At 71.5% G+C, this 115343-nt stretch carries 85 protein-coding genes, 1 tRNA gene, 1 rRNA gene and 3 pseudogenes (1 of these 90 running past the window's edge); 32 read left to right on the top strand and 58 right to left on the bottom strand.

Annotated elements, in window-relative coordinates; all coding sequences use genetic code 11:
* From ACZ55A_RS32075 to ACZ55A_RS32065, 3 genes are all read left to right on the top strand, one after another.
* On the top strand, window positions 1-1495 hold the 3' portion of the coding sequence (locus tag ACZ55A_RS32075) for an ATP-binding protein (protein WP_468847552.1). It extends 218 nt beyond the left edge of the window; 1495 of the gene's 1713 nt are visible here — the last part of the coding sequence; its start codon lies off the left edge, out of view; its stop codon occupies window positions 1493-1495.
* A complete protein-coding gene (locus ACZ55A_RS32070; protein ID WP_468847550.1) occupies window positions 1492-2166 on the top strand; it encodes a DUF7342 family protein in 675 nt (224 codons plus the stop codon). Before ACZ55A_RS32075 ends, ACZ55A_RS32070 begins: the two co-directional genes overlap by 4 nt.
* A gap of 266 nt (window positions 2167-2432) precedes the next feature.
* Complete coding sequence (locus ACZ55A_RS32065) at window positions 2433-2831, top strand: hypothetical protein (RefSeq protein ID WP_468847548.1); 399 nt, start codon at window positions 2433-2435, stop codon at window positions 2829-2831.
* 95 nt (window positions 2832-2926) lie between these two features.
* Here the strand turns inward: ACZ55A_RS32065 and ACZ55A_RS32060 are convergent, their stop codons facing one another.
* The 4 genes from ACZ55A_RS32060 to ACZ55A_RS32045 form a co-directional block, all read right to left on the bottom strand.
* Window positions 2927-4531 carry a solute symporter family protein gene (locus ACZ55A_RS32060; RefSeq protein ID WP_468847545.1) on the bottom strand — a complete coding sequence of 535 codons (1605 nt, stop codon included), beginning with the start codon at window positions 4529-4531 and terminating at the stop codon, window positions 2927-2929.
* Window positions 4528-5025 carry a DUF485 domain-containing protein gene (locus ACZ55A_RS32055; RefSeq protein WP_468847543.1) on the bottom strand — a complete coding sequence of 166 codons (498 nt, stop codon included), beginning with the start codon at window positions 5023-5025 and terminating at the stop codon, window positions 4528-4530. Before ACZ55A_RS32055 ends, ACZ55A_RS32060 begins: the two co-directional genes overlap by 4 nt.
* A gap of 107 nt (window positions 5026-5132) precedes the next feature.
* Window positions 5133-5807 carry a response regulator transcription factor gene (locus ACZ55A_RS32050; RefSeq protein WP_468847541.1) on the bottom strand — a complete coding sequence of 225 codons (675 nt, stop codon included), beginning with the start codon at window positions 5805-5807 and terminating at the stop codon, window positions 5133-5135.
* Between the two features lie 460 nt (window positions 5808-6267).
* Window positions 6268-8388, bottom strand: coding sequence for a DNA gyrase/topoisomerase IV subunit B (locus tag ACZ55A_RS32045; RefSeq protein WP_468847538.1), 2121 nt, complete (start codon window positions 8386-8388; stop codon window positions 6268-6270).
* Between the two features lie 443 nt (window positions 8389-8831).
* Between ACZ55A_RS32045 and ACZ55A_RS32040 the strand changes: the two genes are divergently transcribed.
* Window positions 8832-9062, top strand: a complete 231-nt coding sequence (locus ACZ55A_RS32040; RefSeq protein WP_003981845.1) for a DUF7455 domain-containing protein — start codon at window positions 8832-8834, stop codon at window positions 9060-9062.
* 117 nt (window positions 9063-9179) lie between these two features.
* Here the strand turns inward: ACZ55A_RS32040 and ACZ55A_RS32035 are convergent, their stop codons facing one another.
* The 6 genes from ACZ55A_RS32035 to ACZ55A_RS32010 form a co-directional block, all read right to left on the bottom strand.
* Complete coding sequence (locus ACZ55A_RS32035; RefSeq protein WP_468847534.1) at window positions 9180-9989, bottom strand: serine protease; 810 nt, start codon at window positions 9987-9989, stop codon at window positions 9180-9182.
* A gap of 138 nt (window positions 9990-10127) precedes the next feature.
* Window positions 10128-11684, bottom strand: coding sequence for an RNA polymerase sigma factor (locus ACZ55A_RS32030; protein ID WP_468847531.1), 1557 nt, complete (start codon window positions 11682-11684; stop codon window positions 10128-10130).
* 397 nt (window positions 11685-12081) lie between these two features.
* Complete coding sequence (locus ACZ55A_RS32025; RefSeq protein ID WP_468847528.1) at window positions 12082-13083, bottom strand: FadR/GntR family transcriptional regulator; 1002 nt, start codon at window positions 13081-13083, stop codon at window positions 12082-12084.
* Window positions 13084-13532: 449 nt separating this feature from the next.
* Window positions 13533-14297 (bottom strand): NUDIX hydrolase, encoded by a 765-nt coding sequence (locus ACZ55A_RS32020; protein ID WP_468847526.1) that lies wholly within the window; start codon window positions 14295-14297, stop codon window positions 13533-13535.
* Between the two features lie 49 nt (window positions 14298-14346).
* Window positions 14347-16353, bottom strand: coding sequence for a glycogen debranching N-terminal domain-containing protein (locus ACZ55A_RS32015; RefSeq protein WP_468847621.1), 2007 nt, complete (start codon window positions 16351-16353; stop codon window positions 14347-14349).
* A 215-nt stretch (window positions 16354-16568) separates the two neighbouring features.
* Window positions 16569-18002: a DUF4192 domain-containing protein gene (locus ACZ55A_RS32010; RefSeq protein ID WP_468847619.1), complete on the bottom strand. Its 1434-nt coding sequence runs from the start codon at window positions 18000-18002 to the stop codon at window positions 16569-16571.
* A gap of 392 nt (window positions 18003-18394) precedes the next feature.
* On the opposite strand from ACZ55A_RS32010, the gene ACZ55A_RS32005 reads away from it, so the two are divergent.
* Window positions 18395-20560 (top strand): RecQ family ATP-dependent DNA helicase, encoded by a 2166-nt coding sequence (locus ACZ55A_RS32005; RefSeq protein ID WP_468847523.1) that lies wholly within the window; start codon window positions 18395-18397, stop codon window positions 20558-20560.
* A 222-nt stretch (window positions 20561-20782) separates the two neighbouring features.
* Entirely contained in the window at window positions 20783-21490 is a 708-nt protein-coding gene (locus ACZ55A_RS32000) for a hypothetical protein (protein WP_468847521.1), read from the top strand.
* Window positions 21491-21571: 81 nt separating this feature from the next.
* On the opposite strand, the gene ACZ55A_RS31995 is transcribed toward ACZ55A_RS32000, so the two are convergent.
* From ACZ55A_RS31995 to ACZ55A_RS31975, 5 genes and pseudogenes are all read right to left on the bottom strand, one after another.
* Window positions 21572-22219 carry a hypothetical protein gene (locus tag ACZ55A_RS31995; protein WP_468847518.1) on the bottom strand — a complete coding sequence of 216 codons (648 nt, stop codon included), beginning with the start codon at window positions 22217-22219 and terminating at the stop codon, window positions 21572-21574.
* 66 nt (window positions 22220-22285) lie between these two features.
* The gene (locus ACZ55A_RS31990; protein WP_468847515.1) at window positions 22286-22987 is read right to left on the bottom strand and encodes a ribonuclease HII; all 702 of its coding nucleotides are present in this window, start codon (window positions 22985-22987) and stop codon (window positions 22286-22288) included.
* A gap of 304 nt (window positions 22988-23291) precedes the next feature.
* Window positions 23292-24200 (bottom strand): ADP-ribosylglycohydrolase family protein, encoded by a 909-nt coding sequence (locus tag ACZ55A_RS31985; RefSeq protein WP_468847512.1) that lies wholly within the window; start codon window positions 24198-24200, stop codon window positions 23292-23294.
* A gap of 11 nt (window positions 24201-24211) precedes the next feature.
* Window positions 24212-24870 (bottom strand): annotated as a pseudogene (locus tag ACZ55A_RS31980) (histidine phosphatase family protein).
* Window positions 24871-25038: 168 nt separating this feature from the next.
* Window positions 25039-26658, bottom strand: coding sequence for an ABC-F family ATP-binding cassette domain-containing protein (locus tag ACZ55A_RS31975; protein ID WP_468847509.1), 1620 nt, complete (start codon window positions 26656-26658; stop codon window positions 25039-25041).
* 86 nt (window positions 26659-26744) lie between these two features.
* Between ACZ55A_RS31975 and ACZ55A_RS31970 the strand changes: the two genes are divergently transcribed.
* Entirely contained in the window at window positions 26745-27494 is a 750-nt protein-coding gene (locus ACZ55A_RS31970; protein WP_468847507.1) for a TetR/AcrR family transcriptional regulator, read from the top strand.
* A 24-nt stretch (window positions 27495-27518) separates the two neighbouring features.
* Here the strand turns inward: ACZ55A_RS31970 and ACZ55A_RS31965 are convergent, their stop codons facing one another.
* The gene (locus ACZ55A_RS31965) at window positions 27519-28124 is read right to left on the bottom strand and encodes a YdbC family protein (RefSeq protein ID WP_468847504.1); all 606 of its coding nucleotides are present in this window, start codon (window positions 28122-28124) and stop codon (window positions 27519-27521) included.
* Between the two features lie 69 nt (window positions 28125-28193).
* Complete coding sequence (locus ACZ55A_RS31960; protein WP_468847501.1) at window positions 28194-29606, bottom strand: amidase; 1413 nt, start codon at window positions 29604-29606, stop codon at window positions 28194-28196.
* Between the two features lie 174 nt (window positions 29607-29780).
* Between ACZ55A_RS31960 and ACZ55A_RS31955 the strand changes: the two genes are divergently transcribed.
* Both ACZ55A_RS31955 and ACZ55A_RS31950 read left to right on the top strand, forming a co-directional pair.
* On the top strand, window positions 29781-30368 hold the full coding sequence (locus ACZ55A_RS31955) for a TetR/AcrR family transcriptional regulator (protein WP_468847498.1): 588 nt from the start codon (window positions 29781-29783) through the stop codon (window positions 30366-30368).
* Window positions 30369-30604: 236 nt separating this feature from the next.
* Entirely contained in the window at window positions 30605-31126 is a 522-nt protein-coding gene (locus ACZ55A_RS31950) for a TerD family protein (protein WP_468847495.1), read from the top strand.
* Window positions 31127-31215: 89 nt separating this feature from the next.
* On the opposite strand, the gene ACZ55A_RS31945 is transcribed toward ACZ55A_RS31950, so the two are convergent.
* Complete coding sequence (locus ACZ55A_RS31945; RefSeq protein ID WP_468847492.1) at window positions 31216-31779, bottom strand: CGNR zinc finger domain-containing protein; 564 nt, start codon at window positions 31777-31779, stop codon at window positions 31216-31218.
* A 181-nt stretch (window positions 31780-31960) separates the two neighbouring features.
* Between ACZ55A_RS31945 and ACZ55A_RS31940 the strand changes: the two genes are divergently transcribed.
* Window positions 31961-33253, top strand: coding sequence for an MFS transporter (locus ACZ55A_RS31940; RefSeq protein WP_468847489.1), 1293 nt, complete (start codon window positions 31961-31963; stop codon window positions 33251-33253).
* 81 nt (window positions 33254-33334) lie between these two features.
* Here the strand turns inward: ACZ55A_RS31940 and ACZ55A_RS31935 are convergent, their stop codons facing one another.
* Both ACZ55A_RS31935 and nrdR read right to left on the bottom strand, forming a co-directional pair.
* Complete coding sequence (locus ACZ55A_RS31935) at window positions 33335-36202, bottom strand: vitamin B12-dependent ribonucleotide reductase (protein WP_468847487.1); 2868 nt, start codon at window positions 36200-36202, stop codon at window positions 33335-33337.
* Between the two features lie 124 nt (window positions 36203-36326).
* A complete protein-coding gene (gene nrdR / locus ACZ55A_RS31930) occupies window positions 36327-36857 on the bottom strand; it encodes a transcriptional regulator NrdR (RefSeq protein WP_468847485.1) in 531 nt (176 codons plus the stop codon).
* 542 nt (window positions 36858-37399) lie between these two features.
* Between nrdR and lexA the strand changes: the two genes are divergently transcribed.
* A complete protein-coding gene (lexA, locus tag ACZ55A_RS31925; protein WP_468847482.1) occupies window positions 37400-38200 on the top strand; it encodes a transcriptional repressor LexA in 801 nt (266 codons plus the stop codon).
* A gap of 87 nt (window positions 38201-38287) precedes the next feature.
* Here lexA and ACZ55A_RS31920 read toward each other — a convergent pair whose 3' ends face one another.
* The 5 genes from ACZ55A_RS31920 to ACZ55A_RS31900 all read right to left on the bottom strand — a co-directional run bounded on the left by ACZ55A_RS31920 (window position 38288) and on the right by ACZ55A_RS31900 (window position 46472).
* Window positions 38288-40312 carry an ATP-dependent DNA helicase gene (locus ACZ55A_RS31920; protein WP_468847480.1) on the bottom strand — a complete coding sequence of 675 codons (2025 nt, stop codon included), beginning with the start codon at window positions 40310-40312 and terminating at the stop codon, window positions 38288-38290.
* Between the two features lie 41 nt (window positions 40313-40353).
* Window positions 40354-42120 carry an IucA/IucC family protein gene (locus ACZ55A_RS31915; protein WP_468847478.1) on the bottom strand — a complete coding sequence of 589 codons (1767 nt, stop codon included), beginning with the start codon at window positions 42118-42120 and terminating at the stop codon, window positions 40354-40356.
* Window positions 42121-42225: 105 nt separating this feature from the next.
* The gene (locus ACZ55A_RS31910) at window positions 42226-42900 is read right to left on the bottom strand and encodes a GNAT family N-acetyltransferase (protein WP_468847475.1); all 675 of its coding nucleotides are present in this window, start codon (window positions 42898-42900) and stop codon (window positions 42226-42228) included.
* Between the two features lie 150 nt (window positions 42901-43050).
* Window positions 43051-45081, bottom strand: coding sequence for an IucA/IucC family protein (locus tag ACZ55A_RS31905; RefSeq protein ID WP_468847473.1), 2031 nt, complete (start codon window positions 45079-45081; stop codon window positions 43051-43053).
* On the bottom strand, window positions 45078-46472 hold the full coding sequence (locus ACZ55A_RS31900; RefSeq protein WP_468847471.1) for a diaminobutyrate--2-oxoglutarate transaminase family protein: 1395 nt from the start codon (window positions 46470-46472) through the stop codon (window positions 45078-45080). The genes ACZ55A_RS31905 and ACZ55A_RS31900 overlap by 4 nt, the downstream gene beginning before the upstream one ends.
* Window positions 46473-46754: 282 nt before the next feature.
* On the opposite strand from ACZ55A_RS31900, the gene ACZ55A_RS31895 reads away from it, so the two are divergent.
* Window positions 46755-47942 (top strand): trypsin-like serine peptidase, encoded by a 1188-nt coding sequence (locus tag ACZ55A_RS31895; RefSeq protein WP_468847469.1) that lies wholly within the window; start codon window positions 46755-46757, stop codon window positions 47940-47942.
* Window positions 47943-48081: 139 nt separating this feature from the next.
* On the opposite strand, the gene hflX is transcribed toward ACZ55A_RS31895, so the two are convergent.
* The 6 genes from hflX to miaA form a co-directional block, all read right to left on the bottom strand.
* A complete protein-coding gene (hflX, locus tag ACZ55A_RS31890) occupies window positions 48082-49569 on the bottom strand; it encodes a GTPase HflX (protein ID WP_468847457.1) in 1488 nt (495 codons plus the stop codon).
* A gap of 141 nt (window positions 49570-49710) precedes the next feature.
* Window positions 49711-51363, bottom strand: coding sequence for a M1 family metallopeptidase (locus ACZ55A_RS31885; protein ID WP_468847452.1), 1653 nt, complete (start codon window positions 51361-51363; stop codon window positions 49711-49713).
* Between the two features lie 132 nt (window positions 51364-51495).
* A complete protein-coding gene (locus ACZ55A_RS31880) occupies window positions 51496-53700 on the bottom strand; it encodes a RelA/SpoT family protein (RefSeq protein WP_468847449.1) in 2205 nt (734 codons plus the stop codon).
* A gap of 196 nt (window positions 53701-53896) precedes the next feature.
* Window positions 53897-54778: a diaminopimelate epimerase gene (gene dapF / locus ACZ55A_RS31875; protein WP_468847447.1), complete on the bottom strand. Its 882-nt coding sequence runs from the start codon at window positions 54776-54778 to the stop codon at window positions 53897-53899.
* Window positions 54779-55056: 278 nt separating this feature from the next.
* Entirely contained in the window at window positions 55057-55605 is a 549-nt protein-coding gene (locus tag ACZ55A_RS31870; protein ID WP_468847616.1) for a hypothetical protein, read from the bottom strand.
* Window positions 55606-55713: 108 nt separating this feature from the next.
* Window positions 55714-56652, bottom strand: coding sequence for a tRNA (adenosine(37)-N6)-dimethylallyltransferase MiaA (gene miaA / locus ACZ55A_RS31865; RefSeq protein ID WP_468847446.1), 939 nt, complete (start codon window positions 56650-56652; stop codon window positions 55714-55716).
* 182 nt (window positions 56653-56834) lie between these two features.
* Here miaA and ACZ55A_RS31860 point away from each other — a divergent pair, with 182 nt between their 5' ends.
* The gene (locus ACZ55A_RS31860) at window positions 56835-57239 is read left to right on the top strand and encodes a hypothetical protein (protein ID WP_468847443.1); all 405 of its coding nucleotides are present in this window, start codon (window positions 56835-56837) and stop codon (window positions 57237-57239) included.
* A gap of 93 nt (window positions 57240-57332) precedes the next feature.
* Here ACZ55A_RS31860 and ACZ55A_RS31855 read toward each other — a convergent pair whose 3' ends face one another.
* Together ACZ55A_RS31855 and miaB are read right to left on the bottom strand one after the other, a co-directional pair.
* Window positions 57333-58043 (bottom strand): class III extradiol dioxygenase subunit B-like domain-containing protein, encoded by a 711-nt coding sequence (locus ACZ55A_RS31855; RefSeq protein ID WP_468847441.1) that lies wholly within the window; start codon window positions 58041-58043, stop codon window positions 57333-57335.
* Between the two features lie 64 nt (window positions 58044-58107).
* Complete coding sequence (gene miaB / locus ACZ55A_RS31850; protein ID WP_468847438.1) at window positions 58108-59628, bottom strand: tRNA (N6-isopentenyl adenosine(37)-C2)-methylthiotransferase MiaB; 1521 nt, start codon at window positions 59626-59628, stop codon at window positions 58108-58110.
* 320 nt (window positions 59629-59948) lie between these two features.
* Between miaB and ACZ55A_RS31845 the strand changes: the two genes are divergently transcribed.
* Window positions 59949-62834, top strand: coding sequence for an AfsR/SARP family transcriptional regulator (locus ACZ55A_RS31845; RefSeq protein ID WP_468847435.1), 2886 nt, complete (start codon window positions 59949-59951; stop codon window positions 62832-62834).
* 164 nt (window positions 62835-62998) lie between these two features.
* Here the strand turns inward: ACZ55A_RS31845 and ACZ55A_RS31840 are convergent, their stop codons facing one another.
* Entirely contained in the window at window positions 62999-63463 is a 465-nt protein-coding gene (locus ACZ55A_RS31840; RefSeq protein WP_468847432.1) for a hypothetical protein, read from the bottom strand.
* Window positions 63464-63491: 28 nt separating this feature from the next.
* Window positions 63492-66218, bottom strand: a complete 2727-nt coding sequence (locus ACZ55A_RS31835; RefSeq protein WP_468847429.1) for a helix-turn-helix transcriptional regulator — start codon at window positions 66216-66218, stop codon at window positions 63492-63494.
* A 610-nt stretch (window positions 66219-66828) separates the two neighbouring features.
* On the opposite strand from ACZ55A_RS31835, the gene ACZ55A_RS31830 reads away from it, so the two are divergent.
* The 4 genes from ACZ55A_RS31830 to ACZ55A_RS31815 all read left to right on the top strand — a co-directional run bounded on the left by ACZ55A_RS31830 (window position 66829) and on the right by ACZ55A_RS31815 (window position 72033).
* Window positions 66829-67263 (top strand): DUF485 domain-containing protein, encoded by a 435-nt coding sequence (locus tag ACZ55A_RS31830; RefSeq protein WP_468847427.1) that lies wholly within the window; start codon window positions 66829-66831, stop codon window positions 67261-67263.
* Window positions 67260-68891 carry a solute symporter family protein gene (locus ACZ55A_RS31825; protein ID WP_468847425.1) on the top strand — a complete coding sequence of 544 codons (1632 nt, stop codon included), beginning with the start codon at window positions 67260-67262 and terminating at the stop codon, window positions 68889-68891. Before ACZ55A_RS31830 ends, ACZ55A_RS31825 begins: the two co-directional genes overlap by 4 nt.
* Window positions 68892-68988: 97 nt before the next feature.
* Window positions 68989-70944, top strand: coding sequence for an acetate--CoA ligase (gene acs / locus ACZ55A_RS31820; RefSeq protein WP_468847423.1), 1956 nt, complete (start codon window positions 68989-68991; stop codon window positions 70942-70944).
* Window positions 70945-71037: 93 nt separating this feature from the next.
* The gene (locus ACZ55A_RS31815) at window positions 71038-72033 is read left to right on the top strand and encodes a TAXI family TRAP transporter solute-binding subunit (protein WP_468847420.1); all 996 of its coding nucleotides are present in this window, start codon (window positions 71038-71040) and stop codon (window positions 72031-72033) included.
* Window positions 72034-72128: 95 nt separating this feature from the next.
* On the opposite strand, the gene ACZ55A_RS31810 is transcribed toward ACZ55A_RS31815, so the two are convergent.
* The 3 genes from ACZ55A_RS31810 to ACZ55A_RS31800 form a co-directional block, all read right to left on the bottom strand.
* Entirely contained in the window at window positions 72129-72332 is a 204-nt protein-coding gene (locus tag ACZ55A_RS31810; protein ID WP_468847418.1) for a cold-shock protein, read from the bottom strand.
* A gap of 216 nt (window positions 72333-72548) precedes the next feature.
* The gene (locus ACZ55A_RS31805; RefSeq protein ID WP_468847415.1) at window positions 72549-73964 is read right to left on the bottom strand and encodes a sensor histidine kinase; all 1416 of its coding nucleotides are present in this window, start codon (window positions 73962-73964) and stop codon (window positions 72549-72551) included.
* Window positions 73965-73980: 16 nt separating this feature from the next.
* Window positions 73981-74709, bottom strand: a complete 729-nt coding sequence (locus ACZ55A_RS31800) for a response regulator transcription factor (RefSeq protein WP_468847413.1) — start codon at window positions 74707-74709, stop codon at window positions 73981-73983.
* Between the two features lie 287 nt (window positions 74710-74996).
* On the opposite strand from ACZ55A_RS31800, the gene ACZ55A_RS31795 reads away from it, so the two are divergent.
* From ACZ55A_RS31795 to ACZ55A_RS31755, 9 genes and pseudogenes are all read left to right on the top strand, one after another.
* Window positions 74997-75782, top strand: a complete 786-nt coding sequence (locus tag ACZ55A_RS31795) for an amino acid ABC transporter ATP-binding protein (protein WP_468847411.1) — start codon at window positions 74997-74999, stop codon at window positions 75780-75782.
* A gap of 54 nt (window positions 75783-75836) precedes the next feature.
* Window positions 75837-76748: a glutamate ABC transporter substrate-binding protein gene (locus tag ACZ55A_RS31790; RefSeq protein WP_468847408.1), complete on the top strand. Its 912-nt coding sequence runs from the start codon at window positions 75837-75839 to the stop codon at window positions 76746-76748.
* A 130-nt stretch (window positions 76749-76878) separates the two neighbouring features.
* Window positions 76879-77526 (top strand): amino acid ABC transporter permease, encoded by a 648-nt coding sequence (locus tag ACZ55A_RS31785; RefSeq protein ID WP_468847405.1) that lies wholly within the window; start codon window positions 76879-76881, stop codon window positions 77524-77526.
* A 127-nt stretch (window positions 77527-77653) separates the two neighbouring features.
* Entirely contained in the window at window positions 77654-78589 is a 936-nt protein-coding gene (locus tag ACZ55A_RS31780) for an amino acid ABC transporter permease (RefSeq protein WP_468847403.1), read from the top strand.
* 186 nt (window positions 78590-78775) lie between these two features.
* A pseudogene (locus ACZ55A_RS31775) lies at window positions 78776-80473 on the top strand (FAD-dependent monooxygenase); the annotation flags it as partial.
* A gap of 451 nt (window positions 80474-80924) precedes the next feature.
* Window positions 80925-81011 carry a putative leader peptide gene (locus ACZ55A_RS31770; RefSeq protein ID WP_311044721.1) on the top strand — a complete coding sequence of 29 codons (87 nt, stop codon included), beginning with the start codon at window positions 80925-80927 and terminating at the stop codon, window positions 81009-81011.
* 78 nt (window positions 81012-81089) lie between these two features.
* Window positions 81090-81638 carry a cupin domain-containing protein gene (locus ACZ55A_RS31765; protein ID WP_468847401.1) on the top strand — a complete coding sequence of 183 codons (549 nt, stop codon included), beginning with the start codon at window positions 81090-81092 and terminating at the stop codon, window positions 81636-81638.
* A complete protein-coding gene (locus ACZ55A_RS31760) occupies window positions 81635-82015 on the top strand; it encodes a rhodanese-like domain-containing protein (RefSeq protein ID WP_468847399.1) in 381 nt (126 codons plus the stop codon). Before ACZ55A_RS31765 ends, ACZ55A_RS31760 begins: the two co-directional genes overlap by 4 nt.
* Window positions 82016-82069: 54 nt before the next feature.
* A pseudogene (locus ACZ55A_RS31755) lies at window positions 82070-82262 on the top strand (IS5/IS1182 family transposase); the annotation flags it as partial.
* Window positions 82263-82327: 65 nt separating this feature from the next.
* Here the strand turns inward: ACZ55A_RS31755 and recX are convergent.
* The 4 genes from recX to ACZ55A_RS31735 all read right to left on the bottom strand — a co-directional run bounded on the left by recX (window position 82328) and on the right by ACZ55A_RS31735 (window position 86060).
* Window positions 82328-83008, bottom strand: coding sequence for a recombination regulator RecX (recX, locus tag ACZ55A_RS31750; RefSeq protein WP_468847396.1), 681 nt, complete (start codon window positions 83006-83008; stop codon window positions 82328-82330).
* 6 nt (window positions 83009-83014) lie between these two features.
* On the bottom strand, window positions 83015-84136 hold the full coding sequence (gene recA / locus ACZ55A_RS31745; RefSeq protein ID WP_468847394.1) for a recombinase RecA: 1122 nt from the start codon (window positions 84134-84136) through the stop codon (window positions 83015-83017).
* A 227-nt stretch (window positions 84137-84363) separates the two neighbouring features.
* Window positions 84364-85662 (bottom strand): AI-2E family transporter, encoded by a 1299-nt coding sequence (locus ACZ55A_RS31740; protein ID WP_468847614.1) that lies wholly within the window; start codon window positions 85660-85662, stop codon window positions 84364-84366.
* A gap of 203 nt (window positions 85663-85865) precedes the next feature.
* Window positions 85866-86060: a DUF3046 domain-containing protein gene (locus ACZ55A_RS31735; protein ID WP_468847392.1), complete on the bottom strand. Its 195-nt coding sequence runs from the start codon at window positions 86058-86060 to the stop codon at window positions 85866-85868.
* 77 nt (window positions 86061-86137) lie between these two features.
* Here ACZ55A_RS31735 and ACZ55A_RS31730 point away from each other — a divergent pair, with 77 nt between their 5' ends.
* The gene (locus ACZ55A_RS31730; protein ID WP_468847390.1) at window positions 86138-87061 is read left to right on the top strand and encodes a hypothetical protein; all 924 of its coding nucleotides are present in this window, start codon (window positions 86138-86140) and stop codon (window positions 87059-87061) included.
* 20 nt (window positions 87062-87081) lie between these two features.
* Here ACZ55A_RS31730 and ACZ55A_RS31725 read toward each other — a convergent pair whose 3' ends face one another.
* From ACZ55A_RS31725 to ACZ55A_RS31715, 3 genes are all read right to left on the bottom strand, one after another.
* The gene (locus tag ACZ55A_RS31725; protein WP_468847387.1) at window positions 87082-87390 is read right to left on the bottom strand and encodes an AzlD domain-containing protein; all 309 of its coding nucleotides are present in this window, start codon (window positions 87388-87390) and stop codon (window positions 87082-87084) included.
* Entirely contained in the window at window positions 87387-88298 is a 912-nt protein-coding gene (locus ACZ55A_RS31720) for an AzlC family ABC transporter permease (RefSeq protein ID WP_468847384.1), read from the bottom strand. Before ACZ55A_RS31720 ends, ACZ55A_RS31725 begins: the two co-directional genes overlap by 4 nt.
* A gap of 139 nt (window positions 88299-88437) precedes the next feature.
* Window positions 88438-89352: a helix-turn-helix transcriptional regulator gene (locus ACZ55A_RS31715; protein ID WP_468847381.1), complete on the bottom strand. Its 915-nt coding sequence runs from the start codon at window positions 89350-89352 to the stop codon at window positions 88438-88440.
* Window positions 89353-89488: 136 nt separating this feature from the next.
* Here ACZ55A_RS31715 and ACZ55A_RS31710 point away from each other — a divergent pair, with 136 nt between their 5' ends.
* Window positions 89489-94264: an Lhr family helicase gene (locus ACZ55A_RS31710; protein ID WP_468847377.1), complete on the top strand. Its 4776-nt coding sequence runs from the start codon at window positions 89489-89491 to the stop codon at window positions 94262-94264.
* 146 nt (window positions 94265-94410) lie between these two features.
* A complete protein-coding gene (locus ACZ55A_RS31705; protein WP_468847375.1) occupies window positions 94411-95229 on the top strand; it encodes an Fpg/Nei family DNA glycosylase in 819 nt (272 codons plus the stop codon).
* Window positions 95230-95257: 28 nt separating this feature from the next.
* Here ACZ55A_RS31705 and ACZ55A_RS31700 read toward each other — a convergent pair whose 3' ends face one another.
* The 10 genes from ACZ55A_RS31700 to ACZ55A_RS31655 all read right to left on the bottom strand — a co-directional run bounded on the left by ACZ55A_RS31700 (window position 95258) and on the right by ACZ55A_RS31655 (window position 110114).
* Window positions 95258-95623 carry a hypothetical protein gene (locus ACZ55A_RS31700; protein ID WP_468847373.1) on the bottom strand — a complete coding sequence of 122 codons (366 nt, stop codon included), beginning with the start codon at window positions 95621-95623 and terminating at the stop codon, window positions 95258-95260.
* A 95-nt stretch (window positions 95624-95718) separates the two neighbouring features.
* On the bottom strand, window positions 95719-96192 hold the full coding sequence (locus ACZ55A_RS31695; protein ID WP_468847371.1) for a Dps family protein: 474 nt from the start codon (window positions 96190-96192) through the stop codon (window positions 95719-95721).
* Window positions 96193-96410: 218 nt separating this feature from the next.
* Window positions 96411-96794 (bottom strand): helix-turn-helix domain-containing protein, encoded by a 384-nt coding sequence (locus tag ACZ55A_RS31690; protein ID WP_033267408.1) that lies wholly within the window; start codon window positions 96792-96794, stop codon window positions 96411-96413.
* A gap of 94 nt (window positions 96795-96888) precedes the next feature.
* Complete coding sequence (locus ACZ55A_RS31685; RefSeq protein WP_468847368.1) at window positions 96889-97425, bottom strand: CinA family protein; 537 nt, start codon at window positions 97423-97425, stop codon at window positions 96889-96891.
* Window positions 97422-98093 carry a CDP-diacylglycerol--glycerol-3-phosphate 3-phosphatidyltransferase gene (gene pgsA, locus ACZ55A_RS31680; RefSeq protein ID WP_468847366.1) on the bottom strand — a complete coding sequence of 224 codons (672 nt, stop codon included), beginning with the start codon at window positions 98091-98093 and terminating at the stop codon, window positions 97422-97424. Before pgsA ends, ACZ55A_RS31685 begins: the two co-directional genes overlap by 4 nt.
* Window positions 98090-99601 (bottom strand): 30S ribosomal protein S12 methylthiotransferase RimO, encoded by a 1512-nt coding sequence (rimO, locus tag ACZ55A_RS31675; protein ID WP_468847363.1) that lies wholly within the window; start codon window positions 99599-99601, stop codon window positions 98090-98092. Before rimO ends, pgsA begins: the two co-directional genes overlap by 4 nt.
* 103 nt (window positions 99602-99704) lie before the next feature.
* Window positions 99705-100514, bottom strand: a complete 810-nt coding sequence (locus tag ACZ55A_RS31670) for a helix-turn-helix domain-containing protein (protein WP_468847360.1) — start codon at window positions 100512-100514, stop codon at window positions 99705-99707.
* Between the two features lie 296 nt (window positions 100515-100810).
* A complete protein-coding gene (locus ACZ55A_RS31665; protein ID WP_468847357.1) occupies window positions 100811-103582 on the bottom strand; it encodes a DNA translocase FtsK in 2772 nt (923 codons plus the stop codon).
* 103 nt (window positions 103583-103685) lie between these two features.
* Window positions 103686-104345, bottom strand: a complete 660-nt coding sequence (locus ACZ55A_RS31660; RefSeq protein ID WP_468847354.1) for a response regulator — start codon at window positions 104343-104345, stop codon at window positions 103686-103688.
* Window positions 104346-104600: 255 nt separating this feature from the next.
* Window positions 104601-110114: a HAMP domain-containing protein gene (locus tag ACZ55A_RS31655; protein WP_468847351.1), complete on the bottom strand. Its 5514-nt coding sequence runs from the start codon at window positions 110112-110114 to the stop codon at window positions 104601-104603.
* Between the two features lie 263 nt (window positions 110115-110377).
* On the opposite strand from ACZ55A_RS31655, the gene ACZ55A_RS31650 reads away from it, so the two are divergent.
* The gene (locus tag ACZ55A_RS31650; RefSeq protein WP_468847347.1) at window positions 110378-113065 is read left to right on the top strand and encodes a SpoIIE family protein phosphatase; all 2688 of its coding nucleotides are present in this window, start codon (window positions 110378-110380) and stop codon (window positions 113063-113065) included.
* Window positions 113066-113220: 155 nt separating this feature from the next.
* On the top strand, window positions 113221-114267 hold the full coding sequence (locus tag ACZ55A_RS31645) for a YncE family protein (RefSeq protein ID WP_468847344.1): 1047 nt from the start codon (window positions 113221-113223) through the stop codon (window positions 114265-114267).
* Window positions 114268-114337: 70 nt separating this feature from the next.
* On the opposite strand, the gene ACZ55A_RS31640 is transcribed toward ACZ55A_RS31645, so the two are convergent.
* The 3 genes from ACZ55A_RS31640 to rrf all read right to left on the bottom strand — a co-directional run.
* Window positions 114338-114413 (bottom strand) — tRNA-Thr (locus ACZ55A_RS31640).
* 63 nt (window positions 114414-114476) lie between these two features.
* Window positions 114477-115154 carry a DegT/DnrJ/EryC1/StrS family aminotransferase gene (locus ACZ55A_RS31635; protein ID WP_468847342.1) on the bottom strand — a complete coding sequence of 226 codons (678 nt, stop codon included), beginning with the start codon at window positions 115152-115154 and terminating at the stop codon, window positions 114477-114479.
* Between the two features lie 117 nt (window positions 115155-115271).
* Window positions 115272-115343 (bottom strand): 5S ribosomal RNA (rrf, locus tag ACZ55A_RS31630); the annotation flags it as partial.

The raw sequence follows: 115343 nt of genomic DNA, 5'->3' as shown, positions 1-115343 counted from the left end.
CCGCCACGGCCCCGTGCAGAACGAGGCCGAACGGATCCGCGCCGCCACCGGTGCCGAGTACGTGGTGATCATGGACAAGCGCGGGGTGCGCTGGTCCCACACCGACCCGGACGAGATCGGCCACCACGTCTCCACCGATCCCAGTGCCGCACTCTCCGGCCAGGAGGTCATGCAGATCGACGAGGGCACCCTCGGCCGCTCGGCGCGCGGCAAGGTCCCGCTGCGCGACGAGACCGGCAAGGTCATCGGCGCCGTCTCGGTCGGCATCGCCTACGAGAGCGTGCAGCAACGGCTGCTCTCCACCGTTCCCCAGCTGCTCGCCTATGCGGGCGGAGCGCTCGCCGTGGGCGCAATCGCCGCCTATCTCGTCTCCCGCCGCCTCCAGCGCCGCACCCATGACCTGGCCTTCTCCGACATCTCCGCGCTGCTCGCCGAGCGGGAGGCGATGCTGCACGGCATCCGTGAGGGGTTCCTCGCCCTGGACGGACGCGGCCGGATCCGCCTGATGAACGACGAGGCGCAGCGCCTCCTCGACCTGCGCGCCGAGGACACCGGCCGTCCCCTGGACGCCGCCCTTCCACCGGGCCGTACCACCGACGTACTGGCCGGCCGTGTTTCCGGGGCGGACCTGCTCGCCGTCAGTGGACACCGGGTGCTGGTCGCGAACCGGATGCCCACCGACGACGGGGGCGCCGTGGTCACCTTGCGCGACCGCACCGAACTGGAGCGGCTGGGCCGCGAACTGGACGGCACCCGCGGCCTGATCGACGCCCTGCGCGCCCAGGACCACGAGCACGCCAACCGGCTGCACACGCTCCTGGGCCTGCTCGAACTGGGCCTGCACGAAGAGGCCGTGGAGTTTGTGACGCAGGCCGTGGGCGTCCACCGGGCGACCGCGGAGCAGGTCACCGAGCGCATCCACGATCCGCTGCTGGCCGCCCTCCTGGTGGGCAAGGCCACCGTCGCCACCGAACGGGGCGCCTCCCTGCGCATCGCGCCCGATACCCGGCTGCCCGACCGCCTCGTCGACCCGCACAGCCTGGTCACCGTTCTGGGCAACCTCATCGACAACGCCCTGGACGCCACCTCCGGTGAGCGCGACGCCCAGGTGGAGGTGCAGGTCCGCACCGAGGGTCGGACGGCCGTCGTGACCGTCAGCGACAACGGGCCGGGCGTCCCCCCGGAACGGCGCGCGGAAATCTTCACCGAGGGCTGGACGACCAAGGAACCGCCCGCCCACGGGAAGCGAGGCATCGGCCTGGCCCTCGTACGGAGGCTCGCCGAGCGCTACGGGGGCGGCGCCGAGGTGGCCGAACGCCCCGGTGGCGGTGCGGTGTTCACCGTGACGGTCCCCGACGCGCTGTCCGAGGAGCTGCACGGACCGGCGGAAGCGCCCCTCGGAGAAGCGACGGTCGGCTGCTGCGCCACCGGACAGGCCGCCGACGCGACCGAGGACGCTCGCCGCGCCGGAGACACCACGGAGGCCGGGCGATGATCGACGTGCTGGTCGTGGACGACGATGTGCAGGTGGCCCGGATCAACGCGGCATACGTCACCAAGGTCCAGGGTTTCCGGGTCAGTTGCCTCGCCCACAGCGCCGGTGAAGCCCTTGCAGCCCTTGAGACGCACCCGGTCGATCTGATCCTTCTGGACCACTACCTGCCTGACAGAACAGGGCTCCAGCTCGTCGCCGACCTGCGGCGACGCGGTCTGCTCACCGACGTGATCATGGTGACGGCGGCCCGCGACATCGCCACCGTCCAGGCGGCGATGCGTCATGGCGCACTGCAATACCTGGTCAAGCCGTTCACCTTCGCGGGCCTGCGCTCCAAGTTGGAGGGCTATGCGGCGCTGCACCGTACGTTCGCGGGTGGCGGGCAGGCGGAGCAGTCGGAAGTGGACCGGATCTTCGGGGCGTTGGGCGCCGCCAACGCCGGTCCGGCGGAGCTGCCCAAAGGACACTCCACCGCCACCGCCGACCGTGTGCGCGCGGTACTGCGTTCCGCGGACACTCCGCTGTCGGCACAGGACGTCGCTGTCCAGGCGGGGTTGAGCCGGCAGACGGCCCAGCGCTACCTCAAGCTTCTGGAACGCGCGGGCCGGGTGCGCCTCACCCTCAAGTACGGCGAGACCGGCCGCCCGGAGCACCGCTACCACTGGGTCTGAGGCGTGCCCGTACCGCACTCGGAACGGCAGTGCAGCGGCCGTGCCCGGCACCGACGACGTGCCCACCACGAGGCAAACACCAGGTCAGAGCCTGTCTCCGGCGAGTGTGACAGGCCTGAGCAATGATCGCGATACGCCTGAAACAAGACCTCGGGACGGCCGCAACAGGGGCTGACTAACTTGCGGGGCGTGGCGCCTTCCAGCGCCCCGACCAGGTCCGAGTGGTCTCGGACGCCACACGCTTCCGCAAAGGAGCAATCATGCCCATGAAGGCCATGCCATCCGCCCGGCGGTCCAAGCGCGGCCTGCGCACCGCCCTCGCCGTCGCGGTGACCGGCACCGCGCTCGCCCTTCCGGCCGGCACGGCGTTCGCCATGCCCACGGACTACGTCAAGGAGGTCAAGGTCGGTAACGGCGACACCGTCACGCTGGACGCCAACACCGAGACCGCCAGCGTCGAGGATTCCGAGCACGGCGTCGCGGGTGTGATGTACCGCGACAAGCCCGGTCCGGTGCAGAGCCAGATGGACCCGAACGGGACGTACACGCTGACCTTCCCGAAGCCCGCGGCGCAGGCCGACGCCACGCCCAAGGTCGTCTACAAGCACGACGGCAAGACGGTGAAGACCTTCGACTTCCCCAAGGCCCCGGCTGACGACGGCTGATCGTTCCGGCACACCGGCGGCTCCCGGCTCCACTCTCCAGCCGGGGGCCGCCTCGGCGTACGGGCAGGCGATCAGGCTCGCCCCTCGGACAGCTCCTAAGCCGCCCCCGCCCCCGTCAGCGACCGCACCTCCGTCTCCGCATGCCGGGCCTTGTCGGCGGCCTCCGGGGAGAGCACCGTTCCCAGCCAGCCCATCAGGAAGCCCAGCGGAATCGATACGACGCCGGGGTTCTCCAGCGGGAAGAGGGCGAAGTCCGCTCCTGGGAAGAGCGATTGCGGGCTTCCGGAGACCACCGGGGAGAGGGCGACCAGGGTGATCGCCGGGATCAGCCCGCCGTAGACGGACCACACCGCCCCCCGGGTGGTGAAGCGGCGCCAGAACAGGGCATACAGGAGCGCCGGCAGATTGGCCGATGCGGCAACGGCGAAGGCCAGGCCCACCAGGAAGGCGACGTTCAAGTCCTGGGCCAGCAGTGCCAGTCCGATGGCGAGCGTGCCGACGACGACTGCGGCGATGCGGGCCCCGGCCACCTCATTGCGCGGTGTGTCCTTCCCCCCGTCGTGTCGGCGCCGCAGCGAGGGGTAGAGGTCGTGCGCGACCGAGGCCGACGAGGCGAGCGTGATGCCGGCGACCACGGCCAGGATGGTGGCGAAGGCGACCGCGGCCACCACGGCGAAGAGGACCGTTCCTCCGGTCGAACCGGCGCCGCCTCCCAGATCGAGCGCGAGCAGCGGCACGGCGGTGTTGCCGGCCGTACTGGAGGCGCGGACCGCATCGCTGCCCAGTACGGCGGCCGCCCCGAAGCCGAGCACGATGGTCATCAGGTAGAAGCTGCCGATCAGTCCGATGGACCAGACGACGGAGCGGCGGGCGGCACGCGCCGTGGGGACCGTGTAGAAGCGGGACAGGATGTGCGGCAGCCCCGCCGTGCCCAGGACGAGTGCGAGCCCGAGGCTGATGAAATCGAGCCGTGCGGTCCAGCCACCGCCGTATTTGAGGCCCGGTGCGAGGAAGTCCGTTCCGTGGCCGCTGCGTTCCGCTGCGGTGCTGAGCAGTGCGTTGAGGTCGCCGTGGAAGCGGATCACGACCAGGACGGTCAGGGCGATGGCGCCGCCCATCAGGAGCACGGCCTTCACGACCTGGATCCAGGTCGTGGCCCGCATGCCGCCGAAGCCGACATAGACCACCATCAGGGCGCCGACCCCGATCACCATCCAGGTACGCGCCTGCTGTCCCGCGCCGCCGATCAGCAGGGCCACCAGGCTGCCGGCGCCGACCATCTGCGCCACCAGGTAGAGCACGGACACGGTGACGGACGCCGTGCCGACCGCGATCCGGACGGGGCGTTCCCGCATCCGTACGGCGACGACATCGGCGAGCGTGAACCGCCCGCAGTTGCGGACCAGTTCGGCGACGAGGAGCAGCACGACGAGCCAGGCGACGAAGAAGCCGACCACGTACAGCAGGCCGTCGTATCCGAAGAGGGCGATCAGTCCGGAGATGCCGAGGAAGGACGCCGCGGACATGTAGTCACCCGCGATGGCGAAGCCGTTCTCCATGGGCGAGAAGAGCCGGCCGCCGGCGTAGAACTCCACGGCGGAGCCACGTCTGCGGCGGCTCACCCAGGTGGTGATCGCGAGCGTGACGGCAATGAAGACGCTGAAGAGGACCAGTGCGAGGGTCTGATGGTCGCCGGTCACCGGGCGTTACCTCCGGTCAGTTCCTGGGTTTCCCAGCGGATGTCGAGCGCCGCGGCGTCCCGGCGCAGCCGCGCATGGCGCGCGTATGCCCAGGCGAGCAGGAACGTGGTGACGAACTGGCCGAGTCCGGCGAGCAGCGCGACGTTGAGGGCGCCGGCGACGCGGTGCGCCATCAGGTCCGGCGCGGCGACGGCCGCGATCACGTAGGCGAGGTACCAGAGCAGAAAGCCCATCGTGGCGGGCACGACGAAGCGCCGGTAGCGGCGGCGCACCTCCTGAAAGGCCCCGCTTTGCTGCACCGCCAGATAGATCTCGTCGTGCGTGGCCGACGGCGGTCGCGTGACGGGCGGCGACTCCGGTGTGCTGACCTGCTCACCCACCGTGTCAGCCGCGTCGTCCAGCTCGCCCCACCTGAAGGCGAGAGTGTCGTACCAGGGGTCGTCGAGCCGTACGGCCCCTGGTTCTCCGGCCGCGCGGCCGTCCTGCTTGTCCACCGAACTCTCCTTGTTGCACGGGTTGGTTGTCCGTGCGGCCCAAGGGTGGACAGAAAGGAAGATCCCGGATGGCCCATTCCGAACCCTTCACCCCATCAGGTGACGAATTATCCGGGTGGCTGTGCGAGGCCGTGGCGGTAGGCGTAGCGGATGGCCTGGGCGCGGTTCCGCAGTCCCGCTTTGGCGAAGAGATTGTTGATGTGGCTCTTCACCGTCGCGGTGGAGACGTGCAGCGTGCGCGCGATTTCCGGGTTCGACTGCCCCTCGGCGACCAGCCGCAGCACCTCCACCTCCCGGGCGGTCAGTCCGGCCGGCGGCCCGTCGGGCGGCTGCGGCGCGTTCCCCACCGGTTCCGTGACGTGCTCCAGGAGCCTGCGCTGGATCTGCGGCGCGAGGCCGGCCTCTCCGGAGAGCACATCGGTGACGGCGCGGACGATCTCGTCACCGCCCGCATCCTTGGTCAGATAGCCGCGGGCGCCCGCCTGAAGGGCGGGGAAGAGCGAGTCGTCGTCGGCGTAGGTGGTGAGCACCACGACCTGGGTTCCGGGGTGTTCGGCGCGGATCCGGCGGGTGGCCTCGACACCGTCGCAGCGTGGCATGCGCAGATCCATCAGGACGACGTCGGGCGCGCATGCGGCGACCATACGGACCGCTTCCTCGCCGTCCTCGGCCGATCCGACGACCTCGATCCCCGGCAGCAGTCCCAGCAGCATCACGATCCCCTCGCGCACCACCGTCTGATCATCGGCGACCACGACCCGCGCCACCACACCTGCCGTCATGCGGGCACCCGCAACCGCACCACGAAACCCTCCTCATCGGGGCCGGACCCAAGCGTTCCGCCGAGGGATTCGGCGCGCTCCCGCATCCCGGGCAGACCGTACCCGGAACCGCTCCTGGTGAGCCCCGCCTCGACCACCCCGGGCGGCAGAACGCGCGCCTCACTCGCCACGTCCAACCGAGGCCCTCAGCGGCGGTCAGACGGCACAGGAAGTGCTCGACCGGGCCCAGCTCCCCCGCAAGGGGGAAAGTGCCTCACAGGCCCCCTCAAGCCCTTCAGAGGCCGTCCCACGCCACGCCGCCACCAGCTCCACAAGCTGGCCCGGTCCGCTCCAGGTCGGTACCGCGCCCCGTGCGCCGCCGCGCCTCTGGGATCGGAGCCGGGGCGGGGCTCAGCCGGAAAGGCAACGGGCGCCTCTCCACCTCTGGGTGGAAAGGCGCCCGTGGGAAGACGGGGCGCGGTCAGGTGTCGATGCGCGAACGGTCCAGGGTGGATGCGGAGTTGGTGATGAACTCCTTACGGGGGGCGACCTCATTGCCCATGAGGAGGTCGAACACCTTCTCCGCCGCTTCGAGGTCGCTGATGTTGATGCGGCGCAGGGTGCGGTGCCGCGGATCCATCGTGGTCTCCGCGAGCTGGTTGGCGTCCATCTCACCCAGGCCCTTGTAGCGCTGGATGCTGTCCTTGTAGCGGACCTTCTTGGCCTCGAGCTCGAGCAGCGTCTGGCGCAGTTCGTTGTCCGAGTAGGTGTAGATGTACTTGTCCTGGCCCTTTTTGGGGTTGGTCAGTTCGACCCGGTGCAGCGGCGGAACCGCGGAGTAGACCCGGCCCTGTTCGACCATCGGCCGCATGTAGCGCTGGAAGAGGGTCAGCAGCAGGGTGCGGATGTGAGCACCGTCGACATCCGCGTCGGCCAGGAAGATGACCTTGCCGTAGCGGGCCGCGTCGATGTCGAAGGTGCGGCCGGACCCGGCCCCTATGACCTGGATGATCGCGCCGCACTCGGCGTTCTTGAGCATGTCGGAGACCGACGACTTCTGGACGTTGAGGATCTTTCCGCGAATCGGCAGCAGGGCCTGGAATTCCGAATTCCGCGCCAGCTTCGCGGTGCCCAGCGCCGAGTCACCCTCGACGATGAAGAGTTCACTGCGGTCGACGTCGTCGCTGCGGCAGTCCGCGAGCTTGGCCGGCAGCGAGGAGGACTCCAGCGCGGTCTTCCGCCGCTGGGCCTCCTTGTGCTGACGCGCGGCGATGCGCGTACGGGCCGCGGCGACGACCTTCTCCAGGACGGCCCGCGCCTGCTGCTTGGCGTCCCGCTTCGTGGAGGTCAGGAACGCCTTGAGTTCCCGGCCCACCACCTGGGCGACGATCCGGGAGGCGGCGGAGGTGCCCAGCACCTCCTTGGTCTGACCCTCGAACTGCGGCTCCGCGAGCCGCACCGTCACCACCGCGGTGAGGCCCTCCATCGCGTCGTCCTTGACGACATCGTCCTCGGCGACGCGCAGCAGCTTGCTGGACCGCAGGACCTCGTTGACGACCTTGGTGATGGAGCGCTCGAAGCCGGACACATGGGTGCCGCCCTTGGGCGTGGCGATGATGTTGACGAACGACTTGACCGTGGAGTCGTAGCCGGTGCCCCAGCGCAGCGCGATGTCGACGCCCAGTTCGCGGGTGACCTCGGTCGGTGTCATATGGCCGCGGTCGTCGAGGACCGGCACGGTCTCCTTGAACGAGCCCTGGCCGGTCAGCCGCAGCACATCGCAGACGGCCTTGTCCTGCGCGAGGTACTCGCAGAACTCGCTGATGCCGCCGTCGTAGTGGAAGGTCTCCTCCGTCTTGCCCGCACCGTCGATGCCGCGCTCGTCACGGACGACGAGGGTCAGGCCCGGCACGAGGAAGGCCGTCTGGCGGGCCCGGGCGTGCAGCGTCTCCAGGGAGAGCTTGGCGTCCTTCAGGAAGATCTGGCGGTCGGCCCAGTAGCGCACCCGGGTGCCGGTCTTCGTCTTGGCGATCCGCTTGCCCTTGATCAGGCCGTTGCCCGGGTCGAACGGGGCGTCGGGGCCCGATTCGGTGAAGATGCCGGGGACGCCGCGGCGGAAGCTGATCGAGTGCGTCCTGCTGCTGCGGTCGACCTCGACGTCGAGCCGTGCGGAGAGGGCGTTGACGACCGAGGCACCGACGCCGTGCAGACCGCCGGAGGCCGCGTACGAGCCGCCGCCGAACTTTCCGCCGGCGTGCAGCTTGGTCATCACGACCTCGACGCCGCTGAGGCCGGTCTTGGGCTCGACATCGACGGGGATGCCGCGGCCGTTGTCGCGGACCTCCACCGACCCGTCGTCGTGGAGGATCACCTCGATGTGGTCGCAGTAGCCGCCCAGCGCCTCATCGACGGAGTTGTCAATGATCTCCCACAGGCAGTGCATCAGGCCGCGACTGTCCGTCGAGCCGATGTACATGCCCGGGCGCTTGCGGACGGCCTCAAGACCCTCGAGGACGAGCAGATGCCGCGCGGTGTAATTGGATCCGTCCCGGTCTGCCCCGGTCAGCACTGCGGTGGACGGCACGGACATCTCGGCGGTCACGCGGTTCGCTCCTCGCTGAATTTCTGGCAGCCCGCATTCCGCGGACTCGGTTGTGGCGGTGTCGCCGGTCAGAGCGTACCGAGGCCTGGTAGAGCCGATGTGACGCCACCCGTACGCATGCTCATGGTAGTAGAATTTCGCTCGTACGTTCGATCGCTCGTTGGGGTGACGTCCGAGTGACGTGCACATCACGTTCCCTTCGAGGCATGAACCATTTAGGCTCCGGGCACGTCCTCATCAACAACCGGCAAGCCAGCCGGGGGGACCGACCAGCAACCAACGTGAAACAGACCACCACGCAATACGGCTCATTCGCCGCCACCCGGCAGCACCCGGCCCCCTCGGAGAATTTTTTTCGAGGAAAAGGCACGAGCGGGAACGTTTTCGGCCTGGTTGGATGTTGACCCTGGTACGACAGCTCGTCGAGCTAGAGAAGAGGCGACGTGACTACTGTTCTGACACCCGCGAGCCCGCTGACGGCCGCTGACCGCTGCGACCGCTGCGGCGCCCAGGCATACCTGCGCGTCGTCCTGATGTCCGGCGGAGAACTGCTCTTCTGCGCCCACCACGGTCGCAAGTTCGAGCCAGAACTCAAGAAGATCGCCGCGGAAATACAGGACGAGACGGAGCGGCTGACCGCTTCTCCGGCGTCCGCGTCCGACGAGGAACGCTGACACTTCGCATCCACGACGAGCGAGCAGCGGCTCAGGCCGTGCAGCGGGCGGTCCCCCGACACCAGCGGGGAGACCGCCCGCACTCGTACGCTCCCACTCCCGCCGGCTCCCCTTTGGTCAGCCGGCCCCGTGTGCCGACACCGCCGGCAGCAGCGCGGAGGCTCGCGTATACACGCCGGGGCGGCCCGCCTGGCCGCAGCCGGTCCCCCAGGACACCAGCCCCACGAGACGTCCGCGGACGACCAGCGGTCCGCCGCTGTCCCCCTGACAGGCGTCCCGGCCGCCCTCCGGCTCACCCGCGCACAGCATCGACCGGGAGCGGTACTTGCCGTCCGCACTGCCCGGATAGGCCCGCGCACAGACGGCATCACGCAGCACATTGACCCGCGCCGACCGCAGTCGTGACGCATAGCTGCCCTCACCGGTGGTGTCCCCCCAGCCATAGACCGTGGCCCGGCTGCCCGGCCGATAGGCGGGATCATCGCGTCTGGCTATCGGAATGGGCTGGTTCAGGACGGGCTTGTCGAGCGTGAGAACGGCCATGTCGCCCTCGTTCGTCCAGGTGTCATAGCGGGGGTTGACCCAGATCTTGGCGGGCTTGAGCTCCTGGCCACCGCCGCCGGTGAGGTTGTCCCGTCCGATCACGACCCGCAGATCCCGCACCTGCCGCCACGGGACGCCGAGCACCTCCTTGCTCAGACAGTGCGCGGCCGTCACGACCGTGGAGTGCCCGACGAGGACACCGCCGCAGAACTGTCCGGACCGCTGGGCCCCGAAGCGGTCGTGGGACGCCAGTGCCACCGCCCAGGGGCTCTGGGAAAGCTGGGCGGGCTTTCCGCCGATCACCGAGCCGTCCGCGGCCGCCGGCGCCGGCAGGGCGAGGACCAGCGCGAGGGCTCCGAAAGCAGCGCGTGCGGTCGGACGCATACGGACTCCTGACTCTGGGACAGCGTTCGCCCACCCAGAGTGACCCCAATCGGCCCCGCCGCGCACTCGGACGCGCTACGAGCCCGGCCCCTCCACACTGGAGGTGCCGGGCTCGTGGCGATATTCAGGCCGGTTGGACTAGTCGAGGTAGTCGCGCAGCACCTGGGAACGGGACGGGTGACGCAGCTTCGACATCGTCTTCGACTCGATCTGACGAATCCGCTCACGCGTGACGCCGTAGACCTTGCCGATCTCGTCCAGGGTCTTGGGCTGGCCGTCCGTGAGGCCGAAGCGCATGGACACCACGCCGGCCTCGCGCTCGGAGAGGGTGTCCAGCACCGAGTGCAGCTGCTCCTGAAGCAGGGTGAAGCTGACCGCGTCGGCCGGGACGACGGCCTCGGAGTCCTCGATGAGGTCACCGAACTCGCTGTCGCCGTCCTCGCCGAGCGGGGTGTGCAGCGAGATCGGCTCGCGGCCGTACTTCTGGACCTCGATGACCTTTTCGGGGGTCATGTCGAGTTCCTTGGCCAGCTCCTCCGGGGTGGGCTCGCGGCCCAGGTCCTGGAGCATCTGGCGCTGGACGCGGGCCAGCTTGTTGATGACCTCGACCATGTGGACGGGGATACGGATCGTACGGGCCTGGTCGGCCATGGCGCGGGTGATGGCCTGACGGATCCACCACGTCGCGTAGGTCGAGAACTTGTAGCCCTTGGTGTAGTCGAACTTCTCGACCGCACGGATCAGACCGAGGTTGCCCTCCTGGATCAGGTCCAGGAAGAGCATGCCGCGGCCGGTGTACCGCTTGGCCAGCGAGACGACCAGACGGAGGTTGGCCTCCAGGAGGTGGTTCTTGGCCCGGCGGCCGTCCTCGGCGATGATCTCCAGCTCACGCTTGAGCTTCGGTGCGAGCTTGTCGGAGTTCGCCAGCTTGTCCTCGGCGAACAGGCCCGCCTCGATGCGCTTGGCGAGCTCGACCTCCTGCTCGGCGTTGAGGAGCGGGACCTTACCGATCTGCTTGAGGTAGTCCTTGACCGGGTCGGCGGTGGCGCCGGCCGCGGCGACCTGCTGCGCGGGGGCGTCGTCCTCGTCGTCGTCGGACAGGACGAAACCGGCGCTCTCCGCGCCCTCGGCGGCCTCAGGAGCGTCCTTGCCGGGCGCCGCGGTCTCCTCGGTCACCTCGTCGTCGAGGAGCTCGTCGACGTCCTTCTTGGCCGCGGTCTTCTTCGCGGTGGCCTTCTTGGCCGTGGTCTTCTTCGCGACCGTCTTCTTGGCGGTCGTCTTCTTCGCCGCTGCCTTCTTCACGGGCGCGGACTCGGACTCACCGGCCGACGCGTCCGCCACAGGGGCGGGCGCCGCGGCGGCGGTGGTCTTCTTGACCGTGGCGGTCTTCGCCGCGACGGTCTTGGTGGCGGTGCGCTTCGCCGGACTCTTCGCTGCGACGCTCTTGCGGGTGCGCTTGGGCGCCTCTGCGGCACTGACCATCAGCGTCACACCCTCCTCGTCGAGGATCTGGTTGAGGCTGCGCAGAACGTTCTTCCACTGGGTTGGCGGAATCTGGTCAGCCTCGAAGGCCCGACGCACGTCATCGCCGGCGATCTGCCCATCTGCCTTTCCCCGCTCGATGAGCGCCATCACAGACTCGGACTCGGCGATCTCCGGCGGGAGCGTACGGGATGTGCTGGCCGACACGAACAACCTCTCGGAACGATGGAAACGGCTTCCGACCCCGTCCAGTGTGGATCGGAGCCGACGACCGCCGGTGGGGATGGACCGACGGCGCAGGGGCAACCGGGGAGTTGAACAGCGTCACGAACGCCGTCCTTATTCCCTCCTCGGCTATCACCTCTTAAGTCATCGCGCTTCCCTGAAGAGCGTTACGCCCAATCTGCGTGGCCCGAGTCACACCTCATAACGACCTATTCCCGGTCATATGACATGCAACCCTCCCAAGGTCTGCCGCCGGATCCGGTCGACGCCCCGGATCCGGCGATCTCGTGCGCCTTCGCCGCGTACGGCGTGCCCCGTCCGAGGGGTGCACGGGGCACGGGGGCCGCGCGGCGCCTACGTTCCGTACGCGGTCGAGTACGGGCCTTCAGTGCTCGCGGGGCGCGGGGACGACGTGGTCCACGGGCGTCCCGGAGCCCTGGCCGAGGACCTCACCATGGGCGGCGAGGAGCTGACGCATGGCGGATTCGGCCGCCGAGGCATCGCCGGCGCCGATGGCGTCGACCACTCTCATGTGCTGGCCCACGGACGTCTCCACCGGCCGCTCACAGCCGCCGCTGGAGCCGCCGGAGACATGCAGTGCGGAGGAGACGATGCCCGAGAGGTGCTCGAGCATGCGGTTGCCGGCGAGCTGGAGCAGCAGCGAGTGGAACTCTGCGTCAGCCCGGGAGAAGGTCATGGTGTCGCCCTGGGCCGCGGAGTGGCCCATGATCTCGACCATGTCGGCGAGCCGCTGCTGGATGTCCTCGCGGCCGTGCCCTGCCGCGAGCCGGGCGGCCAGCGGCTCGATCGTCCAGCGCAGCTCACACAGCTCCCGGCGCTGGTCGTCGCGCTGTGGCCCGTAGGCCCGCCATTCGATGATGTCGGGGTCGAGGAGGTTCCAGTCGCTGACCGGGCGCACCCGGGTGCCCACGTTGGGGCGCGCGCTGACGAGGCCCTTTGCCTCCAGGACGCGCAGCGACTCACGGACGACGGTGCGGGAGACCTCGAAACGCTGGCCGATCTCCTCGGGGACGAGCGGGCGGTCGGCGCCGAGATCGCCGGAGACGATCATCTGGCCGAGCTGCTGGACGAGTTGGCCGTGCAGTCCTCGGCCGCGACTGCCGGCCGCCCGTCGGCCGACCCGGCCGATATCTGCTTCGGAGCCGTCCCAGACCTGCGGAGCGCGCTCGGCACGCTCCGGCCCGGCTGCGTTGTTCGCGTTCGCAGCGTTGGTGGCGTTGGCGTAGGGGTAGCGGTCAAGCTCGCCCGGGCCTGCGAGGCCGGTGTCGCCGGGGCGAGCCGCGGTCATCATGGTGTGCGCAAGGGTACTCACGCATCCTTTGTCGGCGACACCCTGAACACCCTTGAGGTCTTTGGTGAAAAGCACACGAAAGGGTGATCGCCCCCCATCTCTGAATTGACGCTTTATCGGAAAGAAATGGGCTCTCCGCGGCGAGATATGAACAGCCGCCGTAACAACGCAGCGCCAAAACAAGGGTCTTACTCGGTCAGAACGCGAAGCCGTCCGGCACCACGGTCACATTCCCGCAGCTCAGAGCCGGTCGGAGCCAACGTCCGGACGTGTCTTGAGAATTGGCTCGTGCGCCGTCGCACGACCGAAATGCCCCGGTCGATTCCGGAGGGCCACTTGACGCCTGTCCAATGATCGCTCTTCCGGAAGGCGGTGGATTCGAGGGCAGCGGGCGCCTTGGCCAATCCATGGCGAGGGACCGGAGCGCGGCGAAGCCACGGCTACGGCCGGGGCGCGGCGATCACCGATATGGGAAAGGCAGTTGAGGGCGCCGGAACCAGGTGCGCGGAGGCTGCGCCCCGGCCTCAGACCTCCGGGCGGAGCATCGGCGGGTTGAGCAGCGTCGCGCCGCCGGCCCGGAACAGCTGGGCGGGGCGGCCGCCCTGGCGGGTCGTGGTGCCGCCCGTCGGGACCAGGAATCCGGGGGTGCCGGTCACCTTGCGGTGGAAGTTACGGGGGTCCAGCGCCACGCCCCAGACCGCCTCGTAGACCCGGCGCAGCTCGCCCACGGTGAATTCGGGTGGGCAGAAGGCCGTGGCGAGCGAGGAGTACTCGATCTTCGAACGGGCGCGCTCGACACCGTCGGCGAGGATCTGCGCGTGGTCGAAGGCGAGCGGGGCTCCCTGCTCGCCCTCACGGGCATGGGTGTCGTCCTGCTCCAGCAGGGTCTCCACCGGTGCCCAGCGCGCGCTGTGGGCATCGCCGCCGGGCGTCGGGGCGGGCAGGTCGGGGGCGAGCACCAGGTGCGCGACGCTGACCACCCGCATCCGCGGGTCGCGCTTGGGGTCGCCGTACGTGGCGAGCTGTTCGAGGTGCGCGCCGTATGCCGGCGACGGGCCCTCCGGGGACTGGGCGTGCAGTCCGGTCTCCTCGGCAAGCTCCCGGGCAGCCGCGGCCTCAAGGTCCTCGTCGGCCCGGACGAATCCGCCGGGCAGGGCCCAGCGGCCCTGGAACGGCGGCTCACCCCGGCGCACGGCCAGCGCGCACAGCGCATGGCGGCGCACGGTGAGCACGACCAGGTCGACGGTGACAGCGAAGGGCGGGAAAGCCGACGGGTCGTAGGGAGGCATGGCGTGATCATAGTCGTCCGCCTGACGATAAACAGGACCGCGCGGCACCTCATGAGCCCAGTTGGAGACCTTCCGCCGCCGCCTCCACCATCCCCATCCCGAGCCGGCTGATCCGCAGGGCGAACGGCTGCTCCGCGACGCTCAGGCCGGTGAGCTGTATCGCGCCGAGCGGGGCGGCGGCGACCGGCCGCAGCGACACCATCCTGGCGGGGACGTCGGGCCGCAGGCCGGCGAGCGCGACGAGGAGGTGGACCGCACCGCCCGCCGCAACGGCCGCCGGGCGGCAGGCCGCCGGGTGCGGAATCGGGGCGTCGTCGGCGGTGCGCTGCTCCCCCGCGTACATCTCGGGGAGGCGGTATCCGAAGCTCTCGGCGGCGTCGAGGATGCCCTTGGTCAGGGCGCCGGCTGCCCGCTCATGGCCGGCCGCCGCCAGTCCCGCCGCGGCGATCACCGTCTCGTGGACACGGACCGCGCCACTGCGGTGGCCGAAGGGGTTGTAGCCGCTCTCCCTGGCGCCCAGCCCTCGCAGCCCCCATCCGGAGTCCATCGCGGGGCTGCCCAGCAGTCCTGCCAGCTGGTCGGTCTGTGCGGCATCCAGCAGGCCGGGAGCGAGGGCGCCGCCGCCGAGCAGACCGGTGTCGAGCAGATGCGCCGCGGTGGAGCCGAGGTGCGGGACGGGCCTTCCGTCGGCGGTGAGCAGAGCGGCGGGCCTTCCGCCGGCGCGGTCCTCGATCCAGAAGTCCGTACGGAACCGGGCGCGCAGCTCCGCGGCCCACTCGCGCAGCGCCACCGCATCGGACGAGCCGAACGCCTCGAGGAGGTCGGCGCCGAGGAGGGCGGCGCGATGGGCATGGGCCTGGGTCTCGCAGCGGTACGGTCCCCCGGGCGCGGGGTCGGGCACATAGCCGCCACGGCCGCCGCCCCGTGCCTCGGTGGCGATCCGCAGCCATCTCAGGCAGCGCTCCGCGGCGGGCAGCAGCCGCTCGGTGTCGTGCTCGGGCAGTCCCCAGCGGCGCGCCTCCGCGAGCACGGCCGGGAACAGCAGGGTCGCCTCGATGCCTGTGCAGCTCGGTGGGGCGTGCGGTCCGGCGTCCCGGAGAGCGCCGGCGATACGGCCGAAATCCACCCCGGGGGCGGCCTGTTGGCCACGGGCGAGCGCACGCAGCGTGCCCGCGGCGAGCCGGGTGCCCAGCGGCAGCAGCATCCGGGCTGCCCACAGCGCCTCGGCCGGAGCGAGGCCGCACCGCCAGGGGAATCCACCCGCGACATACACGTCCGCGGGCGCGGCCGGGTCACGCATGGCCAGGCCGTGGAGGTCGTCGAGGCTCGTCGCCATGAGGGCGTCGGCCCGGGGGTCGTCACACTCCAGCCGGGCGGCCGCCCAGGGGCGCGGTGGCCGGTCGGGCCGGGGCCGCGGCCCGAGCCCTCCGTTGCGCGGGCCGGGGATAAGGGCCGTGCCGGAACGCCGGGGGCCGGCCGGAGGGCCGCCGCCCGGTCCACCGGAGGGCCGTTCCAGTCCGGCGCGCAGTTCGATCGTGCGACGCCCGCCCGGCGGCAGCTCCAACTCCCAGCGCAGCAGCCCGGCCGAGGCCAGGACGTCCTCGGGGGTGGGCGTTGCGGTGACCACCGCATGCACCCCGGGCCCGGACCAGCGCAGCCCGGAGCCGCGCACCGCGGCGCTCAGTTCGGGACCGGGAAGGCCTATGGCGACGGCCCCGAGTTCGGCGAGATCCGTGCCCAGCCGGATCTCGACCGGCAGCCGAACCGGCCGTGCCGCGCTGCTGCGGAAGGTGATCCGCTCGGTGCCGTCGGCGAATCGCAGCTGCTCCACGCTGATCTCCGGATCGGGACCGCGCTCCCCGGCCCGGCGGACCGTCCCGATGAACCGGGCGCGGTCCGCACCTGCCAACCGCCCCTGGACGACGAGGGGTTCACTGCCCGCGACCCGTAGTTCGCAGCGGGAGAGCACCCTTCGGCCGTCACGGTAGAAGCCGTCCACGCCGTGGCCGGTCAGCTGTCCCGAAGGAGGGGACACCGCCAGGGCCGGCAGGGCCACACAGACCAGGGAGGAGTGAAGAGGCTGCGGCTGTGGGGCCCGGGGCGGCGCCGGGCGGCGCTCCTCGGCCGGCCGCCGGGCCGGTTGGGTGGTGGGGACGATGCCTGGCACGCTCTGCGCTCCCTGCGGGGGTCGGGGCTCCGTTCGGCCTACGCCATACAGGTGAACGGCCGGGCCGGCGCCCAGGTCACGCCGGCCGTGCAGGGTCAGTGCGCTCACCGCCTGCTCCGGTCGTCGTCGCGGCCGGCCCGGCGCCTGCCGCGGCCGTCGGTCGTACGGGCGCCGGGACCGGTGCCGCCGCGCGGACCACGGGGGCGGGCGACGGGCCCTGGGCGGGCCGGTCCCGGGCGCTTGGCGGACCGCGGCGCCTCCTTGGCGGTGAGGGCGGGCCTTTCATCAGGCGTGGGCGCGCCGGCGGGCGGGGTCCCGGTGTCGGCGCTCACCGCCTCCCGGTGCTGCTCGCGCAGGCAGCGGCGCAGCGGTTCCGGATCGAGGCCCTCGTTGATGGCGCGGTGCAGCAGCTGGGCGAAGGTGTAGTCCGGGTCGATGCCCAGGGCGAGGCTGAGGGCGACCCGCGCCGACGGTCCGTCATTGGTGGACCAGCAGACCCAACCGGCGAGGGTGAGGGGGGCCACCGCGTGTTCCGCATAGCTGCCGGCGCAGCGGCGGGCGAGCGCGCGCCAGAGCCGGAGGGCCGGAGCGGCAGCGGAACCGTCCATCCACTCTGCCGCGCGGTCGCGCGTGATCCGGTCCTGGAGGCCGAGGATGAGATCGGCGGCCTCCGCGTCGGTGATCAGCGCGTCGTCACAGGCGTCCCGGGCCCGGTTGCTGCCCGAGGGGGTGTCCTGACGGAACCGGTGGATCATGGCACCGGCCAGGTCGAGGGTGGCCCGGCGGACCGCCACGGCACCGTCCTGCCGGAGCATCCTGGGGACCAGCGCGCCGGCGGCCGCGTCCAGCGCCTTCTCCTGCTCGACGGCGCGCGGCCCGGTGCGGGGCTTGAGCCGGGCCTCCATCTCCTTGAGCGAGCCGCGCACGTGCATCCCCGCGTACGCGGCGGCCGCGGCCATCACGGACGTGCCCGGCATGACCATGGGTGTGCCGTCGGCGGGGCAGCAGCGGAAGTCGGGGCAGCAGTAGGACCAGAAGCGGCCGTTGGAGATGCACAGCGCTTCGAGGACCGGTACGTCGAGCGCGCCGCAGGCGGTCCGCAGGCGCTGGGCGAGCGGACGGAGCCGGTCCTTGACGTCCGCGCCGCTCTCGCCCGACGCGGGCTCCTGGCAGAGGTAGACGATGATCGCCGCGGGCTGGGCGGCACCTTCCTGACCTGCGGAGATCAGACACTCGGCAAGCTGATCGGCGACGTCCGGCCACAGCGCGGTGTCGGCCGGGATACCGAGCCGGACCCGGCCGCCGAAACGCCCGCGCTCGCCGTGGAGCGCCACCATCACGATCGAGTCATCGGGATAGAAGCCCATGAGATACGGGAGGGCATCGGCAAGTTCCGCGGGCCCGCGGAGGGTGACCTGGGCCTCGGCGGCTGGGGCGGTGGTGTCCGCAGCGGTGAAGGAGTGGGAGGGGCTGGAGGGATGGGAGGGAAGAGTGGTTTTCGCGGGTTCGGAGGGGTCGGGGGCGTCGGCGTTGTCGATGGCGTCGATGTGGTTGGGAGGGTTGGTGTGGTTGAGGGGGTCGGTGCGGTGAATGCGGTCGGTCGTGGAGGCGGACGGGGTGGCCTGGGGCTGCGTGGAGTCGGTGGTGGAGTCGGTGGAGTCTGCGGACGTGGGGGAGTCCGTAGGCGTTGCGGGGTCTGAGGGATTCTTCGCGGGCGGGACGGCCGGGCCGGTCGAAGGGGATGCCGATGAGTCTGCGGAGTTGATGTCGGTGCGGTGCTTGCGAGGTTCGCTGTGCGGATTCATGGCTCGAAGATCCCGCGGCCGGCCGCCGCTCCGCGACCCCTGTGGATAACTCGCGGGTGACGTGGTTATCCACAGCTTCGGGCGGGAGTTCGCGCGTTGTCAGTGGCATCGGGTTGCATGGGGGCATGAGCAACGAAGATCTGCGTGCCGCAGCCGACGCCGTCCTGTCCCGCCTCGTCGGGGATCCCGGCGGCGAGACCCGGCTGCGCGAGGATCAGTGGCGGGCGATCGAGGCGCTGGTCGCCGATCATCGCCGTGCGCTGGTCGTGCAGCGCACGGGCTGGGGCAAGTCCGCGGTCTATTTCGTCGCGACGGCGCTGCTGCGCGAGCGCGGCAGCGGACCGACCGTGATCGTCTCTCCGCTGCTCGCACTGATGCGCAACCAGGTCGAGGCGGCCGCGCGGGCCGGGATCCGCGCGCGCACGATCAACTCCGCCAACACCGAGGAGTGGGACACCGTCCAGGCCGAGGTGGCGGCCGGCGAGGTGGACGTCCTGCTGGTGAGCCCCGAGCGGCTCAACAACCCCGATTTCCGCGATCAGGTGCTGCCCAAGCTCGCGGCGGCGACCGGCTTGCTGGTGGTCGACGAGGCGCACTGCATCTCCGACTGGGGCCATGACTTCCGGCCGGACTACCGGCGGCTGCGGACGATGCTCGCCGATCTCCCGCCGGGCGTGCCCGTGCTCGCCACGACCGCCACGGCCAATGCCCGGGTGACCGCCGATGTCGCCGAGCAGCTGGGGACGGGTGAGGGCGCTGCCGAGACCCTGGTGCTGCGCGGGCCGCTCGACCGGGAGAGCCTGAGCCTCGGTGTACTGCCGCTGCCGGACGCCGCGCACCGGCTCGCCTGGCTTGCGGACCATCTGCACGAGCTGCCGGGCTCGGGGATCATCTACACGCTCACCGTCGCCGCGGCCGAGGAGGTCACCGCCTTCCTGCGCCACCGGGGCCACACGGTGGCCTCGTACACGGGCAAGACGGAGAACGCCGACCGGCAGCAGGCCGAGGAGGATCTGCTCGCCAACCGGGTCAAGGCGCTGGTGGCGACCTCCGCACTGGGCATGGGATTCGACAAGCCCGACCTGGGGTTCGTGGTGCACCTGGGTTCGCCGTCGTCCCCCATCGCGTACTACCAGCAGGTGGGCCGGGCCGGCCGTGGGGTGAAGCACGCCGAGGTACTGCTGCTGCCCGGCCGTGAGGACGAGGCGATCTGGAAGTACTTCGCCTCGCTGGCGTTCCCTCCGGAGGCACAGGTGCGGGAGACCCTGGACGTCCTGGCGGCCGCCGGAAGGCCGGTGTCGCTGCCGGCCCTGGAACCGCAGGTCGAACTGCGCCGTTCCCGCCTGGAGATCATGCTCAAGGTGCTCGATGTGGACGGCGCGGTGCAGCGCGTCAAGGGTGGCTGGATCGCAACGGGCCGGCCGTGGGCGTACGACACCGAGCGTTATGCCTGGGTGACGCGTCAGCGCGAGGCCGAACAACAGGCGATGCGGGAGTACGCCACGACGACGGGCTGCCGGATGGAGTTTCTGCGCCGGCAGCTGGACGACGAGGAGGCGGTGGCGTGCGGCCGTTGCGACAACTGCGCCGGGGCGCGGTTCAGCACCGAGGTCTCCGCCGCCTCGCTGGATGCGGCGCGCGGTGAGCTGGGGCGCCCGGGGGTGGAGGTGGAGCCGCGGCGGATGTGGCCGACGGGGCTGCCGGCGGTCGGTGTCGACCTCAAGGGGCGCATCCCGGCGGGCGAGCTGGCATCGACCGGCCGGGCGCTGGGACGGCTCTCCGACATCGGGTGGGGCAATCGGCTGCGGCCGATGCTCGCGCCGCAGGCACCGGACGGCCCGATTCCCGACGATGTGGCGTCCGCGGTCGTCACGGTGCTCGCCGACTGGGCCAAGGGGCCCGGGGGTTGGGCATCAGGTGCGCCGGACGCACCGGCCCGCCCGGTAGGCGTGGTCTGTCTCTCCTCACGCAGCCGCCCGCAGCTGATCCGGTCGCTCGCCGAGCGGATCGCCGCGGTCGGCCGGATGCCGTTCCTGGGCACGGTGACCTCCGTGGACGACGGTGCCGAGGGCCGGATTCCGCGCAGCAACAGCGCCCAGCGGCTGCGGCACCTGCACAGTTCGCTCGGTGTCCCGCCGGAGCTGGCGCAGGCCCTGGCGTCGGCGGGTGGCCCGGTGCTGCTGGTGGACGACTACGCCGACACCGGCTGGACGCTGGCAGTGACCGCCCGGCTGCTGCGCAAAGCAGGTGCAGAGGGGGTGTTTCCGCTGGTCCTCGCCGTACAGGCCTAGCGGCACCATGGCGCGCTCCCGGCGCAACGGGCAGGGACATTTGCGATGTACGCGGTGATTACCGGCAAGTGCGGAAATTGCTCGTTGCCCGCATGCCAGTGCGACCGCGAGAATTGGAGGTGATTCCCCGTACCGGCCATCGTGGTCAGGCAGGGCCATGTCCTGGTGCACTGGCGCACCCTGTCACGGCCGACGCGCTGACGCGTAGACGAAGGGAGGAATGTGACCTTCGGCTTCGCCCCGCCCCCGCATACGCACCCGCCTACGTCCGCCGATTCCGCCGCCCGACTGGGCCGCATGCTGGAGCCCGCCGAATGGGCTTCCGCCGGTATCCCGTTGCTGCGCAACCCCCGTGAGGTCGTCGCCGGCCTGTACGACCGTCATCGGCCGGGGCCGTCCACGGCCATCGTGGCGGTCCTCGATCCGCTGGAGCGGCTGACGGCCAGCGCGTCGTTCACCGAGCCCGCGGCGGCTCCCGACGGCTGGGAGTACCGCAATGCGCTGCTGACGCATCTGCGCCGGGTCATCCCGCACGATCTGCGACTGCGCGCCCCGGTCCGCACGGCTGTGCTGCTCTACTGCCGTGAGGGCGAGCCCCGTTGGACGGAGGCCGACGGCGCGTGGATGTGGGGCCTGCGTGATGCCTGCACGCTGCACGGGCTGCGCTGCGGGGCGTACATCACGCTGACCCCGGACCGCTGGCAGGTGCTCGGAGAAGGCCGCGGGGGCCGCCGTCCCGGCTCGGTTCCTACGGACCGTCAGGGCCCGGAACGACGCCGTACGGGGACGGCTCGTCCGGGCGCCCCCGGCACGACCGCGGTGCGCCGGAACTCCCCCCGTATGGCCGCCGCCGTCACACCGGCCCGGCCGGTGCCTCGCAGCACCGGCGGCGGCGCCCCGGAAGCCCACCGGCACACGGCAGCACGCTGACCGGACCGAGCCGAGGGCCCGCCGCCGGGAGGGCAGGCGAGCCCGGCGGCCTGGGGCCGACGGGCTGCCGCGCGCCGCAGGTCAGGCGTTCGCGCCGAGAACGGTGTTGATCCGCTGCGGGTCGCCGCAGACGATCAGCAGCGCTCCGGCGCGGGCCATCGCCGAGGGCAGCGCCTGCGCGGTGACCTCGTCCGTGCCGCCGTTGACGGCGACGACCACGACGGGCCGGCCGGTGGCGCGCTCGGCAGCGGCGTCCGCGTAGAACACATCGTCCGCGGCGTCGTGTTGGGCCCAGTACGACGCCTCGCCGAAGGACAGCTCATGCGCGGCCCACGGGTGGGGATCACCAGTGGTCAGCACCAGGATGTCGCCCGGGGCGCGCCCGGAGTCCAGCAGCAGATCGACGGCTTCGTCGGCGGCGTCGATGGCGCCGGCGACGGGTGCCGGGATCAGCTGGAGCTGCGCTCCCGCGGTGCCGGTCTTGCCGGCCGGGGGCTGCGACGAGCCGGTGCGCTGCGCCGGCGGAGCGGCGACCGGCCCACGCGGCGGGGCAGCAGGTCCGGGCTTGCCCGGACGGGCGCTGGCCGCGGGAGCACCGCGCGGAGGCGCGGGGCGGGGACCGGGGCCAGGAACAGGACGGGGGGTCGACGCGATACGGCCGGCGGCCGGAGTTGCGCGGGGACCCGGGACACTCTCGTGAATCTGAGGCTCCTCGGGGATGAGAGGCATAAGACGATGTCTATCAAACATAGGTGCGGGACATGTCATCGGGTACCGAATTGATGCCCGCACCGCTCAGAAGTCGAAGCCGAGTTGGCCACCGGCTTCCAGAGCGGCTGCTTCCGGGGTGATGCGTACCTTCTTCAGATGCCGCCACCGGGGCAGGGCGTCCATGTAGGACCACGACAGCCGGTGGTGCGGCGTGGGACCGTACTCCTCCAGGGCGATGCGATGGGTCGGCGAGGGGTAGCCGGCGTTGGCCGCGAAGTCGAACTTGGCGTATTCCAGGCCCATTTCGGCCATCATCGCGTCGCGTCGCACCTTGGCGATCACGGACGCGGCGGCGACCGCGATGCAGGACTGGTCGCCCTTGATGACCGTGCGGACCCGCCATGGCGTGCCCAGGTAGTCGTGCTTGCCGTCGAGAATGACCGCGTCCGGCCGGACCGGCAGCGCGTCCAGCGCGCGTACGGCCGCGAGCCGCAGCGCCGCGGTCATGCCCAGCTCGTCGATCTCCTCCGGAGAGGAATGCCCGAGGGCGTACGACGTGACCCAGGTGCCGAGCACTTCGCACAGTTCGGTGCGGCGCTTCTGAGTCAGCAGCTTGGAATCGGTGAGTCCGTCGGGCGGCCTGCGCAGACCGGTGATGGCGGCACAGACGCTGACCGGGCCGGCCCAGGCTCCGCGTCCGACCTCGTCGATCCCTGCAACGATCTTGGCGCCCGTAGTGGCGCGCAACGATCGCTCGACGGAATGGGTGGGGGGCTCGTACGGCATGGCGCAGCCAGATTACGCCTATTCGGTTCAGCCGTCCGCATCGGATCCGAACCTGGGGACATTCCCTGCGCGAGACGGTCCGGGCGAGGCCGGGCGGCGAGGCTACCGGCCGGTACGCGGAGGGGAGGGCAGGCAGCCGACGACACACGCCCGCCACTGTCTGCGCCGGTCCCGTGAGCGCCATGCAGGGGCGAAGTGGCAGTGCCGCTCCGCCCGTTGGCGGCATGGGCGCGTGCGGGAGCGGAGGCGGAAAAGTCAGCTCGTGACGGGGCGGACGAGCGCGGCGGCGCGGTGGTGCGGCGCGTCAGTCGGCACGGGTGGGGGCCCAGGACGGCAGCGGCTCGGTGCCCGCCAGCCAGGCCTCGGGCGGGGCGCCGGCAGTGCCGGCGGCGACGATGCCGCCGACGATCGCGCAGGTGGTGTCGACATCACCGCCGGCCTGCACGGTGGTCCAGAACGCCCGCTCGTAGTTGCCCAGGTGCCGGGCCGCGGCCCAGAGGGTGAAGGGCACGGTGTCATGGGCGCTGGTGCGCCGTCCGCAGCCCAGGACGGCGGCGACGGTGCCGGAGTCGGCGTAGTCGAGCATGTCGCGGGCCCGGCGCAGACCGGCTTGTACGGCGCTGCGCGGGATCAGCTCCAGGACGCCGTCGAGCAGCTGCTCGGGGCCGGTCTCGCGGGTCGGGTCGGCCACCAGGGCGGCCGCGGCGGCCACGGCCATGGCGCCGACGACGGCCTCGCGGTGCTGGTGGGTGGTGTAGGCGGAGATCTCCGCCTGATGGGTGGCCTGCTCGGGGTCGTCGGCATACCAGGCGCCGAGGGGGGCGATGCGCATGGCGGCGCCGTTGCCCCAGGAACCTTGGCCGTTGAAGAGCGCGGACGCCAGCTCCCGCCAGTCGCCGCCCTCGCGGATCAGCCGGAGCATGCGGTTGACGGCGGGACCGTAGCCGCGGTCGAAGTCGTGGTGCTCGGCGAAGGAGCGGGCCAGCGCGTCCTGGTCGATCCGGTCGTGGGTGGTGAGCACGGCCAGGACGGAGCAGGCCATCTCGGTGTCATCGGTCCACTGCCAGGGGGTGGGCGGCAGCTCGCGGCGCTTGAGAGCGCGGTAATTGGCGGGGACGAAGAACTGGGATCCGAGGGCATCGCCCACGGACAGTCCGCGCAGGCTCGCCAGAGCCCGCGCACAGCGGTCTGCGTCACGATGGTCGAGGGTCATCGCTGTGCACTCTAACCGGTGACGCCATAAGGCTCGGGTACACACCAGCGCTCGAAGGGCCGGTCGAGGGTGTAGCGCCCGTCCGGGCCCAGCAGCAGGGCGCGCCACTCGGCGTTGCCGGGGTTGGACAGCGACTCGAATTCGGCCCCGTCCAGTGGAACCAGCGCATACAGAACAGCCGCATGGTGAGGCCGTGCGTGACGATCAGGACATTCGGCGGGTGCTGTGGGTCCTCGAAGCTGCGCCACAGGCTCTCCAGGAACGCCCCGACCCGGTCGTAGACGTCCGCGCCGGACTCGCCCTGGGCGAAGCGGTAGAAGAAGTGGCCGTAGGCGTCGCGGTAGGCCTTCTGCCGCCGTACGTCGTCGCGGTCCTGCCAGTTGCCCCAGTCCTGCTCACGCAGCCGGGGCTCCTCGCGGACCCGGACCTTGCGGGGGTCCAGGCCGAGCTCCTGGAAGGTCTGGTGGGTGCGGCGGTAGGGCGAGACATAGGCGGAGATCCGCTCGTCCCCGAACATCTCCCGCAGCGCGCCTCCCGCCTCCTCCGCCTGGCGCCGCCCGGCCTTCGTGAGGGCAAGCGCATGATCGGGTTCCCGCTCGTACACGGTGTCGTCGATGTTCCCCTCCGATTCGCCATGGCGGATGAGAACGATGCGTCGGGGCCGAGCCATGCCGCCAGCCTAGGGCCTGTCCGGCGGATCGGCCGCGGAGCGTGGGGGCCTGGCCCTTGCCCCCTGGGTGCTCCGCCCCCTGACGAGTCGCGCAGGGGCGCCCCGGAGGAGGACAAGGCTTCCTGGCGGCGGTCCGGGCGGACGTGAGGGTCCGGCCTGCGGCCTTGTTCAGTGGGCGACGAGAGCCGGGCGGCCGTCGCGTATCTCGTAGGGGCGGCCGCCGAAGCGACGGCGCAGCAGGCGGTCGTGGGAGACCATGACGAGCGCACCGGGCCACGCTGCCAGCGCCGTTTCCAGTTCTTCGACGAGCCCGAGCGCCAGGTGGTTGGTCGGTTCGTCGAGCAGCAGCAGATCGGCGGGGCGGGCCAGCAGCCGGGCCAGGGCGAGCCGGCGCCGCTGACCGGCCGAGAGCGATCCGACGGGCACGTGGAGGTCGCGCTCGCGGAACAGCCCGAATGACAGCAGAAGGGCGGCCAGCTCTTCCTCGTCGCCGGTAAGGCCCGGGCGGAACGCGGCCAGCAGCTGCTCAGCGGGACGGGAGACCGGTATGTCCTGAGGGAGGAAGCCGATCCTGCCCCGGCGCAGTACCGTGCCGCGCTCCGGTGCGGTGACGCCGGCCAGGACCCGCAGCAGTGTGCTCTTGCCCGCCCCGTTGGCGCCGTGGATCAGCAGACGTTCACCGGCGGCGACGGTGAGGGAGTCCACCGCGAGCCGGTCTCCCACACGCACTCCGTCGAGCCGGACGAGAGTGCCCTCGGCCTCGCCGGTCTCCGGCGCCGCCCGGAAGCGCAACGGCTCGGGCGGCCGGGGGACCGGGCTCTCCCGGAGTCTGCGCAACCGCTCCTGGGCGTTGCGCACCCTGCCGGCCACGGATGCCTGGACGCGGCCCTTGTCCCGGTCGTACGCCATTTTGTTGCGGTCCTTCATGGCCCGGCCCTGCGCCACGCTGCGCGCCGTGCCCACCGCGAAGTCGGTGAGCTGCGCGATCTGTTCGCACCATCGTGCGTGGTCCTGCTCCCAGCGGCGGCGGGCGGCGGCCTTGGTGGCGACGAAGGTGGCGTACCCCTCGCCGTAGCGGACGATGCTCCGGCGGTCGGCGTCGACCTCGACGATCGCGGTGGCGATCCGCTGGAGGAAGAGCCGGTCGTGCGAGACGGTGAGGACCGTTCCGCGGTGGGCGAGCAGGGCGTCCTCGAGCCAGTCGAGGGCCGCCGCATCGAGGTGGTTGGTGGGCTCGTCCAGGAGCATGACCTCGGGTGCCGCGGAGATCAGACAGGCGAGCCCCAGCCGAGCCTGTTCGCCGCCGGAGAGGCTGCCGAGCCGCCGGTCACGCCCCAGCCGTTCGAGGCCGAGGGCGTACAGCGCCTTCTCCACACGGGCGTCGGCCTCATAGCCGCCGCGCAGCTCGAAGAGCGTGAGCAGATCGCCGTACTCCGCGAGCCGGCCGGGCGTCGCCTGCGCCAGCTCGCTCTCCAGCGTCCGCAGCCGGCGCTCCATCTCCCTGAGGTCCGCCAGGGCAGCGTCGATCGCGTCCTGGACCGTGTGCTCCGGCGGGAGATCGGGGGTCTGGCCGAGGTAGCCGATGCCGCCGTCGGCGCACAGCACCACATGACCGTCGTCGGGCCGCTCGACGCCCGCCATGATGCGCAGCAGTGTCGACTTACCGGCGCCGTTCTCCCCCACGATGCCGACGCGTTCGCCGGGGCGTATCGACAGTGAGACGCCGTCCAGCAGCAAGCGGTCGGCGTAGGACTTGCTGATGTCGTGCAATGAGATCTGAGTGGGCAAACAAACCTCCCCCGAGATAAATGCAACCCCTGTTGCATTACGATGAGGATGACACACCTCAACTGCTAACGCAACAGGAGTTGCAATTGTCTGGTGAGAAGGCGAGCGCGAAGGCCAACGGCGGCGCGCGTGAGGCCGATTCCGCCACGCCCGGCACCCGGCGGCCGGGCGGCCGCACCGCCCGCACCCGCGCCGCCGTCCGCGACGCCGTGCTGGCCGGCCTGAGCGAGCACGGCTACCCCGGCCTGACCGTCGAATATGTCGCCGAGCACTCCGGCGTGCACAAGACGACGCTCTACCGCCGCTGGAAGGACGTCGAAGGCCTGGTGGCGGACGCGCTGGACCTGGCGGGCGAGGACAGCTGGCTGCCGCCCGACACCGGCTCGCTGGAGGGCGATCTGCGCGCCCTCGCCCACGAGGTCGTCACCTCCTTCGCCGACGCCGCGGTGGCCGCCCCGGGCTCCGCGATGATCGCCGCCGCCTTCCAGTCGGAGCGCGCGGCCACAGCCCTGCGGGCGTACTACGCCGAGCGGTTCGCGCGCTGCGAGGCCCTCGTCGAACGCGCCGTCCAGCGAGGGGAGCTGCCCGCAGGCCCGGACGCGTCCCCCGGCGCCCCGGTGGGCAGTGGCAGCTCCGCCCCGGCCGGAGGAGCCGTGGACGCGGGCGCGCTGGTCCGCGCGGTCTCCGCCCCGCTCTTCTTCCGTCTGTTCATCACCCGGGAGCCGATCGACGAGGCGCGGGCCGACCAGGCCGTGGCGGCAGCGCTGGCCGCCGCCCGCGCGGGGGTGTTCACCGCCGGCGGCACGAGCGGCACGGAAACCGCCGCGGTCTCCTGACAGCGGAAGTCCGCTCCCGCGCCGTCACACCGTCCAGGACGGTTCGAGCTGCACCACGTCTCCGGCGATCGCCTGGATATCCGCGGCTATCTGGGCCCGCAGCGCCAGCCGCTCCACCCGTTCGGGCCGGTACTTGCCCCGCTCGGCCGCCGACTGCCACATCGAAAGGACCAGGAACTCCTCCCCCGGAGCCCGCCCCAGCATCCCCCGCAGCATTCCCGGTGAACCCGCCATCGCCGGGTTCCAGACCTTCTCCTGCATCAGCATGAAGTGATCCACCCGGTCCTGGCGCACCTGGCAATGCGCCAGCCGCAGCACATCGACATCCCCGAACACCGGGCGGAAGCCGACCTTCACGTCAAACTCGTGCTCGAACAGCCGCACTTGGGCGTCCTTGTACGTGCCGACCTGGGAGGCCGCCAGCCGGTCGTGCGAGCGCGCCATGAAGGAGTCGTAGAAGGCCCGGCTCTCCCAGAAGGCAACCAGGTGCGCGACGCCCGGGCGCCCCCGGCTCCACCCGCCGCCCTGCCCCCGGAACCCCGGCTCACCCAGCAGCCCCGCCCATTTCCGCTGCCCCCGCTCGAACCCTCGACGGTCCACAACGGTGAGGCGAATCCACTTGACCAGCACCGCGCCATCGTACGGCCCGGGCGCGAATCCGGATCACTGCGCGTCACACTCCGACCACCCCGAACTTCCTTACGGGCATGGGTCGACCGGCGTGAGGACACCGAGTCGCTGCTCCACCGCCTCGGCCGCCTCCAGGCACAAGTCCTCCCGGTAGGAGCGCCCGATCAACTGCACGCCGTACGGGAGCCCGTCCACCACCCCGGTGGGCACGGCCACGGCGGGCAGCCCGGCGAAGCTGGTCGCCGTGCACAACCGCAGGGCGTTCTGCACCCGCTGATAGCTCTCCGCATCGCGCGCCTCCTCCCCCGGCGCGAACGGCGGATCGGTGAACACCGGCCCCAGGACCAGCGGATACGCGTCGAGGAACGCCGCCCAGTCCCGCTGGATGCTCATCCGCACCCCGGTCAGCCGCAGATACTCCGCCAACTCCACGGGGCGGGTCCTGGCCATCCCCCTCTCGATGTAGTGGTGGCCGTCCTCGCCGAGCAGCGGCTTGACCACCGGCCAGGTGGTGGCGAACTCCGTGAGCGTGATCCGGTGGTACGCGTCCAGGGTCTCGTCCAGCCGTGGCACGTCCCCCACTTCGGTGACGTCGTACCCGGCGTCCCGCAGTGCGTCCGCGGCACGCTCCAGGGCCTTGCGCACCACGGGGTGCACCCCGTGCCCGCCGGGGTCGGTCACCAGCGCCACCTTGAGGGGGCGGGGCAGCGGCTCGCCCTTGAGCGGCGCCGGAACCGTCCTCGGGTCCCGCGGATCGGTCCCCGCCAGCACCTCGTACGCGAGCCGGAGATCATCGACCGTACGGGCCAACGGGCCGTCGACCACCAGGATCTGGGCCGCGAAGGAGGGATCGTCCGGACCTATGCGGTGGTCGGCGGCGAACCGCCCGTAGGTGGGCTTCAGTCCCGCGACACCACAGAAGGACGCCGGGAGGCGCAGCGAGCCTCCGGAGTCGTTACCGAGTCCCAGTGCGGCCATCCCACTGGCCACCGCCGCGCCGTCACCACCACTGGAGCCGCCCGGTGTGACCGCATCGCTCCAGGGGTTGACGGTGTCCCCGAACAGCTCACTGCGGGAATGGATACCGGCCAGGATGAGCGTCGGCATATTGCTGTGCCCGATAGGGATGCCGCCGGCCGCCCGCAGCCGCGACACTGGGGGCGCATCGGAGCGCGCGACGAAGTCACGAAAGCGCTTCGCGCCGTAGGTCGTTGGTACACCCTCGATAGCGGTGGTCTCCTTGACGGTGAACGGCACACCGGCCAACGGCCCCAGTTCGGCACCCGCCGCACGCCCGCGGTCGACCTCCGCCGCATCGGCCCGCGCACGCTCGGCGAGCAGCTGGGTAACGGCGTTGACGGCGGGGTTGATCTCGGCGATCCGCTCCAGGTGGGCCTCGACCAGCTCCACGGCCGACACCTCACCGGCGCGCACCGCCCTCGCCTGGGCCCGACCCGTCATCTTCCAGAGCGCGTTGCGCATTGCCTCATCCTTTTCGCGATGTAACCGAAAGCCCCCGCCCTGACGCAGGGGCCGTCCTTCTCCGGGTGCACGGAACGCACTTCTCGTGGCACGAACGTTCCGATGCACCTGCATCGATTGAGCATCGTAACCTTGTACCGATACGCACGCATCGAATAAACCGGAGCGCACCGCATGCCCAAGCACGTGGACCACGAGGGCCGACGACGGCAGATCGCCGAGGCCGTGTGCCAACTCGCCGACGAGCGCGGGCTGGAGGGCGTCACGCTCCGCGATGTCGCGGCCCGCGCGGAGGTGTCCATGGGGGCGGTGCAGCGCTGCTTCGGCACCAAGGAGGAGATGCTGGTCTTCGCGCTCCGCCATATCGGTGCACGGATCGCGGCGCGGGCGTCGGCCCGGCTCACCGCCTCGCCGGCCCAGTCCGCACGTACGGCGCTGGGGCATGCCGCGACCGAGGTCGCGCTGCTCCAGGAGGAGCAGCGCGCCGAGGCCCGGGTCTGGCTGGCCTTTGTCGCACAGGCCGCGGTCAGCCCCTCACTGGCCGAAATCCTGCGCACCAACTACGCCGGCCTGCACACGATGTTCACCCAGCTGATCACCGAGGCCTGCCACACCACCACCCCGGAACGAGCGGCCCGCACCCTCCTCGCACTTGCCGACGGCCTGACCACCCATGTTCTGATCGGCCACCTCTCCCCCACCGAGGCACTGGACGTGCTCGACGGACACCTCAACCGCCTCTGGGAAGAGCGGGCTTCTTGAAGCGGCCCCGCAGGCCAGCCACCCAGGCGCCCCTGACCACCCCTGATTCCCCCTGCCCCCCAAGGGCACTTTTCAGCCACCGGCGAGGCCTCAATCCCCTTCTGACCAGCAGCAGTTCACCCCGCCCCACAGGCGCCCGGCGTGGCACGATGGTCAGCCAACGGGAAGCCCTGGGGAGTTGTCCGCACCCGCGCGTGGAGCGGGCCGCATTCCGGGAGATGAAGGAAGGAAGCCCGGTGAGCACGCTCAACAAAGGGATCGAAAAGGTCGAGGTGACGCTCAAGTGGGACCCCAGCCCCATCGGCACGCCGGACAATGACCTCGACATCATCGCGGCGACCTATACGGCCGATGCGCCGCACGGCGATCCCGCCTATCTGGTGCACTTCGACAGCCGGTCACCCGACGGGACCATCACCCTCAACCGGGACAGCCGCACCGGCCAGGGGTTCGGCTTCGACGAGATCATGACGCTGGAACTGGACCGGCTGTCCGAAACCTATACCCGGGTTCTCGTCGGGGTCGCCATCCAACAGGGCGAGGGCCGCAAGCTTTTCGGCGATGTGGAGAACACGGCCGTACGGATCCGGGAGGGGTACACCGAGCTGACGTCGAACGACTTCGCCGAAGTGGCGGGGTCCACCGCCGCCACGGTCGCCGAATTCAGCCGGGACGAGGCGGGCATCTGGCGGTTCCAGGCGGCACTGCGGGGCTTTGACGCCGACCCGGATGTGTTCGCGCGGGAGATGGGCCGCTAGCCGCCCGTCCCGCGAGACAGGGCCGCGTCGGGAGTTCGGCCTCGGGGCCGTTCGGCACATTCTCGACGGACTCCCGGCGTCGCCCTCCGCTACCCGCCTGCCCTCTTACGGCGGCGATGCGCCGCGACCCGCTCCCGTGAGGCGCAGGCGGGCGAGCAGTACCGGCGGGCGCTCCCCGGACCGGTGCCCAGATAGAGCCTGTTGCATCGGGCGGACGCACACTCCCCCCAGGGGACCCGACCGTATTCGCTGAGAATCTGGGCCAGCGCCAGAGCGCTCGCGGCGAGGAACCACTCCGCCCAGCTCGCGTCGTCACCGCGGTCGATATGCAGATGCCATGGGTGCCCGCCGTGCCGGGAGAGGCGCGGGCGGGCACCGCATTCGGCCAGCAGCGCATTGAGGGCGTGGGCGGCGCGGTCGGTGTCGGACTCGGTGAGGAGGGCGTCCAGGCGGGCAGCGGCCGCCCGCAGCTCCTCGGCGTCGCGCCCCGAGAACGCCCGCTCGGTGAGATTGGCCGGACTCTCCCCGTGCTGCCCGAGCAGCTCGGCCAGCGCGTCCCTGGAGAGGTCCGGGTCCGCGCGTACCGCATTGGTGAGGTCGATCAGCCGCTCGGCGGGCCGGAAGCCCTGCCGCATCTCCGCATCGCCCTTCATGGCTGCCCCGCTCCCGTGCTCCGCCGCCCTGAACCGTACTGCGCCTACCCGTAGTCGGGCTCCGTCCCGCCAGGGTAACGTCTTGACTAAGAATGCCGTTACATCGCCACGCGCTGAGCTCCGGCGGGCGCACAGCGCAGGGCGCCACAGCGGCTCGGCCACGCCACACCTGGAGACGCGCATGCCCCGGAGCCCCGCCGCCTCTGGACCGCGATCAGGATTACGCCTCTACCTGGCCACCGCCTTCTGCGCCCGCCTGGCGGAGGAGGGCATGGCCGTCGCGGTCGCACTGCTGGCCCTCCAGCGCGCCGGGAGCGCAGCCGAGGGCGCCTTTGTGCTCACCGCCTGGATGGCACCGCATGTGTGCGCCGCGCCCCTGGTGGGCGCCCTCGCCACCCGTATGCGGCACCCGCGGCTGTGCTACCTGGGTGCACTGGGCGGTTTCGCTGCCGCCATCGTGGCGCTCTCGTTGCTCGTGGGAAGAGGCCCCGAGCCGGTGGCGCTCACCGTGGCCGTCGCCGGTGGCGCATGCGGACCGGTCGTCTCCGGCGGGCTGTCCAGCCTGATCGCCGTACTGCTGCCGCCGGGCGCGCGGCGGGACCGGGCGTATGCGCTGGATGCGGCGGTCCACAACGCCGCCTCGGTGGCCGGCCCCGCGGTGGTCGGTGCGGCGGCCGCATGGGCGTCGCCGGGTACGGCGATGCTGCTCCTCGGCGGAGCGGCGGCCCTCGCGGCGACGCTGGCGGCCGGACTGCCGTACGGGCGCGGGCCGGAGCCTTCGGGTGGCGGCACGCTGCGCGCCGACCTGGCAGCGGGGCTGGCGGCCGTCTGGCGCACCCGTGAACTGCGGGCGATCACCGCGGCCACCTGTCTGGCCTTCGGCGGTATCGGCGGTCTGACCACCACCGCGGTGCTGCTCGCCGCCCACCGTGGCCACCCGGGAGCGGGCGGCGCCCTGATGACCGCGTTCGCCGTCGGGGCGCTCATGGGCTCACTGGCGGTGGCCCGTTGGCGGCCGTCCCTCTCGGATCAACGGCTGGCCACGCTCTCGCTGTGCGGCACCGGTCTCGCGCTGGCCGGTGCCGCGCTCGTTCCCTCGCCGGCGGTGGGCGCGGCGCTGTTCGTCCTGGCGGGCGGGTGCGACGGTCCGCTGCTGACCGCGACCTTCCGCATCCGGGCCGCGCATGCGCCACCGGGTACCCGGGCGCAGGTCTTCACCATGGGAGCGGGACTGAAGATCACCGCGGCGGCCGGCGGAGCCGCCCTCGTCGGTTCGGCCGCCGCACTGCCGCCGCCCCTGTTGCTGCTCGCCATCGCCGCCCTCCAACTGGGCGCCGCACTCCTCTACATGGTCACCCGCCCACGGACGGCCTCCCGTGAGGAGCACACGGAAGGCGCCCCGCATACGGAGGCCGTAGCGCCCCCGGACATGACGAAGGGGACCGGCTCCGCACCGGTCCCCATCATCCGCTGAGGAACCACCGAGGGCGGTGGCACCGGCTGACCGGTCCCACCGCCCTGGCCGGGTCATTCACTCCCGGCCGGCGTGCTTGGCTCAGCTGCACCCGCTGGTCGAGCCGCAGCCCTCGCACAGGTAGCAGCTGCCGGCGCGCTGCATCTTCGTGCCGCAGGAGAAGCACAGCGGGGCGTCGGCGTTGATGCCCAGCTGCATTTCGACCAGTTCGGCGTTGGTGTGCGCCTCCTTGGGAGCCGGGGCGGCGGTCTCCTCGACGATCTTCACCGCCGGGGCGTCCGTCTGGCGCGGCGCCGACTGGGCCAGGCCCTCGACATCGAGCTCCTCCTCGGAGGGCTCGTACGAGCCGGTCTCCAGGTGGCGCTGACGCTCCTCGACGGAGTGGATGCCGAGCGCCGAGCGGGTCTCGAACGGCAGGAAGTCCAGCGCCAAGCGGCGGAAGATGTAGTCGACGATCGACTGCGCCATCCGCACGTCCGGGTCGTCGGTCATACCCGCCGGCTCGAAGCGCATGTTGGTGAACTTCGAGACGTAGGTCTCCAGCGGGACGCCGTACTGGAGGCCCACCGAGACCGCGATGGAGAAGGCGTCCATCATGCCCGCGAGGGTCGAACCCTGCTTGGACATCTTCAGGAAGACCTCACCGAGACCGTCGTCCGGGTAGGAGTTGGCGGTCATGTAGCCCTCGGCGCCGCCGACCGTGAAGGAGGTGGTGATCCCGGGACGGCCCTTGGGGAGGCGCTTGCGCACCGGGCGGTACTCGACGACCTTCTTCTCTGCGGCCGGCTCGGCCTCGGTCTTCTTCTCCGCCTCCTTCTTCTTGGCGGACAGCGGCTGCCCGACCTTGCAGTTGTCGCGGTAGATCGCCAGCGCCTTCAGGCCGAGCTTCCAGCCCTGGAAGTAGACGTCCTCGATCTCCTCGACCGTGGCCGACTCCGGGACGTTGACCGTCTTGGAGATCGCACCGGAGAGGAAGGGCTGCGCCGCGGCCATCATCCGGACGTGCCCCATCGGGGAGATGGAGCGCTCGCCCATGGCGCAGTCGAAGACCTCGTAGTGCTGCGGCTTGAGGCCGGGGGCGTCGACGACATTGCCGTGGTCGGCGATGTGGGCGACGATCGCCTCGACCTGCTCGGGCTGGTAGCCGAGCCGCTTGAGCGCCTTGGGGACCGTGTTGTTCACGATCTGCATGGAGCCGCCGCCGACCAGCTTCTTGAACTTGACCAGCGCCAGGTCCGGCTCGACGCCCGTGGTGTCGCAGTCCATCATCAGGCCGATGGTGCCGGTGGGGGCCAGCACGGAGGCCTGGGCGTTGCGGAAGCCGTTCTTCTCGCCGAGGCGCAGCACGTCCTGCCAGGCCTCGGTGGCCGCGGCCCAGACCGGGGTGTCCAGATCGTCCATGCGCTTGGCGACACCGTTGGCGTCGGAGTGCTGCTTCATGACGCGCTTGTGGGCGTCGGCATTACGGGCGTAGCCATCGTACGGGCCGACGACCGCGGCCAGTTCGGCGGAGCGCTTGTAGGAGGTGCCGGTCATCAGGGAGGTGATGGCACCGGCGAGCGCGCGGCCGCCGTCGGAGTCGTAGGCGTGGCCGGTGGCCATCAGCAGGGCGCCGAGGTTGGCGTAGCCGATGCCCAGCTGGCGGTAGGCGCGGGTGGTCTCGCCGATCTTCTGGGTGGGGAAGTCGGCGAAGCAGATGGAGATGTCCATCGCGGTGATGACCAGCTCGACGACCTTGGCGAAGCGCTCGGCGTCGAAGGACTGGTTGCCCAGGTCGTCGTCGCGCAGGAACTTCAGCAGGTTGAGCGAGGCGAGGTTGCACGAGGAGTTGTCCAGGTGCATGTACTCGCTGCACGGGTTCGACGCGGTGATCCGGCCGGTCTCCGGCGAGGTGTGCCAGTGGTTGATGGTGTCGTCGTACTGGATGCCGGGGTCGGCGCACGCCCAGGCGGCCTCCGCCATCTTGCGGAACAGGCCCTTGGCGTCGACCTCCTCGATGACCTCGCCGGTCATCCGGCCGCGCAGCCCGAACTTCGAGCCGGTCTCGACGGCCTTCATGAACTCGTCGTTGACCCGGACCGAGTTGTTGGCGTTCTGGTACTGGACGGACGTGATGTCGTCGCCGCCCAGGTCCATGTCGAAGCCCGCGTCGCGCAGCGCGCGGATCTTCTCCTCCTCCTTCACCTTGGTCTCGATGAAGGCCTCGACGTCCGGGTGGTCGACGTCCAGGACGACCATCTTGGCCGCACGGCGGGTGGCGCCGCCCGACTTGATCGTTCCGGCGGACGCGTCGGCGCCGCGCATGAAGGAGACCGGACCGGAGGCGTTGCCACCGGAGGAGAGCAGCTCCTTGGAGGAGCGGATACGGGAGAGGTTCAGGCCGGCGCCGGAGCCGCCCTTGAAGATCATCCCCTCTTCCTTGTACCAGTCCAGGATCGACTCCATGGAGTCGTCCACGGAGAGGATGAAGCAGGCGCTGACCTGCTGCGGCTGCTGGGTGCCGACGTTGAACCACACCGGCGAGTTGAAGCTGAAGATCTGGTGCAGCAGGGCGTACGCGAGCTCGTGCTCGAAGATCTCGGCGTCCGCCGGGGAGGCGAAGTAACCGTTCTCCTCGCCGCTCTTGCGGTACGTCTTGACCACACGGTCGATGAGCTGCTTGAGGCTCGACTCCCGGGTCGGGGAACCCACCGCGCCGCGGAAGTACTTGCTCGTGACGATGTTGACCGCGTTCACCGACCAGAAGTCGGGGAACTCGACGCCACGCTGCTCGAAGTTGACCGAGCCGTCGCGCCAGTTGGTCATGACGACGTCACGGCGCGCCCACTCCACCTCGTCGTACGGGTGCACGCCGGGTGTGGTGTGAATGCGCTCGATACGCAGACCCTTGCTCGCCTTGCTGCCCTTGGCGCGGGAGCCTCGTGCCGGGCCGCTCGTCGTCTCTGTCATTCCGCCTCCCTGTATACGGGCAAACGCCCATATGTGCGCACGCATTCCGTGGCACGGTGTTTGTCTTTCTGTGACCGGGACGCCCTGCTCTCGCCCCGGTACAGGTCCTGGATGCGCGCCGAGCTCAGTCGGCGGCGGTGGCGGGCACGGGAACGGCCGCGCCGCCGACCTCCCCGTCGGCCCCGCACTCCGGCCCGGGCGGCCGCTGCTCGCGCTGCTCCCGCAGCTCGGCGATGGCCGCCTCGAAGTCCTCGAGCGAATCGAATGCCCGGTAGACGGACGCGAACCGCAGATACGCGACGAGGTCGAGTTCCTGCAGCGGGCCCAGTATGGCGAGCCCCACGTCATGGGTGGACAGTTCGGCGCTCCCCGTGGCGCGCACCGCCTCCTCGACCCGCTGGCCGAGCTTGGCAAGGGCGTCCTCGGTGACCGGCCGGCCCTGGCACGCCTTGCGCACTCCCGCGATGACCTTGTTGCGGCTGAAGGGCTCGGTGACCCCGCTCCGCTTGATCACCATCAGCGACGCCGTCTCGATCGTCGTGAAACGGCGGGAGCAGTCGGGGCACTGGCGGCGCCGGCGGATCGCCGTCCCGTCGTCGGTCGTCCGGCTGTCGACGACCCGACTGTCGGGGTGCCTACAGAAGGGGCAGTGCATGGCTCACCCTCCTCACCCTCGTTATACGGACGTACGTACGCCATCGGTCCCGGCGTACCGCGAATAGCCTCCGGCCGGTCCGTACGGGCCCTTCGGAGCAGGCACCAGCATAGGCGATCCCGGGGCCGCGGAGGACCAGGCACCACAACTTCTGGGTGGCCGAACGCATATAACCACTAGATGTGGTGTCGGCCTGCTTACATCCGCCTACCGCGTGTCGCGGTGGAGGCAGGCCGGGCGGTCGCCCATGAGGGTACGGGAAGCCACCCGGCAGGGGGCGCGGCGGGGCGGGGGTGACAGAATCGGTCGTGGCGCGGCGGCCGGGTCACCAGCCCCCGGCGCGTCGATGACCGGACCCGCGAACCGGCCGGCAAACCCGGGCGCCGGCGGCGTTGAAGGCTCCGGGGCTCGTGCGCCATACACCCAGCAGCTTGATCGGGTCAGCCAATCGCTGAATATTTCACTCGAACGTGTGTTTGGCGCAACCTTTCGAAAGCAACTACCGTTGGCTAACTAGGGAGAACATTTCGAGAGGGGCCGACGTGACCACCACCGCAGACAGCGCGACCATCACCGCACAAAGCCACTCCCAGAGCCGCTTCGAGCATCCGCAACAGGCACACCGGCAGCCGATGGACGACGCCACGTTGGACTCCGAAGAGCAGAAGCCCGCCCGCTCGCTGCCCGGTCGGCCACCAGGGATCCGCGCCGACAGCTCGGGGCTCACCGACCGCCAGCGCAGGGTGATCGAGGTGATCCGGGATTCGGTGCAGCGGCGTGGATACCCGCCGTCCATGCGGGAGATCGGCCAGGCGGTCGGACTGTCCAGCACCTCGTCGGTCGCCCACCAGCTCATGGCGCTCGAACGCAAGGGCTTCCTGCGCCGCGACCCGCACCGCCCCCGGGCGTACGAGGTCCGCGGCTCCGACCAGCCCACGACCGCGGCGACGGAGACCGCAGGCAAGCCCGCCGCGTCCTACGTCCCGCTGGTCGGCCGGATCGCCGCCGGTGGCCCGATCCTCGCGGAGGAGTCGGTCGAGGATGTCTTCCCACTCCCCCGCCAGCTCGTCGGTGACGGCGAACTGTTCGTGCTGAAGGTCGTCGGCGACTCCATGATCGAAGCCGCGATCTGCGACGGCGACTGGGTCACGGTCCGCCGTCAGCCGGTCGCCGAGAACGGCGACATCGTCGCCGCGATGCTCGACGGCGAAGCCACCGTCAAGCGCTTCAAGCGCGAGGACGGCCATGTGTGGCTGCTGCCGCACAACTCCGCGTACCAGCCGATCCCCGGCGACGAGGCGACCATCCTCGGCAAGGTGGTCGCGGTGCTGCGGCGGGTCTGACCCACCCCTCACGACCGGGCTCCGGGACCACTGCGCCGGTCCCGGAGCCCTGCCATGTGTACGGACCCTCCCCGGCCCGTACCCGGGCTACTTCTCCGCCGCCTTCGCCGCCGCGTCGATGGACGCCAGCGAACGGCGGACCTGATTGCGGTCCGTGGTGTACCAGAACTCCGGCATGGACTTGCGCAGGAACGAGCCGTAGCGGGCCCGCTCGACCCTCGGGTCCAGTACGGCGACCACACCGCGGTCTCCGGTGGCACGGACCAGACGCCCTGCGCCCTGGGCCATCAGCAGCGCCGCATGGGTCGCCGCGACGGCCATGAAGCCATTGCCGCCGGCCTCCTCCACGGCCTTCTGGCGGGCGCTCATCAGCGGATCGTCCGGGCGCGGGAACGGCACCCGGTCCATCACCACCAGCTGACAGTTCGGGCCCGGCACATCGACGCCCTGCCAGAGGGAGAGGGTGCCGAACAGACAGGTGGCGGCGTCGTCGGCGAAGGTGCGGATCAGCTCGCCCAGGGTCTCCTCGCCCTGGAGGAGGATCGGCATGTCCAGCCGGCCGCGCAGCGCCTCCGCGGCGGCCTGGGCGGCGCGCATGGAGGAGAAGAGGCCGAGCGTGCGACCGCCGGCCGCCTCGATCAGTTCGGCGAGCTCATCCAGCATGTCGCTGCGGCTGCCCTCGCGGCCGGGCTGGGCAAGGTGCTTGGCGACGTAGAGGATCCCCTGCTTCGAGTAGTCGAACGGGGAGCCGACGTCCAGCCCCTTCCACGGCGGCTGGCCCTCCCGTCGCCCGCCACCGCCCCGGCCGGAGAGCGCTTCGCGCTCGCTGCGTCGATCGCCCTCGGTGCCCTCCGGTGCCAGGCCCAGCGAGGCCGCGACGCCGTTGAAGTCGCCGCCCAGCTTGAGGGTGGCGGAGGTGAGGACGACGGAGCGGTCGTCGAAGAGCTTCTCGCGCAGCAGGCCGGAGACCGAGAGCGGGGCCACCCGGAGAGAGGCGCCGAAGCGGTCATGGCGTTCGTACCAGACCACGTCGTACTCGGAGCCGTTGGCGATGCGCTCGGCCACCGCATGGACGTTCTCCACCGAGGCGAGGGCCTGCTTGCGGACCGCGTCCTCGTCCTGGACCGACTTGTCGCGGGTCGAGCCGAGCGCCGAGATGACAGTGCGGGCGGCGTCCCGCAGCGCCAGCAGGCAGTAGCCGAGGTCTTCGGGGATCTCTTCCAGGCGGCCGGGCAGCGCCAGCTCCATCAGGCGCTCGAAGGTCTCGGCTGCGGTCTGGAGCTGGTCGGCGGCCTTTTCGTTGACGAGCTTGGCGGCGCGCCGCACGGCGCGGTTGACCTGGCCGGGGGTGAGCTCGCCGGTGGCGACGCCGGTGACCCGGGAGACCAGCTCATGGGCCTCGTCGACGATCAGGACCTCGTGCTGCGGGAGCACCGGTGCGCCCTCGATCGCGTCGATTGCCAGCAGCGCATGGTTGGTGATCACCACGTCGGCGAGCTTGGCGCGCTCCCTGGCGGCCTCCGCGAAGCACTCCGCGCCGTACGCGCACTTCGAGGCGCCCAGGCACTCCCGGGAGGAGACCGAGACCTGCCCCCAGGCACGGTCGGAGACCCCGGGGCTCAGGGCGTCGCGGTCGCCGGTCTCGGTCTCGTCCGCCCAGTCGCGCAGCCGCAGCAGGTCCTTGCCGAGCTTGCTGGTCGGCGTCGCCTGCTCGAACACGTCGAAGAGGCCGTCCTCCTCTTCCTGTGGTACGCCCTCATGGAGGCGATGCAGGCACAGGTAGTTGGAGCGGCCCTTGAGCATGGCGAACTCCGGGCGGCGGCGCAGCAGCGGATGCAGCGCGTCGACCGTGCGCGGGAGGTCGCGCTCCACCAGCTGGCGCTGAAGCGCGAGGGTGGCCGTGGCGACGACCACTCTCTCGCCGTGGGCGAGCGCCGGCACCAGATAGCCGAGGGACTTTCCGGTGCCGGTGCCGGCCTGGACGAGCAGGTGGGAATTTTCGTCCACGGCCTCGGCGACGGCCTCGGCCATCGCCACCTGGCCGGGGCGCTCGGTGCCGCCGACGGCGGTGACGGCGGCATGGAGCAGATCGGGGAGGGAGGGCTTCGTCATAGCGTGGCAAGCCTACGCGGGACCACTGACAGCCGCGGCGGTCACGGCGAATGCAGGGGGTTGGGGACGGTGCCGTGCACGACGGCGTGCGGGCGCTCCGGGCGGTCGCGGTAACCGTCCACATGCAGACGGTTGCGGTTCAGGCAGAGCCGCCCGATCCGCGGGGTGAGCAGATCGAAGGTGTGGAACCGTTCCTTCAGGGCGGGGAAACGTTCGTGGTGGCGCAGGATCTCCGCCCGTACGAGTGACCAGAACTCGTCCTCGGGAACGCCGAGTTGGTCGGCGCACAGCGGCGCGAGGTAGCGGAAGACGCCGACGAACAGCCCGGAGTGGATGAACTGGGTCAGGAAGGCGGGCGGTTCGGTCAGCAGCACCGTGCGGACATCGTCCGGCATGCCCTCGTGCTCCGGGAGCGGCTCGGCGCTGGTGTTGACGTCGTCGACGAAGTCCTTGACCGCGAGGCGGGTGGGGACGTCGTGCCCGTCGAAGACCACGATGGCGTTCTCGCCGTGCGGGGAGAAGACCGTGCCGTACCGGTAGAGGAAGTGCAACAGGGGCGGCAGCAGGGCGGCGAACAGCCGGGCCAGCCAGTCGTGCGGGGCCAGGCCCGAGCGGTGCACCAGCTCCGCGGTCAGCGCCCGGCCCTGGGGGTCGGTCTTCAGCAGCGCAGCCAGCGTGCGGGCGCGTTCCCCCGGGTCGAGGTGCGGGCCGACCGGCTCGCGCCAGATGCAGCCCAACAGCTCCTTGAACTGGTACGGGACGCCCGGCAGCCGGTCGTAGAGGGGGTGCTCGACGGTGACCGAGGCGGTCTCGCCGAGCAGGATCACCCGGGTCTCGTCGCGCAGATAGGGGTCGGCGTCCCGCAGGCCGTGGACCCAGCGGGTGACGGCGGGCGCGGCGAGGGTGCGCTCGGTGGGCAGCCCGCGCCAGACCAGGGTGTTGAGGATGGACAGCGGAAGTTTGACCGTACGGGCCTCGGGCCGGCTGAGGTTGAGGAAGGTACGGATCGACTGCTGCGGCAGGCGGAGGTCATTGTCAGTGGGCAGCGCGATGATGGATCTGTCCGCGAGTTGTGGTGCGAAGAGCGGGGCGACGGTCTCGTCCCATTGCCAGGGGTGCACGGGGAGATAGAGGTAGTCGGCGGGGTCCTGGCCCTGGTCGGCGATGGTGCGGGCGAAGGCATGACGGGTGGCGGGGGCCAGCTCCTCGCCGTAGAGACGGTCGGGGGTGGCCAGGGTGGGGATACCGCGGTAGTGGGCGATGCGGTGGTGCGCGGCGAGCCAGGGCAGACGCCGGGCGGTGCGGGCCTCGGGGGCCCAGGTCGCCGCGTCGGCGGCGGAGAAGCCCAGCCGGCCCTTGTTCGCGACGAGCCAGGGGTGGCCGGTCTGGTGGCCTTCGAGCGTGGCGTAGTCGAGGTCGGCGAGGTCGGCGGCGCTGAGCGCGGTGGCGTCGAGGCGGGTGTCGGCGGCGAGGGTGGCGGTCAGTTCGCGGATGAGGTGGCCGGTGGTGTCGCCGGACAGGCCCAGGACGGTGTCGTGGGCCTGGGTGAGGAAGTGCAGGGGGTCGGCGTCGGGGGTGATCGAGTCGGGGTCGATGCGCCAGTGCCCGTAGGCGCCGCGGCGGGCGCGGAAGCGGTAGACGAGCGCGTCGCCGACCGGCAGGCGGTACTGCGGGGTGCCGTCGGGGGCGGTGCCGTCGGGCTGGGGCGTGAGGACTTCCTCGTACGCGAACTCCGCCAGGGTCTTGGCGAACAGGCGGCGCGCGGCGTGCTGCCAGGCGCTGTGCGAAGGCTGGGGCTCAGGAGGCAAGGCGGGACTCCTCGAAGCGGGACCGCCCCGGCACGGCGGGGGGACAACCGGAGCGGCGGGGTGGACGGCGGACCGGACCGGGACCGGCGACGGACGGCCCCGGCGTCAGAGCAGATGGCGGTGGGCGCGGTCGCGGACCATCAACGCCGCGCGCTTCTCCGGCAGTTCGACCTCGCCGAAGAAGCGGAAGCCCGCGGTCAGGAACGCCGCGACGGAGGCCGTGTTGCGCAGATCGGGCTCGGCGACGACCCGCGTGCAGTGCGGGCGGCGGTCGAGGACGAGATCGGCGGCGGCGCGCAGCAGGGTGCTGCCGAGACCGCGGCCGCGGTCGGTGTCGCGGCCGATGAGGAGGTGGATCCCGGTGTCCTGGGGACGGGCCGGGTAGTGGTGCGCGAGGGGGTCCAGATCGGAGCGGTAGATCTCCCAGTAGCTCATCGGGACGCCGGCCAGGACACCCAGGCACGGCACACTCCGGCCGTCGCCGTCGAGCTGGCCGCGCAGATGGGCCTCGGTGGTGGCGGGCGGACCGGCCAGCTCCCAGAAGGCGGCGACGGCCGGATCGTTCATCCAGGCGGTGATCCGGCCGAGATCGCGGTCCGGCCGGACGGGGACGAGTGCGAACGGTCCGACGGGGGTGTCGGCGGCGCCCCAGCCCGCCAGGTTGTCCAGCAGCGGGCCGGCAGCCGGTCCGCCGGCCGGCCGCGCGCCGACTTCCGGTGGGAGCCGACGGTCGAGGGTGTCGTCGGAGCCGGCGCTGAGGCCGGGTTCGGTGGCTGGCACGGCGACGCTCTCCTCTCAGGGCCGGAAGCCGCGTGGCCGTGTGGGTCGCGGCGGACCGGCGCCGGGGACGGGGTGCGGGACTCTGCGGTCGGGGACTGGGGCGGGCGGCCGGGCCGTTCCCTGGGGACCGGCCCGGAAGCGGGGCGCGCCTTACGGGGCGAGGGGGTTGGCCAGGGTGACGTAGACGGACTGGGTCTCCACCGGGCCGACGAGTTCGTCCAGGCCGTGCAGCCGGGTCGCGAGATTGGCCTTGCAGCGCAGGGTGCGGGCGGCGAGCAACTGCCCGGGAAGCGGCGAGCGGTGTGCGTGGGGGGCCGCCGCGGCGTCGGCAAGGAACCGCCGGAAGGCGGCGAGCAGGACCTCCTCGTGCACCAGGCGCTGGGCGCCGAACGCCCCGATGAGGCCGAGGACGTTGTTGATGCCGAGGTAGTAGGCGAAGCGTTCGTCGGTGACGTCGTCGGGGACGAAGGTGTCGCTGACCGTGCCGATGCCGGGCAGCCGCCGCTCCAGCTCGGCCCGGCGCGAGGCGCGGAAGTAGTAGCCCTGGTTGTCGCGGTAGCGGCCGCCGACCGGCCAGCCGTCGGGATCCAGCAGCACCAGGGTGTTCTGCTGATGCGCCTCCAGGGCGACGCCGGCCGTGCCGTCGAGCCACAGCACGGGCCGGACGACCGCTTCGAGGTAGCGCAGGAACCACTCGGTGGCGACCGCGCCCAGGGGACGGCCGGTGCGGGCGCCGAGAGTGCCGATGAGGTCTTGGAGGCGGGAACGTACGCCCGCACGGCCGGGCCAGGGCCGGGGGGAGGTGAGCCCGGCGATGCAGACGGCGTCGTCGGTGGTGCTGAAGGGGTTGTGGCGGATCACCGCGTCAAGGCCCCGGACGGGCTCGCCGTCGGGGCCGTCGACGGCGAGATAGGCCGGGTCACGGATGATGTCGAAGCAGGGGTGGACGGCCTGCCACTGCTCGGCGAGACCGGTGCGCAGCAGCCGGTGCACCTCGACGCCACGAACCAGCTCCTTGCGGAGGTTCTCCCGCCGGGAGTTGGTGATGCGCAGCCCGAGGGAGAGTTTGAGCATGGCCTCCGCGCCGGGCCGGTAGACGGTGCGGACGGAGGAGGTGGGGTGCCAGGGGCGGCCGTGCGCCCCCAGGTCGTACAGCAGCCCGGCGTCGCGCAGCGCGGCGATGTCGGGCCGGTCGGCGAGTTCCCTGGCCTGCCAGGGGTGCAGCGGCAACGGCACGGTCCCGTCGGGGAGTTGGAGCCCGTCCCCGGCCAGGCGCGCGGCGAGCTGTGCGGCCGGTACGGGCCTGCCGCGCTCGGTCCAGGCCGAGTCGGCGACGACGGCGGAGCGGTGCACGGCCATCCAGTGGAGCGGGAAGGCACCGCGCAGTTCGGGCGCGTAGGCGCGGGTTTCGGCTTCGGAAAGGCCCTCGCGGCTCTTCGGGGTGGGGTGCAGCGGGTGGCCGAAGAGCAGGGACTGTTCGGCTTCGAGGAAGAGCGCGGCGTGCTCGTCGGCGGGCCGGGCGCGGCGGTCGGCGAGGAAGGTGGCGACATTGCGTACGGAGTTGGCGACCCGGCCGACGAGCTCGGCGCCGTCGCCGTCCGGTGTCTGCGGCGGCCCGCCGTCCGGGTCCGCGCTCCCCTCGGCGTCCGCCACCCGGTGCTCGCCGCCGGCCGAGGCCCGCCGGTCGCCGTCGTGCGCGGCCTCCCGGCGGAGCAGCGCGGCGAGGGTGACGGCATCGAGCGGGGCGGCGCCGGCCGGGGCGCCTTCGAGGGTGGGGGCGCCCAGGCGGTGCCAGCCGGTGGGTGACCAGTAGCGCACGGGGAGGTGCAGGGCGCCCGCGCCGGAGTGGAGGGGGATGCGCAGCCGTCCGCCGGCCGGGCGCTGGATGCCGCGCTCACGTAGCCAGCAGCGCAGCAGATGCTCGATGCCCGCGACGTCGGCGGCGACCGCCGGATCGGGGTGGTCGAGCGGGTCGTGGTCGCCGTGCCGGATGCGGTCGTTGGGGCCGGGGGCGCCGTGCGCGGTGGCCTGGTCCTGGTCCTCGTGGGTCTGCTGGTGACAGCCGCCGTCCGGGGCGCGCCGCTGCTGGCGCGGTACGGACTCGATCGTGGCGGCGCTCTGGTGCCGGTCGGAGACGGTCTCGCCGGGCTGGGCCTGGTCGGGTCCGGGGCGTTCGTTCATGGGGTGGTGCCTCGCAGTGTCGTGGGGGACGAGCCCGTCGGCCCCGGGGTGGTGCGGACCGCCGCGGCGATGGCGTCGGCGAGGCGGTCGAGGACGGCGTCGGCCTGTTCGTCGGTGAGGGTCAGGGGTGGTAGCAGCCGGACGACGGCGGAGTGCCGGCCGCCCAGTTCGACGATCAGGCCCCGGTCCAGGCAGGCCTGCTGAACGGCAGCGGCGAGCCGCGGGTCGGCGGGGCGGGCTCCGGTCGCGTCGGCATCGGCCTCCCGGTCGACGAGTTCCACGCCGAGCATCAGTCCGCGGCCGCGGACCTCACCGATGCAGTCATGGGCGGCGGCGAGGGTGCGGAGCCGGGCGAGCATCCGGGCGCCCAGCTCACCGGCGCGCTCGGCTAGGCCGTTGGCGCGTACGTAGGCGAGGGTGGCGGCCCCGGCGGCCATGGCGAGCTGGTTGCCGCGGAAGGTGCCGGCGTGGGCGCCGGGCTGCCAGGCGTCGAGTTCGGCGCGGTAGACGATGACGGCGAGCGGCAGGCTGCCGCCGATGGCCTTCGACAGGACGAGCACGTCCGGCACGATCCCGCTGTGCTCGATGGCCCAGAAGGTGCCGGTGCGGCCGACGCCGGTCTGCACCTCGTCCACGATCAGCGGGATCTGCCGGTCCGCGGTGAGCTCCCGCATCCGGCGCAGCCAGCCGTCCGGCGCGGGGATCACCCCGCCCTCCCCCTGGACGGGTTCCAGAATCATCCCGGCCGGCCGGGAGACCCCGCTCTTGTCGTCGTCGAGCAGGCTCTCGGTCCAGCGGGCGGCGAGTTCGGCGCCGCGCTCACCGCCCGTCCCGAACGGGCAGCGGTAGTCGTACGGATAGGGCAGCCGCGCCACGCTGGTGCGCTGCGCTCCCCCGGACGCGGCGAGTGCTTCGGCGGTCATGCCGTGGTAGGCGCCGGAGAAGGCCATCAGGCCGTCCCGGCCGGTCGCCGTGCGGACGAGTTTGAAGGCGGCCTCCACGGCGTCCGTGCCGGCCGGGCCGCAGAACTGGATGCGGGCCGTTTCGGCCAATTCTGCGGGCAACGTGGCGAAGAGCTCGGTGGTGAAGGCGTCCTTGACGGGCGTGGCCAGGTCCAGGACGTGCAGCGGCGCCCCGGAGTCGAGGACGGCACGGATCGCTTCGAGCACCACCGGGTGGTTGTGTCCGAGCGCCAGACTCCCGGCTCCTGAGAGGCAGTCGAGGTAGCGCCGGCCGTCGGCGCCCTCGATGGTCAGCCCGCGGGCGCGCACCGGGACGATAGGCAGCGAGCGGGCGTAGGTACGGGCAGCGGACTCACGCAGGGACTGCCGGCGCAGGATCCCTTCATGGGCCGGCGGGGCCTCCGTCGGCACGGTGTCGGTCAACGCCACGGCAGTTGTGTCCTCCTGCTTGGTGAGCTGCTGGATACCGCGCGGGCCCTGCGGGCAGCCCGGTCGTCCCCCGTACGTACCAACGACGGCGGCGATCCCGGATCACGGTTGCCTGCAAGATCCTTGTCGGCCTGGAACCGGGGACCCGAGTACCGCCGTCCCCATCCTCACCGGCATAGTGGGGTGTTGCGCCGAGATCTTGAGGTTCATGACAACTTGAAACCGGCGCAATCCGCTCAAGACACACCGGCTCAGTCCGATTCACCCAGGGGGAACCCACCCATGCGACACATACGACGGCCAGTCCTGGCCGCCGCCGCCCTCACCGCCGTCATGGCGCTGACCGTCACCGGCTGTGGTCCGGAGGGCGACAACGCGGACGCCAAGCCCAGCCAGGCCGCGGCTGACACCTCGGGTGGGGGTGAAATCAAGATTCCCCAGGAGATCCAGGACAAGCTCAAGGAACACGGCTTCGACCTGGACAAGTGGAAGAACGGGGAGTGGAAGAACTGGGACAAGGACAAGTGGCTCCGGGAAGCCGGGGAGTTCATCAACCCGATCATCAAGGACTTCTGGAACCCGGACAAGATCGACAAGGTCAAGCCGCCCAAGGACCCCAGCAAGCCCGAGGACATCTCGGAGGACCAGGGCAAGACCGATCCTGAGCCGGCCGCCGTCCCCGCTCAGCCCGTCAAGACCCCGTACACCAGCACCGCTCCCGGTGTGGGCCTGCTGCTCTTCAGCACCCCCCAGGGCGAGTCGCGTTGCTCGGCCACCGTCGTCAAGGACCCGGCGCACCCCGGTAAGTCCAACCTCGTGTGGACCGCGGCGCACTGTGTGCACGCCGGCAAGAACGGCGGCTGGTACCGCAACATGATGTTCGTGCCGAACTTCAACAAGACCGGCGGATCCGCCGACCAGTTGAAGACCAAGCCCTTCGAGGACCGCGTCCCGTCGGGCAAGTGGTGGGCCGACGACATGGCGACCTCCAAGGAGTGGATCAAGGACGGCGGCGCCGTTCCGGGCGTGCCGATGGCTCCGTACGACTTCGCGCTGATGCATGTGAAGCCGGAAGAGGGCACCGGCGGCAAGTCGCTGGAGGAGATGGCCGGCGGCGCCTACAAGGTCGACTTCAACGCCCCGGCGATGGCCAAGATCCCGAGCCTGACCGCGCAGGGCTACCCGGCCGAGCCGCCGTTCGACGGTGCGGCGCAGCAGCAGTGCACCGACAAGCCGACCCGCCTGTCGATGGACGCCAACAAGCCCACCATGTACCGGATCGGCTGCACCATGACCGGTGGCTCCTCCGGTGGCCCCTGGTTCGTCAAGGGCGCCGACGGCAAGCCGGTGCTGGTCTCCAACATGTCGATGGGTCCGCGTCCGGCCCGCTGGTCGGCCGGCCCGCACCTGGGCCCCGAGGCCAAGTCGATCTTCGACAACATGAGCAAGAAGTGGGCGAACAAGCAGTAACCGCCTGAGGGGTGGTGCCGGCGCGGCACCACCCCGTCGCCCGCGGACACGACGAAGGCCCGCCCCCGGTCTCCCGGGGGCGGGCCTTGGTCATACGAGCCGCAAGCGGCTTACGTGCCGCAGGGGGCCTGCGGGTCCGCTACGCCGCCGGCACGAACGGCTGGAACTCGGCGGCCAGCTCCTCGTGCACCCGCGCCTTGAGGACCGTGCCCTCCGCGGTGTGCTCCTCGGAGATGACCTCGCCCTCCGCATGCGCCCGCGAGACCAGGGCGCCCTGGGTGTAGGGCACCAGCACCTCGATCTCGACCTGCGGCCGGGGAAGCTCCTCGTCGAGCAGCTCCAGCAGCTCCGTCATGCCCTGGCCCGTACGGGCCGAGACCACGATGGCGTGCTTCTCCTTGCGCAGCAGGCGCTGTAGCACCAGCGGATCGGCCGCATCGGCCTTGTTGACGACCACGATCTCGGGCACGTCCGTCGCACCCACATCGCGGATCACCTCACGCACGGCGGCCAGCTGCTCCTCCGGCACCGGATGCGAGCCGTCGACCACATGCAGGATGAGATCGGACTCGCCGACCTCCTCCATCGTGGAGCGGAACGCCTCGACGAGGTGGTGCGGCAGGTGCCGGACGAAGCCGACGGTGTCGGCGAGGGTGTAGAGCCGCCCGCTGGGCGTCTCGGCCCGCCGGACGGTCGGGTCCAGGGTGGCGAACAGGGCGTTCTCCACCAGGACACCGGCGCCGGTGAGGCGGTTGAGCAGCGAGGACTTGCCGGCGTTGGTGTAGCCGGCGATCGCGACCGAGGGGACCTTGTTGCGCCGGCGCTCCTGGCGCTTGATGTCCCGGCCGGTCTTCATCTCCGCGATCTCCCGGCGCATCTTCGCCATCTTCTCGCGGATCCGCCGCCGGTCGGTCTCGATCTTGGTCTCACCGGGGCCACGGGTGGCCATACCGCCGCCCGCCGAACCGGAGCCACCGCCACCCATCTGACGGGACAGCGACTGACCCCAGCCACGGAGCCTGGGCAGCATGTACTGCATCTGCGCCAGTGAGACCTGCGCCTTGCCCTCCCGGGACTTGGCGTGCTGGGCGAAGATGTCGAGGATGAGGGCGGTCCGGTCGACCACCTTGACCTTGACGACGTCCTCGAGATGGATCAGCTGGCCCGGGGAGAGCTCACCGTCACACACCACGGTGTCCGCCCCGGATTCGAGCACGATGTCCCGCAGCTCCAGGGCCTTGCCCGAACCGATGTAGGTGGCCGGGTCCGGCTTGTCGCGGCGCTGGATGACGCCGTCGAGCACCACGGCTCCGGCGGTCTCGGCCAGCGCGGCGAGCTCGGCGAGGGAGTTCTCCGCGTCCTGCACCGTCCCCGAGGTCCATACGCCGACGAGTACCACCCGCTCCAGGCGGAGCTGCCGGTACTCGACCTCGGTGACGTCTTCGAGCTCGGTGGAAAGGCCCGCCACACGGCGTAGCGCGGCCCGCGCCGAACGGTCGTACTGGTCGCCGTCACGCTCCCCGTCGATCTCGTGGCTCCAGGCGACGTCCTCTTCCATCAGGGCGTCGGCCCGAAGGCTCTCGGCGAGGCGCTGCCGGTCCTGCGGAAGGGATGAAGAGGAGGTCATTTGATCCTTTGCGTCGTTGGGAAGCCCTCACGGGGCCGGGCGGCCCCACCGGGACTGTCGCTGATGACAACGTACGAGCTGTCCGGGAGATTCCCGGGCCGGTCGTCGTCCCCACGATGGTCCCACGGCCCGGGAAGGCCGTCACGCGGGTTTTCCGGGCTGCACCGGTTTGCCGGGCTGGAGCGGTTTCCCGGGCTGTGCCGGTTTGCCCGGCTGGACGGGCTTGCCGGGCTGGGTGGGCTGGGTGGGCGCTCCGGGGCTCGCGGCCGGCCCCGTGGGCTTCCACTCCGTGTGCCCCGGCATCGGAGGCGTCCGTGTGCCGTAGAGCCACGCCTGGAAGAAGCCCGCGAGGTTCTGCCCGGAGACCTTGGACGCCAGCTCCACGAAGTCCCCCGAGTCGGCCACCCCGTCGCGGTGCCCGGTCACCCACTCCCGTTCGAGCCGGTCGAAGGCGGCGGGCCCGATCTTCTGCCGCAGCGCGTACAGCACCAGCGCGCTGCCGTCGTAGACGATCGGGCGGAAGATGCTGATCTTCTGGCCGGGCCGGGGGGTCTTGGGAGCGGCGGGCGGCCCGCCCTCGGCGCGCCAGCCGTCGGACTGTTCGTAGGCGTGGTGCATCCGGGTCTCCAGGGAGGCCCGGCGGTCGCCCCTCTCCTGGGCGTAGAGCGCTTCGTACCAGGTCGCGTGGGCCTCGTTGAGCCAGACGTCGGACCAGCGGCGCGGGCTGACGCTGTCGCCGAACCACTGGTGGGCCAGCTCGTGCACCATCACGGACTCCACGTACCAGGAGGGCAGGTGGTCGGAGGTGAACAGGGCCTTCTCGAAGAGCGAGAGGGTCTGGGTCTCCAGCTCGAAGCCGGTCCTGGCGTCGGCGATCAGCACGCCGTACGTCTCGAAGGGGTACGGGCCGACCCTGCGCTCCATCCAGGCGATCTGGTCGGGGGTCTTGGCCAGCCACTTCTCCAGGGCGGGCCGGGCCGCGCTCGGTACGACGTCGCGGAGCGGCAGGCCGTGCGGGCCGCGCCGCAGCAGCACGCTGGACTTCCCGATGGAGACCTGGGCCAGCTCGGTGGCCATGGGGTGGGCGGTGCGGTAGGTCCAGGTGCGGCCCGCGGCGCGGTCGCCCGCGCCCAGCGGCTGCCCGTTGGCGACGGCGGTCAGCTCCTGGGGGGCGGTGAGGTGGAAGGTGAAGATCGCCTTGTCGGAGGGGTGGTCGTTGCACGGGAAGACGCGGTGCGCGGCGTCCGCCTGGTTGGCCATCGCCAGCCCGTCGGTGGTACGGATCCAGCCGCCGTTGCTCCCCCCGCGCGGGTCGCTGGTGTGCTGGACGGAGATCTTCAGGTCCTGCCCCCGGGAGACGTGGAACGCCGGGGTGAGCACCAGGTCCTCGCCGTGCTGCTCGTGTTTCGCGGGCAGGCCGCCGATCGTCACCGCGCGCACGCTGCCCCGGGCGAAGTCGAGGTTGAGGTGGTCGAGCTCGGTGGTGGCGCGCGCGGTGATCACCGTCGTCGCGTTCAACGGCCGGTCGTTGTGGCCGGAGTAGTCCAGCGTGACGTCGTAGGACGTGACGTCGTAGCCGGTGTTGCCGAGCGTGGGGAAGAGCCGGTCACCGATGCCCTGCGCCCCCAGGGGCTGCGGCTCGGTCATACCGAGGGTGGCGAGGGCGGCCAGTCCGAGGGCGGCGGCCCGGCGGCCGGACCACCGGATCCGTCCGCCCGGGGCACCACGGGGCAGGGCACGGGCGGGGACGGGGCGGTCGGGATCACGGGACGGGCGGCGCAAGGGAAGGGACATGAACTACGGCTACCAACGCGGCCACCCGCGCCGTGGGCGAGCCGTCAAACGGCACCCGAACGGGCGGCGGATCGTGCGTCCGTCCCAGTGCGGGTTCCGGACGGTCCGTCACCAGGCGGGCGCTACCGCCTCTCAGGGGCGCATCGCCGCCGGCCGGCGGGCCCGGCCGGCCCGCAACACATCGAAGACACCGGGCACTTGGCGCATGGCGCGCATCAGGGACGGCAGTCCGGCGGCGTTCGGCAGATGCAGCGTGTACGTATGGCGGACCCGCTGTTCATGCGGGGGTTCGACGTCGGCCGAGACCACGGCGGCGCCCTGGGAGGCGATCGCCTCGGTGAGGTCGGCCAGCAGATGCGGCCGGCTGAAGGCCTCGGCCAGGAGGGTGACCCGGCAGCCGTGGCCGCCCTGGGAGGCGCCGCGCCAGCGCACCCCTACCGGCTTCCGGCCTGTGGCCGCCATACGGGCCACGACGGGGCACAAGGCACGGTGAACGGTGACCGTGCCGCCCCGTACGGCGAATCCGGTGACGGTGTCCGGCGGCACCGGCGTACAGCAGCCGGCCAGCCGGACCGCGGCGCCGGGCAGGTCCGCCACCGCGAGGACCGAGCCGGGGGTCGCCAGGGCCGCCGGGGGTCGGTCCTGGACCGGGGCGGGGCGGTCGGCGGGGGGCACCGCGACGGGTGTCTCACCGGCGCCCGCCGGGCGGCCGCCTGGCTCCCTGGGCCCGGCCAGCCACCTGGAGATGGCGAGCCGGGCCGCGGGTGTACGGGCGTGGTCGAGCCATTCGGGCGAGGGGCCGGCGGCGGAGTCCGGGGCCATCAGCAGCTGAAGGCTGTCGCCGTCGTGCAGGACGGTGGCGAGGGCGGCGAGCCGGCCGTTGACCCGGGCGCCGATGCAGCAGTGCGCCGCCTCGCCGTGCCGCTCATAGGCCGCGTCCACACAACTCGCCCCGGCGGGCAGGCCGATGGCACTGCCGGCGGTCCCGGACAGGCCCTCGGAGCCGTCGGAGGCGGCATCGGCGCAGAAGACCGTGATCTCCCGGTCCTGGGCGAGGTCGTCGCGCAGCGAGGTCCAGAACGTGTCCGGGTCGGGGGTGGTGCGCTGCCACTCCAGCAGCCGGGAGAGCCAGCCGGGGCGGGTCGGGTCGGCCCGCTCCCCCTCGGGGGCGTCCACGCCGTCCGTAGGGGCGTACGGATTGCCCAGCGCGATTACCCCTGCCTCGGCGACCCGGTGCATCTGGTGCGTACGGATCAAGGTCTCGGCGATCTCACCGGACGGGCCGGTCACGGCGGTGTGCAGCGACTGGTACAGGTTGAACTTGGGGGCCGCGATGAAGTCCTTGAACTCGGAGACGACCGGGGTGAAGCAGGTGTGGAGTTCGCCCAGGACGGCGTAGCAGTCGGCGTCCTCCGCCACCAGCACCAGCAGTCGCCCCAGGTCGGAACCGGTCAGCTCGCGGCGCGCGAGGCGGACGCGGTGCACGGAGACGAAGTGCCGGGGCCGGACGTGGACTTCCGCGTCGATACCGGCCTCGGCCAGGACCGTACGCACCCGCTCGGCGATCGCGGCGAGCGGGTCGGGGCGGGTGGCGTACTCCAGGACCAGGGCCCGGGTCGTGGCGTACTCCTCCGGGTGGAGGATCGCGAAGACCAGGTCCTCCAGCTCGGCCTTGAGCGCCTGGACGCCGAGGCGTTCGGCGAGCGGGATCAGCACGTCGCGGGTGACCTTGGCGATCCGGGCCTGTTTCTCGGGCCGCATCACACCGAGGGTGCGCATGTTGTGCAGCCGGTCGGCGAGCTTGATGGACATCACCCGGACGTCGTTGCCGGTCGCCACCAGCATCTTGCGGAACGTCTCCGGCTCGGCGGCCGCGCCGTAGTCGACCTTCTCCAGCTTGGTGACACCGTCGACGAGGTAGCAGACCTCATCGCCGAAGAGGTCCCGTACCTGGTCGAGCGTCACTTCCGTGTCCTCGACGGTGTCGTGGAGCAGGGAGGCGGTGAGGGTCGTGGTCTCCGCGCCCAGTTCCGCGAGGATCAGGGTCACCGCCAGCGGGTGGGTGATGTACGGCTCGCCGCTCTTGCGCAGCTGACCGCGGTGCGAGGACTCGGCGAGCAGATAGGCCTTGGTGAGGATGTCCAGGTCGGCGTCGGGGTGGTGGCTGCGGTGCACCTTGGCGACGTGTTCGAGGGCGTGCGGAAGGCCGTCGCGCGGGGCCGGGCCGAGGAGCGCGGCGCGGCCGATGCGGCGCAGCCCTCTGAGTTCCAGTCGGCGGCGGCCGCGCCTGCGGCCCGCTGCTCCAGGATTACCAGGGTTAGTGGCCTCTGCGCTCATGGGCACCTCCGGCAGCGTCGACCGGCGGTGGGACGCGCCAGTTCGGACGTCCGGGCCGGTGCTTGATGCTATCGAGCCCATCACGCAGCGCTGTCCAGCTCTCGCTCAGAGTGATACGGATCACCCGTTCGAGCGAATGTTTTGGCCGGAACATATCTCGTGGGGGTGGCCGGGAGCGGATCCGTCCCGGCCCCCTTCAGACGAGCGCGGCGGTCAGCCAGGCGGGGTCGAAGGTGCCCTCGGCGACGATCTCGGCCCGCCCGGTCATCTCCACCGTGCCGTCGGGCAGCTCGGTGATCGACAGGGTGCCGCCGAGCACATCGACCCGGTACGTGACGGGGGTACCGGTCTTCGTCGGGTCCGCACCGTCCCTGCGCGCGGCAGCCACGGCGACCGCACAGGCGCCGGTGCCGCAGGAGCGGGTCTCGCCCGAGCCACGCTCGTGGACCCGCATCGCGACATGGCGCGGGCCGCGGTCGACGACGAACTCGATGTTCACGCCGTCGGGATAAACCGACGCTGGGCTGAACGGCGGCACGGCCAGCAGGTCACCGGCGTGGGCCAGATCCTCGACGAACGCGACGGCGTGCGGATTGCCCATGTTCACATTGCGGGCCGGCCAGCTGCGGCCGCCGAGCGTGACGACGACGCCCTCGTCCGGGAGCGCGGCGCGGCCCATCGACACCGTGACGTCGCCGGTCTTGGCGAGATGGACGCGGCGCACACCGGCGCGGGTGGCAACGGCCAGCTCGCCGGCCTCGACCAGACCGGCGTGCAGCAGATAGCGCGCGAAGACCCGGACCCCGTTGCCGCACATCTCGGCGATCGAGCCGTCGCTGTTGCGGTAGTCCATGAACCACTCGGCCTCGTCGGCCTGGGCGCGGGCCTCCGGGTGCGCGGCGGACCGTACGACGCGCAGCAGTCCGTCGCCGCCGAGCCCGGCCCGCCGGTCGCAGATCCTGGCGACGGCGCTCGCGGGCAGATCGAGGCGGCCGTCCGGATCCGGGACGATCACAAAGTCGTTCTCGGTGCCGTGGCCCTTGAGGAAGGCGATGCCCTCGGTGCTGGTGCTGGTCACCCTTGCATCGTACGGGGAGGGGCGGGGGCGGGCCGTACAGGGGCGGGGCTCGGGGACCGCGCAGCGCGGGGTTCGGGCGGGCAGGTCCGGGCAGGGAACGGGGCGATCGTGGCGACGAGGGCGGCCGTGGCGCGGGGCGATCGTGGCGCGGGCGCGCTCATACACCCGCCCACCCCCGAAGGGGGGTGGGCGGCGGGGAAAAAACCAGAGGTAGTACGGGTGGGCGGCGGGGTAGAGGAGGCGACGGCTCGGGCGCGCACCCGGCACGGCGTCGTCCCTCAGCGCAGCCGGGCCACCCGCCAGATGGCGAGGGAGGCGGGGACGGCCACCACCAGGGCGTACAGGAGTACCACGCGCCAGTGGGCGCGGCGGCCGGAGCCGCGGGCCGGGAGGCCGGGCCAGGTGTGGCCGACGCGGCGGGCGGCCATCATGCCCCAGCCGGCGGCGCAGCAGCACAGCAGCAGGCCGAGCATCGCGATCACCGCGCCCCCGTCACCGCCGAACTCGAAGGCGAGGGGGAAGGCGAACATCAGCGAGCCGACAGCGGCGAGCCCGACGATCGGCGCGAGCTGCCACAGCCGCAGTCGGCGCGGCGGGCGCAGCTCCCGGAAGGACTCGCCGCCCTCTCCGGGGCCGTCGGGCCCGTCGGCCACCGCGTCGGGGCCGTCGGAGTCGTCCAGGGTGTCCGGGGCGGTGAGCGGTCCGGTGCCGAGGACATCGTCGTCGGCGGGCAGACCGTCCTGTGCGTCGGGGCCGTCGTCGGTCAGCGGTGCCGTGTCAGCGCCGTTGTCCGGCTGCTGGGCTGTGTTGCGAGGGCCGGCCTCCATTGCCACGCGCCCTCCCCACTCCAGACTGCACGCCTCGATCGAAGGTCGATGATGACACGCCCTCAGTGGCCGGGACGGCGGCCGGAGCGTCCCGATGCCATGACGTGATCAGGCTGTGACCGGTCGTTCGAGCAACGCCAGCGCCTGCCCGGGAAGTTCCGCGCGATGGTCGGCCGCGCCGCTGAGCCAGTGCACTCGCGGGTCCCGGCGGAACCATGAGTCCTGACGGCGCGCGAAGCGCTTGGTGGCGCGCACCGTTTCGTCGCGCGCCTCCTGTTCGGTGCACTCCCCCGCCAGCTGGGCGAGCACCTGCTGGTAGCCGAGTGCCCGCGAAGCCGTACGGCCCTCGCGCAGCCCCTCGGCCTCCAGCCGCCTGACCTCGTCGACCAGGCCCGCTTCCCACATCCGGTCGACCCGCCGGGCGATCCGGTCGTCGAGCTCGGGGCGTTCGACGTCGACACCGATCTGGAGGGTGTCGTAGACCGCTTCATGGCCGGGGAGGTTGGCGGTGAAGGGGCGGCCGGTGATCTCGATGACCTCCAGGGCGCGCACGATGCGGCGCCCGTTGCTGGCCAGGATCGCGCGGCCGGCCTCGGGGTCGGCGGCGGCCAGCCGGGCGTGCAGGGCGCCGCTGCCCTGTTCGGCCAGTTCCGCCTCCAGACGGGCACGCACCTCGGGGTCGGTGCCGGGGAAGTCGAGGGCGTCGATGGCGCCGCGGACGTACAGCCCGGAGCCGCCGACGAGGACCGGGGTGCGGCCCTCGGCGAGCAGCCGGTCGATCTCGGCGCGGGCCAGCCGCTGGTACTCGGCGACGCTGGCGGCGCGGGTGACGTCCCAGATGTCCAGGAGGCGGTGCGGTACGCCCTGCTGTTCCTCGGGGGTGAGCTTGGCGGTGCCGATGTCCATGCCGCGGTAGAGCTGCATGGAGTCGGCGTTGATGACCTCGCCGCCCAGGTGTTGTGCGAGCGCGACGCCCAGATCGGACTTTCCGGCCGCAGTGGGGCCGACGACGGCGATGACCCGCGGAGCGGGAACGGCGGTGTTCACCCCGTCAGTCTCGCAAACCTCACGCCCCCATCTCGAACGAGCGACGTGACGGGCTACCGATGAGGTCGTTGCCTGTTGCGAGGTCCCGAGAGAACCGGTGCATCACCGGCGCCCGTGGGCGGCGCAACGGTCCGCTCCGGGCGGCGAGGGATTTCGCCCACATGAAGAGCGTAGGAGCAGTTATGGGCGTGTTTTCGCGGTTTCGTCGCCGGAAGTCCGAAGCGTCGACGGAGGAGAGTGCCGCTGCGACGGTGACGGCCGAGGCGAAGGAGCCGGCGGAGCCGGCCGCTCCGGCGGACGTCGAGAGCGCCGGGCAGGCAGAGGGGGCCGAGGCCGCCGGGAAAGCTCCGGTGGACGGTGAGTCCCAGGGACACGCGACGGCCGCGGCGGAAGCGGGGGACGCCGGGGGGACGGCGGCGCCGGAGGTGTCCGGTGACGCGACGGGGGACGCGGCGGCCGAGACCGCGTCCCGGCCCGCCGACGAGGCGCCGCGCGCGGAGCAGCCCGCAGAGAGTGCCGGGATCCCCCGGCAGCAGTCGGCGCACGCCGCGGCGGACAGCGAGTCCGGCGAGAGCGCCCGGCAGTAGTCCCGGCGCCCGGCACGGGCATGGCACAGCGGCCGCAGGGTGGTTCACCCCGCGGCCGCTGCCGTGTGTCCGCGCAGGCCCCGCAGTGTCGCCCTACGACCAGGTGGCCACGAAGTAGCCCACGCCGTACGGGGCCTCCTCGTGCAGCAGCCGGCCGCCCAGGCCCGCCCCCTCGGCAGCGCCCGCCAGGACCTGCCAGCAGGCCCGCCCGGACACCTGGAGGCCGGCGGCCAGCTCCGCGTCGAGCGCGCGCAGCGCGGCGAGGTCGGCGGCCCCCAGGGCGCGCGCTGTCGCGGCGTCGAAGCCCTCGGCCCGCTCGTCGAAGTAGCCGGGCGCCTTCACCGTCCGGCGGGCGCTGCCGTCACCCATCACCAGCAGCGCGACCCGGGGCGCGGCCGCGGCGATCTCCCGGCCGGCCGCCAGACACCGGTCGAGCGGCAGCGACTCCGCCACGCCCAGCCCCTCCACGGGGGCGTCGTCCCAGTCCGTACGGGACAGCAGCCAGGCGCCGACGGCCAGTGACGGCGGAAGCTGCCGCTCGGGCGCCTCCTCCGCGGCACCCAGCGACACCTCGACGTCCACGCCGAAACCGCGGAAGGAGCCGAGGGCGCCCTGCGGGTACGGACCGTCGCCCGTCTCTCCGGCGGGACCGACGACGACAAGCCGGTCCGGGCGGGCCGCGGCGAGCACGCCGACCGCGTCCAGACAGGCGGTGCGCAGCGCGTCCAGCTCGGGTGCGGCGCCGGCGGCCACCTCGGGTACGAGCAGCGGCGGACAGGGGCAGAGGGCGGCGGCTACGAGCATGCCACGCAGCGTAACGCCCCCGAGGTCGTCGCCCGGCTACTGGCCGGTCACCGCCGTCTGCGGGTCAGTCGCAGCCGCAGCCCGAGGCGGGAGCCGGGCTCGGTGCCGGGGCCCCGATGGTGGGCAGGCCCAGCAGCACGCCCTTGGGCTTCTCCGCCGGGGCGGCGTTGCGCTTCTCCCAGGCGTCTCCGGCCCGGGTGCGGCGGACCGCCTGGGCCGGGCCCTCGGCCAGGAGGTGGTGCGGAGCGGCGTAGGTGATCTCGACGGTCACCACATCGCCGGGGCGGACCGGCTCCTCGGGGCGGGTGAAGTGGACCAGGCGGTTGTCCGGGGCGCGGCCCGACAACCGGTGCGTCGCGTCGTCCTTGCGGCCCTCACCCTCGGCGACCAGGACCTCCAGCGTGCGGCCGACCTGCTTCTTGTTCTCCTCCCAGGAGATCTCCTCCTGGAGGGCGACCAGCCGCTCGTAGCGGGCCTGCACGACCTGCTTGGGGATCTGGTCCGCCATGTCGGCCGCCGGGGTGCCGGGGCGCTTGGAGTACTGGAAGGTGAAGGCCTGGGCGAAACGGGACTCGCGGACCGTGTGCAGGGTCTGCTCGAAGTCCTCCTCGGTCTCGCCCGGGAAGCCGACGATGATGTCCGTCGAGATGGCGGCGTCCGGCATCGCGGCGCGCACCTTCTCGATGATCCCGAGGAAGCGCTCCTGACGGTACGAGCGGCGCATCGCCTTGAGGACCCGGTCGGAGCCGGACTGGAGCGGCATGTGCAGCTGCGGCATCACGTTCGGCGTCTCGGCCATGGCGGCGATGACGTCGTCGGTGAAGTCGCGCGGGTGCGGGGAGGTGAAGCGGACCCGCTCCAGGCCCTCGATCTTGCCGCAGGCCCGCAGCAGCTTCGAGAACGCCTCACGGTCGCCGATGTCGGAGCCGTAGGCATTGACGTTCTGGCCGAGCAGGGTGATCTCGCTGACGCCCTCGGCGACCAGCGCCTCGACCTCGGCGAGGATGTCGCCGGGCCGGCGGTCCTTCTCCTTGCCGCGCAGCGCGGGGACGATACAGAAGGTGCAGGTGTTGTTGCAGCCGACGGAGATGGAGACCCAGGCCGCGTAGGCGCTCTCGCGGCGGGTGGGCAGGGTCGAGGGGAACGCCTCCAGCGACTCGGCGATCTCGACCTGCGCCTCCTCCTGGATGCGGGCGCGCTCCAGCAGGACGGGCAGCTTGCCGATGTTGTGCGTACCGAAGACCACATCGACCCAGGGGGCCTTCTTGACGATGGTGTCGCGGTCCTTCTGGGCGAGGCAGCCGCCCACGGCGATCTGCATCCCCGGGCGCGCGGCCTTCTTCGGGGCGAGCTGGCCGAGGTTGCCGTAGAGCCGGTTGTCGGCGTTCTCCCGTACCGCGCAGGTGTTGAACACCACGACGTCGGCGCCCTCGCCGTCCTTGGGCGCGGGAACGTATCCGGCCTCCTCCAGCAGCCCGGACAGCCGCTCGGAGTCATGGACGTTCATCTGACACCCGTAGGTGCGAATCTCGTAGCTCTTCGATCCTTGAACGTCCACTGCGGGGCTCCGGTCACTGCTGGTCATACGACAAGGGTAGGCGGTTCCCGAAGTGCCTCTCGCCGCTGGTACCGGGCGGGGCCGGGACCAAGGCCTTGGTGCCTGCGTCCGGCCCGGTTCCGCCTGCACCGCAGGGTGGCACCGGCCGTCGTGCCCCGGGTCCCGAAGTGCTGTTCGGCGCCTAAAACCCGCGCCGGGGCCGGACCCGTGCCGTTCCAACCAGCGGACAGTCCGGCGCATGGAAGCGCTCTCAGGGAAGAATGGCGCGACGGGCACCACCGCCCGACGGCTCTCCCGCACGCGGTTCCCTGACCCGTCCGCGGGAGCGGAACCGATGGAGCAGTGACGTGGGGGGACTACGGATCGCGGCGCTGGGACCGCTGCGGGCCTGGCGCGGTGAGCGGGAGCTGGACACCGGACCTGCGCAGCAGCGCGCGGTGCTGGCCGCGCTGGCACTGCGGTGCGGCCAGGTCGCCGCCGCGGACGAACTGGTGCGGGACGTCTGGGGATCGGAGCCGCCGGCCAGCGCGCACGTCGCTCTGCGCAACCACGTCTCCCGGCTGCGCGCCGTGCTGGAGACCGAGCCCTCCGCACCGAAGACGCTGGTCTCCGTCGCCGGCGGCTACGCCCTGCGCCTGGCCGACGGGGCGCTGGACGTCGCCGAGGCCGAACGGCTGCACGCCCAGGCGCAGTCGGCCCGGCACCGGGGCGAACCGGAGTCCGCCGCCCGGATGCTGGCCGAGGCCGGTGAGCTGTGGCACGGCACTCCGCTGACGGGAGTCCCCGGCGACTACGCCCAACGGCAGCGGGACCGCCTCACCGACTACCGGCTCCTCCTCGTCGAGACACGGCTGGATCTGGAACTCCAGCTCGGCCGGCACACCCGGGCGGCCGCGGAACTGGCCACCCTGGCCGACGAACATCCGCTGCACGAGGGCCTGCGTGCCCGGCAGATGCTGGCGCTGTACCGCTGCGGCCGGCAGGCGGAAGCCTTGGCCGTCTACGCCACGGCGCGCGGCCGGCTCGCCGAGGAACTGGGCGTCGACCCCGGGCCCGGTCTGGTCCGGTTGCATCAGCGCATCCTCGAGGCGGACCCGGAGCTGGCCCTGCCCCCGGACGCGGCCGCGCCGGCCCCGGCGTACGCCCCGGGCGGCGGGCCGGCCCGACCGCTGTGGGTGCCGCCGGCGCAAATACCTCCCGATGTCCCCGACTTCACCGGCAGGCGCACGGAGATCGCGCAGGTGCGCGCCGCCCTCGCGCAGGCGGACCGGGCCCCGGCCACCGCCCCGGTGATCTGTGTGATCCATGGCATGGGCGGTGTGGGGAAGACCGCTCTGGCGGTGCATGCCGCGCACGCGGAGCGCGAGCAGTTCCCCGACGGCCAGCTCTACGCCGATCTGCGCGGGGCGGGCCCCGGCCCCGCAGACCCTTATGAGGTCCAGGAGTTGTTCCTGCGCGCTCTGGGGGTGGCGGCCGACAACATGCCCGGGGGCCGTGCCGAGCGGACCGCGCTCTACCGTTCCCGGCTGGCCGGGCGGCGGCTGCTGCTTCTGCTCGACAACGTTGCCGACACCGAGCAGGTGAGTGCGCTGTTGCCGGGTACGGCGGGGTGCGCCGCCCTGGTCACCAGCCGTACGTCGCTGATGTGTCTGCCGGCGACCAGCCGTACCGCGCTGGAGCCGTTCAGCGAGCAGGAGGCGCTGGCTCTGCTGGAGCAGATCGCGGGGAGCGCCCGATGCGGTCAGGAGCGGGAGACGGCACGGGACCTGGTGCAGGCGTGCGGGATGCTCCCGCTGGCCGTCCGGATCGTCGCCGCCCGTCTGGCGGCCCGGCCGCGCTGGTCGCTGGCGGCGCTGGCCGGACGGGTCGGCGACCGTTCGCAGCGGCTCACCGAACTGGAGGCCGGGACCCTGGCGGTGGAGTCGGTCTTCCACGTCGGCTACTCGACGCTGGACGCCGCCCAGGCGCGGGCCTTCCGGCTGCTGGCCATTCCCGAGGTGCCCGACCTCTCCACGTCCGCAGCGGCGGCCGTCCTGGGCTGTGACCGGCGCGCGGCGGAGGCCGTCCTGGACTCACTGGCGCACATAGGGATGCTGGAGCCCGGGGACCCGGGGCGCTACCGGTACCACGATCTGCTGCGGCTGTTCGCCCGCCACCGGGCGCTGGACACCGACGCGTCCACGGCACGGCAGGCGGCCCTGAGCCGGATCGCCCGGTTCCATCTCTCCGGCATGAGCGCGGCCATGGCTGCCGAGCGGCCCTACAGCCGGCTGCCCCGGGCCGTCGATCCGGACGGCGCGCCCGACGCTCCGGCCTTCACCGGCAAGGCCGACGCGCAGGAGTGGGTGATCAACGAGCTCCCCGCCATGCTGGCCGTCGCCACCCAGATCCTCCACCACCCCTACCGTCCGGTCAGCGCGGAGGACACCCGTACGGTCGCGGGCGTCCTGGTGCTGCTCATGCCGTACACCGATTTCGTCCTGCCGTGGCGCTCCCTCCACCAGCTGGCCCACACGCTGGTGCGGGCCGCCGAACGGCACGGGGAGCAGCTCGCCGTCGTTCACGGCTGCGTCGTCGCGGCGGTCGCCTGTGCGCACACCGGACGGCACGACGAGGCGGCTGCGCTCGCCGTCCGCGCCTCCGAGGCCCCTCGCCCTCCGGACCACGTGATGACCCAGCGGCTCGTGTACACGAGGGGGGTGGTGGCCGGGCTGCGCCCGGGCGGTCTGCACGAGGCGATCGAGCACTACCGGCATGCGCTCGCGCTGTCGTGCGAGGCCGGTGAGCCGGGCATGGCGGTGCAGTGCTCGTTCGGCCTCGCGCTGGCCCACCTCGCCCTCGACCAGCCACGGCAGGCGCTGGAGGCGGCCCGGGACGGCCTCGCCCAGTGCCGGGTCACCGACAACCCGACGGGCATCGCCCTCGTGCAACGTGCCCTGGGCGATGCGCTCGCGGCGCTCGGCCGCCACGAAGAGGCGGTGACGGAGTTCCGCACGGCCCTCCAGGTCTGCGAGGTCCACGGACTGCGCTCACAGCGTGCCCGCACGCTGCTGTCCTGCGCCGCGGCCCTGGCCCGCAGCGGGCGGTCGCAGGAGGCCGACGCCGTTGCGGAGCAGGCGCTGGCGGCACTCGCCCAACTCGGCGACACCGAGGGCGAGAAGCAGGCACGCGCTTTCCTGGACCGCCGGCCGGCCGGTCGGCCGTCCCCCGGGCAGCCGGACCCCGAGGGGTGAACGGTCCACGACGAGCTGGTTGTCGTCCGGGGGCTGGTAGGGCGGAGTGGCCTCCGGTGTGGGGCAGTCGGGCGGTCCCTCGGAGAACTGGCAGCCGGTGGCGACGGACACGGAGAGGACCAGGGGTATCAGGCGGCTCAGCAGCCGGGTCCGGAGGATGTCCCTCATGCCGGGCCTCCCGGGAATTCCTGGCCGGTTCCCGGGAGTTGATGAATGCCGGAATCCTGGTCACCGGTCAATTCGGCGAGGAACCGGTCCATTTCCGGACGCCAGGCGCGGCGCACGTTCAGCCGGGTGGGCCGGGCTTCGCCGGGAAAATGGAACCGGAAGGAACTGAACAGCGGGCGGCGGCGGACGTCGCTGATCCGTGACCGGAGCTGTTCCCGCTGGACGGCGTGGCGCAGCGCGCCCGGCCGGTAGCCGGATCTGACCGCGTGGAACAGCAGCGCACGGTCGGTGAGCGTGAGGAAGAAGTCGTCCGAGTCGGCGATTCCGCCGGCCAGCAGCGCGTGCAGCAAGGGGTGTTCTCCCACAGCGGCGCCCAGTGTCACCAGCGGCCGGTCACGGGTGTCCGCCTGCCAGACGGCCTCGGCCACCTGTGCCACGGTGGTGGACTTGATCAGGCCCATTTCTTGCTCCTGGAGAGAGGTGGATGCGTTATTCCGTTGCGCAGGAATCGGTTTTTCTCAGCGCCTGCGCCAGCCCCGCGCGGCCGTCGATGGCGAGCTTTCCGTAGGCATTGCTGAGGTGGACTTCCACGGTGCGCAGACCGACGAAGAGACGCTGGGCGATCTCCCGGTTGGTCATGCCCTGGGCGGCCAGGCCGGCGACCCGCCGCTCGGTGGGCGTCAGCGCGCCCACGCCGTGGAACGTCCGGCCGCGTGGCCGGTCACCGGCGGCACGGAGCTCCGCCAGCGCTTGATCGGCCATCGGCCGCGCACCGCACTCGTGGGCGACGCTGACCGCCCGCCGCAGGTGCGTACGCGCTTCGGACAGCCGCCCGGCCTTACGGGCGAGGACACCGCAGTCGGCCAGCGCCTGGGCGTAGCGCACCCGGGCGGGCGTGCCGGCGAGGAGTTCCACGGCCTCGGTCAGCAGATCGAGGCCTTCGCGTCCGCCGGTCACCACGCCCATGGCGCGCAGGGCCACCCCGGTCATCTCCGGGACGCCCCAGAGGCGGGCGAGTCGCAGTTCCTCCGCCGCCAGCGACCGGGCCGCCGCACCGCGCCGCAGCGCCGCAGACATCAGCGCGGCCTCCGAACGCCAGGGATGGAAGCCGGGGTTGGGCATACCGCGGGCACAGGTCCGCTCCCCGCACAGCAGGAAGTCGGCGAGCGCTTTCTCCGGCCGTCCCTGGGCGCCGTGCAGCCGGCCGCGCACCATCAGGACGTAGTCATGGACCCAGTTGCCGTTCAGCTCGCCGCAGAGGTCACCGCGTTCCAGTAGTTCCGCCGCGCCGGTGAGCAGGCCCTGGCTCGTCAGGGACTCCGCCAGCGTCGCGACCGCGAAGGTGCTGAGGCTGTTGCACAGGCCGACGCCGATCCCGTCGAGCGCTTGCAGTGCCGTTTCCGCGTCGGTCCGGGAGTCCGCCAGGCGGCCGAGCCGGCAGTGGATGTTCGCCCGGGTGGTGAGGGCGTGGGCGTGGTCGAAGGCCGAGGTACGGGCGTGCGCCGCCCGCACGGCGGCGTCCGCATGGTGCAGCGCGCGCTCCGTCTCGCCGGCCACTCCCAGGGCAACGACGGCGTAGTGGTAGACGGGGGACTCGTCGTCGGCCGGGTGCACGCCGCCGCTCAGCGCCTGCTCGGCCAGGTCGACGACGTCCTGCGGGGACCGTCCGACCATGGTCGCGCGCAGGCTCAGCAGGGCGGCCAGCGGCCGCTGGGCGCAGCTGTCGGCGGCGTCGGAGAGTTCCAGGGCCATCAGCCGCGGCATCACGGCCGGGGCCGACGCCGCATCGCTCAGGCTGATCTGGAGGAAGTCGATCTCCAGGCGCAGGGCGCCCGCGGCGTCGCTCTGCCGAAGGGCCTCACCGGTGCGCCGGAGTGCGTCCAGCGCGTCCTGGTGGCGGTCCAGTGCCAGCAGCCCGCCGGCCAGCCGGCGGGCGGTGGTGGTCCGTTCCACCGGGTCCTGGGACAGTTCGAGACTGCGCTCCAGGGTGCGGACGGCCGCCGGGAGGCTGGAGGTGAGCTCCAGCGCACCCAGCTCCGCCAGCAGGGTCGCCCGCAGCGCGTCCGTCAGGTCCTCGCGCAGGGCGCGGCGCAGAAAGGCTTCCGCCCGCCCGGGGTCGTCGCGCCGGGCGGCCGCCGCCGCGGCCTTGCCGAGCACGTCCGGCGCCCACGGTTCGCCCAGCGGGCCGAGCAGCAGATGGTCGGCCACCCGTTCCGGCGGGGCCTCATGGGAGAGCAGGTGCCGGGCCGCCCGGAGGTGCAGCCCCATCCGTGTGCTCGGCAGCACCCCGGCAAAGACGGCGGCCGCCAGGACGTCGCAGACGAAGGACAGCCCGCCCTCGGCCCGGATCAGCCAGCCTGCGCGCACCATCCGGTGGGCGGCGTCCTCGACCGCAGGCTCGGTGAGCCCGGTGGCGGCCACGAGCAGATCGACGGCCGGCGCGCCACCGAGGACCGCGACGGCCTGGGCGGTGGCCACGGCGTGCGGGTCGACGCCGTGGAGCCGGGTGAGGGCGGCGGAGCCGAGGTCGTCGGGAACGTATGCGGTGACCGGGTCCTTGCGGTCCGCCCCGGGGGTGGACCGGGAGGCCTTGAGCCCCCGTGCCACAGCGTGCAGGAGGAGCGGGTTGCCGTCGGTGGCGTCCCGGCAGGCGGCGGTGAAGGAGCGCTCCGGCGCTGTGCCGAGGCTCTGGGTGAGCAGCGCCTCGGCGGCGTCGTCGTCCAGGCCGCGGAGCGGCAGCCGATGCCGGAACAGGGATGCGACGGCGGCCACGGCCGCGGCGTTCGGATGGGCCTCCTCGGGGCCGAGCGTGGCGACGACGGCCAGTGGCAGATCGTCGGTACGGCGCAGCAGCCGGCTCACCCAGAGCAGGGAGTGCGGATCGGCCCACTGGAGATCGTCGAGGGCGATCAACAGCCGTCTCGGGGCGGCAGTTCGACCGGTCGGCGGGGCCGGGAAGGCGGAGGGCTCCGGGTCCTGGCCGCTCCGGAGGAGCCGGCGCACCACGCGGAAGGGGAGGTCACGCTCCAGCGGATCGGCGGCCGCCGTCAGGAGGCAGCTGCCCGGATCCCGGCGCGGGCCGGCCAGCGCGGCCCACAGTAAGGCGGTCTTGCCGCTGCCCCAGCCGCCCTGGATGAGCACGGAGACGCCCTCGGTGCGGAGGACGGCCAACAGCCTTGCCAGGGTGCCGAGTTCCTGCTTCCGTCCGGTCAGCACGGGTCCGGGCTCCGTCCCGTACGACGGGCGGTCGCTGGAGAGTTGGTCGGCATGTGGCACCACGGCTGTTCAGGAGGGCGGCCCGCCCCTTTGCCGCGGGGGCCGCACGGTCTTACCGGTCCGTGAGCGGCCGGCCCCCGCGCAACACGCGGGATGGGGATCCACGTGCCGGGGGCGCCGACCGCTCTGATCACGGATGGTGCCCCGCGCCTGTAAGTGCCCCGCAATTTTCCGGTAAGGAGCGGCCCGCCGTACGCCACCCGCCCGCCGCTGCACGGCATTTCGGCCGATGAGGGCATCGGTTGCTCAGGGGGTGCTTCTTCGATCTCCGTGGATCAGCCCGCTAATCCTTCGGTGCCGCCCGTCATCCCTTACGGCCGGTCCGCCACCTAATTTTGGCCGGACAAGGGTCGTGCGACCAGTGCCGTACGGCGAAGCGCGCCGCCAGCCGGCCGCGCGCCGTCCCGCGCTCCCGCCTCGCCCCAAGTGCCCCCGGCCGCCCCCGTATCCGGCCGGGAAACCGGTGCGCCGCCGTCGGCCGGCGACCACCCACCGCTCCCGGCCGGTCCGGTTTCCGGGAGCCACGCTGAACCCATCATTGGAAAGGCCCATGACCACGCCCGCCTCATCTCCCGGCAGCCTCCCTGCCGGTACCCCCCACACCACCGCCCTCGCCACGGCTCCGCAGGACCCCGCCGCCACGGTGTTCCAAACAGTTCAGGAGGGCGGGCCGTTCGGCCGGCTCCGCCGCACCCAGCGCCGTTTCGCCGTGGGCGCGACGACCGCCGTCCTGAGCCTGTATCTGCTGTACGTCCTGCTGTCCACCTACGCGCCCGGCCTCATGAACGGCAGGGTCGTCGGCAATCTGAACGTCGCGCTCTTCCTCGGACTCGCCCAGTTCGCCGCGGTCTTCCTCACCGCATGGCTCTACACCCGCCATGCGAACCGCCGGCGTGACCCGCTGGCGGAGCGCATCAAGGAGAACCTCGAACAGGCACAGGTCCGCGCGCAAGGGGCCCCGGAGACGGCGGGAGCCTCCGCGTGATCACTCACCTTCAGCAGACCGTGCTCGCGGCGGGGTCCGGCGCGCACGGCGGCCGTTCGCTGACGGTCGGCCTGTTCCTCGCGGTGGTGGCGGCCACGTTGGGCGTCACCTTGTGGGCGAGCCGGCAGACCAAGGGCACCACCGACTTCTACACCGGCGGCCGGTCGTTCTCGGGCTTCCAGAACGGTCTGGCCATCTCGGGCGACTACATGTCGGCCGCCTCGTTCCTGGGCGTCACCGGCACCATCGCGCTCTTCGGGTACGACGGCATCCTGTACTCCGTCGGATTCCTCGTCGCCTGGATCCTGGCGCTGGTCCTGGTGGCCGAACCACTGCGCAACACGGGCCGGTTCACCATGGCCGACATGCTCGCGTTCCGCCTGCGCCAGCGGCCGGTGCGCACCGCCGCGGGCATCTCGACCATCGTGGTCTCCGTCGTCTACCTCCTCGCCCAGATGGTCGGCGCGGGTTCCCTGGTGGCCCTGCTGCTCGGCGTCTCCGGCGACACCGCCAAGAAGTGGATCATTCTGGGCGTCGGGGTGCTGATGATCCTCTACGTCGTCGTCGGCGGCATGAAGGGCACCACCTGGGTGCAGATCGTCAAGGCCGCGCTGCTGATGACCGGAACGCTGCTGCTGACCGTCCTGGTGATGCACAGGTTCGGCTGGAACCTCTCCTCGCTCCTCGGCTCGGCCGCCGAGGCCAGCGGAAAGGGCCATGCGTTCCTCTCACCCGGCCTGAAGTACGGCGCCGGCCCCACCACCAAGCTGGACTTCATCAGCCTCGGTGTCGCGCTGGTTCTGGGCACCGCGGGCCTGCCGCACATCCTGGTCCGCTTCTACACGGTGCCGACGGCCAAGGCCGCGCGGACCTCGGTGAACTGGGCGATCGCCATCATCGGTGCCTTCTACCTGATGACGCTGGTGCTGGGCTTCGGTGCGGCCTCGGTGGTGGGCCACTCGGCGATCCAGGCCGCCAATCCGGCAGGCACCACGGCCGCGCCCATGCTGGCCGAGGCGCTGGGCGGTGGCCCCGGATCCACCCTGGGCGCCACGCTGCTGGCGGTCACCTCCGCGGTCGCCTTCGCCACGATCCTGGCCGTGGTGGCCGGTCTCACCCTGACCTCGTCCGCCTCCTTCGCCCACGATCTGTACGCCCATGCCTTCCGCAAGGGGCGGGCCAGTGAGCGTCAGGAGATCAGGACGGCGCGGCTCGCCGCGATCGGCATCGGCGTCCTGGCCGTCGTACTGAGCATGTTCGCCGACAAGCTCAACACCGCTGCGCTGGTGGCGCTGGCCTTCGCCGTCGCTGCCTCGGCCAATCTGCCGACGATCCTCTACAGCCTGTTCTGGAAGCGGTTCAACACCACCGGGGCGGTGTGCGGCATCTACGGCGGCCTGGTCTCCTCGGTGCTGCTGGTGGTCTTCTCCCCCGTCGTCTCCGGCACGCCGGCCTCACTGCTGCCCGGCGTGGACTTCCACTGGTTCCCCCTGGAGAACCCCGGGCTGGTCTCCATCCCGCTCGGCTTCCTGCTGGGCGCCCTGGGCACCCTCGCGTCCAAGGAGACGGCGCCGGCCAAGTACGCGGAGATGGAGGTCCGTTCGCTCACCGGTGCCGGAGCGCACTGACCCGCCGGAGCACGGACGAGACCACATCGAGGGCGGGCCCGCGGTCGCCGTACCGCCTCCCGGGCCCGCCCCGACGGACAACTGCAAGGAGCACATCGTGAACAACGACAGCCTGGCGAACCTCCTCAAGGAGGACCGGCGGTTCGCGCCGCCGGCCCGACTGGCGGCGGCCGCCAACGTCACCTCTGCCGCGTACGAGCAGGCGTCGGCCGACCGGCTGGGTTTCTGGGCGGCGCAGGCCCGCCGCCTGAGCTGGGCGAAGGAGCCGGCGGAGACACTGGACTGGTCCAACCCGCCGTTCGCCACCTGGTTCGCCGACGGCCGGCTGAACGCCGCCTACAACTGCGTGGACCGGCATGTGGAGAACGGCCTGGGTGACCGGGTCGCCCTGCACTTCGAGGGCGAGCCGGGCGACCAACGCACCCTCACCTACGGCGAGTTGAAGGACGAGGTGGCGCGGGCCGCCAATGCGCTGTCCGAACTCGGCGTCACCGCGGGCGACCGGGTCGCGATCTATCTGCCGATGATCCCGGAGGCGGTCATCGCCATGCTGGCCTGCGCCCGCATCGGCGCTCCGCACTCGGTGGTCTTCGGCGGCTTCTCGCCCGAAGCGGTCGCCGCCCGCATCCAGGACGCGGACGCAAAGCTGGTGATCACCGCGGACGGGGGCTACCGCCGCGGCAGGCCCCACCCGCTGAAGCCCGCCATCGACCGTGCGCTGGAGACGTGCCCCCAGGTGGCGCACGTACTCGTGGTGCGCCGTACGGGAGAGCCGACCGCCTGGGATGCGGAGCGCGATCTGTGGTGGCACGAGGCCGTGGGGCGCCAGTCGGCCGAGCACACCCCGGAGGCGTTCGACGCCGAGCACCCGCTCTTCATCCTCTACACCTCCGGCACGACGGGTAAGCCCAAGGGCATCCTGCACACCACCGGCGGCTACCTCACCCAGGTCTCGTACACCCACCACGCGGTCTTCGACCTCAAGCCCGAGACCGACGTCTACTGGTGCACCGCCGACATCGGCTGGGTCACGGGCCACTCGTACATCACCTACGGCCCGCTCTCCAACGGCGCCACCCAGGTGCTCTACGAGGGCACACCGGACACCCCGCACCTGGGCCGTTACTGGGAGATCGTCCAGAAGTACCGGGTCACCATCCTCTACACCGCCCCGACCGCCATCCGTACGTTCATGAAGTGGGGCGACCACATCCCGGCGGGCTTCGATCTGTCGTCGCTGCGCGTCCTGGGCTCGGTGGGCGAGCCGATCAACCCCGAGGCGTGGATGTGGTACCGCAAACACATCGGGGCCGACGCCACACCGATCGTCGACACCTGGTGGCAGACCGAGACCGGCGCCATGATGCTCAGCCCGCTGCCCGGCGTCACGGAGACCAAGCCCGGCTCGGCCCAGCTGGCACTGCCCGGCATCGCCGCGACGGTCGTCGACGACCGCGGCGACGAGGTGCCCAACGGCTCCGGCGGCTATCTGGTGCTCACCGAGCCGTGGCCGTCGATGCTCCGCACCATCTGGGGCGACGACGAGCGCTATGTGAAGACGTACTGGTCGCGCTTCCAGGTCACGTACTTCGCGGGAGACGGCGCCAAGAAGGACGAGGACGGCGACATCTGGCTGCTCGGCCGGGTGGACGACGTCATGCTCGTCTCCGGCCACAACATCTCCACCACCGAGGTCGAATCCGCCCTGGTCTCGCACCCGGCGGTCGCCGAAGCCGCGGTGGTCGGCGCCGCCGATCCGACCACCGGCCAGGCCATCTGCGCCTTCGTCATCCTGCGCGGCGGCGTGGCGGAGTCCGACGAGCTGGCTGCGGAACTGCGGACACATGTGAGCAACACCCTCGGCCCGATCGCCAAGCCGAAGCAGGTGCTCACCGTCACCGCCCTGCCCACCACCCGCTCCGGCAAGATCATGCGCCGGCTGCTGCGCGACGTCGCCGAGAACCGCGCCCTCGGCGATGTCACCACCCTCACCGACTCCTCCGTCATGGACCTCATCCAGGCCAGGCTGGCCGACGCGCCGGGCGAGGACTGAGGGGCCGCGGGAGACCGGGCTCACCCCAGGGTGACGAGGAAGGGTGCCGTCCGCCCTTCCCGCCGGTGCCGCGGTGCTGGCAGGATCCCGCCCATGGTCACAGCACTTCCCCGTACCGGCCGCCGCGCCCTCCAGGCGGTGATCGCGGCCCTCGCCGCGCTGGCGGCGGCGCTGTGGTGGCTGCTGTCCATGGGCGGTGAGCCCGCACCGGGTGGCCGGGTGACGCTGGCGACCGGTGTGCCGACCGGTGTGTACGCGCGCTACGGGGAGCTGCTGAAGCAGGACCTGGCGCACGACCTGCCGGAGGTGGATCTGCGGCTGACCCGCAGCGAGGGGTCGATCGACAATCTGCGGCAGCTGGTCGCCGGGCGCGCGCAGTACACCATCGCCACGGCGGACGCGGTCGCCACGTACAAGGTCAGGGGGGAGCGGGGCGCGGACCGGCTGCGGGCCTGTGCGCGGCTGTACGACGACTACATGCAGCTGGTGGTGCCGAAGGACTCCGCGGTGCGCTCGACGAAGGACCTGCGGCGGCTGCGGGTGGGCGTCGGGGCCGACGGCTCCGGCGTCCAGCTGATCACCCGGCGGCTGCTGGAGGCCGCCGGACTCGACTTCGACCGGGACATCGAACCGGTGCGGGTGGGCATCGACCGGATGCCCAGGCTGCTGGAGCAGGGGAAACTGGATGCCTTCTTCTGGTCGGGCGGGCTGCCGACGACCGCGGTGCAGCATCTGGTGCAGCGGTTCCCGGTACGGCTGGTCCAGCTCGGCGACCTGACCGAGGGGCTGCACCGACAGGGCGAGCGCACCCGCTACTACCGGGCCGCCGTGATGCCCGCCGACGCCTATCCGCGGGCGCAGGACGGGCAGGCGGTGAAGACGATCGCGGTGGCGAATCTGCTGGTGACGACGGACCGCGAGGGCGCCGCGCTGACCCAGGGCATCACCCGGACCGTGATCGACAGCCGGGACTGGATCGGGCGCCAGGTGCATGCCGCGCAGAAGGTGGATCTGCGGACCGCGGTGTTCACCGATCCGCTGCCGCTGCACGAGGGCGCCCGGCGCTACTACCTGTCCGTGAAGCCCTGAGCGGCCCGTGGACGCCCGTGACGCCCTGAGCGCGAACGGACCGGGGCCCGCACCGAAGAGTCGGTGCGGGCCCCGGTCGCGGGACGCGAGACGCGTCAGGCGGGGATGATGTTCTCCGCCTGCGGGCCCTTCGGGCCCTGGGTCACGTCGAAGGTGACCTTCTGGCCCTCGAGCAGCTCACGGAAGCCCTGGGCGTTGATGTTCGAGTAGTGGGCGAAGACGTCGGGGCCGCCGCCGTCCTGCTCGATGAAGCCAAAGCCCTTTTCCGAGTTGAACCACTTCACGGTGCCGGAAGCCATAATTTTTCTCCTTCATGGGGCAAGCAGGAGACCGCACTGCGCGGCCCCCTTGTCGCCGAGATGATCGCCCCACACCGGAACAGGTCCGGAAACAAGGAACGCCCGGGGCTACCAGCCTCCGGGCGCGCACAAAGTTCATCATGGGTACCACAACTGCAACGCGGTCCACCGTAGCACAGACGTCCGGGAGCGACCGCGAATCCGGTACTTGCCTGGTCAGGGGCCGGTGCGCGGCACGGTGACGGTGACCTTCAGACCGTGTGGCGGATGCGGGGCGTAGGCGATGGCCGCCCCGCCCGCCGCGAGCAGTGCGCGGGTGATCGACAGCCCGAGGCCGGAGCCGGAGACGTTCTGGTGGCGGCTGCTGCGCCAGAAGCGGTCGCCGACCCGCGCGAGCTCATCGTCCGTCAGGCCGGGACCGCGGTCGGCCACGGTGATGTGCACCTGCTCGCCGTCCGGTGCCACACCGACGGTGACCGGCTGCCCGGCCGGGGTGAACTTCAGGGCGTTGTCGACGACGGCGTCCAGTGCGCTGGAGAGGGCGACCGGGTCGGCCCACCCGGTGACGGCGGGCTGTCCCTCGTAGGTCAGGCGGACGCCCTTCTCGTCGGCCATCGGGCGCCAGGAGCCGACCCGCTCGGCGGCGAGCGCCGCGACATCGGTGAGCTGGAGGTCAGCTGCGGTGTGCTCGGCCAGCGCGAGGTCGAGCAGATCGTCCAGGACCCGCGCCAGCCGCTTGCCCTCGGCGCGGACCGAGGCGATCTCCTCGTTGTCCTCGGGGAGTTCGAGGGCCAGCAGCTCGATCCGCAGCAGCAGCGCGGAGAGCGGATTGCGCAGTTGATGGGAGGCGTCGGCGACAAAGGCGCGCTGCTGCTCCAGCACTTCCTCGACGTTGTCGGCCATCTCGTTGAAGGAGCGGGCCAGCCTGCGCAGTTCGGGCGGGCCCGCGGTGGCGGCGACCCGGGACTTCAGCCGTCCGGTGGCGATGTCGTGGCTGGCCACGTCCAGGACCCGTACCGGCCGCAGCACCCAGCCGGTGAGCCGGAAGGCGGCGGCCACCGCGACGAGCATGGCCGCGCACTCACCGACCCCGATCAGCAGCCAGCCGCGCAGGATGCGCGAACGCATCTGCCCGGTGGGCGAGTCGGTGACCACGACGGCGACCACATCGCCGTCGCGGATGACCGGCGAAGCGACCGGGATCCGGCCGTCGTCGTCCCAGGGCCAGACCTGGTGCGGATCATGACTGCGGCGGCCGGCCAGCGCCTCGCTGAAGGCCCGGGCACCCTCGCCGTCGCTGGGCACCGGCAGCCCGTGCGGGGCGGCGGCCATCGGGGTGTGATCGCGGTAGAAGACGCCGGCGCGTATGCCGTAGAGGCCGTAGTAGCGCTCCAGCTCGCCGCTGAGGGTGGTGCGCCGCTCGTCCTCCTCGGGCGTCTTGTGGTGGGCGTCCGCGTCGGGGCGGGCGGTGACGAACTGGGCGAGGGCGGCGAAGCGGGCTGCGTCGTCGATCCGGTCGACGACCACCTTCTGCTGCTCCACACCGGCGGTGATGACGCCCAGCGGGATGCCGAGCGCGAGCAGCACACCGGCCATGAGGACGATGAGCAGCGGGAGGAGTCGGGTGCGCACGTTCCGGCGGCGGCCTTCAGGAGGCCGGGCGGCCGGCCGCGGGGACGACGAGCCGGTAGCCGACGCCCCGGACCGTCTCGATCAGGGCGGGCATCCGCAGCTTGGCCCGGAGGGAGGCGATATGTACCTCCAGGGTCCGGCCGGTGCCCTCCCAGCTCGTCCGCCACACCTCGCTGATGATCTGCTCCCGGCGGAAGACCACCCCGGGCCGCTGGGCGAGCAGCGCCAGCAGATCGAACTCCTTGCGGGTGAGCGGAACCGTGGCACCGCCCACCGACACCTGGCGGGTGGGGAGTTCAACGGTGACCGCACCCAGGTGCAGCGCCTCGCCGGCGGTTCCCTCCTCGGCGGGCGCTTCCGCCCCCCGCTCCGGCGAGGACACCGTGCGCCTGCTGACCGCATGGATCCGGGCCAGCAGCTCGCCGGTGTCGTACGGCTTGACGACATAGTCGTCCGCGCCCAGGTTGAGGCCGTGGATGCGGGAGCGCACATCGGACCGCGCGGTCACCATGATCACGGGGGTGGCGCAGATCTTGCGGATCCGGCCGCACACCTCGAAGCCGTCCTGGTCGGGCAGCCCCAGGTCGAGCAGCACCACCGAGAAGGGCTCGGCGTCATCGGGCAGCAGGGCCTTGAGCGCCTCCTCGCCGTTGCGCGCGTGCACGACGGCGAGACCGTGCCTGGCGAGCACCGCGGACAGGGCCGCGGCGACATGATCGTCGTCCTCGACGAGCAGCAGTCTCATCGGACCTCCTTCCCGGGTGCGTGCGTACAGGCCACAGGGCATCTACGGCGATAGGAGGCATGCACGTCAAGAGGCGGCCACCTCAGGGCCGCCATCCGTTACCCAGCCGGTACGCCGACGGCCTGGTGACGGCGTGGTAACGGTGCCGCGAGCCCGTCACTCCGCGTAACACTCCGTCTCCCCGCTGCGACCCGATCGTTATGCTCAAGTTCCCCTCAGATGTAATGACGCTGGTCGAAGCGCCTCACTAAGGTCCTCCCAACCGAGGAGGACGGAGCTGTACGCCGATGAGCGAAGTATCGGTGACCAAGAACGCCGAGGGTCCCTCGCAGGCAGGTGACCAGCTGGTCGTGCTGGACAACGTGAACAAGCACTTCGGCGCGCTGCACGTGCTCCAGGACATCGACCTGACGATCCACCGCGGTGAGGTCGTCGTCGTGATCGGGCCCTCGGGCTCCGGCAAGTCGACGCTCTGCCGCACGATCAACCGCCTGGAGACCATAGATTCCGGCAGCATCACCATCGACGGGAAGCCGCTGCCGCAGGAGGGCCGTGAGCTGGCCAAACTGCGGGCCGACGTGGGCATGGTCTTCCAGTCCTTCAACCTTTTCGCGCACAAGACGGTGCTCGAGAACGTGATGCTGGGCCAGACCAAGGTCCGTAAGACGGACAAGGCGGCGGCCGAGAAGAAGGCCCGCGCCCTGCTCGACCGGGTCGGGGTCGGCACCCAGGCCGACAAGTACCCCGCACAGCTCTCCGGCGGCCAGCAGCAGCGCGTGGCGATCGCCCGCGCGCTGGCGATGGACCCGAAGGTGATGCTGTTCGACGAGCCGACCTCCGCGCTGGACCCGGAGATGATCAACGAGGTGCTGGACACCATGCAGCAGCTCGCCCGGGACGGTATGACGATGGTCGTCGTCACCCATGAGATGGGCTTCGCGCGCTCCGCGGCGAACCGGGTCGTCTTCATGGCGGACGGCCGGATCATCGAAGAGGCCGAGCCGAACCAGTTCTTCAACAACCCGCGCAGCGACCGCGCCAAGGACTTCCTGTCGAAGATCCTTCACCACTGAGGCCGCAGGGCCACCCATCATTGCCAACACCTGCTGAACCAAAGGATGTTCACCATGAGGATTCGTAAGACGGCTGCGGCCGGTGCGGTGGTGCTCGCGCTGGCGGCTACGGCCACGGCGTGCGGCGGCGAGTCGGGTACGGCGGGCGACAAGCCGGCCGGCGGCGATGTCTACAGCGGCAGCTACAAGGTCGCCTCGGACGTCACGGTCGACTCCGCGGTACTGAAGAAGGCCCAGAAGGCCAAGAAGATCGTCATCGGCGTCAAGGCGGACCAGCCGTTCCTGGGCTTCAAGGACCCGGCGACCGGCAAGTACTCCGGGTTCGACATCGAGATCGCCAAGATGGTCGCGGCCGACCTCGGCTTCTCCGACAAGCAGATCGAGTTCAAGACGATCGACTCCAACGTCCGTGAGACCACCATCTCCAAGGGCGACGTCGACTACTACGTCGGCACCTACACCATCAACGACGAGCGCAAGAAGCAGGTCGGCTTCGCGGGCCCGTACTACACGGCCGGCGCCGACCTCCTGGTGCGCAAGGACGACAAGTCCATCACCGGGCCGGACAGCCTCAAGGGCAAGAAGGTCTGCTCGATCGCCGGCTCGACTCCGCTCCAGGAGATCAAGAAGGCGAAGTACGGCGCGAAGACCACCGAGCTCTCCAAGTACTCGGACTGCGTGAAGTACCTCCTGGACGGCCAGGTCGACGCGGTCACCACCGACGACGCCATCCTCAAGGGCTACGCCGCCCAGCGCTCGGCGAAGCTGCGGGTCGTGGAGGAGCCCTTCACCAAGGAGCCCTACGGCGTCGGCATGAACAAGGACGACAAGGCGCTGCGTGAGGCGATCAGCAAGGCGCTGGAGAACCACATCAAGAACGGCGACTACGAGAAGGCGTACAAGGGCACGCTCGGCAAGTCCGGCTCGAAGTTCACCGCCCCGGAGACCCCGCTGCCGCGGTACTGAGGCCTCGCGCGCTCACCGGACTGCGCCGCCCCGTACGCCCGCCGCGGCGGGCGTACGGGGCGCCGTGTCTTCCCCCCGTTTCTGACCCTCTTCCCGCCGTCGCCCCGATGACCGCTACCGCGGAGACCCCATGAACGTACTCCTCGATTATCTGCCCGAGTTCCGGGACGGATTCCTCGGAACGCTGGCGATCACCGCGTCCAGCGCCCTGCTCGCGCTGGTACTCGGCGTGCTCATAGCCGGTTTCCGGGTCTCTCCGATTCCGCCGCTGCGCGCCTTCGGCACGGCCTGGGTCACGGTGCTGCGCAACACGCCGCTGACGCTGCTCTTCCTGGTCGCCTTCTTCGTCGTACCGCAGATCCTCTTCCAGGGCGCGAGCCCGTACGTGCTCGCCACACTGGCGCTCGGCTTCTACACCTCGTCCTTCGTGTGCGAGGCGGTGCGGTCCGGCATCAACACCGTGCCGCTGGGGCAGGCGGAGGCCGCGCGCAGCCTCGGTATGACCTTCGCCCAGACGCTGCGCATGATCGTGCTCCCGCAGGCCACGCGCACCGTACTGCCGCCGCTGAGCAGCATCTTCATCGCGCTGACCAAGAACTCCGCGATCGCCGGCGCCTTCAGCTACGGCGAGCTGTTCAACGTCTCCAAGCTGCTCAACGACAAGGGCTACGCGATCGCCTGGATCTTCCTGTGGATCGCGCTCGCCTACCTCATCATCACCTTCGCCATCAGCGGCCTCTTCCGCCTGCTGGAGCGCCGTATGGAGGTGGCCCGATGAGCGGACCTGACGTGGGGGTCCCCCCGGCCGAAGTCCCCCAGCTACCGCTGGGAGGCGCCCCCAGGGGGAGGAACAGCATGACGTGGGTGCCGCGCGCAGGCGGGGCGGGACGAAGCGAGGTAAGCGCATGAGCAACGCCAGCGTTCTCTACGACGTACCAGGACCGAAGGCCAAGGCGCGCAACCGCGTCTACAGCCTCGTCGGCGCGCTCGCGGTACTGGCGCTGATCGCGTTCGTCGTGCTGCGGCTGAGCGCCACGGGCCAGCTCGAGCCCGAGGTATGGAACATCTTCAACAACGCCGGGGTGCGGGCCAACATCCGCGACGGTGTACTGACGACGCTTCAGGTCTTCGCGGTCGCCGCGGTGCTGTCGCTGGCACTGGGCGTGCTGCTCGCGGTGGCACGGCTGTCGGACCACCAGCCGGTCCGCTGGCTGGCGACCGGCTTCATCGAGCTCTTCCGCGCCGTCCCGCTGCTGATCACCATCTACGCGCTGTGGGTGATCCTGCTCAGCAGCCGGGAGAGCCTGGGGCTCACCGGCAGCCAGCCGCAGTTCTGGGCGCTGGTCATCGGGCTGACGGTGTACAACGGCTCGGTGCAGGCCGAGGTGCTGCGGGCCGGCATCAACTCCGTACCGAGGGGCCAGCGTGAGGCCGCCTACGCGCTGGGCATGAGCAAGACCCAGGTCATGACGACGGTGCTGATCCCGCAGGCCGTCCGGGCGATGCTGCCGACGATCATCAGCCAGCTCGTGGTCACCTTGAAGGACACCTCCCTCGGCTACATCATCACGTTCGAGGAACTGCTCTTCACCGCCCGCCAGATGAGCACCAACATCATCGTCAACGGCAACGACACCTACGTCCCGGTCATCATCGTCACCGGCGTCATCTATGTCGCGATGTGCCTGGCACTGTCCGCCCTCGCCAACTGGATCGAGCGGCGCGGCCGGCGGGCCAAGACCGGCATCGAGGTCGCCGCGGCCGCCGAGCCGGTGGCAGCCACCGACGCGATGGAGGTCGCCGACCCCGCTCCCGGCGGGCCGGTGACCAGGAACGACTGACGGTACGACGGCCGCCCCGCGCGGCCGATACCGGACCGTCCGGAGGCGGTGGCAACGGCGCCACCGCCTCCGTCACTTGACGCGAGCGGCCGCAGTGGGTTGCATACGCTGTGTGATCACGCACCGGGCTCCAACTGCCAGTTTCCGCACGTCCCGTACGCACCAGCGGCCCCAGGGAGCGGCGCCGTGGACCCGGTGATCGTCGTCGGGGCCGGCCCGGTCGGCCTCTCGCTCTCCCTCGCGCTCGCCCGGCTCGGCGTCCCGTCCGTCGTCCTCGACGAGACGGCCGGGCAGGAGGACACCCGGCCCGCCCGTAGCGCCGTGCTCCGCCCGGACACCGCGGCCTTCGTCGGCCGGCTCGGCTGCGCGGACACCCTGGAGAGCGCCGGCACCCGCTGGACGGCCTGGCGCATCATGCGCCGTCGACGCCTGGTGGAGCGGGTCGCCTTCGCCCCGCGAACGCCGGACGACGCGGCCGGCCCCGCCCTCGCCTCCCCCGTCCACCTCCCCCAGCACGCGCTCACCCGCGCCCTGCGCAGCGCACTGGCCCAGGAGAAGCTCGCCGAGGTCGTCACCGACAGCCGGCTCGCCGACCTCGAACAGGACGAACACGGCATCAGTGCGCACACCCGCGGCCCCAACGGGAAGTGGTGGCGGGGGAGTTACCTCATCGGGTGCGACGGACCCCGCTCGACCGTCCGCAAGCTGCTGGACATCCGCTTCCCGGGGCGGACGGCCGTCGAACGGCACGCAGTGGCCGCGCTGCGCTGCGAACTGCCCTGGCCCGGCGAGGCCTTGCTGCACCGCTCACCGCCCCGGCAGGGCGGCGGACCGGGCAACGAGGTCTCCGCCCGTCCGCTGGCCGACGACGTCTGGCGGCTGGACTGGCTGCTGCCACCGGGGCGCGAACTGGTCACACCGGACGCCCTGGTCGCCCGGATCCGCGACTCCCTGGCCGGCTGGACCCTCGAATCGCCGGCGGACACCGGCGCCGGAGCCGCCCCGGAAGGAGGCAGCACCCGCCCGCACGGCTCCGGGCGGCTGGTCCCCCCGTACGAACTCCTCGACACCGGCGTACACACCGTCCACCACCGGCTCGCCCGCTGCTGGCGGCAGGGCCGCGCCTTCCTCGCCGGGGACGCCGCGCATCTGCTGGGCGCGCTCGGCACCCAGGGGCTGGACGAGGGGCTGCGGGACGCCGAGAACCTGGCCTGGAAGCTGGGCCTGGCCTGGCACCACGGCGCCTCCGAGCCGCTGCTCGACAGCTACCAGGCCGAGCGCCGGGGCGCGGTCGCGGCCCGGCTGCGGGCGGCCGACCAGGCGCTGCCGCTGCTGAGGGACGGCCGCTCGGCCCGCTGGCGCACCGTCCTCCCGGGTGCAGCGCGCGGACGCAGCACCCTGCTGACCGACGGCCATGTGGGGCGCGGACCGCTGGGCGCACCGCCGGTGTACGCCCGCACGCCGCTGGCACCGCCCGCCGGCCACACCGACGGCCCGGTCGTCGACACGCCGCTGGGGGCTTCGGTCGTGGACGTGCCGGTGACCGCGTCCGACGGCTCGGTGGTCCGGCTGCGCGACCGCCTCGGGCACGGTCTGCTGGTCGTCCTGGTGGCGCCCGGCACCACCGTCTGGGACCGCCGGCACTGGCAGTCGGCGGGCCTGATGCCCCGACTGACCAGCGCGGTTGCCGACCTGCCGATGTCCGCCGAACTCCTGGTCACCGAGTCCTACCCCGGCGCGGCCGCACACACCGTCCTGCTCGTACGCCCCGACGGCCACCTGGTCACGACCCTGGCCGGCGTCCGCCCCGAGCAACTGACCGCCTGTGCAGAGGCCGTACGGGGCGGAGCGGACGGCCGCAGCGCGGGCGCGGCCCGCCGGGCGGGGGCTGCGGGGGCAACGGGTACGGCGGTGTCGGCTGCGGCGGGCGGAGCGCCGGGGACGGCGGCGTCGGCTGGGGCTGGCGGGGCGGCGGATGTGGCGAGTGCAATGGATGTGGTGGACGCGACGAATATGGGGGACGTTGCGGACGAGGCAGACATGGCTGACATAGCGGACGTGACAGATCCGACAGACGAGGCCGACGAGACAGGCAGGGTAGACGGAACAGGCGAACCAGAATCGGCGGGCGGGGCTGAAGCGACAGACACAAGGGAGGCGACCGACCCATGGGCGGAAACGGGGACCTCAGGGGAAACGGGGGCCTCAGGAGCCCCAGCGACCTCAGGGAACTCAGAGAACGCAGAGAACTCATCAGAGAACTCAGAGGACTCAGGGTCAGCGAAGCCGACCTCCGCGGTTGACCCTGTTCGATCCTCCATGTTTCACTCCGAGGGTGACTGATCACAGCTCGCGATTCTGGCGGAGGGTCCATCTGGACCTGGTCCGCTATGCGGGCTGCATGTGTCGTCCGTCCTGTTGATCCGCATCCCCTTCCCCGCGCGGCCGCCCGCCCTTGCCCGGCAGCCGCGCCGCTTCGCGCTCACTCAGGACGGTTCCCGTGCCCGACGTACGTACCCCCGCGCGCCCGCATGCCACCACCAACGGCAATGACGGCGGGCCCAGCGCATCCGAACTCCTCGACTTCGCCCGCCGTACCGCCGCCGACGCGGCGCTCATCGCCGCACTTCCGCTCGACCCCGAAGGCCGTACCTGGATCCGCCTGGACGGGCCGGGCGGCAGCGAAGCCTGGCTGATCGGCTGGCCGCCGGGCACCGGCACCGGCTGGCACGACCACGGTGGTTCCCGCGGCGCCTTCGCGACGGCCGGCGGCGAGCTGACGGAACAATCGCTCGCCGCCCAACTGCCCACCGAGGGCTGGAAGACCCTGGAGCTCGCCGACGGCGTGGACCGGGAGCGCAAGCTCAGCGACGGCAACGGCCGGGCGTTCGGCCCGCACCACGTCCACCAGGTCCTCAACACCTCCGCCGACACCCATGCGGTGTCCGTCCACGCCTACTACCCGCCCCTCCCGCTGATCCGCCGCTACAGCCGCACCGGCCCGGTGCTGCGCCTCGAAGAGGTCGAGCGCCCGGAGGAGTGGGTATGAGCGCCATCGACGCATTGCTCGCCCGGGCCCGGCACGAACTGGGCCACCGAGTGAACCCCCAAGAAGCCGCCGCCCTCCAGGAATCGGGGGGCCTCCTGGTCGACATCCGGTACGCCCAGCTACGCGAGCGCGACGGCACCATCCCCGGCGCCCTGATCGTGGAACGCAACGAACTCGAATGGCGCCTCGACCCCACGGGCGAACACCGCGCCCCCGAGGCAACTCACCACGATCTGCCGGTCATCGTCATCTGCAACGAGGGCTACGCCTCCACCCTGGCCGCCCTCTCCCTCCGCCAACTGGGCCTCCACCGAGCGACCGACCTGGCCGGCGGCTTCCAGGCCTGGCGCACAGCAGGCCTCCCCGTAAGAACCTGACCTTCCCCCCGCTTCCCCCTCCCCCGCCCCGCCCTCCCACCACCACCCACCGACCAACACCAACACACCATCCCCGAGCCGCAGGACCAGCCGGCCAACCGCAAACGCCGCGGCAACAGGGCGGCAACAAGGCGGCAGACCCACCACCTTCGCCAACGAGATCTACAAGCGCCGCAAAGAAGCCGAGCGGACGATCAACCGGCTGAACGACTTCAGAGCCGTGGCTGCTCGGGACGACAAGCGGGCCCTGCACCGGCGACGAGAGGTCCGCAGGACAGGCCCTCAGGCCACCCGTGCCACTCGTGCCGCCTGTCAGTCGTCCGGCAGATGCTGCTCCAGCAGTTCTGGGTCCTCGCCTTCCTCCTCCAGGGCCCGTTTGACGACGCGGAGGGCAAGGCCCTCCGGGTAGCCCTTGCGGGCCAGCATTCCGGCGAGGCGGCGGAGGCGCTTTTCGCGGTCCAGGCCTCTGGTGCTGCGCAACTTGCGGTCGACCAGCTCGCGGGCGGTGGACTCCTCCTGTTCGGAGTCGAGGCGGCCGACGGCCTCCTCGATCAGGGCGGAGTCCACCCCCTTGGTGCGCAGTTCGCGGGCCAGCGCACGCCGGGCCAGGCCGCGCCCATGGTGGCGGGACTCCACCCAGGCATCGGCGAAGGCCGCATCGTTGATCAGGCCGACGTCCTCGAAGCGGGACAGCACTTCCTGTGCGGCCTCCTCGGGGATGCCCCGCCGGCGCAGGGCGTCCTCGAGTTGCTTGCGGGTACGCGGATTCCCGGTGAGCAGGCGCAGGCAGATGGCCCGCGCCTGCTCCTCGGGCGTTCGCGGTGGTCCCGTCTCGGCCCTCGACGAGGAGGGACCACCGCTGTCCTCATGGCCGTCTTCGCGGGCCTGGCGGCCCCGACGGCCTTCACGGCCCCTACGGCCGTTACGGGTCTCGGCGTCACCGGCAGCGCTGAGCTCGTCCTCGCTGTCCGGCCATTCCGTTCGCCGTGTCATGGCGGACTAGCTCTTGGCCGCGGCGGCCTTGGAACCCTTTGCGGCCTTGGCCGCCGGTGCCGGAGCCGCGGTGGCCGGGTCGGCCGCCGCACCCGCGGCGTCCGCGCCGGGCGCCGCCGCCGGGTCCTGCGGCTTCACGCCGATACCGAGCTTCTCCTTGATCTTCTTCTCGATCTCGTTGGCGAGATCCGGGTTGTCCTTGAGGAAGTTACGGGCGTTCTCCTTGCCCTGACCGAGCTGGTCGCCTTCGTACGTGTACCAGGCGCCCGACTTACGGATGAAGCCGTGCTCCACACCCATGTCGATCAGGCCGCCCTCACGGCTGATGCCCTGGCCGTAGAGGATGTCGAACTCGGCCTGCTTGAAGGGCGGGGAGACCTTGTTCTTGACGACCTTGACGCGGGTGCGGTTTCCGACCGCTTCCGTGCCGTCCTTGAGGGTTTCGATGCGACGGATGTCGAGACGCACCGAGGCGTAGAACTTCAGCGCACGGCCACCGGTCGTGGTCTCCGGCGAGCCGAACATCACGCCGATCTTCTCGCGGAGCTGGTTGATGAAGATCGCGGTGGTCTTGGACTGGTTGAGCGCGCTGGTGATCTTGCGGAGTGCCTGGCTCATCAGCCGGGCCTGGAGGCCGACGTGGGAGTCGCCCATCTCACCCTCGATCTCGGCCCGCGGCACCAGGGCGGCGACGGAGTCGATCACGATGAGGTCGAGCGCACCGGAGCGGACCAGCATGTCCGTGATCTCCAGGGCCTGCTCGCCGTTGTCCGGCTGGGAGAGGATCAGGGCGTCGGTGTCCACACCGAGCTTCTTGGCGTACTCGGGGTCGAGGGCATGCTCCGCGTCGATGAACGCGACGGAGCCGCCGGCCCTCTGGGCGTTCGCGACAGCGTGCAGGGTCAGGGTCGTCTTACCGGAGGATTCCGGGCCGTAGACCTCGATGACGCGGCCGCGGGGGAGACCGCCGACGCCGAGGGCGACGTCGAGCGCGGTGGATCCGGTGGGGATGACCTCGATGGGCTCCTTCGACCTCTCCCCCATGCGCATCACGGCGCCCTTGCCGAATTGCCGTTCAATCTGTGCGAGCGCGGCGTCCAGCGCCTTCTCGCGGTCAGTGCCTGCCATGGGTTCCACCCGATTTGCTTGAGTCGATCGCTTCACGTCCATGACGCTAACGCCTGCCACTGACAATGCGCCCGGACCCGGCTCCGGCCTGTGGATAACTCCGCGAAAACCCCGGAAACACAGGCCGGATCCCTCATGAGAATGGATGTTCGATTTTACTGTCAAGCGACCCGCCCGCCCTCGCCGTGGAGAGTCGGTGCGGGCGGGGGCAGGGGAAGGGCCAAGGCTCAGCCGGCCTCGGGGCGGCCGCTGGACGAAGAGGACGGCGAGGAAGACGGGGAGGAGGGCTCGGCGGGGTGGTGGGGATCCTGGCCGGTTGTGGCGCTCTCGGTGCCGTCCTGGACGGGGGCGGCGTGCTCGGTGTCGTCCTCCTGCGCGGAGGCCGCTGTCCGGTCCGTCAGCGGGGACGCGGGCTGCTCGGCGTGCAGGGTCCGGCGGGCGCGGGCGAGGAGGTCGGCGGTGCGCCGGCGGCGGGCCCGGCCGTTGACGCGCAGGTCGCCGGGGACCTCGTAGCGCTTGACGTACGCGCCGAGGAACGCCTGGAGCGTCGCCGTCGCCGGGATGGCGATGAGCGCGCCCACCGCGCCCATCAGGGCCGTTCCGGCCACGACCGACCCGAAGGCGACGGCGGGATGGATGTCCACCGTCTTGGCGGTGATCCGCGGCTGGAGGAGGTAGTTCTCGAACTGCTGGTACACCACGACGAAGCCGAAGACCCACAGCGCGTGCCAGGGGTCGACGGTGAACGCGATCAGGATGGGCAGCGCACCCGCCAGATACGTGCCGATGGTGGGGATGAACTGGGAGACCAGGCCGACCCACATACCCAGCGCCGGGGCGTACGGGACGCCCATCAGCTCCAGCAGGACGTAGTGCGAGACGCCGGAGATCAGGGCCATCAGACCACGGGAGTAGAGGTAGCCGCCGGTCTTGGCGACCGCGATCTCCCAGGCGCGCAGGACCTCCGTCTGCCGGCGGGGCGGGAGGACGGAGCACAGCGCGCGGCGCAGCCGGGGCCCGTCGGCGGCGAAGTAGAACGAGAACAGCGCCACCGTCAGGAGGTTGAACAGACTGCCCAGCACCGTCGCTGAGACGGCCAGGACGTTGTTGGCGCTGTCCTGGACGTACTTCTGGAGCCAGTCGGACCGGAGCAGGTTGTTCTGCACCTCCACCCGTGAGAGGTGGGTGTGCATCGTGTTGTTGATCCAGCTGATCACGTGGTCCAGGTACTGCGGGAACTCCTCGACCATGGTGGCTATCTGGCCGGCGAGCATCGAGCCCAGGAGCGTGAAGAAGCCGACCGCGGCGACGAGGATGCCCAGGAAGACCAGCCCCGTCGCCAGGCCGCGCCGCATGCCGCGGGCCGCCATCCAGTCGACGGCCGGCTCGACGGCCAGCGCGAGGAAGAACGCGATCAGTACGTTCAGCAGCAGGCTGATCAGCTGGTGGAAGCCCCAGATGGCGAGCTGGTAGCAGCCCACGAGGGCGAGCGCGAGCACCATGGCGCGCGGCAGCCAGCGCGGCATCCGCGCATCGGACCAGCCCTCGGGCCGGTCCTCGGGCCGCTCATCGGGCCTTTGGACGTCGTTGCTGGTGATCTCATCAGACACGGGCACGCTGCCCAGTGTCGCGCACGGCACCGACAATCCCGGCCGTGGGCCCAGAACCGCCCGCGGTGATCCCTCGCCCCGCTCGCTGCCGGCACCAGGCCGCCCGCTCCCGCAGCCCCTCAGCGTTTGTCGGCCGGCACATCCATCACCGAGCAGACCACCCGCCACACCTCTTTGGCGCTCCAGCCCGCGTCCAGCGCCTCGTGGACGGTCCGGCCGCCGAGTCCGGACATCACATGATCGCGCGCGAAGGAGTCGGCGTAGCCCGCGCCGAAATGATCCGCCATCCGCTGCCAGAAGACCGTCAACCGCATGCCTCCAGTATCCCGCCCTGGGAGGGCAGCGATGCGTGACCGGTGCCGACGGGGGATTTCGGCCCTACGGTCAGGCCATGGCCGAAAACGTGAGACCACCTTCGACCCCTCTGGCGCGTGCCGAGCGCTTCATCTGGCTGACCGCCCGGGTGCTCGAGCAGCGGCTCTTCGAGTACCACTTCCTCGGCGGCGGGGCGGACCCGGTCGAGACCGCGCTCGCCGCGTACCGCAATGACGACGACGGCTACGGCCACGCCCTGGAGCCCGATCTGCGCGGCCCTGTGAGCCAGCCGCTGCACACCACGCACGCCCTCAAGATCCTCGATGTGATCGGGCGCTGTGACGGCCGCCAGGTGGAGCGGATCTGCCGCTATCTGACGAAGATCTCGACTCCCGATGGCGCGCTGCCCGCGCTGCACCCCTCTCTGCGCGGCTATCCGGCCGCCCCGTGGATCCCGGTGGTCGACGATCCGCCGAGCGCGCTGCTGGCCACCGGCCCCGTGGTGGGGCTGCTGCACCGCAACGAGGTGTGGCACGCCTGGCTGTTCCGGGCCACGGACTACTGCTGGGCCGCCGTGGAGTCCCTGAAGGACACCCATCCCTACGAGGTCGAGGCGGCGGTGGCGTTCCTGGACGGCGCCCCGGACCGGCCGCGGGCCGCCGCGGCGGCCGAGCGGCTGGGCCGGCTCGTACGGGAACAGGGTCTGGTGCTGCTCGACCCGGAGCGCGCCGCGGACGTCCCGGTGGCGGAGGGATATGCCCCCGGCGAGCATCATCTGGCGTACGACTTCGCGCCCACGCCCGGTTCGCTGGCCCGCCACTGGTTCACCGACGAGGAGATGGACCGGGCGCTGGACCACCTCACGGACCTTCAGGAGGAGGACGGCGGCTGGCCCGTCAACTGGCGGGTATGGGCACCGGGGACGGCGCTGGAGGGCCGCCCGATGGTGACGCTGCGGGCGCTGCTCACCCTCCAGGCGTACGGGCGGCCCCTCGGCTGACCGCCGCGGTCCGGGTGCGGTCACCCGCCCAGTGCCCGCACCCCCGCGGTGACGACCACCGCGACGCCCACGACCAGCAGGAACGGGGCTCGCAGGACGAGCACGACGGCCGCGGCGGCCACGCCGGCGGCCTTGGCGTCGAGCATCAGGTGCCGGCCGTCGCTGAAGGTCTGCTGGGCGGTGAGGGCGGCCAGCAGGGCCACCGGGAGCAGCGCGGCCAGCCGTTTGACGAGCGGGCGCTCCAGCACGCCGGCGGGCGCCGACAGGCCGAGGTACTTGACCAGGTAGCAGCCGACGGCGGTGACGGCGATCGCGATCCAGATGTTCATGCCCGGTCCTCCTCGGTGGTGTCGTGGTTCTCCCCGGTCCTCTGCGGGGGCCGGGGCGCGGCGGCACCGGCCGGCTCAACTCCCGCCCGGTCCGCTCCCTTTGCCTCCGCTGCCGCAGGCACTTCCCGCTCCGCCCCGGCTGCCTCGCCTGCCTTGTCTTCCTCGGCTGCCTCCTTGGTACGTTCGCGCCGCCCCTGTGCGACGAGCACGGCGGGCGCGGCGAGCGCCGACAGCAGCACGGGGACGCCGGTGGGCAGCAGCGGCAGCGTCACCATGACCAGCACGACGGCCAGACCGGCCGCGACCCGCTCGACGGTGGACCTGAGCATCGGCGCGAGCAGCGCCAGGAAGACCGCGGGGCTGGCCGCGTCCAGGCCCCATGCGTCGGTGTCGCCGAGCGCCTCCGCGCCCAGGGCGCCGACGAAGGTGGTGAGGTTCCACAGGGCGTAGAGGGTCAGCCCGGTGACGGTGAAGCCCAGGCGGGCGCTGCGGCGGTCGGGCTGGGCCAGGGTGACGGCGGAGGTTTCGTCGATGACCCAGTGGGCGGCGAAGGGTTTGACCGTTGCCCGGTAGCCGAGGACGGCGGACAGCCGCAGCCCGTAGAACGCGTTGCGGGCGCCCAGGAAGAAGGCCCCGGCCGCGGCGGTGAGCGGGTTGCCGCCCGCGGCGAGCGCGCCCACCAGCGCGAACTGCGAGGCGCCGGTGAACACCAGCAGGCTCAGCGCACAGGTCTGTAGCAGGCTCAGGCCGGCGCCGGCCGAGGTCACGCCGAAGGCGAATCCGGAGAGGCCGACGGCGACACCGACGCCGAGGGCGTCCCTGATGACGGCGGAGTCGGGCTTCGCGGGGCGGGCCGGTGCAGGCGGCGCGGCCCGGCTCGTGGTGCGTATCTCTGTCTGTTCTGGCACGCCCCGGACCTTAGGAGGGCGAGGACTCGGGGGTCTTGTACGTTCTTGCACCCCGGCGATCAGGTGTCACGGCGATCAGGTGCCATGGCGATCAGGTGCCATGGCGATCAGGTGCCACGGCGCTGCATGCGTCTGGGCGTTACACCCACCGCTCCCTCCGGTACGCGCCCGGTGTGACGCCCACGATGCGGGTGAAGTGGCGGTTCAGATGGGGCTGGTCGCTGAAGCCGACCGCGGCGGCGGTGTCGGCGGGGGTGCTGCCCGCCTCCAGAAGGCTGCGGGCCCGCCGTACCCGGGCATCGGTGAGCCAGGTGTGCGGCGGCATGCCGTACGCGCTCTTGAAGGCCCGCAGCAGGGCGAACGGGCTGGTACCGAGCTCTTGGGCCAGTTTCTCCAGGGAGGGCGGGTCGGCCATCCGCTCTTCCAGGACGGCCCGGGCGCGGGCGGCGGTCCGTGCGCCCGCGCTGCGGGGCGTACGCGCGGGAAGCGGGCCTCCGTAGCGGCGCAGCAGCCGGGCCACGACGATCCGCAGCAGGCTGTCGGCGGCGAGGGCGTTGCCGGTCTCGGCGGCCCGGTGGATCTCGGTGATCATCCTGCCGAGGTGCGGGTCCTCCGCGCTGGTCTGGGCGAAGCCCACGGTGCCGCGCAGCGTGCTGGTCTCCTCGGCTATCTCGGCGACGACCTCGGACGACGGGTAGAGGGTGGCGTACGCCCAGCCTTCGGGGGCGCCGGCCCGGGCGGTGTGCGCGACCTCCGGGTTGATCATGATGATGCCGCCGTGGCCGGCCCGTACGGTGCCCTTCTGGAGCCCGACCTCCTCGACACCGGAGGTGACCGCGCAGACGACGTAGCCCTCGTGGGCATGGCGGGGGAAGGAGTGCCGGACGTAGCGGGCGCGCAGCAGGTCGAGGCCGGGCAGCCCGGCGTACCTCCAGTGACGCGCCCACTCGCCGCGCGCCCGCGGCGTGGCGTCCGTACCCGGTGCCCCGCCGGTGGTGGCCCCGCCGGTGGCCGCGCCGTCGGTCGCCCCGCCGTCCCCGCTGACCGTGACCATGCGCCCATTCTGCGTCCTGGCAAGGGGCCGCGACCTGCGCGTCCGCGGTGTGGACGGCCGGGGAGGGCCCCGCCGGCAGCCGGGTGCCGGGCTCGCGGGGGCCGCGTTGTCAGTGGTCCGGTGCACGATGGGGAACATGGCCGAGACAGCGCTCGCATCGTTCTCCCCCGCGACCCGCGGATGGTTCGCCGGGGCGTTCAGCGCGCCCACCGCGGCGCAGGAGGGTGCCTGGCGGGCGATCGGGGCCGGCTCGGACGTGCTGGTGGTGGCGCCGACCGGGTCCGGAAAGACGCTCGCCGCGTTCCTCGCGTCGCTGGACGCGCTGGCGAGCACGCCCCCGCCCGCGGAGCCGAAGAAGCGCTGCCGGGTGCTGTATGTCTCACCGCTGAAGGCGCTGGCCGTCGATGTGGAGCGCAATCTGCGCAGTCCCCTGACGGGAATCCGCCAGGAGTCGGTCCGTCTGGGGCTGCCGGAGCCGGACATCACCGTCGGCATCCGCTCCGGGGACACTCCGCCCGCCGAGCGCCGGTCGATCGCCAACCGCCCGCCGGACATCCTCATCACCACCCCCGAATCGCTGTTCCTGATGCTGACGTCCTCCGCGCGGGAGGCGCTGGCGGGCGTCGAGACGGTGATCGTGGACGAGGTGCACGCGGTCGCGGGCACGAAGCGCGGGGCGCATCTGGCGCTGTCCCTGGAGCGGCTCGACGAGCTGCTCCAGCGCCCGGCGCGCCGGATCGGGCTGTCGGCGACGGTGCGCCCGGTGGAGGAGGTGGCCCGGTATCTGTCGCCCCGGCGCCGGGCGGAGATCGTCCAGCCGCCGTCCGGGAAGCGCTTCGACCTCTCTGTGGTCGTCCCGGTGGAGGACATGGGTGAGCTGGGCGGCTCGCCGGTCCAGGAGGGCGACACCGGGGAGAAGCCGTCCATCTGGCCGCAGGTCGAGGAGCGGATCGCCGATCTCGTCCAGGCCCATCGCTCCACGATCGTCTTCGCCAACTCCCGCCGCCTGGCGGAGCGGCTGTGCAACCGGCTCAACGAGATCGCCTACGAGCGGACGACGGGGACGGCGCTGCCCGAGCACCATTCCCCCGCGGAGCTGATGGCCGAGGCCGGTGCCGCCAAGGGCGCGCCGCCGCTGCTGGCCCGTGCGCACCACGGCTCGGTGTCCAAGGAGCAACGTGCCCAGGTGGAGGAGGACTTGAAGGCGGGCCGGCTGCCTGCTGTGGTGGCCACCTCCAGCCTGGAGCTGGGTATCGACATGGGCGCGGTGGATCTGGTCGTCCAGGTGGAGTCGCCGCCGTCGGTCGCGTCCGGTTTGCAGCGGGTGGGCCGGGCCGGGCATCAGGTGGGCGCGGTCTCGACGGGCATCGTCTTCCCCAAGTACCGCGGGGATCTGGTGCAGGCGGCCGTGGTGACGGAGCGGATGCGCTCGGGGGCCATCGAGGCGCTGCGGGTGCCCGCCAATCCGCTGGATGTGCTCGCCCAGCAGGTCGTCGCCATGGCCGCGATGGACACCTGGGACGTGGCGGAGCTGCTGGCCGTGGTCCGGCGGGCCGCCCCGTTCGCCGCGCTCCCGGAGTCGGCGTTCACGGCCGTGCTGGACATGCTCGCCGGCCGCTACCCCTCGGACGCCTTCGCCGAGCTGCGGCCGCGCCTGGTGTGGGACCGCGTCGCACAGACCGTGACCGGCCGCCCCGGTGCCCAGCGTCTGGCCGTGACGTCCGGTGGAACGATCCCCGACCGCGGTCTGTTCGGGGTGTTCCTGGCGGGCGGCGACTCCGGCAAGGGCGGCGGCCGCCGGGTGGGCGAGCTGGACGAGGAAATGGTCTACGAGTCCCGCGTCGGCGATGTGTTCACGCTCGGTACGACATCCTGGCGCATCGAGGACATCACCCGCGACCGGGTGCTGGTCACCCCCGCCCCCGGAGTGCCCGGCCGGCTGCCCTTCTGGAAGGGCGACCAGCTCGGCCGCCCCCTCGAACTGGGCCGTGCGCTGGGCGCGTTCCTCCGCGAGATCGGCTCGCTCTCCCCGGAGGACGCCGGGGCCCGGCTGTCCGCCGCCGGGCTGGACGACTGGGCGGTGTCCAACGTGCTGGGCTATCTGGCCGAGCAGAAGCAGGCCTGCGGCCATGTCCCCGACGACCGCACGATCGTCGTCGAGCGGTTCCGTGACGAGCTGGGCGACTGGCGGGTGGTGATCCACTCCCCCTTCGGCGCGCAGGTCCACGCCCCCTGGGCACTGGCCCTCGGTGCCCGTCTCACCGAGCGCTACGGCATGGACGCCCAGGTGATGCACGCCGACGACGGCATCGTGCTGCGGCTGCCCGACGCCGACCTGATGGGTCTCGATCTCCTCGACGGGGACGGCGGGTTCGGGCCGTCCGCCGATCCGGGCCTGGGCGCGCGGGGTGCGGAGTTCGACCCCGAGCAGTCGCCCGTGGGGGCGGCCGATGTCGCCTTCGACCAGGGGGAGGTCGACCAGCTCGTCACGGACCAGGTGGGCGGTTCGGCGCTGTTCGCCTCCCGGTTCCGGGAGTGCGCGGCCCGCGCGCTGCTGCTGCCGCGGCGCAGCCCCGGCAAGCGCACGCCGTTGTGGCAGCAGCGCCAGCGCGCGGCCCAACTGCTCCAGGTGGCCAGCGAGTTCGGGTCCTTCCCGATCGTGCTGGAGGCCGTGCGCGAATGCCTCCAGGACGTCTTCGACGTACCGGGGCTGGCGGAGCTGATGGGCGACATCGAAGCCCGTCGGGTCCGGCTGGTGGAGGTCACCACACCCGAAGCGTCGCCGTTCGCGCGCTCGCTGCTGTTCGGCTACGTCGCCCAGTTCCTCTACGAGGGCGACTCCCCGCTCGCGGAGCGCCGCGCGGCGGCCCTGTCCCTCGACTCCCGGCTGCTCGCCGAGCTGCTGGGCCAGGCCGAGCTGCGCGAACTGCTGGACGCCGAGGTGCTGGCCGAGCTGGAGCGCGAGCTGCAATGGCGCACCGAGGACCGGCGGGTCAAGGATCCTGAGGCCGTCGCGGACGTACTGCGGCTGCTGGGTCCGCTGACCGACGCCGAGCTGGTGGAGCGGGGTGCGGACCCGGCGTGGCCCAGGGAGCTGGCCGCCGCCCGCCGGGCCATCTCGGTGCGGATCGCCGGCGCCGACCACTGGGCCGCGGTCGAGGACGCCGGCCGGCTCCGCGATGCGCTGGGCACGGCGCTGCCGGTCGGTGTCCCCGAGTCGTTCACCGAACCGGTCAAGGACCCGCTCGGCGACCTGCTGTCCCGGTATGCCCGTACGCACGGCCCGTTCACCTCCGAGCAGGCCGCCGCCCGCTTCGGCCTGGGCACGGCCGTCACCGACGGCGCGCTGCACCGCCTCGCCGCCGCCGGCCGGGTCGTCCAGGGGGAGTTCCACCCCGCGGGCATCGGCCAGGAGTGGTGTGACGCGCAGGTGCTGCGCAGGCTGCGCCGGCGCTCGCTCGCGGCGCTGCGCGAGGAACTGGAGCCGGTGCCGCCCGCCGCGCTCGCCGCCTTCCTCCCCCAGTGGCAGCATGTCGGCCCGCCGCGCCCGGCGACGGTGAGCGGCACACCGGCACCGGCCGGTGGCGCGTCGCACAGCCTGCGCGGCATCGACGGACTGGTGCGCGCCATCGAGCAGTTGCAGGGCGCGCCGGTGCCGGCCTCCGCCCTGGAGAAGCTGGTGCTGCCGTCCCGGGTCGCCGGCTACTCCCCCGCCATGCTGGACGAACTGACCGCCACCGGCGAGGTGCTGTGGGCCGGTGCCGGTGCGCTGCCCGGCAAGGACGGCTGGCTCTCCCTCCATCTCGCCGATGCGGCCCCCCTGCTGCTTCCGCCGCCGCTCCCCCTGGAGCTGACCGCGCTGCACGAATCTCTGCTGACCGCTCTGGCCCCCGGCTACGGCCTGTTCTTCCGCCAGCTCGCCGACCAGGTCCGCGCCACCACCCACCCCGAGGTCACGGATCCCCAACTGGCCGATGCGCTCTGGGATCTGGCCTGGTCGGGGCGGCTGACCAATGACACCCTGGCCCCGCTGCGCGCCCTCCTCGGCTCGGGCCGTACGGCAGGCTCGACCGCCCACCGCGCCCGGCGCGCGGTGCCCCGTGGCCGATACGGCTCGCTGACCGCGGCCACGGGCCGCAGCGGCCGCCCCACCGCCTCCCGTTCGGGCCCGCCGACCGTGGGCGGCCGCTGGTCACTGCTGCCCGCCCCCGAGCCGGACGCCACCCACCGCGCCCACGCCCTGGCCCGTACGCTCCTGGACCGCCATGGCATCGTCACCCGCGGTGCGGTGGCCGCCGAAGGGGTCGAGGGCGGGTTCTCCGCGGCGTACCGGGTACTGGCCGCGTTCGAGGAGTCCGGTCAGGCCCGCCGCGGCTATGTCGTCGAGGGGCTGGGCGCCGCCCAGTTCGCGATGGACGGCGCGGTGGACCGGCTGCGCGCGGTCAGCACCCAGCGCGAGCGCACCACCGATGACGCCCTGGCGGACTCCGGACCGGCGCAGCCGCGGCGCGGCGGTCCTCAGCGCGCCGTCGTGCTGGCCGCCGCCGACCCGGCCAACGCCTACGGTGCCGCCCTGCCCTGGCCCGATCCGCCGGAGGGTTCGACCCACAAGCCCGGGCGTAAGGCGGGTTCCCTGGTCGTGCTGGTCGACGGCGAGCTGACGCTCTATATGGAGCGCGGTGGCAAGACCCTGCTCTTCTGGCCCCTCGGCCAGGATCCGGCCCAGGCGCCCCACGAGCCCCGCCTCCGGCTCGCCGTCGAGGCGCTCACCGACGCCGCCCGCGCCGGCGCGCTGGGCACCATCACCACCGAACGCATCAACGGCACCGCGGCCCTCACCTCCCCCTTCGCCCCCGTCCTGGAATCCGCCGGCTTCCATCCGACCCCGCGGGGGCTGCGACTACGGGGCTGAGCACACCGACGCCCCGGCCGACGGGCGCCCCGGCTCGCAACCCCACCTGTCGGCCCCCGCCCCCGCCCCCGCCCCCGCCCCCGCCCCCAGAATCCCGGCGCTCCCGGCGCTCCCGGCGCTCCCGGCGCTCCCGGCATGATGGTGGCATGCCCGAAGGCGACACCGTCTGGCGCTTGGCCCAGCGGCTCCACGAAGCGCTGGCCGGCCACCCGCTGACCCGCTGCGACCTGCGGATGCCCCGGCTCGCGACGGTGGATCTCACCGGCCGCGGCGTCCGGGAGGTGGTTCCCCGGGGCAAGCACCTCCTCACCCGCTTCGAGGGCGGCCTGACCCTGCACTCCCATCTGCGGATGGACGGTGCCTGGCAGCTCTACGGCCCGGACGAGCGCTGGCGTGGCGGCCCCGCCCACCAGATCAGGGCGGTCCTCGGCACGGCGGAGCACACCGCGGTCGGCTACCGCCTGCCCGTCCTCGACCTGCTGCGCACCGCCGACGAATCCCGGGTCGTCGGCCACCTGGGGCCCGATCTCCTCGGCCCCGACTGGGACCCCGAGGAGGCCCTTGGCCGGCTGCTCGCCGATCCCGCCCGGCCGCTCGGCGAGGCCCTGCTCGACCAGCGCAATCTCGCCGGGATCGGCAATGTCTACAAGTCCGAGCTGTGCTTCCTGCTGCGCGCCTCCCCCTGGCTCCCCGTGCGGGAGCTCCCTGAGCCGCAGCGCGTCCCCGTGCTCGCCAAGAAGCTCCTCGAGGCCAACAAGCGGCGCCCGGCCCGTATCACCACGCCCAGCGCCCGCCCGGATCGCCGGCTGTGGGTGTACGGCCGGGCCGGCCGCCCCTGTCTGCGCTGCGGTACGCCGGTGCGCACCGCCGACCAGGACCCGACCGCGGAGGAACGCGTCACCTACTGGTGCCCGGCCTGCCAGCCCGGCCCGCCCGGCGGCCGAAGCGTCCTGCCCGGCAATTGACACCCCGTCACCCGCCACGGCCTGCGCATCACCGCCGTCGCTCCTCAGTGCCTGCGCCCGACCGGCGCCGTTGCCATGCCCTGGTGAGCGCCGCGCGAGCCTCCCGCACCCCCTGAGCCGCCGCACGCCGGCAGGTACCCTCGCCCCGCCCCTGCCAGGGGACGCAGTGCACCGGCAGCAGGCTGAGCCCCCAGCCCCCCAGCACCGCGGCTCCCTCGACCACGCCCGCCGCATGCGGGCACAGCATCAGCCGGAGCGCGGCCCACCACCACAGTCCCCCGGCCAGGGCCGCGGATATCCAGCGCGCCGGCACGGCCGGCCGGCGCCGACCGGCCGGTTCACGGCCCGGGAGCCGCCCGGCCGGTCTGCGGGCCGCCGATCCACGCCATGCCATGGGTGCCTCCTCCGGCCGACGCTAGACGGGCCCGCCGCCGGCGGGGAGAGCGCACCGGCGCATTGCCGGCGCGCAGGCGCCGCCGCAAGCCCCGGTCAGTGGTGTGCCTCGGCCTGGAACATCCAGTGGTGCTTCTCCAGGTCGGCGGTGAGGCCGATGAGGATGTCCTGGCTGACCGGGTCCGGCTCGGCGGTGGCGATGATCCGCTCGCGCATCCTGCGGACGACCGCGCCCAGGGCGCTCACCATGGCCCGCACCACTTCACCGTCCTTGATCCAGCCGTCCTGCACCTCGCTGATGCCGCTGGTCTTGGCGACGGTGGCGGCCCGGCCGTCGGGGGACACCCCGATCGCGGACGCCCGCTCGGCCACCGTGTCGGCGTGCTTACGGGCGCTGGCGACCACCTCGTCGAGCTGGAGGTGGACGGAGCGGAAGCGGGGGCCGATCACGTTCCAGTGCACCTGCTTGGCGATGAGGGAGAGGTCGACCAGATCGACGAGGGCTCCTTGCAGGGCGCTGCCGACGGTGGTGCGGTCTTCGTCGGCCAGCGTGCTCTTGACCACAGACATCCGGTTACTCCTGTTCGAGCGAGAAAGGGAGCGACTGCTCTGTTACCGATCGGGCGATTTATCCGATTTGGCCATCGTACAAATGAATCGCAGGCTCCGGGCGGCCCGGGAGGACCGCCCGCGCGCTCACCACAGCCGTGCGCGCCCCGCGCACGCGGACAGCAGTGAGCCCCGGCGGACTGCTGCCCGCCGGGGCTCACTGCGTACGAACAGGGGTGTCAGGCCGCGACGACATCCACGACGTCGGCCGGGGACTTGATGGTCACGCGCTCCTCGGGCACACCGGCCAGGGAAGTGACGGACACCGAATTGAGCTTCGGCCGCACCGGTGCCGGCACCGGGTCGCTCGCGGCCGCGGATGCTGCCAGCTCGGCGAGCGCCAGCTCGTCACTGACCTCCCGCATGAGCTCGGACATGCGCACATCCAGCGCGTCACAGATCGCCGAGAGCAGCTCGGAGGACGCCTCCTTCTGGCCCCTCTCGACCTCGGACAAATAGCCGAGCGACACCCGAGCGGAGGACGAGACCTCGCGCAGGGTGCGGCCTTGGCGCTGACGCTGTCGGCGCAGCACGTCACCCAGCAGGCGACGAAGCAGAATCATCGCTGGCTCCCTCCTCGGACCTCGGATCCGGATCCTTCTCGCCCCACCGTACCGCCTCGGGCCGCGGCCGTGCGGGGTGCAATTACGTGTTCACTCAGGGCTGCAAACATCCATTCCCCCCGTGTTGTTCCGTATCCTGTGCCCGCCTATTTTCTGTCAGTTCGCTCAACAACAGTGCGAGCACGGCGTCGATGGTGTCTCGGCGGATCCGGTCACGATCCCCCGACAGCGCAAGCCGGCGCACCTCTCCGGCGCCGCCCGGGCCCCGGACCGCCACGAAAACGGTGCCCACCGGCTGCCCGTCCTGCGGCTCGGGCCCGGCCACACCGGTCGTGGCGATGCCCCAGTCGGCGCCCAGCACCCGCCGCACACCGTCCGCCATCTGCCGCGCGACCTCGGCGTCCACCGCTCCGCGCGCGGCCAGCAGGGCACCGTCCACGCCCAGCAGCTCCCGCTTGAGCTCGGTGGCGTACGCCGTGACCGAGCCGCGCAGCACCCGTGAGGCCCCGGGGACGGCGGTCAGCGCGCCCGATACCAGGCCGCCGGTGAGCGACTCGGCGACCGCCAGGCTCTGTCCGCGCCCCGCGAGCAGTTCCAGCGCCCCGGCCGCCACAGAACCCGGCCCGCTCACCGCGCGGTGTTCCTTCCGGCCTCGGCCTCGGTCTTCGCGGCCCGCTCGGCGCGCTCCCTGGCCAGCCCGGCCCGGCGCATCATCACGGCCTGCCGGACGTAGTCGAGGCCGGTCGCGACCGTCAGCACCACAGCCACCGCCATCACCCACCAGCGGAAGGAAGCCAGGGGGCCGGTCAGCACCAGGACGTACATCCCGACCGCGGTGCCCTGCGCCAATGTCTTGATCTTGCCGCCGCGGCTGGCCGGAATCACACCGTGCTTGATCACCCAGAACCGCATCAGCGTGATGCCGAGCTCCCGGAAGAGGATCACGCCCGTCACCCACCAGGGCAGATCGCCCAGCACCGACAGACAGATCAGCGCGGCCCCCATGATCGCCTTGTCCGCGATCGGGTCGGCGATCTTGCCGAAGTCGGTGACCAGGTTGTACGTGCGCGCCAGGTGCCCGTCGAAGACATCGGTGATCATGGCGACGGCGAAGGCCGCCCAGGCGAAGGCGCGCCAGGCCCGGTCGGTCCCGTTGTCGTGCATCAGCAGCAGGACGAAGGCCGGGACCAGCACCAGCCGCAGCATCGTCAGGACGTTGGCGATGTTCCACAGCCCGGCCTGCCGGACGACCGGCGCCGTGCGCGGCCCACCAGCGGCGGAAGCCGGGACTCCGGTCATCTGCCCGCCTCCTCGGTACACCCTGTGCCGTCCACCGACAGCACCTCGGCCACGAGGTCCACGCCCTCGCTCGCGACCACCTTTGCTTCGACCATACGACCGGGCGAGAGCTCCAGGGCGGTCGAGAGCAGGGTGACCCCGTCGGTCTCCGGCGCCTGGTGCGCGGCCCGCCCGACGATGCCGTCCTCGTCGTCGATCCGGTCGACCAGCACCCGCACGGTTTCGCCGACCCGCTCCTCGGCGCGCTGCGCGGTCAGCTCCTCGGCCAGCCGCGACACCCGCGCCAGCCGCTCGGCGACCTCGTCCGGATCGACCTTGTTCTCGTACGAGGCGGCCTCGGTGCCGTCCTCGTCGGAGTAACCGAAGACGCCGATGGCATCGAGCCGCGCCTCGGTGATGAAGCGCTCCAGCTCCGCCAGGTCGCTCTCGCTCTCCCCGGGGAAGCCGACGATGAAGTTCGAGCGGGCACCGGCCTGCGGCGCCTTCGTACGGATCTGCGCGAGCAGGTCCAGGAAGCGGTCGGTGTCGCCGAAGCGGCGCATCGCCCGCAGCACTCCGGGCGCGGAGTGCTGGAAGGACAGGTCGAAGTACGGCGCGACCTTGTCCGTCCCGGTCAGGACGTCGATCAGCCCCGGACGCATCTCGGCCGGCTGGAGGTAGCTGACCCGGATCCGCTCGATGCCGTCGACGGCCGCCAGCTCCGGCAGCAGCGTCTCCAGCAGCCGGATGTCGCCGAGGTCCTTGCCGTAGGAGGTGTTGTTCTCGGAGACCAGCATGATCTCCTTGACGCCCTGCTCGGCCAGCCAGCGGGTCTCGCCGAGGACGTCCGAGGGGCGGCGCGAGATGAACGAGCCGCGGAAGGACGGGATGGCGCAGAACGAGCAGCGCCGGTCGCAGCCGGAGGCCAGCTTCACCGAGGCCACCGGGCTGGTGCCGAGGCGGCGGCGCAGCGGCGCCCGCGGTCCGGAGGCCGGGGCGATGCCCTCCGGCAGGTCCTCGGGCAGACCCGCCGGCGGAACCGGCTCGCCGGAATCGGTCTGGGCGTGGCCGGGCAGCGCGACATCGGCGGCGCCCTGCCGCTCGGCCGGGCTGATCGGCAGCAGCTTGCGGCGGTCGCGCGGCGTGTGCGAGGCGTGGATGCCGCCGCTCAGGATGGTCTGAAGGCGGTCGGAGATATCGCCGTAGTCGTCAAAGCCGAGGACCCCGTCGGCCTCCGGCAGCGCCTCGGCGAGCTCCTTGCCGTAGCGCTCGGCCATGCAGCCGACGGCCACCACGGCCTGGGTTCTGCCGTGATCCTTCAGATCGTTGGCTTCCAGCAGGGCGTCGACGGAGTCCTTCTTGGCGGCCTCGACGAAGCCGCAGGTGTTGACGACGGCGACATCGGCATCGGCGGCTTCCTCGACCAGCTCCCAGCCGTCCGCCGCCAGGCGGCCTGCGAGCTCCTCCGAGTCCACCTCGTTACGGGCGCAGCCAAGGGTGACAAGGGCGACAGTGCGGCGTTCGGGCATAGGCCTCAGCCTACTTCGTCCCGGACACCCCTTTGGCGCCGGTCTCCGCCGCCGGCCCCGGGGACCCGGGCCGGGCGGCGGACGTGCTCCGGCGCTGTGGTGCTCAGCCCGCCTGCGGATCTCCCGGCGTGTAGCTCAGCCGCTCCACGGGGCCCTTCTCGCCGATCTTCTTGACTTCCTTGCCATTGACGTACAGCTGTACGGCCGGGGCGTTGCCGAGGACCAGGTCGATCCGCTTCTTGTCGGTGATCGTCTTGGACTCGCCCTCCTTGAGCAGGCTGTCCTCCAGCAGCTTGCCGTTGGCGTCCTTGGCGGAGACCCAGCTCTGGCCGTCGCGGGCAGTGATCTTGATGGTGACCTTGTCCTTGGGCAGCCCGGCCACCGCGCTGTCGGAGGGCTCGGGCTTGAGGGGCGGCTTGATCGTCGAAGGGTGGCGGGTGGGCGCCGGCGCCGGCTTGGCGTTGGCACCGCCGGCCGTGATCGGACCGCTGCCGCTCTTGTCGCCACCGGTGAAGAGGGTGAAGCCGGCGAAGCCGACCACGGCCACGATCGCCGCGACCATGGCGGCCGTCCAGTTGGGGCGGCGCGGCTCGGAGCGGATCCGCTCGGCCTCATAGATCGGGGCGGCGAGCTCGGTCGGTGTGGGCCGTCCGCCGTGCTCGGCATCGAAGTGGTCGATCAGCGGGCGGGGGTCGAGGGAGACCGCGCGGGCGAGCGCTCTGATGTGGCCCCGTGCGTAGACGTCGCCGCCACAGCGCGAGAAGTCGTCCTGCTCGATCGCCTGCACGATGGGGATGCGCACCCGCGTCGTCGTACTGACCTCTTCGACGGTCAGTCCCGCTCCGATACGGGCCTGCTGGAGGGCGCGACCGACGGAAGGCCGGTCTGCTTCGGGGGAGTTGCCGATGGACACGGGGGCGCCTTTCGAGCGTGTAGCCACCTGCTGGAAGTTCAGTCTAGGGGTGGGGCGAAAGGGTCGGGCAAGCGGGAGGGCGGAGTTTGTACGCCATCGGAACGCCCGCGGGGTGCCATGCGTGTCGATGATGAACCATCGTTCCGTCGCCTCCCTCAACTTGACGTATCGGCAGGAGAAACGGTTGCTTCTTCTCACGTACGGGTGACCGCGAAGCCTGTTTCCGCCCACCGGCCTCCCCGAATCCGGCCGAACAGGACGCGCCGGCCACTGCCGAGGTGACCCGGATGTGTGTGCTACTCGGTAGCCTCCCCCCGGATCACCGCCAGCACTCCATCCAGCTCATCAGGCTTCACAAGAACGTCACGAGCCTTGGAGCCCTCGCTCGGCCCGACGATGTTGCGTGACTCCATCAGGTCCATCAGCCGCCCGGCCTTGGCGAACCCCACCCGCAGCTTGCGCTGGAGCATCGACGTCGACCCGAACTGAGTGGAAACCACCAGCTCAGCGGCCTGACACAGCAGATCGAGGTCATCGCCGATGTCCTCGTCGATCTCCTTCTTCTTCGCCGTGCCGACAGTGACGTCGTCGCGGAAGACCGGCGCCATCTGGTCCTTGCAGTGCTGGACGACGGCCGCGACCTCGGCCTCGGTCACAAAGGCACCCTGCATACGGACCGGCTTGTTGGCGCCCATCGGCAGGAACAGCCCGTCACCCTTGCCGATCAGCTTCTCGGCGCCCGGCTGGTCGAGGATGACCCGGCTGTCGGCGAGCGAGGAGGTGGCGAAGGCGAGCCGCGAGGGCACATTGGCCTTGATCAGGCCCGTGACGACATCGACGGACGGCCGCTGGGTGGCGAGCACCAGATGGATACCGGCCGCACGGGCGAGCTGGGTGATGCGGACGATCGAGTCCTCCACATCACGCGGCGCGACCATCATCAGGTCCGCCAGCTCGTCGACGATGACCAGCAGGTACGGGTACGGCGCCAGCTCCCGCTCACTGCCCTCGGGCGAGCTGACCTTGCCGCTGCGCACCGCTTCATTGAAGTCGTCGATGTGCCGGAAGCCGTAGGCCGCGAGGTCGTCGTAGCGCAGGTCCATCTCGCGGACCACCCATTGCAGCGCCTCGGCGGCCCGCTTGGGGTTGGTGATGATCGGCGTGATCAGATGCGGGATGCCCTCGTACGCGGTGAGCTCGACGCGCTTGGGGTCGACCAGCACCATCCGGACGTCCTCCGGCGTGGCCCGCACCATGACCGAGGTGATCAGGCAGTTGATGCAGGAGGACTTGCCGGAGCCGGTGGCACCGGCGACCAGCACATGCGGCATCTTCGTCATGTTGGCCATGACGTAGCCGCCCTCGACGTCCTTGCCGAGCGCCACCAGCATCGGATGCTCGTCACCCGCCGCGTCCGCCAGCCTCAGCACATCGCCGAGGTTGACCATCTCGCGGTCGGTGTTGGGGATCTCGATACCGACCGCGGACTTGCCGGGGATCGGGCTGATGATCCGGACGTCGGGGCTGGCCACCGCGTAGGCGATGTTCTTGGCCAGCGCGGTGATCTTCTCGACCTTGACCGCCGGGCCCAGCTCGACCTCGTAGCGGGTGACCGTCGGGCCGCGGGTGAAGCCGGTGACCGCGGCGTCGACCTTGAACTCCTGGAAGACCGTGGTCAGCGCGGTCACTATGGCGTCGTTCGCGGCGCTGCGGGTCTTGCCGGGGCCGCCCCGCGAGAGCAGGTCCAGCGAGGGCAGTGAGTAGGTGATGTCGCCGGACAGCTGGAGCTGTTCGGCGCGCGCGGGCAGGTCGCCGGACGGCTCGGGCGGGGCCTTGGTGAAGTCCGGTACGGCCGGGGTGTGCTCGGTGGCCGATCGGTCGGGCTGCGCGCCGCGGGCCGGCGGGACCGTGCCGGACTGCGCCCCGCTGTCCTCGACGTCGTGCTCCCGGCGCTCGCCGGAGATGCTGCTGCTGAGGCCCGCGACGAGCGGTGAGGGCTGGACGCCGTGCAGTACCGCGCCGTCCAGCGCCGCGGCGGCCGCGGCGGCGACATCCACCGCGTCCATCGGCCGGTCCGCGGCGGGCTGTGCGGACGCCCGGCGCGGACGGCGCCGCTTGGCCAGCGCCGCCTCCTCTATGGCCTCCGGGTCGGTCGCGGCGGGCGCCGCCGCGGCACTGCGCCGCGCCCTGCGGGCGGGCTGCTCGCGCCACTCCTCGGCGTACTCCTCGACCTCGTCGAAGTCCGCCTCGGGCTCCAGGGGCTGCAGCACGCCCAGCCGGACGCCGAGCGCCCTCAGCCGCTGCGGGATGGCGTTCACCGGCGTCGCGGTGACCACCAGCAGTCCGAAGAGCGTCAGCAGCGCCAGCAGCGCCACGGCCAGGGTCTGGCCGACGGTGAAGATCAGCGGCTTGGAGGAGACCCACCCGAGGTAGCCCCCGGCGTCCTGTATGGCGGCGAGGCCGTCGTTGCGCCCCGGCGATCCGCAGGCCATCGCGACCTGCCCGAGGACTCCGATGACCAGCGCCGAGAGCCCGATGACGATCCGGCCGTTGGCCTCCGGCTTCTCGGGGTGGCGGATGAGGCGTACCGCGATACCGCCCAGCAGTATCGGTACGACCAGGTCGAGCCGGCCGAAGGCGCCGGTCACCAGGAGCTCGACGAGCTCCCCGACCGGGCCGGAGAGGTTGGACCAGGTGCCGGCCGCGATCACCAGCGCCAGACCGAGCAGCCCGAGCGCCAGCCCGTCCTTGCGGTGCGCCGGGTCGAGGTTCTTCGCTCCCTGGCCCATCCCGCGGAACAGCGCCCCGATGGCGTGCGCGAGGCCGAGCCAGCAGGCGCGGGCGAGGCGGTAGACACCGCCGGTCGGTGACGGTGCCGGTTTCGGCGCGGCCTTCTTTGCGGGCGCCTTCTTGGCCGGAGCCTTCTTCGCTGCCGTCTTCTTGGCCGGCGGCTTGGCGGGCGCCTTCTTCGCGGCGGTCTTCTTGGCCGCGCCTCCGGACCGTCCGGCACGCTGCTTCGAGGGGCCCGCCGCGCTCTGGGTTCCCTTGCCGGACGTACGTGAGGCCATGACGACGAGATTACAGGCGAACGCGGGCATGACACGAGCGCACGGCCCTTCACCCATCCGTGTCGCGGGTCCGCCTCATGAAGAGGTGTCAGTCAGGCCCCGGTCACCCCGCGGGGCTGCCTGCTCCCGGCTCCAGGGCGTCCAGGGCCCGGCGCAGCCCGGTCAGTTTGCGCTCCAGATGAGCCGCGGTGGCCACCGCCGCCGCGTCCGCCGTCTCGTCGAGCTGCTTGGAGAGCGCCTCGGCCTGCTCCTCGACCGCGGCCAGCCGCGCGGAGAGTTCGGCGAGCAGCCCCGCGGACTCCTTCGCCTCGTCGGCGCTCGGCCGGCCGCCCTCCAGCTGAAGCCTCAGCAGGGAGGCCTGCTCCCGCAGTTGGCAGTTCTTCATGTACAGCTCGACGAAGACCGAGACCTTCGCGCGCAGCACCCACGGGTCGAACGGCTTGGAGATGTAGTCCACCGCGCCGGCCGCATAGCCGCGGAAGGTGTGATGCGGGCCGTGGTTGATCGCCGTGAGGAAGATGATCGGGATGTCGCGGGTGCGCTCGCGCCGCTTGATGTGCGCGGCGGTCTCGAAACCGTCCATGCCCGGCATCTGCACATCGAGCAGAATCACCGCGAAATCGTCGGTGAGCAGTGCTTTGAGCGCTTCCTCCCCGGACGATGCCCGCACCAGTGTCTGATCGAGCGCAGAGAGGATCGCCTCCAGCGCCAGCAGATTCTCCGGCCGGTCATCGACCAGGAGGATCTTGGCCTTCTGCACCATGGCCCGTCCTCCTCGCCCCGGCATCGAACCGGACGCCGCCCCAGGGGACGACTCCGTCACGCCGCCCGTCCTTGTGCCGGTCATGGTAGCTGCACCCCGCCTGTCGCCACACCCTGTCACCGCGATGTCACTGTGCACGTAGCAGAAACGCAGACAGAGACGAGAAGGTTCCCCGAATCCCGCGCTTCCACACGTCCGCGGCAACACTCAGTCAGCACGCGGTGATCCTCTTTCGGACCCCATACTGTCGTCCCCTCACTCCGCGCGCATCCATTGCTCCATGACCGACAGCAGATGATCGGTATCCACCGGCTTGGTCACGTAGTCGGAGGCCCCGGAGTCGATGCTCTTCTCCCGGTCGCCCTTCATCGCCTTCGCGGTCAGCGCGATGATGGGCAGCCCGGCGAACTGCGGCATCCGACGGATCGCAGCCGTGGTCGCATAGCCGTCCATCTCCGGCATCATGATGTCCATCAGCACCAGCACGATGTCGTCGTGCTGTTCGAGCACCTCGATGCCCTCCCGGCCGTTCTCGGCGTACAGCACCGACAGACCGTGCTGTTCCAGGACGCTGGTGAGCGCGAAGACATTGCGGATGTCGTCGTCGACGATCAGCACCTTCTCACCGTGGAAGCCGCCCTCGAAACCGGGGTCCACCAGATCCTGGCCGTTGCCCAGCCAGGGCTCCTCGGCGGGCTGCTGCGGCTGCGGAGCCGGCTGCGCCGGCGGCTGCGGGGCGGGCTGCGGCGGCGCGGACGGCTGCTGGCCCGGCAGCGCGAAGCGGCGCTGGGAGCCCGAAATCGCCCGGCGGCGCCGCCTGCTGAGGCTGCCGCCGCCCGTCTCGCGGCCCTGCTGCTCCTCGCTCTCCTGCCGCCCGACCTCCGTCTCGCGCGCCTCCGCATCCATCGCCAGCCCGCCGGCCACCAACTGCGGGTAGCCCTGCGGCGGCAGCCCGCCCGGGTTGTGCGGCAGGTAGAGGGTGAACGTGGAGCCGCGGTTGGGCTCGCTCTGGGCGTGGATCTCGCCGCCGAGCAGCCGGGCGATCTCCCGGCTGATGGACAGGCCCAGGCCGGTACCGCCGTACTTGCGGCTGGTTGTGCCGTCGGCCTGCTTGAACGCCTCGAAGATGACCCGCATCTTGCTGGACGCGATACCGATACCGGTGTCGGTCACCGAGAAGGCGATCATCTCGGCGTCCGGGTCGCGCAGCGAACCGTGTTCCAGCAGCTGCTCGCGGATGGCCACCGGGACATCCGCACCGGCCGGCCGGATGACCAGCTCGACGGCGCCGGTGTCGGTGAACTTCACCGCGTTGGAGAGCAGATTGCGCAGCACCTGGAGCAGCCGCTGCTCGTCGGTGTGCAGCGTGGCGGGCAGCTCCGGGGAGACCCGTACGGAGAAGTCGAGGCCCTTCTCCGCGGTCAGCGGACGGAACGTGGCCTCCACGTAGTCGACGAGCTGTACCAGCGCGATCCGCGTCGGGCTGACGTCCATCTTGCCGGCCTCGACCTTCGACAGGTCGAGGATGTCGTTGATCAGCTGGAGCAGATCGCTGCCCGCGCCGTGGATCGTCTCGGCGAACTCGACCTGCTTCGGGGAGAGGTTCCCCTCGGCATTATCGGCCAGCAACTTGGCCAGAATCAGCAGGGAGTTCAGCGGCGTACGCAGCTCGTGCGACATGTTCGCCAGGAACTCCGACTTGTAGCGCATCGAGACCGCAAGCTGCTCGGCGCGCTCCTCCAGGACCTGCCGCGCCTCCTCGATCTCGGTGTTCTTCACCTCGATGTCGCGGTTCTGCGCCCGCAGCTGCTCGGCCTTCTCCTCCAGCTCCGTGTTGGACAGCTCCAGGGCCCGCTGCCGGCTCTCCAACTCCGCGGAACGCTCGCGCAGTTGCTCGGTCAGCTCCTGCGACTGCTTGAGCAGCACCTCGGTCTTGGTGTTGACCGAGATGGTGTTGACGCTGGTCGCGATCATCTCGGCGATCTGGCTGAGGAAGTCCTTCTGGATCTGGGTGAACGGCTGGAAGGACGCCAGCTCGATCACACCGAGCACCTTGTCCTCGAAGAGCACCGGCAGCACGATGATGTTCGCCGGGGGCGCCTCCCCCAGCCCGGAGGCGATCTTGAGATAGCCGGAGGGCACGTTCTCCACGAGGATCGTGCGGCCCTCCTCCGCGGCCGTGCCGATCAGCGACTCGCCCGGCTTGAAGGTCGTCGGCATCTCGCCCATCGAGTAGCCGTACGCGCCCATCAGCCGCAGCTCGTACGCACCGGACTCGCCGCCGTCCGCGCCGATCTCCTGGCTGTCGGGCTGCGCGGCGAGGAAGAACGCGCCGTGCTGTGCGGAGACCGCGGGCGACAGCTCGCTCATGATGAGCGTGGCGACGTCCTTGAGGTCGCGCCGGCCCTGCATCAGACCGGAGATCCGGGCCAAGTTGCCCTTGAGCCAGTCCTGTTCCTCGTTGGCGAGGGTGGTCTCGCGGAGCGTGGAGATCATGGTGTTGACGTTGTCCTGGAGCTCCAGGATCTCGCCGGCCGCGTCCACGTCGATCCGGACGTTGTGGTCGCCGAGGGTGACCGCCGCGGCGACCGCAGCGATGGCGCGCACCTGACGGGTCAGGTTGCCGGCCATCTCGTTCACCGACTCGGTCAGGTCCCGCCAGGTTCCGGCCACGCCCCGCACCTGCGCCTGACCGCCCAGCTGGCCCTCCGTACCCACCTCACGGGCCACCCTGGTGACCTGCTCGGCGAAGGACGACAGCTGGTCGACCATGGTGTTGATGGTGGTCTTCAGCGCCAGGATCTCCCCGCGCGCATCGATGTCGATCTTCTTGGTCAGATCGCCCTTGGCGATGGCGGTGGTGACCATGGCGATATTGCGGACCTGGCCGGTGAGGTTGTTGGCCATGGAGTTCACCGACTCCGTGAGGTCCTTCCAGGTACCGGCGACGCCGGGGACCCGGGCCTGGCCGCCCAGGATGCCGTCGGTGCCCACCTCGCGGGCCACTCGCGTGACCTCGTCGGCGAACGACGACAGCGTGGTGACCATCGTGTTGACCGTGTCGGCCAGCTGCGCGACCTCGCCCCGCGCCTCGACCGTGACCTTCTTGGTCAGGTCGCCGTTGGCGACCGCCGCCGAGACCTGGGAGATGTTGCGCACCTGGATGGTCAGGTTGTTGGCCATCAGGTTCACGTTGTCGCTGAGGTCCAGCCAGATGCCGGTCGCGCCCGGCACCCGCGCCTGACCGCCCAACTGGCCCTCGGTGCCCACCTCACGGGCCACCCGGGTCACCTGCTCGGCGAACGACGACAGCTGGTCGACCATCGTGTTGACGGTCGTGACCAGTTCGAGGATCTCGCCCTTGGCATCAACGGTGATCTTCTTCGACAGATCGCCGCGGGCCACCGCCGTCGTCACCTCGGCGATATTGCGCACCTGCGAAGTCAGGTTGTTCGCCATGAAGTTGACGGACTGGGTGAGGTCCTTCCACGTACCGCTGACGCCCTGCACCTCGGCCTGGCCGCCCAGGATGCCCTCGGTACCCACCTCGCGGGCGACGCGGGTGACCTGCTCCGCGAACGAGGAGAGCTGGTCGACCATGGTGTTGAGGGTGTTCTTCAGCTCCAGGATCTCGCCCCGGGCGTCCACGTCGATCTTCTGCGACAGGTCACCGCGCGCCACGGCCGTGGCGACCTGCGCGATGTTGCGGACCTGAGCCGTCAGGTTGCCGGCCATACCGTTCACCGAGTCGGTCAGATCGCGCCAGACGCCCGCCACACCGGGCACCTGTGCCTGGCCGCCCAGCCGCCCGTCCGTACCGACCTCCCGGGCGACCCGGGTCACCTGCTCGGCGAATGCGGAGAGCTGGTCGACCATCGTGTTGATGGTGTTCTTCAGCTCCAGGATCTCGCCGCGCGCATCCACGTCGATCTTCTGCGACAGGTCACCGCGCGCGACCGCCGTCGTCACCTGCGCGATCTGCCGCACCTGCGAAGTGAGGTTCCCCGCCATGAAGTTGACGGAGTCGGTCAGTTCCTTCCAGGTGCCGCTGACGCCGTCCACCCGGGCCTGACCGCCCAGCCGGCCCTCCGTGCCCACGTCCCTGGCCATCCGTGTGACCTGGTCGGCGAACGAGGACAGCTGGTCCACCATGGTGTTCACGGTGTTCTTCAGCTGGAGCATCTCGCCGGAGACGTCGACGGTGACCTTCTGCGAGAGGTCGCCGTTGGCGACCGCGGTGGTCACCTGCGCGATGTTGCGCACCTGCCCGGTGAGGTTGCGGAACGCGGTGTTGACGGAGTCCGTGAGGTCCTTCCACGTCCCCGCGGCCCCGGGCACCGCCGCCTGGCCGCCCAGCTCACCCTCGACGCCGATCTCCCGTGCCACACGGGTGACTTCGGCACCGAACGACGAGAGCTGGTCCACCATCGTGTTGACGGTGTTCTTCAACTCCAGCATTTCACCGGCCACATCGACGGTGACCTTCTGCGACAGGTCACCGTTGGCGACCGCCGTCGTCACCTGCGCGATGTCCCGGACCTGTGCGGTGAGGTTGCGGAACGCGGTGTTGACCGAGTCGGTGAGGTCCTTCCAGGTACCCGCCGCGCCCGGCACCTGCGCCTGCCCGCCGAGCTGCCCCTCGGCACCGACCTCGTTCGCCACCCGCGTCACTTCGTCCGCGAAGGTCCGCAGCGTCTCAGTCATGGTGTTGATCGTGTCGGCGAGCTGCGCGACCTCACCGCGTGCGCTGACCGTGACCTTCTGCGACAGATCGCCGTTCGCGACGGCCGTGGTGACCTGGGCGATCCCGCGCACCTGCGCGGTGAGGTTGCCGGCCATGAGGTTGACCGAATCCGTCAGGTCCTTCCACACGCCGGCGACGCCGGGGACCTGCGCCTGGCCGCCGAGCTCACCCTCCGTACCGACCTCACGGGCGACCCGGGTCACCTCGGAGGCGAAGGAGGAGAGCTGGTCGACCATCGTGTTGACGGTGTTCTTCAGCTCCAGCATCTCGCCGGCGACATGCACCGTCACCTTGCGCGACAGATCACCCTTGGCGACCGCGGTGGTGACCAGAGCGATGTCACGCACCTGGGCGGTGAGCCGGGACGCCATGGTGTTGACGGATTCCGTGAGGTCCTTCCACGAACCCGACATTCCGCGCACCCGGGCCTGGCCGCCGAGCTTGCCTTCCGTACCGACCTCACTGGCCACCCGTGTGACCTCGTCGGTGAACGCGGAGAGCTGATCGACCAGCCCGTTGACCGTACGGCCGACCTTCAGGAACTCACCGCGCAGCGGATGCTCCGAGGAACTGTCGGAGCTGCGCGACCGCAGGTCCATCCGCTGTTCCAGATCACCCTCGGACACCGCCGAGAGCACCCGCCCCACCTCGGACACCGGCCGCACGAGGTCGTCGACCAGGGCGTTCGACGCCTCGATGGCCGCGGCCCAGGAGCCTTCGGCGGCGCCGGCCTCCAGCCGTTCCGTGAGCTTTCCCTCACGTCCGACGACCCGGCGCACCCGCGCCAGCTCGCCGGTCAGATGCAGATTGCGGTCCGCGACCTCGTTGAAGACCGCCGCGATCTCCGACATGACGCCGTCGCCGGAAACCGTGAGCCGCTTGCGGAAGTTCCCGTCCCGCATGGCGACCAGAGCGACCAACAGCCGATTCAGCGCAGCCGTATCCACCTCGGTCGTCCCGTTGCTCCGGGAACGTCCGCCTTTCGCGCGTGTGCTTCCGCCCCGCGCCGCTGCGCCAGACTCCACCGTGTCCCTCCCGCAGGGTCGACCGTTCTACCCGGGCTTTCTCTTGATACGTGCCCAGTGTTTCACCATGGCCCAACCAGGCCATAACAGTTCGGCAGCATCGCACACCGTCCCGGGCACGATTGGGGCGGAAACACACGTGACCGGCATCCTCGGGCGCGGCGAAGGTAAGTAACCTGGCATACGGCTGTTCCACCCGCCCGGACACGACCACGGGCAGCGGTGGTACGAGCACAACAGGTATTCGGAGGGGCGCCGCGACCATGGGGGAGCAGATCACCGACACACGTATGAGGAGAACAGTGATCACCGCGCGGGCCGCCGCAACATTCGAGCCGGTGGGGCGCTCCGTCGCCACCGCCCGTGCGTTCGTACGTGACACCCTCCAAGGCTGGGGCTGTGCCGACATCGTTGACGACGCGGTCGTACTGACCAGCGAGCTGGTCACCAACGCCGTGGTCCACGCCGGCACCGCCGCGGACGTACTGTGTCTGCGCAACGACGTAGGGGTACGGGTCTCCGTCGCCGACCGCTACCCCGAACGTGAGATCCCGCTCCAGAACGCCGGCCAGGTCATGGTCCACCCGGACCGCGAGGGCGGCCGAGGACTGCTGCTGTGCGGCGCGCTCGCCACCCGCTGGGGCGTCGAGTACACCGCCGCCCAGAAACACGTCTGGTTCCAGCTCGACCTCCCCGAGCGCCCCGCCGGCACCCGCTCCGCCGGCCCCGCCCTCCCCGTCGACGCCCTCCCGGTCACCGACACCCGGGTACGCGTCGCGGTGATCCAGATCGACCGCGGCGGCTGCATCAGCTTCTGGAACGAGGACGCCCAGGACCTCTTCGCCTACGACCCCGAGCAGGTCATCGGCAAACCGCTCACCGACCTCGCCGCCTGGCCGCACACCCCCGGCACCGGCACCGGCATCGCCGAAGCACTCCAGCTCTCCCGCTGGGAGGGCTCCTACGGCATAAGGGGCGCCGACGGCCGGGTCGTCCCCGTCTACGCCTCCCACCTGCGCGTCCGCGACGCCGACGGCGAGGCCTCCACGGTCTGCCTCCTGGTGCGCGACCACGAACGCGCCATCCTCCAGAGCCCCCAGCGCACCCCCGCCCCGGACGCGGCCACACAGGCCGCCCAGGCCGCCCAGGCCGCCCAGTCAACGGGGCACCCCTCGGACCCGTTCGAGGTCTTCATCGGCTCCCCGGCCCCCGACGACCTCGACGGCCTGCTCCAGCGCACCGTCGAGCGCGCCCGCGACATGCTCGACGGCGACGCCGCCTACCTCCTGCTGGCCACCGACGACGAGACCGAGCTGGAGGTCCGTGCCTCCACGGGCCTGCCCTCCGCCCGCCAGCGCTTCGCCCGGGTCCCGGTGGAGGCCGGCTCAGGACGCTACGGCTCCGCCCGGATGCCCGCCGTCCACGAAGACCTCACCGCCGTCCCCGGCGCCGTCCCGCTGCTCAGCGGCACCGGCATGCGCTCGGTCGTCACCGTCCCGCTGAAGGTCGAGGGACGGCTGACCGGCTCCCTCGGCGTCGCCGCGGAGGGCCCGGGCCGCTACACCAACGAAGAGGCGCTGCGCCTCCAGTTCGCCGCCGACCGGATCGCCCTGGCCGTCGAGCGGGCCCGGCTGACCGAGCTGGAGAAGCTGCGCCGCGGCTCCCTCTCCTTCCTCGTCGAGGCCTCCGACCTGCTGGCCGGCACTCTCGACCGCGACCAGACGCTGGCCCTGATGGCCCAGATGACCGTCCCCACGCTCGCGACGTGGTGCGCCGTCTACACCGTCGCCGACCAGGCCTCCGAGCCCGAGCTGTCGTACGTCCTGCACGAGGACGAGGACCGCATCGACGGCCTCAAGACCCTCCTGATGAAGGTCGACCCGCCCGAGCCGGTCCCGACCCCCGGCGCCCGTATCTGGACCGCGCCCGGCGACGCGGCGCACGACGCCGCACTGCGCACCTCCATGCGCAGCCTCGGCCTGGGCAACGCCGCCCGCCCCTCGACGGGCCCCGGCACCACCCTCGCCACCGCCTCCGCCGTCGGCGGCGAGACCGTCGTCCTCCCGCTCGTCGCCCGCAACCGCGTCATCGGCATGCTCACCCTCGGCAAGCCCACCGAGGAACACTTCCGCCAGGAGATCCTCGAACTCGCCGAGGACCTCTCCCGACGGGCCGCCCTCGCCCTGGACAACGCCCGCCTCTACTCCGAGCGCACGGCCATCAGCCAGTCCCTCCAGCGCAGCCTGCTCCCCCCGGAGTTGCCCGACATCTCCGGTGTCGAGGTCGAGGTCATCTACCGCGCGGCCGGCGAGGGCAACGAGGTCGGCGGCGACTTCTACGACCTCTTCCCGATCCGCGACGGCGCCTACGGCTTCGCCATCGGCGACGTCTGCGGTACGGGCCCCGAGGCGGCCGCCGTCACGGGACTGGCCCGGCACGCCCTCCGCCTCCTCGCCCGCGAGGGCTTCGGCGGCCCCGCCGTCCTGGAACGACTCAACGCCGCCATCCTCGACGAGGGCGCCCGCAGCCGCTTCCTGACGCTCCTCTACGGCGAGTTGTGGCCCCAGGACGACGGCAGCGCCCTGCTCAAGGTCGTCTGCGCCGGCCACCCCCTCCCGCTCCGCCTGCGCCAGGACGGCACCGTCGAACCGGCCGCCGAACCCCAGCCCCTCCTCGGCGTCATGGACGACCTCGAACTCTACGAACAGACCGTCACCCTCGACCCCGGCGACGTCCTGCTGTGCGTCACCGACGGCGTCACCGAACGCCGCGAGGGCTCCCGCATGCTCGGCGACGACGGCCTCATCGACGTCCTGACGACGTGTACGGGCCTGACGGCCGGCGCCGTGGCCGCCCGCGTCCTGCGCGCCGTGGAGCGCTTCGCCGCCGAACCGGCCTCCGACGACATGGCCATCCTCGCCCTGCGCGTCCCCGAACCCCACGCCGGCTGACCGCCGCGGAGCAGCGGCGGCCCAAGGCCGGTGTGGGCCGCCTCACAGCCCGGCCGCCGCTCCCCCGGCACCACCAGCACCCTTGCGTACGACGCAAGGCACCCCTGCCTACTCTGCACTGGAGTCATCCCCAACGGCCGCCCACGATACGGAACATGACTCCCAACACCGCGGGCTCGCCCGGCGATCTGCTCGCCGTCGTCAGCCAGACCGGCCCCACCGTCACCTTCTTCGACGCCGCCACCCACGAACGTCTCGACGTCCTCCGGCTCCCCCCGCAGCCACACGAACTCTGCTTCGACCCGGACCACCGGCTGCTGTACTGCGCCAGCACCTACCGCTCCGGCTTCTACCACGTCAACGAAGGCCGCTCGCACGAGATCACGGTCATCGACGTCGACACCCGCACCATCGTCGCCACCCTCGACACCAGCCCCGACCACGGCCCGCACGGCCTGGCCCTGGACCGCGAGCGGGCCCGGCTGTACGTGAGCGTCGAGGCCACCGAGACCGAGCCCGGCGGCGTCGTGATCATCGACACCCGCACCCACGCCCGCCTCGGCCGCATCGCCACCATGGCCCCCGGCCCGCACTGGTTCGTCATCTCCTCCGACGGACGACGCGGCTACGCCAGCAACAAGGAAGCCCCGTTCGTCTCCGTCGTCGACCTCGACCGCGGCGTCCTGACCGACCGCATCCCGGTCCCCGGCAGCGAAGGCCTCTCCCTCGCCCCCGATGACCGCCACCTCTACGTCGCCGCCCCCAAAGCCGACTTCAACACCCCGCCGGCCACACCCCCCGGCATCCACGTCATCGACACCACCACCCACGAGACCGTACGCGTCCTTGCCACCAAGGGCCTGGTCATGCCCGTACACGCCACCGCCGACGGCACCCTGCTCGCCGGCGAACTGCGCCCCGACACCACACCCGGCGGCCCCCTGGGCGCCCAGCTCCCGGGCGCGCTGACCGTCTTCGCCCCCGACACCCTCACCCCCGTCGGCGAGGTGGAGGTCGGCCGCTTCCCGCTGACCATCACCTCCTCCCCCGACGCCCGCCTCGCCTATGTCTCCGGCAACATCTCCAGCACCGTGACGGTCGTCGACCTCGCCACCCTCCGGCCCGTCACCACCCTGGAGGTCGACCGCACCGACATCTCCGGCGCCCACGGCCTGGCCTATATCCCCGCCCCGCACAACTGACCCACGGCACATCACCACACCCCGAATACGACAAAGACCCCCGCCGAAATGGCGGGGGCCTTTTGTCTTCTGGAGCCCCAATACGGAATCGAACCGTAGACCTTCTCCTTACCATGGAGACGCTCTGCCGACTGAGCTATTGGGGCGCGGCAACGGAAAGAATATTACCCCAACTCCGCAGCAACTTCGAACCGGGTACCGCCCTTCGGCTAAAAGGCCGGCTGAAGCAATCCCCCCAGCGCATTGCACGCGCTCACCATCTTCTGCAACTCCCGCCGGGACATCCCGGCAGGCACCGGCAGCGCCAGCGTCTCGTCCACCGCCCGCTCGGTCTCCGGCAGGAAGACATCCCGCCGCAGCCCCGGCATCCGGTACGCCGGCGCCAGTACGGGCACCCGGCACGCAACTCCCTTGGCCCGCAGGGTCAACGCAAACGCGTCCCGGTCCGGCCGCCCGTTCCCTGGCACCCGCACCACATACTGCTCATAGGTGTGCCCGCCGGCGGGCTGCGGCGTCCGGACGCCGCTGAGCCTGCTGTCCAGATACGCGGCATGCGCCCGCCGCTGCTCCCACCCCGCCGGATCCGCCCCGGCCTCGTCCTGCGTCAGCAGCAACAGCCCATGCCGCTGGCCCACTTCACGGAGCCGTCCGACGTCCGCCGGCCGTCCGAACCGGTGGATCGCCACCACCGCAACCGTCCGGCTGGTGACCACGTCCGAGACCGCGGCCGGGTCCAGGCAGTAGCTGTCGGCATCGATATCGGCGAACACCGGCACCGCACCCAACTCCACCACGGCCCGGGCCACTTCGGCGTTGCCGTACGCCGGCACCACGACCTCGTCACCGACACGGACACCGGCCGACTTGAGCGTTCCCACAGTCCCCATGAGGCGGATCCTGGTCAGATGAGGTGAACGTCGCGTTACACCCACCACCCGAAAATCAGAACAAAAAAGCTCCGGTCCCTGAACCACAAGGGGCTCAAAGACCGGAGCTGAAGAATTGTTCGGCGGCGTCCTACTCTCCCACAGGGTCCCCCCTGCAGTACCATCGGCGCTGAAAGGCTTAGCTTCCGG

The organism is Streptomyces sp. NPDC034111 (assembly GCF_055575375.1).
The sequence above is the reverse complement of the archived record's forward strand: the minus strand, read 5'-3'. Positions and strand labels throughout refer to the sequence as shown.

Coding starts and splice junctions, on each gene's coding strand:
- ACZ55A_RS32050 (WP_468847541.1), bottom strand. CDS start 5,807: ATGACGGCAGGTGTGGTGGCGCGGGTCGTGGTCGCCGATGATCAGACG.
- ACZ55A_RS31815 (WP_468847420.1), top strand. CDS start 71,038: ATGGTCACAGCACTTCCCCGTACCGGCCGCCGCGCCCTCCAGGCGGTG.
- ACZ55A_RS32035 (WP_468847534.1), bottom strand. CDS start 9,989: ATGCGTCCGACCGCACGCGCTGCTTTCGGAGCCCTCGCGCTGGTCCTC.
- ACZ55A_RS31955 (WP_468847498.1), top strand. CDS start 29,781: ATGCCCAAGCACGTGGACCACGAGGGCCGACGACGGCAGATCGCCGAG.
- ACZ55A_RS31895 (WP_468847469.1), top strand. CDS start 46,755: ATGCGACACATACGACGGCCAGTCCTGGCCGCCGCCGCCCTCACCGCC.
- ACZ55A_RS31840 (WP_468847432.1), bottom strand. CDS start 63,463: ATGGGCCTGATCAAGTCCACCACCGTGGCACAGGTGGCCGAGGCCGTC.
- ACZ55A_RS31730 (WP_468847390.1), top strand. CDS start 86,138: ATGGCCGAAAACGTGAGACCACCTTCGACCCCTCTGGCGCGTGCCGAG.
- ACZ55A_RS31960 (WP_468847501.1), bottom strand. CDS start 29,606: ATGCGCAACGCGCTCTGGAAGATGACGGGTCGGGCCCAGGCGAGGGCG.
- ACZ55A_RS31995 (WP_468847518.1), bottom strand. CDS start 22,219: ATGCCTCTCATCCCCGAGGAGCCTCAGATTCACGAGAGTGTCCCGGGT.
- ACZ55A_RS31710 (WP_468847377.1), top strand. CDS start 89,489: ATGGCCGAGACAGCGCTCGCATCGTTCTCCCCCGCGACCCGCGGATGG.
- ACZ55A_RS31810 (WP_468847418.1), bottom strand. CDS start 72,332: ATGGCTTCCGGCACCGTGAAGTGGTTCAACTCGGAAAAGGGCTTTGGC.
- ACZ55A_RS31690 (WP_033267408.1), bottom strand. CDS start 96,794: ATGATTCTGCTTCGTCGCCTGCTGGGTGACGTGCTGCGCCGACAGCGT.
- ACZ55A_RS31885 (WP_468847452.1), bottom strand. CDS start 51,363: ATGTCCCTTCCCTTGCGCCGCCCGTCCCGTGATCCCGACCGCCCCGTC.
- ACZ55A_RS31985 (WP_468847512.1), bottom strand. CDS start 24,200: ATGACCCTCGACCATCGTGACGCAGACCGCTGTGCGCGGGCTCTGGCG.
- ACZ55A_RS31660 (WP_468847354.1), bottom strand. CDS start 104,345: ATGGTGCAGAAGGCCAAGATCCTCCTGGTCGATGACCGGCCGGAGAAT.
- ACZ55A_RS31990 (WP_468847515.1), bottom strand. CDS start 22,987: ATGCCGTACGAGCCCCCCACCCATTCCGTCGAGCGATCGTTGCGCGCC.
- ACZ55A_RS31735 (WP_468847392.1), bottom strand. CDS start 86,060: ATGCGGTTGACGGTCTTCTGGCAGCGGATGGCGGATCATTTCGGCGCG.
- ACZ55A_RS31940 (WP_468847489.1), top strand. CDS start 31,961: ATGCCCCGGAGCCCCGCCGCCTCTGGACCGCGATCAGGATTACGCCTC.
- ACZ55A_RS31860 (WP_468847443.1), top strand. CDS start 56,835: ATGGGCGTGTTTTCGCGGTTTCGTCGCCGGAAGTCCGAAGCGTCGACG.
- ACZ55A_RS32065 (WP_468847548.1), top strand. CDS start 2,433: ATGAAGGCCATGCCATCCGCCCGGCGGTCCAAGCGCGGCCTGCGCACC.
- ACZ55A_RS31635 (WP_468847342.1), bottom strand. CDS start 115,154: ATGGGGACTGTGGGAACGCTCAAGTCGGCCGGTGTCCGTGTCGGTGAC.
- ACZ55A_RS31695 (WP_468847371.1), bottom strand. CDS start 96,192: ATGTCTGTGGTCAAGAGCACGCTGGCCGACGAAGACCGCACCACCGTC.
- ACZ55A_RS31740 (WP_468847614.1), bottom strand. CDS start 85,662: ATGCCGCGCTGGCTGCCGCGCGCCATGGTGCTCGCGCTCGCCCTCGTG.
- miaB (WP_468847438.1), bottom strand. CDS start 59,628: ATGACCAGCAGTGACCGGAGCCCCGCAGTGGACGTTCAAGGATCGAAG.
- ACZ55A_RS31705 (WP_468847375.1), top strand. CDS start 94,411: ATGCCCGAAGGCGACACCGTCTGGCGCTTGGCCCAGCGGCTCCACGAA.
- ACZ55A_RS31830 (WP_468847427.1), top strand. CDS start 66,829: ATGACCACGCCCGCCTCATCTCCCGGCAGCCTCCCTGCCGGTACCCCC.
- nrdR (WP_468847485.1), bottom strand. CDS start 36,857: ATGCACTGCCCCTTCTGTAGGCACCCCGACAGTCGGGTCGTCGACAGC.
- ACZ55A_RS31800 (WP_468847413.1), bottom strand. CDS start 74,709: ATGAGACTGCTGCTCGTCGAGGACGACGATCATGTCGCCGCGGCCCTG.
- ACZ55A_RS32020 (WP_468847526.1), bottom strand. CDS start 14,297: ATGCCTCCCTACGACCCGTCGGCTTTCCCGCCCTTCGCTGTCACCGTC.
- ACZ55A_RS31880 (WP_468847449.1), bottom strand. CDS start 53,700: ATGAGCGCAGAGGCCACTAACCCTGGTAATCCTGGAGCAGCGGGCCGC.
- ACZ55A_RS31905 (WP_468847473.1), bottom strand. CDS start 45,081: ATGAACGAACGCCCCGGACCCGACCAGGCCCAGCCCGGCGAGACCGTC.
- ACZ55A_RS31870 (WP_468847616.1), bottom strand. CDS start 55,605: ATGGAGGCCGGCCCTCGCAACACAGCCCAGCAGCCGGACAACGGCGCT.
- ACZ55A_RS31935 (WP_468847487.1), bottom strand. CDS start 36,202: ATGACAGAGACGACGAGCGGCCCGGCACGAGGCTCCCGCGCCAAGGGC.
- ACZ55A_RS31715 (WP_468847381.1), bottom strand. CDS start 89,352: ATGGTCACGGTCAGCGGGGACGGCGGGGCGACCGACGGCGCGGCCACC.
- ACZ55A_RS31785 (WP_468847405.1), top strand. CDS start 76,879: ATGAACGTACTCCTCGATTATCTGCCCGAGTTCCGGGACGGATTCCTC.
- ACZ55A_RS31855 (WP_468847441.1), bottom strand. CDS start 58,043: ATGCTCGTAGCCGCCGCCCTCTGCCCCTGTCCGCCGCTGCTCGTACCC.
- ACZ55A_RS31760 (WP_468847399.1), top strand. CDS start 81,635: ATGAGCGCCATCGACGCATTGCTCGCCCGGGCCCGGCACGAACTGGGC.
- ACZ55A_RS32070 (WP_468847550.1), top strand. CDS start 1,492: ATGATCGACGTGCTGGTCGTGGACGACGATGTGCAGGTGGCCCGGATC.
- hflX (WP_468847457.1), bottom strand. CDS start 49,569: ATGACCTCCTCTTCATCCCTTCCGCAGGACCGGCAGCGCCTCGCCGAG.
- ACZ55A_RS31945 (WP_468847492.1), bottom strand. CDS start 31,779: ATGAAGGGCGATGCGGAGATGCGGCAGGGCTTCCGGCCCGCCGAGCGG.
- ACZ55A_RS31665 (WP_468847357.1), bottom strand. CDS start 103,582: ATGGCCTCACGTACGTCCGGCAAGGGAACCCAGAGCGCGGCGGGCCCC.
- ACZ55A_RS31790 (WP_468847408.1), top strand. CDS start 75,837: ATGAGGATTCGTAAGACGGCTGCGGCCGGTGCGGTGGTGCTCGCGCTG.
- rimO (WP_468847363.1), bottom strand. CDS start 99,601: ATGCCCGAACGCCGCACTGTCGCCCTTGTCACCCTTGGCTGCGCCCGT.
- ACZ55A_RS31650 (WP_468847347.1), top strand. CDS start 110,378: ATGGGGGAGCAGATCACCGACACACGTATGAGGAGAACAGTGATCACC.
- recX (WP_468847396.1), bottom strand. CDS start 83,008: ATGACACGGCGAACGGAATGGCCGGACAGCGAGGACGAGCTCAGCGCT.
- ACZ55A_RS31795 (WP_468847411.1), top strand. CDS start 74,997: ATGAGCGAAGTATCGGTGACCAAGAACGCCGAGGGTCCCTCGCAGGCA.
- pgsA (WP_468847366.1), bottom strand. CDS start 98,093: ATGACCGGAGTCCCGGCTTCCGCCGCTGGTGGGCCGCGCACGGCGCCG.
- ACZ55A_RS32005 (WP_468847523.1), top strand. CDS start 18,395: ATGAGCAACGAAGATCTGCGTGCCGCAGCCGACGCCGTCCTGTCCCGC.
- ACZ55A_RS31645 (WP_468847344.1), top strand. CDS start 113,221: ATGACTCCCAACACCGCGGGCTCGCCCGGCGATCTGCTCGCCGTCGTC.
- ACZ55A_RS31780 (WP_468847403.1), top strand. CDS start 77,654: ATGAGCAACGCCAGCGTTCTCTACGACGTACCAGGACCGAAGGCCAAG.
- ACZ55A_RS31725 (WP_468847387.1), bottom strand. CDS start 87,390: ATGAACATCTGGATCGCGATCGCCGTCACCGCCGTCGGCTGCTACCTG.
- ACZ55A_RS31920 (WP_468847480.1), bottom strand. CDS start 40,312: ATGACGAAGCCCTCCCTCCCCGATCTGCTCCATGCCGCCGTCACCGCC.
- recA (WP_468847394.1), bottom strand. CDS start 84,136: ATGGCAGGCACTGACCGCGAGAAGGCGCTGGACGCCGCGCTCGCACAG.
- ACZ55A_RS31700 (WP_468847373.1), bottom strand. CDS start 95,623: ATGGCATGGCGTGGATCGGCGGCCCGCAGACCGGCCGGGCGGCTCCCG.